The organism is Streptomyces sp. NPDC002130 (assembly GCF_040296465.1).
In the GTDB taxonomy this organism is placed as follows: Bacteria; Actinomycetota; Actinomycetes; order Streptomycetales; family Streptomycetaceae; genus Streptomyces.
Genome location: NZ_JBEOXI010000002.1, coordinates 1 through 88,986, shown reverse-complemented (window position 1 = coordinate 88,986; position 88,986 = coordinate 1). Strand labels below are relative to the sequence as shown.

Sequence of the window (88,986 nt, the reverse complement as noted above, 5' to 3'; positions counted from 1 at the left end):
CCCGAGGGCACCCTGGACGCCGCCGCCGAGCGGCTCGGGCATCTCGCCGAACTGGGCGTGACACATGTGCAGCTGATGCCGTTGTGCCCCTTCCCGGGCACGCACGGCTGGGGCTACGAGGGTGTCTCGCTGTGGGCGGTGCACGAGCCGTACGGCGGGCCCGAGGCGCTGAAGCGCTTCGTCGACCGGGCCCACGAACTCGGCCTGGGCGTGGTGCTCGACGTCGTGCACAACCACTTCGGCCCGTCCGGCAACTACCTGCCCGTCTTCGGCCCGTACCTCACGGACATCCACCACACCCCCTGGGGCGCCGCGGTCAACCTGGACGCGCCCGGCTCGGACGAGGTGCGCGCGTACCTGCTCGGCAGCGCGCTGGCGTGGTTGCGCGACTACCGGATCGACGGTCTGCGCCTGGACGCGGTGCACGCGCTGGTGGACACGCGCGCGTGCCACTTCCTGGAGGAGCTGTCGACGGCCGTGGACGCCCTGGCCGCCGAGACGGACCGGCCGCTGTTCCTGGTCGCCGAGTCGGACCTGAACGACCCGCGGCTCATCACCTCCCGTGCCGAAGGCGGCCTCGGGCTGCACGCGCAGTGGAACGACGACTTCCACCACGCCCTGCACACCACCCTGACCGGCGAGTCGCAGGGCTACTACGCCGACTTCGCGCGCGCCCCGCTCGGCGGGCTCGCCAAGACCCTCACCGGTGGTTACTTCCACGACGGGTCGTACTCGAGTTTCCGCGAGCGGCACCACGGGCGCCCGCTGGACCGCACGCGGGTGGCCGGGCACCGGCTGCTCGGCTACGGCCAGACCCACGACCAGATCGGCAACCGCGCCCAAGGGGACCGGCTTTCGGCCCTGGTCTCCCCCGGACTGCTGGCGTGCGCGGCCACGCTGATCCTGACGGCGCCCTTCACTCCGATGCTCTTCATGGGCGAGGAGTGGGCGGCGGGCACGCCCTGGCAGTTCTTCACCGACCACACCGACCCGGAGCTCGCGGACGCCGTACGGCGGGGCAGGCGGCGGGAGTTCGCCGCGCACGGCTGGAAGGAGGAGGACGTGCCCGACCCGCAGGACCCGGCGACCCGGGACCGTTCCTGCCTCGACTGGTCCGAGCCGGACCGCGAGCCCCACGCGCGCATGCTGGCCTGGTACCGGCAGCTCCTCGCCCTGCGCCACGAGCAGCCGGACCTGACCGACCCCGACCTCGCCGACACCAAGGTGGCCTACGACGAGGAGCGGCGCTGGATCGCCTTCCGGCGCGGGGACGTCCTCGTGGCGGTGAACCTGGCCTCCGAGCCGGCCGGCCTGCCGCTCGGCGTGCCGCACGCGCGCGTGCTGGCCGCGTGGGAGCCGGTGGACAAGCCCGGGGCGGACGGGGTGGTGCGGCTGCCCGGGGAGTCGGCGGTGGTGCTCGCGCAGGACTGACAGCCGAGCGGGTCAGCGGAGCTTCGCGTCCTGTGCCTCGAGGACGGGCGCGAGGAGTCTCGGCCTCGCGATGTAGGCGCCGCCCACCGCGGTGCAGACGACGATGGCGTCGCCGTGGCGTACGACGGTGGTGCGGATCGGCCGGGAGCCGCCGCCCTCCTCCGTGATCATGCCGCGGTACGCGAGGGCCTCGTCGCCGACGTCGGGGGTCTCCTCCGGCTCGAACGGGTAGTACAGCTCGCCGTGGCCGTTCGCCTTGACGCTGAAACCGAGGGAACAGCCCTGCACGGCATCCTCGAGGAGGGTGTTCATCGCCGTCATCGCCATGCCCTGGTCGTACGTGGCGAGGGTGACGTAGATCCGGGTGCCGGGCGCCTCCTCGGTCGAGACGACGCGGCTCAGGGAGGCCTGCGGCCTGCCGAGGGGCAACTGGTGCGTCATGGCCGCCAGGGGTATGCAGGCCCCGTCGCCGGTGATCTCCCGCGCGGACCTGGCGAAGACGGACTTCCCCTTGGCCGGGTCGAACTCCCGCACCGAGTAGCCGGTGCCGAGGTCGGCCCGGCCGACCAGGAGCGCGGTGACGCGTTCCGCCGGGGTCGGCTGCCGCTTCGGGGGAGCCGTGGCGCCGGCGGACGCCGTGGCCGTGCCGGAGCAGCCGGCCGCGGAGATGAGGGCGGCGACGGTCAGCAGGGACACGGCCGCCGCGGTGGTGCGCTTCATGAGCGGAGGATAGCCCTGCGCAACGGCGCCGCCCGGCCTGCTACAGGGCGTCGTCCGCGTCCCCCAGGTCCGTCACCCGTTCCAGCAGGATCGGCTCCCAGGCACGGCGCAGCCGGGTCCGCAGCAGGGTGGCGTCCTTGCCGGTGAGGTCGTCGGCGAGACGGATCACGGCGTCGCAGCGGGCGAGCCACAGGCCGCGCAGGCAGGGGCGGGCACCGTAGCCGGCGAGGGTGGCGGCGCGTACGGCGGCGGGTGAGCCGACGGCGAGGGCGAGACCCGCGATGTCCTCGGCCGGGTCACCGACGGCCGTGCCCGCCCAGCCGAGCACGCCGCGCACCCTGCCGTCGGCGCTGACCACGAGGTGGCCGCCCGTGAGGGCGTGGTGGGTGAGGACCGCCGAGCCGGGCTGCGCGGCGAGCTGGGACGCCGCGGGCGGGGTGAGCTGGTTCAGGCGCGCGGGGTCGAACTCGTCGGCGTCGGCGAGGCGTTCGGCGGCGCGTACGGCGGCCCGGCGCAGCGCCTCCAGGGAGCGCGGCGCGGCACGCGGCACGCCGAGTGTCTCGGCCTGCCGGGCCGGCACCTCTCGCAGGCCCGTGAGGAGCCCGGCGAGGTCGGCCTCGCCGACGGCGGACACGTCGTGCTCCTCCCCCGAGCCGCCGGGCACCTTGGTGTCCAGCGTGTAGCTCAGGCCGGGTGCCCACTCGCCGTGGGCGACGCTGACCGGCACCGCCACCGGGACGTGCGGGCGGACGAGCTCGCGCAGGCGCAGTTCGCGGCGCTGGCGCAGGGTGGCGTCCCGGTCGGGGGCCAGGCGCAGGACGTGGCGGGTGCCGACCCACCAGGTGACGGGTTCGGCATCCCGGGTGGCGGGCCGGATGTCGGGGCCGGGGCCGGGGCCGCCCTGCCGGTTCTCCTTGCCGCCCCTGCCGCTCCTGGCGTCCTTGGCGTTCTTGCCTTCCTTGGCGTCGTCGAGGAGGGACTGGACCAGCCGGCGGACGGTGTCCGCGGTGGGTGTGGGTGCCTGGGTCATGGTCGCGCCGTTGCCGTTCGGGAGGCGTGCTGGGGACATCGGGGCCTCACTCCACTATGACCAGCTCGCGTGGGGTGGTGTTCAGGCGCCGCCCGCCGTCCTCGGTGACGGTCACGATGTCCTCGATGCGGACCCCGAACCGGCCGGGCAGGTAGATGCCCGGTTCCACGGAGAAGCACATCCCGGGCACGAGGGGCCGCTCCTCGCCCTCGATCATGTAGGGCGGCTCGTGGGTGGTGACGCCGATCCCGTGTCCGGTGCGGTGGATGAAGTACTCGCCGTAGCCCGCGTCGGCGATGACCCGTCGGGCGGCCCGGTCCACGTCCTGGCAGGCCGCCCCGGGCCGCACGGCACGGAAGCCGGCCTCCTGCGCCTCGCGCACGACGGCGTGCACGCGGCGCTCCTCGTCGGTGGGTTCGCCGACGTGGACCGTGCGGGAGGTGTCGGAGCCGTAGCCGTCCCGCAGGCCGCCGAAGTCGAGGACGACCATGTCGCCCCGGGCGATGACGCGCTCGCCCGCCTCGTGGTGCGGGTCGGCGCCGTTGGGGCCCGAGGCGACGATGGTGAAGTCGACCTGCTCGTGTCCGTGCCGGCGCAGCAGCCGGTCGAGGTCCGCGGCGATCTCGGCTTCCCGGCGTCCGGCGAAGGGGACGTTCCGGATCTCCTCGAACGTCGCGTCGGCGGCGGCTCCCGCGGCCGCCATGAGGTCCAGCTCCGCCGCGTCCTTGACGGCACGCAGCATCGGCAGGGACTCGGTGAGCGAGGCGTAGGAGCTGCCGGGCAGGGCCCGCTGGAGGGCCAGCAGGTGCAGGGCCCACGCGTTGTCGCTGATGCCGAACCGGCCCGGGGCGTCGAGGAGGGCGGCGGTGGCGGCGTAGGGGTCCTTGCCGTCGGCCCAGTCGCGCAGGGTCAGCGCGGGCGCGCCGGCCGCCCGGTGCGCGTCCGGGGCCTCCAGGGCGGGGACGACCAGGACGGGGTCCTGCCCGGCGGCGAGGACCAGCAGGGTGAGCCGCTCGGTGACCGCCGGAGGCGTGTAGCCGGTGAGCCACACCAGGTCCGGTCCCGGGGCGACCAGCAGGCCCGCGAGACCGGCCTCGGCGGCCGTCCGCGCCGCGCGCTCCATTCGGGCCCGGTAGTCGTCGGCGGTGAAGGACGCTGCCGTGCTTCCGGTCATCCGGGCCTCCCAGGCGGACGAAGGGGCTACGGGCAGCATCCTGCCCGGCCGAAGGAGGCGGCGCGAGCCGTCTGCGGGCATTCACCCGTCGACCTGTCTAACGGCAGTGGATTGCCCAAGCGTTAGACGTAATGCTTGGATACAGCTCTTCCATTAGCGTTCGATCGAGGGGGCGTACGACGGTGCTGGTACTCGCACACATCAGCGATCTGCATCTGGACGGGAGCGCGCGGGCCACGGAACGCGCCGAGCGGGTGCGCGACCGCCTCTGGGGGCTGCCGGGCCCCGTGGACGCGCTGCTGGTGACGGGGGACATCGCGGAGCACGGCACGGAACCCGAGTACGAGGAGGCCGCCCGCATCCTGGGGCTGCGCGCCGGTGACGCCCCGTTCCCGGTGCTGACGTGCCCCGGCAACCACGACAGCCGTACGCCCTACCGCAAGGCGCTGCTGGACCGGCCCGGGGGCGAGGGGCCGGTCAACAGCGTCCAGGTCTTCGACGACGGCGCGGTGCTGATGTGCGACTCCAGCGTCCCGGGCCGCGACGACGGGGAGCTGGACGAGGAGACGTACGACTGGATCGAGACGACCCTCGACGAACTCGACGACGGGCTTTCGGCCCTGCTCGTCCTCCACCACCCGCCGGTGGCGCTGCACCACCCCCTGCCCGACTCCTACCCGCTGCGTCACCCCGGCCGGCTGGCCGGTCTGCTGGCCCGTCGGCCCGGGATCGCCGGGCTGATCACCGGCCACGCCCACACCCCCGCCGCCACCCTGTTCGCCGGGCGGCCGCTGGTCGTCGGGCCCGGCGTGACCTGGACGCTGCGGCTGCCCTGTGAGGGCGAGCACATCGCGGACCGGGAGGCACCGCCCGGGTTCGCCCTCCACGTCCTGGACGACTCGGGCCGGCTCACGAGCCACTTCCGCGTCGTGCCGTGAGGGCGCGGCTCACGCGGCGACGGCCGGTACGAGCGTCAGCTGCTCGTAGCCGCCGCTGCGGTGGCGGACCGTCAGCCTGACCTCGGAGCCCGGGCGGGCGCGGGCGACGGCCCGGACCAGATCGGCGGCCGTGTCGATCCGGGTCGTGCCGAAGGCGAGGAGGACGTCGCCACGCACCAGACCGGCGGCCTGGGCCGGCCCGGGGACGTGCAGCCCCACGACCACGGCCCCCGGCTTGCGGGCGTCCATGACCTGCACGCCGAGGGAGGCGGCGGTGGGCGCCGAGGGAGCGGACGCGGGTGAGGGAACGGGAGGTGACGGAGTGTGCCATCCGCGTGGGTCGAGGCGCCCGCCCTTGCCGAGCACCGTGGCCCCCATCGCCCCGAGGCCGATCCCGGACAGCACCAGGACGGCGCCGGCGAACCCGGCGAGCAGGACGTTGAGGAACCGCCTCCCCCGGCGCCGGGCGGCGTGCGGGCGCGGCCGTGACGGGCCGGGCCCCTTCGCCGGCGCGGCCCTGTCCGGGTCCTGCCCCGGCATCGGCTTGGGTCGCAGCGCGGTCTGTTCCATGGCTCGCCTCCGGATGGTGCCGATCGGCTCCGGCGGATGCCGGAGCGATCTCGGCAGGTGCTCTACCCGGCGCATCGGCGGCCGACGAGCCACGAACGAGTGAGACTGACCGACGGCCGGGAGGGTCAGGAGGGGAGCCGAACGCGGAGACGGCTCGTACCGCCCCCGGGTCGCCGGGTGCGGTACGAGCCGTGGAGCAGGCGGGCGCCCGGCCGGTGTGGCCCTCCGGCCGGGACGTCGCCCCCTCAGCGAAGAACGGGCACGGGTACGGCGGGCGGCCGACCCGGGAGGAAGCCGTGGGCGCGCTTGGACAGCCACGCTTCCTTGTAGCGGTCCACCTCCCGATGCCAGTGGAGGATGCCGGACATCCAGTTCCGCAGGTCCGTCACGTACTCCCCCATCGCCGCACGCGCTTGTGCCGTGAGCCGGAAGTCGTCGTACAGGATGGGCAGTTCGTGAGCGACGACGTGCTCGAACTGGTGCATGCGCCGGCTCATCAGATCGTGCACGATGCCGAGCCCGGTCGGGTAGTCACAGCCGAAGAAGGACTGCACGACGAGGATCGCGTTGTGGATCTCCCCCTCGAACTCGATCTCCTTCTGGTACGAGAAGACGTCGTTGAGGAGGCACGCGAAGTCCATCGCGGCGTTCTCCAGGGAGCGGACCGGGCCGCTGCGGTAGACCTCGGGCGGGACGGCCGGGCCGTGTCCCCTCCGGCACAGGCTCAGGGTGAGCTCGGAGCCGAAGGTCGCCCTGCGCATCTCCAGGTAGTCCACCGGGTCGGGCACGCGGTTCTGGAGATGGTTGGACAGCTCCCACACCCAGCTCTCGGTCATGGCGTCGACCGCGTCCTTGAACCCGCGCCGCGCCTCGGGCGTCATCTCGGCGGTGGTGCGCGCCCACAGGTCGACCAGCCCGCGTTCCATGGCGTTGACCGGGAGCAGGGGCTCCTCGCCGTCGACCGGCATGCAGTCGGACAGGCGGGCGGTGGTCAGCCGGGCGGCGGCGAGGTCGCGGCGGTGGCCGTAGACCAGCGGGTAGTAGTCGTCGCCGTAGGTGCCCCAGGCGAGCCACTGCGCGCTCAGGTCGAGGGCCTCGGACGTGGCGTCCGGGTCGAGGCCGGCCGAGCAGAGCGCGAGGTCGTAGGCGCGGAGCTTGTCCTCGTCCCAGACGCCCTCGGCGAGGATGCCCATGCGCTCCACCCAGTCGCGCAGGCTCCGGCGGGCGTTGTCGAGATGCGGGCTGAGCTCCAGCGGGAACGGCATGCGGATGTCGGGGATCTGCGAGGGCCCGGTCTTCTGGTACGGCACGTGCGTGTACGAGCGCAGCCGCCGCTCGGCACCGGCCGACGCGAGCAGGGCGCGGACGTCGGCGGCGGAGGTGCCGATGCCGGAGCATCCCGGCCACGGGCTGTCGCCGCGCAGCGCGTTCTCGTTCATGTAGCGGCTGGAGCGCAGATGCCACTCGTGGCCACCGGACTGCCAGTCCTGCAGCCCCTTCGTGTACGCCGCCACCGCCGCGAGTTCGTCCGGCCGGAGGCCCTTCTCCAGGGCCACGGCGGGCACTTCGGTGAACGCCGTGTGCTCGAACTGGTGGAGGCGGGAGGTGAGGATGTCGTTGACGATGTCGGCGGCCTCCTGGGTGGTGCAGCCGAAGAAGGTCTCCAGGACGAGCACGCCGTTGCTGTTCTCACCCTCGTCCTCCACCTCGCGCTGGTAGGAGAACAGGTCGTTGCGCAGGTGCACGGCGTCGGAGAACGTCTCCATCAGCACCCTCAGCGGCCTGGTCCCGGCGACGCAGGCGGGCACTTCGGCGGTCGCGTACTCCACGAGCCCCGCCGACCAGGGGGCGCCGCCGACCTTGCGGCGCATCTCGATGTACTCGACGGGGTTGGCGATCCGCCCCTCGTTGATGTTGGACAGCTCCCACATCGACTCGTTGAGGAGGTGCTCGGTGGCCACGGCGAAGCGGCGGCGCCACCCCTCGGACATCCTCGGCACCGTGCGCGCCCACAGGTCGGCGAGGCCCGCCTCGACCGGGTTCTGCGGTTCCGGCACGGGAGCGAACAGGTCCAGCGGCATGAACAGCGGCAGCCGGTCCAGGTGGGCCTTGCCGGCGGCGCGGTCCTGGCTGCGCTTGTACATCTCCAGGAAGTGGTCGTCGAAGAAGAAGACCCACACGTACCAGTCGGTGATGAGGGAGAGGTCGGGGCCGTCGCAGTCGGGGTGGGTGTACGCGCAGAGCAGGCCGTAGTCGTGCGCGTCGAGGTCGGCCTGTTCCCAGACGCCGGATCCCTCCAGCATGCCCATCTCGCGCGCCCACCCGGTCGAATGGGCCCGGGCCTCGTCGACGTGCGGGTTCAGCCGCGCGGGGTGCGGCAGGTAGAAGTGCGGGAGTTCGAACGGCTGCGTCATGGCCGGGCCCTACCCGGCGTCCCGCGGTGACATCCACCGGACCGGACATGATCACACTATCGCGTGAATCGGGGGCCAACACGGCAGCCTCGGCCGTGACTTGTGGCGTTCCCTCGACCGCGCCCCCCCTACCGGGCGTCCCGTACCTGGATCAGCGCGTGCGTGCCGCTGGTGCGCCAGCGCTGCTCCTCCGCCGCGACCAGGGCGGCCTCGGTGGGCGCGTCGAGGCCGGTGATCACGTCGGACTTCAGGGTGCGCAGGGCGGCGACCGGGCCGGGGAAGTAGGCCGTGACGTCCGGGAAGGGAGTCGTGGGGGCCCACAGCCGGTCGCCCACCAGGCGGCGGTAGTTGAGGTCGCCCTTGACGATCGTGAGCGTGGCCGAGGCGAACTCGGCGCGCAGGTCGCCGGGCATCTCCTCGTACGGCAGCGGAGCGCTGGAGAAGGGGTGGGCGCGCAGGGTGAGGTGGCCGTCGGCCAGGGCGGACCACAGCAGCCGCCCGTACGCGGCGGCCGCTCCCCCGGCGCCGGTCAGCCGGCGCAACGCGTCGACGACGTCGGCGGTGGTGGCGTCGGAGACGTAGTAGGGGCAGGGCTTGACGTGCAGGGCCGCGTGCCCGATGCGGCCGGTCCGAAGGAGGTGGGCGACGAGGAGGAGATCGGGGACGAGTTCGCGGCCCGCGTTGTCGGCGACCAGGCACAGGGTGCCCCCGTCGGTGCTGTCCAGCAGCGACCAGAGCCGGTCGCTGTCGTCGGCGACCAGGCCGGGCGCGGCGTCCGCGTCCCGCGCGCCTTCGGCGGAGAGGCGGAAGCCCAGGTCGGCACGATTGCCCCACAAGGAGCCGTGCAGCAGCGCCTGCGCCTGTTCGGCGGCGGGGCGGTCGGCGAGGTCGTCGAGGGCGGCGAGTTCCCGGTCGGTCTCGGCGGAGTCGAGTTCGGCGAGCTTGAACGGGCGGAAGGGGTCGATGCCCTGCCAGGGGCCGGGGCCGAACCAGCCGACGGCTTGGAGCAGTCGGCGGTAGAACCAGCTCTCGGACCACAGCCACGGCACGTCGAACCAGGAGCGTCCGGTGTACTCGGGCAGCCCCCAGGTCTCCCACTGAGCGCGGTCGGGCGCGTCGGCGGGGAGGGGTTCGATCGCGCCCTCGGTGCAGTTGACGAGCAGTTCGTCGAGGGCGCGGTGCTGTGCGGGTTCGTACGGGAAGGCCTCGCGGACCTGCTGGATGATCGCGGGGTGCCGCTCGGCCAGCACGCTCTGGGGGAAGGAGCCCGGCTGGTTGCCGAGGAGCAGGGGCGCGGAGGGGGTGTCGGGCATGGGCCTCACGGTAACGCGCGTGCGCCGCGCACGGGACGACCCGCCGGCGCCCTGGTCACACCGGCACGATCTCCCGCTCCAGACGGGCCGCCAGGCTCAGATAGCGAGCTCGGCGGGTGACCGGGACCAGACCGCGGATGAGTATGTTCCACATCTCGGCCGTCCGGCGGGGCTGCCGCGCGACCGGCTCGCGGGAGCGGCCCACGACGCGGGTGCCGACGAAGAAGCAGACCAACGAGTGGGCCACGACGTCGATATCGATGTCGGGGTGGACGTCGGACTCCTTGACCGCTGCGACGAGCCGGGCCGTGACGATGTCCAGCCACTCGGTGAACGGGTGGCTCAGGGGCGGCCGGGGCCGGATCCCGCCCGTGGCGAGTCGCAGCCCGGCCCGCAGCACCGGGTCCTCGACGGACATGCGGGTGATGCCGAACGTGAGGCGCATCAACGCCTCCAGGGAGGTGTGACCGCGGTTGTCGGTCTCCGTCGCCAGCCGGCGGGCGGTGTGCGACTGAAGTTCGAGGATCGCGTGGGCGAGATCCTCCTTCGCCGCGAAGTGGAAGTACAGGGCACCCTTGGTGACGTGAGCGTGCTCCACGATGTCGCTGAGACTGGTCGATTCGTAGCCGCGACGGTCGAACAGGTCAGCGGCGGCCGTGATGATCGTCGAGCGGGTCTGCTCGGCTCGCAACTGCCTCGCCATCGACTGAACTCTCCCGGGACGGAAATGAACGGGTCATGCCGTTTGTTTTTACCCCGCGTACACGATAACTCACCCTGAGACGGCGCTCATCACACCAGTGTGCCGGAGTGCGGGTGCACATCCGGCAAAACAAGCGAAACCGGTGAAAGAAAACAGCGCGTTCGGTATCTAACTGTGGGGGATGTGGGGCCAAACGTAAAGGCGGGCCGGCCGGTGCCCCATCCGCACCGGCCGGCCCGCCCGTTCGTGGCCTGCCTCGTTCAGCGTTCCCGAAGGAGGATCAGAAGGTCAGCTTCCAGCCGTTGAGGGTGCCCGTGTCCTGGGCGGCGGTGTCCTGGACGCGCAGCTTCCAGGTGCCGTTGGCCACCTCACTGGAGGCGTTCACCGTGTAGGTGGTGTTCACGTTGTCGGCGGAGTCCGACGCGGCGGACTTCAGGCGGTACGCCGAACCGTCCGGCGCGACCAGGTCGATGACCAGGTCACCGCGGTAGGTGTGGGTGATGTCCACCCCGACCTGGAGGGCCGAGGGGGCGTTGCCGCTGCGGCCGGTGACGCTGATCGGCGACTCGATGGCGGCACCGTTGTCCGGGATGGCGACGGCGGTGGTGCTGGAGAAGGTCGTGCCGGTGGTGGGCGTACCGCCCTTGACGGCCTGGACCGTCTTGGCGGCGTCCGCGAGGCCCGCGCCGCAGCCGCCGGAGCAGGTGCCGGGCAGCGGGCGGGAGTTGGCCTTGATGGCGGACTCGATCTGCGCCGGGGTGAGGGCGGAGTTGGCCGACTTCATGAGCGCTGCGAGGCCCGCGACGTGCGGGGTGGCCATGCTGGTGCCCTGGTAGTAGGCGTAGTTCTCGCTCGACGGCGTCTTCGTGCCGGAGTTCAGCGTGGAGAGGATGCCGTTGGCGGTGGAGGTGCGGGTCTCACCACCGGGGGCGGCGATGTCGACGAGCGAGCCGTAGTTGGAGTACGAGGCCCGGCTGCCGGCGCGGTTGGTCGCGGCGACGGCGATGACGTTGTTGCAGTTCGCCGGGGAGGCGTTCGAGACGTTCTGGTTCTCGTTGCCGGCCGCGACGACGACCGAGGTGCCGCGGTTCACGGCGCCGTTGATGGCGCTCTGGGTCGCGGTGGAGCAGGCGCCGCCCCCGCCGAGGCTCATGTTGATGACCTTGGCGACGTTGGTGTTGGCGGGCACGCCCGAGACCGTGCCGCCGGACGCCCAGGTGATGGCGTCGATGATGTCGGAGTCGTAGCCGCCGCACTTGCCGAGGACACGGACCGGGGAGATCTTCGCGCCGTAGGCGATGCCGGCGACGCCCTTGCCGTTGTTGGTGGCGGCGGCGATGGTGCCGGCCACGTGGGTGCCGTGCCAGGAGGAGCCGGAGGCGGCGATGCCCTGGCCGCACTCGTTGTCGTTGTACCAGTCGCCCGGGTCGGCCGGGTTGCTGTCACGGCCGTTGCCGTCGACGGAGACGGCGGTGTCGGAGATGAAGTCGTAGCCGCCGACGATGTTCGCGGCCAGGTCGGAGTGGGCCACGTACCCGGTGTCGATGACGGCGACGGTGACGCCGCTGCCGGTGGTGGTGTCCCAGGCGCCGGGGACGTTCATGCCCGCGGTGGACTCGAACAGGTCCCACTGCTTGCTGTAGTCGGTGTCGTTCGGGGTGACGGCCGTCGGCTTGTTCAGGCGGTCCGGGACGACGTAGGCGACCTGCGGGTCGGCCTTGTACTGGGCGACGACGTCGGCGACGGAGGCACGGGTGGGGTTGGCGCCCAGCTCGACGAGGGCGGCGCCGGTGCCGAGGCGGCGCTGGAAGTCGATCTCCTCGCCGGTCTTCTCGGCCTTGGACTCGGCGTCGGCGGCGGCGGCCTTGTTCGACTTGGCCTCGTCGGCGCCGGACTTGTAGCCGACGATGAGGCGCTCGGCCTGGATGCCGGGGGCCGCTTCCGTCTGGGCGGCCGGAACGGCGGCCGCGCGGGGGGCGGACTCCTGGGCGACGGCGACCGAGGCGGGGGCTGCGGTCAGCAGGGCGGCGGAGACGGCGGCGACGGATATCAGCTTCCGTCTGAGCTCTGGGGAGGTACGCACGGTCGTTGCCTTTCGTGGCCGGACTCCGGGCTGGGCGGAGCGGCGGTGGACTCGCTTCGTCCTCGAAGCGCAGGGGGGTGGTTCGAAAAGCGAAGAGCGACGCGATGGCCGGCCAGGCGTGTGGCGGAAGCGGACCCGTTCGGGGTTACCTGTGGGTCAGCTGTGGTCGAACGATAGGCAAAGGAAAGGTCACCGGGATACGGGGGAAACCCTCGATCAGGCTGGAACACGACCCTCTATGGCGGGCAGTTGGGCGCCCAATGGACCCTTTTCGAGCAGGTCGTGGCGTGATGAACGCGTCGGGCCGATTTCCCGTACTGCACTACCGAACGTCGCCGCCCGGGCCGAGGAGATGCAGACGGATGCCTCGTACGACCGCACACCGCACCGCACTCGCGGCCGCCCTCGTGACCCCGATGCTGCTGCCGCTGTGGGCGGCGGGGCCCGCCCGGGCGCACGGTGCCCCGACGGACCCGGTGAGCCGGGTGGTGGCCTGTTCGCCGGAGGGTGGTGAACGCACGGGCACGGCGGCCTGCCGAGCGGCCGTCGCGGCGAACGGCGCGCCGTTCACGGCGTGGGACAACCTGCGGGTGGCGAACGTGAACGGCCGGGACCGGGAGGTCGTCCCGGACGGGAAGCTGTGCAGCGGCGGCCTGCCCGCCTACCGGGGCCTCGATCTCGCCCGCGCGGACTGGCCGTCGACCCGGATGACGCCCGGCGCGAGACTGCGGATGCGGTACGTCTCGACGATCCCCCACACCGGCACGTTCCGTATGTATCTGACGAAGCCCGGCTACGACCCGGCCGGGCCGTTGTCCTGGTCCGACCTGCCCGAGAAGCCGTTCGCCCAGGTGACGGACCCGGCGCTGACGGACGGCGCGTACCGCTTCGAGGTGACTCTGCCGTCGGACCGTACCGGGCGCCATGTGCTGTACACGGTCTGGCAGAACAGCAGCACGCCGGACACCTACTACTCGTGCTCGGACGTGGTGTTCCCGGAGACGGAGAAGAAGCCTCGGGAGCAGGCGGAGGAGCAGAAGCCGGAGGAGCGGGAGGCCGGGCAGAAGAGCGAACCGGACAGAGAGAAGGCGACGGAGAAGCAGAAGCCGGCGGCGAGCCCTGCCGCGCACTCCCCCGGGCCCGCGCCGCAGGGCGACCAGACGCCGCTGGCCACCACCTCCGGCCCGGCCTCCGGCCCGTCCGCGCCCATGCTGGCGGGCGGCGCCGCGGCGGTGCTGTTGCTCACCGGCGGCGCCGCCCTGGCCGTACGGCTACGGCGGCGCTGAATCAGCGCCCCGCGGCCGGCTAGTTGACGGTGACGGCGGCACCGCCCTTGGTCACCGGGGCGTACTTGGCGGTGAAGAAGGCGTTGGCGAAGCACAGCGACGAGCCGGACACCTTGGTGAACTGCTGGTTGGTGAAGGAGATGCTGTTGTCGGCGTTGCTCGCCGTTCCGGTCAGGCCGGGGGCCTGGTAGACGCAGGTGACACTGCCGAGCAGGGTGCGCAGCTTGACCGTGGACTGGACGGTGGAGCCCGCGGCCGGGGTGACGGAGACGGCGCCGCCGGAGGAAACGCTGGTCGTGTAGGGCAGGTTGTCGACGGTGATGCCGCTGACGCCGAGCACTCCGATGACGTTGGTGGTGCAGCCGCTGGTGTCGAAGCTGTGCGAGGTCAGGGACTCGGTGGCGGTGCCGGGGGCGGCCGGGTTGTCGGTGACGGCGGCGGAGAACGCCGACTTGGTGCAGGAGATCCCGCTGGTGCCGGTCGCGCTGGAGTAGAAGGTGGCGGCGGTGCCGCTCGCCAGGGACGCGTCGAGGACGTCGCCGACCGCGACGGCGGCGCCGTCGGCGGTGGTCAGGACGGGGGTGTCGGCCGCGGAGGCGGGGGCGGCGAGGCCCAGGGCGGCGACGGCGGCGGTGAGGGTGAGGAGGGTGCGCGTACGCATGCGGGTGTACCTCTTTCCATAGCGGGGGGTGAGGGGGTGGCGCCGGGCGTCCGCCGTTGCCTGCCCGTCACGCCTTCTCCGTACGTGACGGGCAGGCAACGGCAGGCCGGACACCGGCCGGAGGCTCACACGGGAGGGGACCTCCGGCCGGGCCGGGCGGGGGGTGGCTGGTGGCACGGCGCCAGGGAAGCGGCCATGCCGTGGCGTGGGCTCGGGCGAGGGAAAGCCCGTGCGGACGCACCGGGCGACGAGATGCCCGTACGGAGACGGGCGGGTCCGGGACACGAGGACGTGCCGCGTGACGGATCCGGCGCCACGGATCCGGTGGGACGAGGAGAGTTGTAGACCTGCGTCTCCGCCAACGTCAAGGGTTCACAGGGGAGTTGTGCCTGGGCTGAGTCTTGCGGGGCATGGACGGCTCACCCCTGGCGCACAATCGACACTCTTTGTTCACACTTCCCTTGACCCCTCATGTAACCCCCGGTAACTTCCTCGACGGCTACTGCGGCGTAACGAGAAAGCCCTTGCAACCGCCGGGAGTTGCGGGAGACGTGCGTACGCGGTCGATGTCCGCGCCAGGGCAACGTGCCACCGAAGTCCGATCCGCACCGACATGCACCTGGAGCACACATGACCTCCTCCGCCGAGCACACCCCCGAAAGACCGGACGGCGCCGCCGCCCCCGACGTCAGTGGTCCCGCCCGACGCGGGCGGGTCCGGGCGCGCCGCGCCGCCGTGATGGCGGTGCCGGCCACCCTGGCCGCCGCCGGCCTCGCGGTCCTCACCGCCGAGGGTGCGCTGGGCGTGCAGTTCGCCATCTCCGGCATGCCCTTCACCGTCACCGCCACCGAGCTGGACGGCACCGGCTTCGCGCAGTTCGGCGGCCTGGACGAGATGGCCGAGGGCAGCCCCAACGCGGGCGAGACCGGCGGTCAGGTGCTGGTCGTCACCTCCGTGATCAAGAACGCGACGCTCACCAAGCTCTGCCAGAGCGTGGACCTGGGTGGCACGAACCTGGTCATCCGGGCGGGTGAGGGCTCGCAGAAGGTGCGCGCCAGCGATCTGACGACCGACTCGACCGAGCTGTCCGGCGACGCCGCCTTCACCAACATCGAGATCGGCAACGACGCCAGCACCCTGAACAAGGCGGGCCCGAAGGGCCGTGGACCGATCGGCGTGTTCAGCCAGCAGTCCGACACGGTGCACATCGCCAACCTGCGGCAGACCAACTACGCGACGACGGCCGGTGTGTTCAAGCTGCCGGGCCTGAAGCTGGGCTTCAGCGGATCGGGTTGCTGATGCCGCGCGGCCCTCTCCAGGGATTCCGGCCCGCCTTCAGGCAGTGGCGGGCCGGCCGTCCGTTCTGGGGCGGGCTGCTGCTCGCCCTGGGCGGGGCGGAGGTCCTGCTCACCCTGAAGGCGTCGCTGGACGTCATCCTGCACGTCGGCATGCAGGGCCTGGCCGGCTATCTGCTCCCGGTGGTGATGCTGCTGTGCGGCGTGCTGATCCTCTTCAACCCCACCCAGCGTCTGTTCTACTCCGTCATCGGCGTCCTGGTCTCCCTGGGCACCTGGATGACCTCCAACCTGGGCGGTTTCTTCGTCGGCCTGCTCCTGGGCGTGACCGGCAGCTGCCTCGCCTTCGGCTGGCTCCCGGACCAGGAACCCCGTGTCGGCCGCAGGCAGCGCCGCAGGGACGCCAAGGCCGCGCAGGCCGTGACGCGGCCGCTGGAGCGGAAGACCGGCCAGACCGCCTGAATCAGGTCAGTGATCCTCCGTCCCCTGGCGCCGTCCGGCCGCGGCCACTTGGCTGGACGTGTCGCGCGCTCGCCCACCGGCGGGTGCGCGCCCCGCGATCCGCCGTCAGCCCAGGGAGAGGCCCATGGAGTTCAGCCGCCCGATCGTGATCGACCCGACCGGCCGCGACATCAACGGCGAGGCCGCCCGGATCCGTGAGCGCGGACCCGTCACGCCCGTCGAACTCCCCCACGGTGTCCCGGCCTGGGCGGTCAGCAGCGCGCCGCTTCTGAAGCGGCTGCTCACCGACCCGCGGGTGTCGAAGGACCCACGCCGGCACTGGCAGCGCTGGATCGACGGCGAGGTCTCACCGGACTGGCCGCTCTACACCTGGGTCGCGGTGCGGAACATGTTCACGGCCTACGGCACCGAGCACAAACGGCTGCGCTCCCTCGTCTCCAAGGCGTTCACCCCCCGCCGCACCGCCGCGCTGCGGCCCCGGATCGAGGAGATCACCGCGGCGCTCCTCGACCGTGTCGCCAAGGCGGGGGCCGACGGGCTCACGGTCGATCTGCGGGAGGAGTTCTGCTATCCGCTGCCCATCCGGGTCATCGGCGAACTGCTCGGACTGCCCGAGGAGTTGGGTGCCGAGCTGCGGGTCGTGGTGGACGGCGTCTTCCACACCTCGGCCGACGCGGCCGAAGTCGCCGACATCTACGCCCGGTTCTACGCCGTCCTCGGTGAACTGGTCGCCGCGAAAAAGGCGGCGCCCGGCGACGACCTGACCTCCGCGCTGATCTCGGCCCACGAGGAGGAGAGCGGCACGCGGCTCAGCGAGCAGGAGCTGCTCGACACGTTGATGCTGATGATCAGCGCCGGTCACGAGACGACGGTCAACCTGCTCGACAACGCCGTCCACGCGCTGCTCACCCACCCCGACCAGCTCGCGCACGTCCGCGAGGGGCGGGCCTCCTGGGACGATGTGATCGAGGAGACCCTGCGGGCCGAGGCGCCGGTGGCCAGCCTGCCGCTGCGGTACGCCGTCGAGGACCTCCCCCTCGGTGAACTGGGCGGCCCGGACGGCGCGGTGATCCGCAAGGGAGAGGCGATCCTCGCCGCGTACGCCGCCGCCGGACGCGATCCTGAGCAGCACGGCCCGGACGCCGCCGTCTTCGACGTCACGCGAGCCTCGAAGGATCATCTGGCGTTCGGGTACGGGGTCCACCACTGCCTGGGCGCCCCGCTGGGCCGGCTGGAGGCGCGCGTGGCCCTGCCGGCGCTGTTCGACCGGTTCCCCGGCCTCACTCTCGCCGCACCGTCGGGCGGGCCGGCGCCGGTGGACTCCTTCATTTCGCACGGGCATCGGTCGCTGCCGGTTCTGACCGGCTGACGGGCGGTGCGGCGGGCGCCGCGGCCGGGGAGTCCGGCTCCGTGGCGCCCTCGTCCTTCAGGGCCCTGGCCTCGCTCTTGAGGATCCGCATCGAGCGGCCCAGCGACCGTGCCGTGTCCGGCAGTTTCTTCGATCCGAACAGGACGATCACGACGATCGCCACGATCAGCAGATGCCAGGGCTCCAGTCCGTTGCGCAGCATGTCCTGCCCTCTCTCTCGTCGACAGTTGCTACATTGCGCAACTGTACAACCCACGGGCGAGAGGCAAACAGACGCCGATGACGGTCACCAGCAATCGGACGACGGACCCGCCGCGGCACCGGAGCGGGGGCACCGGCCACGGCAACCGGGGCGCGCCCCGGGACCACAGGCGCCGGCGCGGCCGCCGCCGCGGCGGCATACGCACCGCCCTCCTGATCACACTGGCGCTGCTCGTCCTGGCCGCCGGCGGTGCCGGCTGGCTGTACCTGAAGCTGGACGGCGACATCAGCACGTTCGACTCCGGCGGACTCTCCGACAACCGCCCCGACGCCGGTTCGTCGAAGGGCCAGAACGTCCTGGTCATCGGCTCCGACACCCGCACCGGCGGCAACAACGCGCTGGGCGGCGGCGAGAAGGACGACGTGGGCCGCTCCGACACCGCCTTCCTGCTGCACGTCTACGCCGACCACCGGCACGCGATCGCCGTCTCCATCCCGCGTGACACGCTGGTCACGATCCCGCCCTGCAAACTGCCCGACGGCACCTGGACCAAGGCCCGGCCGAACACCATGTTCAACGCCGCGTACTCGGTCGGCCAAACCGCCGAGGGCAACCCGGCCTGCACCCAGAACACGGTCGAACAGCTCACCGGGCTGCGCGTCGACCACACGGTCGTCGTCGACTTCAAGGGCTTCGCGGAGCTGACGGACGTGGTGGGCGGGGTGCGCGTGTGCCTGCCGCAGAACGTCTACGAGAACGATCTCAACCCGCATCTCACCGCCCCGGGCAAGCTGCTCTTCCCCAAGGGCGAGCAGACCGTGTCGGGGCAGAGGGCGCTGGACTACGTCCGGATCCGGCACGGCATCGGCGACGGCTCCGACATCGGCCGGATCAAACGCCAGCAGGCGTTCGTGGCGAGCCTGCTGAAGGAGGTCAAGAGCAAGGGCCTCACCCCCACGAAGCTGTTGCCGCTGGCCGACGCCGCCACGAAGTCCCTCACCGTGGACCCGGGCCTGGGCTCCGCCGACAAGCTGATCTCCTTCGCGATGTCCCTGAAGGACATCGATTTGCACAACACCAAGTTCGTCACCCTGCCCTGGCGTTACGAGGGATCCCGGGTGGCGATCGTCCAGCCGGACGCGGACGCCCTGTGGGCCGCGCTCAGGTCCGACCGCACGATCGACGGCAAGAACGCCGGCGGGAAGAAGAGCGCGACGTCCGGTTCCGGGGCCTCTTCCGCCTCCCCCGCGCCGGTCTCCGGTGAGGGCGTCGACGTCGCCGTCTACAACGGCACCGCCGTCCCCGGCCTGGCCGCCCGCGCCGCCGCCACGCTGACCGGGGACGGCTTCACGGTGACGGGCACGGCGACGGCGGCCGAGCAGGACCACACGACGACGCTGGTCGAGTACGGACCGGGCCTGGAGGACCGGGCCCGGACCGTGGCCCGGACCTTCCCCGGAGCCGAGCTCCGGTCCACGACCGGCAGCGGGATCAGCGTCGTCCTCGGGCAGTCGTACGCGGACGACCCGGCGGCGGGCGCCTCGGCGTCCCCGGCGCCGACCGCCGTGCCCTCCGAGGTCGCCGACGGGGCCAGGTCCGCGGACGACGACCCCTGCTCGAACCTCACCTACGGCTGACGCCGCCGCTGCCGGGTCCGGGCCGCCGCCAGGGCCAGGGCGTACAGGCCGAGGACGACGGCCGGCAGCAGGTAGTACGCGGCGGGCAGGACCGTCATGCCGAGGGCCGCCCCGAGGGGGCTCGGAGGGAGGAGCAGGCCGACGGCGGCGAGGCCGGCCGCCGCCAGGCCGACCGGGCCCGGCGCGCGGCCCGCTGCGTCGCGCCGTCCGGTGCGCAGGAGCAGCATCACCGCGGCCTGGGTGAGCAGGTTCTCGGTGAACCAGGCGGAATGGAACACGGCTTCGTCGTCCACCGTGTCGGGGCCGTTCAGCGCCAGCGCGAGGACGGCGAAGGTCGCGAGGTCGGCGAGCGCGTTGAGCATCCCGAAGCCGAGGGCGAACCGGAGGAAGGAGCGCGGCCTCAGCACCGCCGGGCCGCGCAGGGCCGCCGTGCCGGGACGGTCGTGGGCGAAGGCGAGCTGGGCCGCGTCGAAGCACAGGTTCTGGGCGAGCACCTGGGCCGGGAGCATCGGCAGGAAGGGCAGGAGGAGACCGGCGGCGAGCATGGCGACGACGTTGCCCAGGTTCGAGGAGAGCGTGACGCGCAGGTACGAGGCGATGTTGCCGCTGGCGTGCCGGCCTGCGGTGATCGCGTGGCCGATCGCCGTGAGGTCCTTGTCGGCGAGCACGACGTCGGCGCTCTCCCGTGCCACGCCGACGGCCGAGCGGGGTGCGATGCCGACGTCGGCGGCGCGCAGCGCGGCCACGTCGTTCACACCGTCGCCGAGGAAGCCCACGGTGTGCCCGGCGGCGCGCAGCGCGGTGACGACGCGGGCCTTGTCCTCGGGGGTGCAGCGGGCGACGACCGTCGAGCCGCCCGGGCCGTCGGCGACTTGTGCGGCGGTGCGTACCTCGCCCGGGTCCAGACCCAGGTCCCGGCAGGCCCGGGCCGCCGTGGCCGGGTGGTCGCCGGTGAGCACCTTCACGGTGACGCCGCGGTCGGCCAGGGCGCGCAGCGCCTCGGCGGCGGTGGGGGCGAGGGCGTCCCGGAAGGTCACCAGGCCCCGGAAGGCCAGGCCACGGGCGTCGGCCGTGCGGGCGCCGGCGGGGCGGTCGGCCGTGGCGACGGCCAGGACCCGCAGCCCGGCGTCCGCCTCCCGGGCGGCGAGGGCGAGCAGCCGCTCGCGTTCGCCGGGCGCTGTCGCGCAGCGTTCCAGGACGGCCTCCGCGGCGCCCGTGAGGACGACGGTGTGCTGTCCGAGGCCGCCTCGTACCACCGCCGTCGAGGTGCGCCGCACGGGGTCGAACGGCACGGCGTCCACCCCGTCGTACTCCTCGCCCACCGGCCCGGCCGCCTCCAGCAGGGCCTCGTCGAGGGCGTCGGGGGAGGGCAGTTCGGCGAGCTGGAGGGTCCACCAGGCGCCGACGGCGGCCCAGCGCAGCACCTCGGGGTCGTCCCGGCCGGCCGGGTCGAGGGCCCGCTCGACGACGGGACGGTCCTGGGTGAGGGTGCCGGTCTTGTCGACGCACAGCACGTCGACCGCGCCCAGGTCGTGCAGGGCGGGCAGCCGTTTGACGATCACGGCGTGCGCGCGGGCGAGGAGGGCGGCGCCCCGGGCCAGGCAGGTCGTGACGATCACCGGCAGCATCTCGGGCGTCAGCCCGACGGCGACCGCGACCGCGAAGGGCAGTGTCTCCAGGCCGCGGTCGCGCAGGGTCGCGTTCGCCATCAGCACCAGCGGCGGTGTCAGCAGCATGAACCGGATCAGCACCCAGGAGATGCCGTGCACGGACCGGTCGAAGGCCCCGCCCTGCCGGGGCGCGTCCGGCACACGGTGGGCGGCGGCGAACCGCGTTCCGGCCCCGGTCGCGGTCACGACGGCGGTGGCACTGCCGGAGGCGACCGTGCTGCCCTGGAAGCACAGCCGGGACTCGTCGGGGACGTCGTCGTCGGCCGCCCGCTTCGCCACCGGCGCCGACTCCCCGGTCAGTGCCCCCTGTTGCACCATGAGCCCGCGGGCCCGCAGCAGCCGTACGTCCGCCGGGACCAGATCGCCGGGACCGAGCCGGAGCACGTCGCCGGGGACCAGCTCGGCGACCGGCACCTCCCGGGGGTCCGGCTGCTCGGCGGGGTCGGTGCGGCGCAGCACCGTGGCGGTGCCCGCGACCAGTTCGCGCAGGGCGGCCAGGGAACGGTCGGCCCGGTGTTCCCCGCTCGCCCGCAGCACACAGCTGACCGCGACCAGGGCGAGGATCACCACGGCGGTGCCCCAGGAGGCGACGGCGGCGGACACCAGGCCCAGGCAGAGGAGTACGGCGGTGAAGGGGTCGCGCAGGGCGCGTGCGCACCGGCGGAGCCAGGAGGGGGTGCGGCGGTCCGGCAGCGTGTTCTCGCCGAACGCGGCCAGCCGGGAGGCGGCTTCCGTGTCGGTCAGCCCGCGGGGCCCCGACTCCAGCCGCCGCAGCACCTCCAGTGTGGTGCCGTCGGCGGGCTCAGAGGCCATGGAGGCGGCGGCGCGCCGGTGCGGCGCGGTCCGTGAGCCGGTCCACCAGGAGCCGTACGACCTCGACGACGTCGGGATCGTCGACGTAGTACACCTGCCGGCGGCCCTCACGGCGGGAGCGGACGAGTCCGGCCAGCTTCAGCTTGGTGAGGTGCTGGCTGACCGCGGGCAGCGCGCCGCCGACCCGCTCGGCGAGCCCGGTCACGTCGCTCTCGCCCTGCGCCAGCGCCCAGACGATGTGCAGCCGGGCGGGCGAGGCCAGCAGGGCGAAGGACGCGGCCGCCCGGGCGAGCACGTCCTCGGAGGGGTCCTCGAAGCCACCGCCGGCTGCCGCCACCGTCACCGCCCCTTCCGTCGCCTGCCTCGCCCTGTGCGCCGCCCCAGTCTAGGCGGGCCTGGGAGGCCCCCCGCGGCACGCGTTCCTCACCTCGTCAGGCCGCTTCGCACAGACGGCCGAACCGCATGGACGGTATGGAAAAGCCGAGGTGAGAGCATCCGCAACCGCCCTTCGTTCGACCGGCCGGACAGATCATCACGATGCGGCAGCATCAACTCACGGCATGTGGCCGCTCACTTGACGACCAGTGGTCACACACGGTTGGCTCCGGGCCAGCGAGAGTCATCCGGCCGGTGCGTCCCTGCGGCCCCGTCCGCACTCTCACCCTGCTCTTGCTCGGCCGCACAGCGAGGTCCGCCCCCCATGAACACTCCTTGCCCGCCTCACACCTCCGGCAGAGGCATCCGGGTCGCGGCCCTGTTGTCCGCCCTGTGTCTGCTGGTCTCGGGCTGCTCCCTCCTCGGCGCCGCCGACGACGGAGCGGGCGGGGACGCCGCGGGCGGACCGGGCGGCGGGATGAAGGTCGCCCTGATCACCCACGGCGGCAAGGGGGACGCCTTCTGGGACCTGGTGCGCAGGGGTGCCGAGACGGCTGCCGCCAAGGACGGCATCCACCTGACGTACGTCGGCGACGCCGACCCGGCCGCGCAGGCCGGGCTGGTGCGGGACGCGGTCCGCGACAAGGTCGACGGCATCGCGGTGACGCTGGCCAAGCCGGCGGCGATGCGGGGCCCGATCGCCCGCGCCAGGGCGGCCGGCATCCCCGTCGTCGGACTCAACTCCGGGATCGACGCCTGGCGGCCCGCGGGCCTGCTGGAGTACTTCGGCCAGGACGAGTCCGTCGCGGGCCGGGCCGTCGGGGACAAGCTGAACGACGTCAAGGCCCGGCACGCCCTGTGCGTGGTGCACGAGCGGGGCAACGTCGCGCTCGAGGCGCGCTGCGCCGGAATGCGGAAGACGTTCCCCGGCGCCACCGACAACCTGTACGTGGACGGCAGCGACATGAACGCGGTGACCGCCACGATCGCCGCACGGCTGCGGCAGGACACGAGCATCGACGAGGTCGTCACCCTGGGCGCCCAGTACGGGCTCAGCGCCGTCAAGGCCGTGCGGCGGTCCGGCAGCCGGGCGAAGGTCGCCACCTTCGACCTCAACAAGGACCTGGTGCAGGCGGTGCGCAGCGGTGAGGTGCAGTTCGCCGTGGACCAGCAGCCCTACCTGCAGGGCTACCTGGCGGTGGACGCCCTGTGGCTGTACCGGACCAACGGCAACGTCAGCGGCGGCGGAACGGCGCCGGTGCTCACCGGTCCCGCGTTCGTGACCAGGTCGAACGTGTCCGCCGTGGCACGGTTCGCGGCCGCCGGGACCCGGTGACCGGGCGCTTCCTGTGACGGTGTCGCCAAAGATTCGGTCAGGCCCGGCCCGCAGGTCCACTTGTACGGATAACATCCTGCGCATCCCATGTGCCGTGCCCGGGACGGCACCCACCCCTCGCCCGTCCCCCACACCCCCCGGCCGCTTCCCCTCCTCCCCGTTCCTCACCCCCCGCTGATCGCCCTAGGACGACGATGTCTCGACGGACAGGTGCCCGGCGCCGCCTCGGTTCCATACGCCTCTCCCTGGTGCTCCTGGCCCTCGTGCCCAGCGTCACCCTCGCCGCGATGTGGGGCGTGACGACGATCCAGATGTTCTCGGAGGGCCTCAGGCTGCGCGACCAGACGGAGCTCAGCCGGTCGACCGGCGCCATGGGCACCGACGCGACGCTCGCACTGCAGCGGGAGCGCAGCCTGTCGGCCGCCTGGCTGGCCTCCGCGAAGGGCTCCCGGGCGGCCCTCGACGCCCAGCGCGAGGAGACCGACAAGGCGGTGGCCAAGCTGGTCGGGCAGGCGGACGCGATCGAGAAGGCACCCGCGCGCATATCCGACCGGCTGTACTCGGTGCTGGGCTCGGTGGGCAGCCTGGAGTACTACCGGGACCAGGTGGACAACCCCACCGACATCACGCCGCAGCAGGCGCTGGACCAGTACTCGTCGATCATCGACGACCAGATCCACGCCTTCCAGGAGCTGTCCCAGGTCGACGACGGTGACCTCACCTCGCAGGCCGGCCCGCTGATCGGTCTCGAGCACGCGGCGGAGCTGGTCTCCCAGGAGGACGCTCAGCTGACGCTGGCCTGGCCGACTGGGCACCTGGACGACAAGACGTGGACGCAGTTCACGGAACTGGTGAACACCCGGCGCTGGCTGGTCCAGGACCAGGTCGTGCCGCAGCTGACGGGCAGCGCCAAGGAGCAGACCGAGCGGATCCTGGCGAGCCGGGACTGGCAGACGCTGCAGTCCGTCGAGGACCGGGTGCTGGCCTCGCGCAACGCCGACGGCAGCGCCGACCGGATCGCCCTGCCGGACGCGCAGAAGCAGTGGTCCGCCGCCATGGACAAGCTGTCCGATCAGTACACGGCCCTCATCCAGCAGCAGACGGCGAGCCTGCTGCAGCGCAGCGCCGACAAGGCGGACGCCCTGCTGCTCAAGGCGGCCCTGCTGAGCGCCGGCGGGCTGCTCGCGCTGCTGCTGTGCGTCGGCATGTCGTGGCGGATCACCCGCTCGCTGTCCCGGCGGCTGCGCGGCCTGCGCCGGGCCGCCGTCAGCCTCGCACAGGAGCGGCTGCCCGACGTGGTGGCGCGGCTGGAGCGGGGCGAGACGGTCGACCCGGAGTCGGCGACCACCCCCCTGGACTACGGACACGACGAACTCGGCCAGGTGGCCCGGGCGTTCAACACCGCCCAGCGCACCGCCGTGCACACCGCCGTCGAACTCGCCGACACCCGGCGCGGCTTCCAGAAGATCATCCTGGGCATCGCCCGGCAGAGCCAGAACCTGGTCAACCTCCAGCTGAGCAAGCTCGACACGCTGGAGCGCGAGCACACCGACCCCGACATCCTCAAGGGCCTGTACGAACTGGACTCCACGGCCAGCCAGTTGCGCCGCTACGAGGAGAACCTGGTCATCGTCAGCGGCGAACGGCCCGGCCGCAGCTGGAGCGAGCCGGTGGCGCTGATGGACATCCTGCGCAGCGCGGTCGGGGAGGTCGCCGAGTACCAGCGGGTGGAGGTGCTCACCGAGGAGGAGGTGTGCGTCGCGCCGCCCGCGGTCGCCGACGTCATCCATCTGCTGGCCGAGCTCATCGACAACGCGACCGCGTACTCCCCCGCCCCGAGTTCCGTCACGGTGCGGGCGGGGATGGTGGCCAAGGGCCTGGCCGTCGAGGTCGAGGACCGGGGCCTCGGCATGTCGGAGGAGGACTACGCGTCCTTCAACGAACAGCTGGCGGTGCCCCCGCAGTTCGACGTGGTGGCGCTCGCCGACGACCTGCGCCTCGGCATGTTCGTGATCGCCCAGCTGGCGCACCGGCACGGCATCGCCGTCACCCTGCGCTCGTCGCCGTACGGCGGGACCACGGCGATCGTGCTGATCCCGCACGAGATCGTGGTCCGGGAGCCGGCGGGCGGCGCGGCGCCGCAGCCGCGGGCCGCCGGGGCGGGAACCGGTCCGAACGGACTCGCGGCCCCGGCCGGCCCGAGCGGAGCGGGCGGCGGCGCGAAGGACGGCGACGCCCAGGAGGACGCGCTGGTGGCGGTGGACGGGCTGGTGGCGGTGGACGGACGGGATGCGAGGGACGCCGAGCCGAGCGGGGCGCCCCAGGGCGCCGGGGGGTCGGGGGGAACCGGAAGCGCCGCCGGGTCCGTTCGCGAGCTCAGACCCCTCGTCACGGCCCGCACCGCCTCCGCCGCCCCGTCCGCCGAACGCGAGGTCGTCCCCCGCCGGGACGGTCTCGCCCCGCTGCCCCGCAGGGTGCCGCAGACCAGCCTGGTGGAGGAGCTGCGCGAGGAAGCCGCACCCGTCGACGACGGCTCCCCCGACGACTTCACCGCGGAGGCCGCCGCGTCCTCCCTGGCCGGCTTCCAGCGCGGCACGCTCCGGGCCCGTGACGACGACACCGAGCCGCCCCACCCCGACGAGACGGCCGTGGTGCCCCGGCAGACCGCCGCCGATCCCGTCGCCCCGACTCCGCCCGCCGACCGCTGACGAAGGACACCGCAATGACACGCCCCATCCCCGCCACGCACACCCAGCTCGACCAGCTGCTGACCGGACTCGTGGAGCGGGTCGCCGACGTGAACCAGGCCGTGGTGCTCTCCGAGGACGGCCTGGTGGTCAGCAAGTCCACCGGATTCCTGCGCGACGACGCCGAGCGGCTCGCGGCGACCGCGTCCGGGCTGATGAGCCTCAGCAAGGGCGTCAGCATGGACTTCCGGGGCGGTCCGGTGCGCCAGGCGCTCATCGAGATGGCCAACAGCTATCTGATCCTGACCTCCGCCGGCCCCGGCGCGCATCTGGTCGTGCTGACCGGGCCGGGCGCGGACGTCGGGGTGGTGGCCTATCAGATGAACATGCTGGTGAAGAAGATCGGCGAGCACCTCAGCGCGGCACCTCGGGGCATGGCCGGCCCCGTCGTCGATCCCGGCGTGTGAAGTGGACGTAGGTGATCCGGCGGGCCGGCTGGTCAGGCCGTTCGCTCTGACCGGTGGGCGGACCCGTCCCAGCCGCGCCGACTTCACGCTCATCTCGACGGTCACGGCGGTCGATCAGCCGCCCGCCACGGCGGTCCGGTGCCAGCCCGAGCACACCCGGATCCTGCGGCTGTGCGCCGAGCCGGTCGCCGTGGCGGAGCTGGCCGCCCGGCTCGATCTGCCGGTGAGCGTGGTCGTCATCATGCTGTGCGACCTGCTGGAGGCGGGCCGGATCACCGTCCGTCCGCCGCGCCTCGTCTCCCGTACCTCCCCGGACCTGGACCTGCTGCAGAAAGTGAGGGACGGCCTTGGCCGGCTCTGACCTTGCCACTGACGCGTCTTCGGCACCCGACACGGTCAAGATCCTCATCGCCGGGGGCTTCGGCGTCGGCAAGACCACCATGGTCGGGTCGGTCAGCGAGATCGTCCCGCTGCGCACCGAGGAACCCCTGACCATGGCCGGTCTGGGCATCGACGACCTCGACGGCATCGAGGAGAAGCGGGCCACCACCGTGGCCCTGGACTTCGGCCGGATCACCCTCAGCCGGGAACTGGTGCTGTACCTGTTCGGTACGCCGGGGCAGCAGCGGTTCTGGTTCATGTGGAACGACCTGGCGCTCGGCGCGCTCGGGGCGGTGGTCCTGGTCGACGTGCGCCGGCCCGAGTCCAGCTTCGCCGCGATCGACTTCTTCGAGCGCCGGGGCATTCCGTTCGTCGTCGGTGTCAACGGCTTCCACGGCGAACACCCGTATCCGCCCGAGGACATCAGGGAGGCGCTGGCGGTGCCGGATCACGTCCGGGTGCTGCTGTGCGACGCCCGGGACCGGGAGTCGTGCCGGGACGTGCTGATCGCCCTGATCGACCAGTTGATCGCGTCGGCGGTGCAGGCGTAGGGGCGGCTGAGGCCGGCGAGCCGGCCCGGGCGGTTGCGGTCGTCCGGGCCGGTTGCCGTCAGGCCGTCAGTTCAGGCCCGCCGACTTCAGCCACGCCGTCGCCACGTCCAGCGGGTCCTTCTTCTCGAGCTGCACCTGCGCGTCCAGTTCCAGGAGCGTCTTGGTGTCCAGCTTGGCGGAGACGGCGTCGAGCGCGTCGACGCCCTTCTGGTCGAGGCCGCTCTTGTTGACCAGCGGGGTGACGTTGGCGAACCCGAAGAGGTTCTCCGGGTCCTTCAGGACGACGAACTTCTCCTTCACGATGGTCGGGTCCGTGGTGAAGATGTCCGCGGCCTGGATGGTGTTCTTGGCCAGTGCCGCCTGGGTCAGCGGGCCTCCCGCGTCGAGCGCCTTGAAGGACTTGAACTCCAGGCCGTACACCGACTTCAGGCCCTTCAGGCCCTGTTGCCGGGTCTGGAACTCGGGCGAACCGCCGATCACCAGGTCCGGGGCGGCGTCCTTGAGGTCCGCGAGGGTGGAGGAGGAGGTGAGCTTGTACTTCTCGGCCGTCTCGGCGTTGACGGTGACCGAGTCCTTGTCCTCGGCCGGTGACGACCGAAGCAGCGTCAGCCTCTTGTCCAGCTTGGCCTTGACCGCCTCGTTCACCGCGTCGGCGGACTTCTGCTCGGCCTTGGGGTCCAGGTAGGCCAGCAGCGAGCCGTTGTACTCCGGCAGCACGGTGACGGAGCCGTTCTTCATCAGCCCGTACGTCGTCTCACGGCTGCCGATGTTGTGCTTGTAGGTGACCTCGATGCCCTTGGCCTTGAGGGCCTCGCCGTAGATGTCGGCGAGCAGGGTGCTCTCGGCGAAGTTGTTGGAGCCGACGACGACGGTGCCGGCCTTCGCCTTCTCGCCCGCGAGGGGGTTGTCGCCGGAGTCGCCGGACGAACAGCCCGCGAGCAGCGCCGCAACAGCGGTGAGCGCGACGGCCGCCGCGCTGGTGTGCCTCGTCCTGGACCTGCTGCTCTTCGCGGTGAAAGTCATCCACCGATCCAATCCAGCCGCTTTGTGATCAGTCAAGAGCCTCCTGGTCACGGTTTGTCACAGACCCGGCCGTCAACGTCGGCGGACTCCCGGCGACACGGCCACCCGGCCCGCCACCCAGAACAGCGCCAGCGTGACGAGGGCCAGGACGGCCACCAGTGTGGCGCCGCCGACGACCTTCTCGTAGTCGCGCTGGTAGAGCCCGTCGACGATGTACCGGCCGAGGCCGCCCAGGCTGACGTAGGCGGCGATGGTGGCCGTCGACACGATCTGGATGGCCGCCGAGCGCAGACCGCTCAGGATCAGGGGCAGCGCGACCGGCAGTTCGACCTGGAACAGGATCCGCGACTCGTGCATGCCCATGCCCCGGGCGGCGTCCACCGGGGACGGGTCGACGGTGCGCACCGCCTCGTAGGTGGTCACCAGGATCGGTGGAACCGCGAGGATGACCAGGGGGATCATCACGGGCAGCAGGCCGAAGCCCATCACGATGACGATGAGCACCAGCAGGCCGAAACTGGGCAGTGCGCGGGCCGCGGTGGCGATGAAGGCGAGGGCGTTGCCGCCCCGCCCGGTGTGCCCGGTCAGCAGCCCGACGGGCAGGCCTATGGCGGCGGCGAAGGCCAGGGCGAGCAGTGAGTACTGGACGTGTTCCAGGAGGCGTTGCGGGATGCCGTCGTAGCCGTGCCAGTGGGCGCTGTCGCTGAAGAAGGCGTTGACGAAGTTCAGTACGTTCACCGGGTCACGTCCTGGGGGGCGGGCAGGGGCTGCTGCCGCACTCTGGTCTTCGGGCGCCTGCGGGTGCCGCTCGGCATCCACGGGGTCAGCGCGACGCGCAGCAGCACCAGCAGGGCGTCGCACAGGATGGCCAGGACGGCCGTGGTGACAACGGAGTTCACGGCCAGTTCGGGGCGGTCGTACTTCTGCGCGTCGGCGAGCAGGTTGCCGAGCGCGCCCTGGTTGCCGATGAGGGTGCCGACGCTGACCAGGGAGATGCTGGAGACGGTGGCGACCCGGAGCCCGGCGATGATGGCGGGCACGGCGATCGGCAACTGCACCTGGAGATAGCGGCGTACGGGGCCGAAGCCCATGGCGGTGGCCGCGGCCAGGGTCTCCTGGGGCACGGACCGCACCCCGTCGACGATGGCCGGGACGAGTACCACGAGGCTGTACACGGCCAGCGGGATCATCACGGTCAGCTCGGTCTGGCCGGTGTAGTCGATGAGGACGACGAAGAAGGCCAGCGACGGGACGGCGTAGAGGATGGTGGTGGCGCCGAGCACCGGGGGGTACAGCCAGCGGAAGCGGACGCAGAGCTGGGCGAGCGGCAGCGCGAGCAGCAGCCCGGCCAGGACGGGCAGCAGGGCCTCGCGCAGATGGAGTCCGATCAGGCCGGCGTAGCTGTGCTGGAGGTCGCTCGGGATGTCGAAGAAACCGTCGAAGAAGCCGTTCACGAGGCGACCTCGGCCACGTCGGCGTGGCCTGCGGCGTGGGCGCTGCGGATCGCCTCGCCGATGGCCGCCTGCGAGACCACGCCGGTCACCCGGCCGGTGTCGTCCACGGCGACGGCCCAGCCGGCCGGGGAGAGCACGGCGCAGTCGAGGGCGGCCCGAAGCGAGTCGGTGCCGGGGACGAACGGCCGTCCGTGCGGCAGGAGCCGGCCGGGGTCGATGTCGCCGGCCGTCAGGTCTGCCGGTTCGGCCCAGCCGAGGGGCTTCCCCTCGGCGTCGGTGACCAGGAGCCAGGGGGCGTCGGCGGCGGCGATCCGCTCGGCGGTGGCGTCCACCGGGATCACCGGGCCGGTGGTCAGCGGGAGTTCGGCGGAGGGGAAGAACGACAGCCGCCGGATGCCGCGGTCGGCCCCGAGGAAGTCCTCGACGAAGGCGTCGGCGGGGTGGGACAGCAGCTCGGCGGGGGGCGCGTACTGAGCGAGGTGACCGCCCTCGCGCATCACGGCGACCATCGTGCCGAGTTTGATCGCCTCGTCGATGTCATGGGTGACGAAGACGATGGTCTTGCCCAACTCGTCCTGGATGCGGAGCAGTTCGTCCTGGAGGCCCTTGCGCACGACCGGGTCGACCGCCGAGAACGGCTCGTCCATGAGCAGCACGGGCGGGTCGGCGGCGAGCGCCCGGGCCACGCCGACGCGCTGCTGCTGGCCGCCGGACAGCTGGTACGGGTAGCGCTTGGCGAGCGTGGAGTCGAGGCCCACGCGTTCCATCAGCTCCGCCGCCCGGGCCCGGGCCTTCTGCTTGCCCCAGCCGAGCACGCGCGGCACCGTGGCGATGTTGTCGAGGATCGTGCGGTGCTGGAAGAGGCCGGCGTTCTGGATGACGTAACCCATGGAGCGGCGCAGGGTGGTGACGGGCCGGCGCTGGATGTCCTCGCCGTCGAGGAGGATGGTTCCCTCGCTCGGTTCGACCATCCGGTTGATCATCCGCAGGGTGGTGGTCTTGCCGCAGCCCGAGGGTCCGACGAGGACGGTGATCGAGCGGTCGGGTATCTCCAGGGAGAGCCGGTCGACAGCCACCGTGCCGTCCGGATAGCGCTTGGTGACTGATTCGATCCGTATCAAGGCGCCGGAGCCCTTCGGGTTGGCGGAAGCGTTGGCCATGGTCGTACGGGCTGTTTCCGGACGAGTCTAGAGGGCGCCTTTCACCGGTCCGCAGGGCGTACGTTCCTCAAGGGCAGGCGCACGGTGAACACCGTCGCCCCCGGTGCGCTGTTCAGCTCGATGCGGCCGCCGTGGGCGCCGACCAGGGACTGGGCGACCGCGAGGCCCAGGCCGCTGCCGCCGCGGTCGCGGCTGCGGGCCTTGTCGACGCGGTAGAAGCGGTCGAAGACACGGGCGCGGTCGCCGGGCGGGATGCCCGGACCGGTGTCGGCGACCCGCACCTCGGCCGCGCCGGGCACGAGGGCGACCTCCACCGACACCTTCGTCCCGGCGGGGGTGTGCACGGCGGCGTTGGTCAGCAGGTTGTCGACGACCTGCCGGATGCGCAGCGGGTCCATCGGCAGCGACACCGGGCCCGGACCCGCCAGGACGGTCAGCGGATGGTCCGGGCGACCGGCGCGGAAGGCGTCCGCGGCCTGCCCCACCAACTCCACCAGGTCGGCGTGCTCAAGGCGCAGCGGTGTCTCCACCTCCGCCGCGTCCAGCCGGGCGAGCAGCAGCAGGTCGTCCAGGAGGAAGCCCATGCGGGCGGCCTCGGCGCGCAACCGGGCCAGGTGCCGGTCGCGTTCCTCGGGGGCGTTGGCGGCGGCGTACTGGAAGAGGTCGGCGTAACCGCGCACCGACATCAGCGGGGTGCGCAGCTCGTGCGAGGCGTCGGCGACGAAGCGGCGCAGCCGCTGCTCGGCCTCGGCGCGCACGGCGAGGGAGTCGTCGATGTGCTCCAGCATCGTGTTGAAGGCAGTGCGCAGTTCATCCACCTCGGGGCCGCCGTCCCGGCCGTCGGCGCGCAGCGGGAGCCGGGCCGCCGACTCGGTCAGGTCGTGCGAGGCGATGCCGTGCGCGGTGGACGCCATGTCGCTGAGCGGTTTCAGACCGCGGCGCAGCATCCGGCGGCCGAATACGACCAGCGCGAGCAGGGCGAGGGCGAAGGTGACGACCTGGATCGTGATCAGCTGCCCGACCGTGTCCTCGATGTCCTCCATGGGTGCGGCGCTGACCAGGACCACCCCGGGCTCGACCTGGCAGGCGCGCAGCCGGTAGGAGCCCGCGCCCTTGAGGTGCTCGGTGCGCAGGATCTCCTTGTGCGCGGCGGTCTGGGCCCGGGCGAGGGAGGTGAAGTCGTCGACGTCCTTCGGCAGGTCGGCCGGATCCTCGGGCCTGCGCAGCTCGGTCCTGCCGTCCGACACGTCGTACACGGCGTAGAACCAGCTGTAGTACTTCTTGCCCGAGAGGGTGCCGTAGTCCGCGATGCTCTTGGACTGGGCGATCTGGGCCTGCGCGAGCTGGGTGTCGAGCTGGGCCGACAGATAGTCCCGCATGTACGTGGTCAGGGCCGTGCCGACGACGGCGAACACCACCAGGGACAGGGCGCCGAGGCCCAGGGCCAGCCGGGTGCCCAGCCGCATCCTGCGGTAGGTCCGCCGCAGCCGGGCGATCACTCGGCGGCCTGCCGCAGCACGTACCCGAACCCGCGCACGGTGTGGATGAGCGGCGAGGCGCCGTCGTCGGTCTCGTCGAGCTTGCGGCGCAGCCGGCTGACGACCAGCTCGACGACGTTGGAGCGGCCGCCGAAGCCGTACTCCCACACGTGGTCGAGGATCTGCGCCTTGGTGAGCACGGTCGGCGACTTGCGCATGAGGTAGCGCAGCACCTCGTACTCGGTCGGGGTCAGCGACAGCAGCCTCGCGCCGCGCCGGACCTCGCGGGTGTCCTCGTCCATCGTCAGGTCGCCGACCCGGAGCACGGACCGCTGGAAGGCGGGCCCGGCGCTGCGCCGCAGCACGGTCCGCAGCCGGGCCATCAGCTCCTCCACGGCGAACGGCTTGACCAGGTAGTCGTCGCCGCCCCGGGTCAGGCCGGCGACCCGGTCGGCGACGCCGTCGCGGGCGGTGAGGAACACCACCGGCACCATCGTGCCGGAGGCGCGCAGCCGGTCCAGGACGCCGAAGCCGTCCACGCCGGGCAGCATCAGATCGAGCACGACGATGTCCGGGTGGAACTCGGCGGCCCGCCGCAGTGCGTCCTCGCCGGTGTACGCCGTGACCGCGTCCCAGCCCTCGTAGCGGGCGACGGTCGCGACGAGGTCGGCGATGGGCGGGTCGTCGTCGACGACGAGAAGTCGTACTTTCTCCACGCGCTCATAGTGCTGCACGCGTCCCGCACCGCCATAGCCGCCCGCCCTCCCGCCGCCGGATCGATAACCACTTGAAAGTCGGGCGACAGCTTCCCGACAGCTCCCCCGCGCCAAGCTCGGTGTACCAGGAGCCGATCAAGGAGCTGCCGATCGTGACGACCCTCCATCAACGTCCTGCGGCGACCCGCCCGGGCATGCGGCCCTCAGTGGTGGGCCGCACCGGCCTGTCCGCGGTGCTGCTGGCGAACGCGGTCGTGGTGGCCGTGTTCTTCGCGCAGGCCGGTTTCGCCTCGAACGCGCTGATCGTGCTGGGCCGGCTGACCGGTCTGTACGCGGCGCTGCTGATGGCGTTCCAGCTGCTGCTGGTGGCCCGGCTGCCGTGGTTCGACCGGCGGATCGGCATGGACCGGCTGACGTCCTGGCACCGCTGGACGGGCTTCTCGCTGCTGTGGCTGCTGCCGGCGCACGCGGTGTTCATCGTCTTCGGTTACGCGCGGGCCTCGTCCCTGGACCCGGTGAACCAGCTGGTGGACCTCGCCGAGACGGTCGAGGGCGTGCTGCGGGCGATCGTCGCGCTGGCGATCATCCTGGTGGTCGGCGCGGTCTCGGCCCGGTACGCCCGGCGCCGGCTGGCGTACGAGACCTGGCACTTCATCCACCTGTACACCTACGTGGCGGTGGTGCTGGCGTTCACGCACCAGGTCGCGGCGGGGACGACGTTCGCCTCGTCGGCGGTCGCGACGGCGTACTGGTACGCCCTGTGGGGCGCGGCCCTCGCCGCGGTGTTCGCCGGCCGGCTGGTGCTGCCGCTGTGGCGCAACCTCCGCCACCGGCTCCGGGTGACGGCCGTCGTCCCGGAGAACGACCACGTCGTCTCGGTCTACGTCACGGGCCGCGACCTGGACCGGCTGCCCGCCCGGGCGGGGCAGTTCTTCCTGTGGCGGTTCCTGACCAAGGACCGCTGGTGGCAGGCGAACCCGTTCTCCCTGTCGGCCGCCCCGGACGGCCGTACGCTGCGCCTGACCGTCAAGCGGGCCGGTGCCGGCAGCGCTGCCCTGCGGCATCTGAAGGTCGGCACGCGCGTGTTCGCCGAGGGCCCCTACGGTGCCTTCACCACCCTGCACCGCACCCGCCCCGACGCCGTGCTCATCGCCGGTGGCGTCGGTGTCACGCCGATCCGGGCCCTGCTGGAGGAACTGCACGGCCACGCGGTCGTGATCTACCGGGTGGCCACGGACCGGGACGCCGTCCTCTACGACGAACTGCGCGACCTCGCCCTCGCCAGGGGCGCCGAGCTGCACCTGGTGACCGGCCCGCCCGTGCCCGACCGGCTGGCTCCGCCGGAGCTGGCCCGGCTGGTGCCGGACCTCGCGCAGCGGGACGTCTACCTGTGCGGCCCGCCGCCGATGATGAACGCGGTGCTCGGCAGCCTGCGCGAGCTGGGTGTGCCGAAGCCCCAGGTCCACTTCGAACGCTTCAGCCTGGCCGGATGACGAGGAGAGATTCGTGAAGCGAGCCCTGCCCGTCCTCGTCCTCAGTGTCGCGGGCCTGATCCCTCTCTGGCGCTACGCGCCCTCGCAGGACACCGGTTCGTCGTCGGCCCCGGCGGAGGCGGCGGCTCCGGCGTCCACCCCCTCGGCCTCCTCGTCGGGCGGCACCACGACCACCGTCGTGTCGGGGTCCCTCGTCGACACCGAGAAGGGCCCGGTGCGGGTCGAGGTCACCTTCGACGGCGACAGGATCGCCTCGGTGCGCATGCTCCGGCAGCCGGACCACCCGCAGACCACGGCGGCGGTTCCTCAGCTGATCGAGGAGACGCTCCAGGCGCAGAGCGCCGACATCGACACGGTGTCGGGCGCGACGATCACCAGCGACGGCTACAAGGAGTCGCTCCAGGCCGCCATCGACGCGAGGGGCTGAGGGATGCGGCGCGTCGAGCACGTCATGGGGTTCCCGGTGTCGGTACGGATCGACGACGAGAACGTCCCCGAGGCAGCGGTGGACGGCCTGTTCGCCTGGCTGCGCGAGGTCGACGCGCGCTTCAGCCCGTTCCGCCCGGACAGCGAGGTGTCACGGCTGGACCGGGGCGAGGTGCGCGAGCCCGGCCCGGAGCTGCGCGAGGTCCTGGACCTGTGCGAGGAGTACCGGATCGCCACCGGGGGCGCCTTCGACGTGCGCCTGCCCGGCCGCGGCCTGGACCCCTGCGCCGTGGTGAAGGGCTGGTCGGTGCAGCGGGGGGCGGAGCTGCTGTCGGCAGCGGGTGCGCGCCGCTTCTGCCTCAACGCCGGCGGCGACGTGATCGCCTCCGGCGGCCCCTGGCGCGTCGGCGTGCGCCACCCCGAACACGCCGACCGGCTCTGCACGGTCCTGGACGTCACGGACCGGGCCGTGGCGACCTCCGCCCGCTACGAACGCGGCGACCACATCCTCGACGGCCGCACCGGCCGCCCCGCGACCGGCCTGATCAGCCTGACCGTGGTGGCCCCGACCCTGACCGAGGCGGACACGGTCGCGACGGCGGCCTTCGCGCTCGGCAGGGAGGGCGTCGGGTGGGCGGCCGCCCGCGAGAGGTGCGAGGTGTTCGCGGTGGACGCGGACCGGCGGGTGCTGCGCAGTGCCGGATTTCCGGCGGCGGGGACGGACGGGGCCGCGGCGGCGTGAGCCGGGTGGCGCCGGTCAGCCGCTGCCGGGCAGGTCCTCCAGGAAGCCCGCCGGCGGCACGAAGAACAGGCTGCCGGTGACGGCACGCGAGTAGTCCAGCAGCGGGTCGGGGCCGGAGCCCGGCCCGCCCAGGAACATCTTGCGCAGCATCGTCTCGGGTATGCCTGGCGTGGCCGCGTAGGCCACGAAGTACGTGCCGAACTCCCCGTGCCCGGGCCTGCCGAACGGCATCGCCGACCGCAGGATCCTCAGCTCCGCGCCGTCCGGGCCGAGCACGGTGTTGACGTCCTTGTGCGAACCGGGCGCGTCGAGTTCCAGGTTGGTGAGCTTGGTGCGGCCGATCACCTTCTCCTGGGCCTCGACGGCGAGGGCGTCCCAGGCGTCCACGTCGTGCAGGTACTTCTGCACCAGCGCGTAACTGCCGCCCCGGAAGCCGGGATCCTCCTCGCCGACCAGTGCCGCGTCCGCCGCGGCCTGCCCGACCGGGTTCTCGGTGCCGTCGACGAAGCCCAGCAGGTTGCGCGAGTCGAAGTAGGAGAAGGCCTGCGTCTCGTCCCGCACGGCGACCGCGCCGCGCAGCCGCCGCACCAGCTCGGCGGCCAGCGCGAAGCACAGGTCGGTGCGGGCGGCCCTGATGTGGAAGAACAGGTCGCCCGGGGTGGACGGCGCGTGGTGCCGGGGTCCGGCCAGTTCGCGGAACGGGTGCAGTTCGGCGGGCCGCGGACCGCCGAACAGCCGTCCCCACGCCCGGGATCCGACCCCGGCGACGCAGCCGAGGCCGCCGTCGGGGCTGGGGAAGCCCACCGAGCGCACCAGGCCCGCGAGCGAACCCAGCACCTCCCGTACGGCGCCTTCCCCGCCGGGTTCGATCGTCGCGACCAGGAACACCGCGACCGACGCCGGCGGGTTCAGCACCGGCTGCGGCAGCGTCTCGCCCGAGGGCAGCGGTGACGTCATGGCTTCCCATCCCTTCGCCCGGACGGCACGGCCCGCCCGCTCCCCCTCCGGGACGGCACGGCCCACGCCCCTGACACGATGCCCAGCGAACAGGCGGCCGGAACTCCCCCGGCGGGATGGGCGGTTGCCGGGTCCACTCCGCCCGCAGCACCTCGACGTCCCACGGCCCGAGCGGCACCGCGCCGGCGTACCGAGCGTCCGACAGCACGTCCCGCGGGGCCGTCCGGTTGGTGATCGTCCATTCAGGGGCCCGGCGCCACCGAGGAGCCGAAACGTTCCTGAAGTTCCTTCGTCACCCACTCGCGCCCCATCGGCAGCGGTTAATCTCATAGGTCACCGAAGGTTAACGGGGGGTTGCCCATGGTGAAGGACCATCGCACGCCGCCGGACTGCGCTGGGGGCCACGACGGCATGCCGGAGAGCGACGCCGGGCGCCACCTCCAGAACCAGCTCGAGATCCTGATCCAGGACTTCCGCAGGAGCACCGAACCGCCGATGCCGGTGTTCGTCGTGCACGCGCAGGAGGACCGGGACGACGACGCGGTGGCCGGGCTGGTCCGGCAGCTGCACGCGGGCCAGGAGGCGCACGGCACCCGCTGCGCGGTGGTCCAGGACTCCTACGAGGGCACCACGGAGGTGCGCCGGGCCGCCGCCCTGGTGCGGGCGCTCAGCGATCCGCGCAGGTGGGGCGGCCCGAAGGCGCTCTACCGGCGCTACGCGTTCCCGCGGCTGCGGCTGGTGCACGCCATCGACGACGCGGTCGCGGCCCTCGGCGACAGCTGGCCCGCGCCCGCCGCGGGCAGCCCCGAGGCCGGGCAGGACCAGCGGCAGCGACTCCTCAACGAGCTGGCGCAGCAGCGCTGGCGGCCGAAGAACACCGCCCGCTGGCGTTCCGGCCTGCCGCTGTTCGACATGGCGCACATCCTCCCGGCGAGCCTCGTGACCGTTCTCGCCGCGCTCCTCGCCCGCAGCGAGTGGTACGTCGCGGTCGGCGCCGGCCTCGTCTTCCTGCTGCTGCTGACCGTCCTCAACTACGTCCTGCCGGGCCGGGCCCCGATCTTCCTGTGGCTGCGCCGGGAGAGCCGCTGGTTCATGACGACGACGTTCCTGAGGGCGGCGGACCAGGAGGAGTCCACCGAGGTGTCGCTGCTGCGGCCGGTCCGCTCCTGGAAGGCGATCGCGGCCCGGGCCTACGACGTGGCCGAGGCGCTCACGGCGGGCGGCGACTTCCACCTCCAGCTGTGCGTGCTGGCGCTGCGCGAGGACCTGCGGGACAACCACCGCCGCTGGAGCTGGGACCTGCGCGGCTTCAAACGGCCGCGTCCGCCGATGCTGTTCCTGCCGCACGCGGACGACCGCAACGGCGGCATCGAGCTGATCCGGGCCATCAGTGACGTCCGCAGCCGGCGCAGCGAGCTCGACCCGCTGCTCGTGGTGGCCGCGGTGCGCACGCACGACGTGCCGCGCCTGGAGCGCAGTGTCGTCCAGGCACCACCCGCCCCGGACGCGGCGCCGCCGACGTTCGGCGTCCGGCTGCGCACCTGGTACCAGGAGTGGGGCCGCAACCTGCGCGCCGAGCAGTCACCCAGCCGGGAGCGGTCCGTCCTGCCGTGGGTGATGAAGATCCCGCTGCCGCACGACCAGCTGGGCCCGCTCGAGGAGGGCCGCCACCATCTGCGGGCCTCCTCCCGGCCGACGCTCGCCCGGCTGGTGTGGGCCCTGCACACCCTGGTCCTGGTCGTCGCCCTGCTCACCGCGGTCACCGTGATGCGGGCCGACGCCCTGCACGACCGGTACTGCTCGGCGTCCGTGCTGACCGCCAACCGGGACACCCGGCGCGCGGCGGCGCCCGACGGCAGCACGGAGTGCATCGGCATAGCGACGGACGAGGTCCGCTTCGCCGACTGGCTGCCCGCACCCGAGCCCGGCGGCGACGTCAAGGCGCTCACGGCCGACGACGAGACGCCCTGGACGGTGGCCGACCTGGAGAACCGCATCGCCCGTCAGAACGACGGCGTTCTCGCCCGGCACACCGGCAAGTACGTCACCGTCGTCTACGCCGGGCCGCTCAGCGCCGACGCCTCGGCCGGCTCCTCCCTCGTGAAGGGCGCCGAGGAACTGGCGGGCGTGTATCTGGCGCAGGCCGTCATCAACGAGAACTCCAGCGTGAAGCTGCGGGTCCTGATCGCCAACGGCGGCGTCGACCTGGGCCACCAGGAGGAGATGGCGGAGGCGATCGCCGCGTACGCCGCCCACGACCCGACCGTGGTGGGAGTCGTCGGCACCGGCCGCGACCTGAAGTCGAGCAGGGCGACGACGCGCACCCTGATGGAAGCCGGCCTGCCGGTCGTCTCCGGCACGAACTCCGCGACCTATCTGCCCCGCGAGTTCGCCAACTGGTTCAGCCTGGCCGCCACGGACGAGTGGCAGACCCGGCAACTCGGTCTGATCGCCGCCCAGTTGCGCACCCCGGACCGGCGACAGTACGCCCTCGTCCTGGCCCGCGACACGGCGAAGACCGACGACCTCTACACCGACGAACAGGCGCGCTACGGCCAGGGGATGCTGCGAAGAGTGGGCTTCACCCCGCTCCCTCAGCGCCGCTACACCCTGACCGGCGGCAAGCCCGAACTCCGCTCGCACGCACAGGAGATCTGCCGGGGCAGCCGGGTCCCCTCCGTCATCTACTTCGCGGGCCGGGTGGAGGACATCGACCCCCTGATGACCCAGCTGGGCACCGAACCGGGCTGCGCCGGGAAGCCCCTGGCCATCCTCACCGGCGACGACCTGTCCAAGGCCGACTTCGCCGACGGCGGCCAGTCCGTCGCGCCGAAGGTCACGCTGTACCACGCGGCCCTCGCGGAGCTGGAGACGGCCGCCGTCAAGACGGGCTTCTACCTGGACGCCACCAAGCACCTGCCGGGGGTGCAGGGTCGCCGCCTGCGCTACGACAGCCCCGCCCTGGCCAGCGGCCAGACCGCCCTCGCCCATGACGCGACCCGCGCCCTGTTCTGGGCGGCCACCCGCGACGACCGGCCGCAGAGCCGCGCCTCGACCTGGGTGAACCTGCGCAGCGTCAAGATCGAGGGCATGGCCACCGGCACCATCGACTTCACCGGCGCCCCGCTCTACGGCGACCGCACCGGGCACAGCATCGTCCTGAAGGAGGTCAGCCGTGTCAAGGACGGCACCTCGAAACCCCGGGTGCTGTGCAAGCGCACCGCGGGGGACACCAAGCGCCTCACCCAGCAGGAGTGCCGGATCCGCTGAGCGCCGCCTCAGCCCTGCTCGGGGGCCAGCCGCAGCGCGATCGAGTTGATGCAGTACCGCTGGTCCGTGGGCGTCGGATACCCCTCGCCCGCGAACACATGCCCGAGGTGGGAGCCGCACCGGGCACACCGCACCTCGGTGCGCACCATGCCGTGCGAGCGGTCCTCGATCAGCTCCACCGCGTCGGTGTCCTTGGGGTCGAAGAAGGACGGCCAGCCGCAGTGGGACTCGAACTTGGTCTCCGAGGTGAACAGGTCCGCGCCGCAGGCACGGCAGGAGTAGACGCCCCGGGTCTTGGTGTCGGTGTACTCACCGGTGAAGGCGGGCTCGGTGGCCGCCTTCCGCAGGACCGCGTACTCGCCCGGGCTCAGCTCCGCGCGCCACTGCTCGTCCGGCTTCTCGACGTCGTACGCCATGAGCTTCCAGCCCCTCAGTTCGACAGACGGTCCAGGATCTGCGGGCCGAGGTCGGTGACGTCGCCCGCTCCCATGGTGAGAACGAGATCACCCGGCTTCGCCATTCCCGCCACGACCGACGGGACGTCCGCCTTGTCGTGCACCGGCGTCACGTCCGCGCCCGCGGCCCGGGCCGCCTCGATGATCAGCTCGCTCGTCACGCCCGGGATCGGGTCCTCGCGGGCCGGGTAGATGTCCAGCACGACGGAGGCGTCCGCGAGGGCGAGGGACTGGCCCATCTCCTTGCCGAGCTCCTGCGTCCGCGAGAAGAGGTGGGGCTGGAAGACGACCAGGATCCGGGCGTCACCGGCCGCGGCGCGCATGGCCTCCAGGTCGGCGGTCATCTCGGTGGGGTGGTGCGCGTAGGAGTCGATGACCTGCACGCCCGCGGCCTCGCCCTTCAGCTGCAGGCGCCGCTTCACGCCCGTGTACGCGGCGATCGCCGGGGCCAGCTCGGCCGCCGGGATACCGAGGGCCGCGCCGGCCGCCAGCGCGGCGACCGCGTTGTGCGCGTAGTGCCGGCCGGGGACGGAGACCGTGAAGGTCAGCTCCTCGCCCTCCAGCACCACGGTGACCTCGCTCTTCAGCCCCTGCGGCACGACCGACAGGATGCGCACGCCGGCGTCCTCGGACTCGCCGTAGGTCACCACACGCACACCGCGCCCGGCGACGAGGCGGGTCAGCTCCCGCGCGCCCTCGTGGTCGGCGGCGATCACCAGCGTGCCGTCCTCGGTGATCCGGTCCACGAACGTCTCGAACGACTCGTAGATCTCGTCCATCGACGCGTAATTGGCGTGGTGGTCGAGTTCGACGTTGAGGACGATCGCGACCTCGGGCGCGTACTTGTGGAAGCTGCGGTCCGACTCGTCCGCCTCGGCGACGAAGATCTCGCCCTCGCCGTGCAGCGCGTTGGAGCCGGGGGCGTCCAGGTCTCCGCCGATCGCGTAGGAGGGCTTGAGGCCCAGCTCGCTCAGCGACACGGCCAGCATCGACGTCGTGGTCGTCTTGCCGTGCGTACCGGCGACGGCGATCGGCCGCAGCCCGTCCATCAGCGCCGCGAGCGCGTCGGACCGGTGCACGACGGGGATGCCGAGCTCGGCGGCCCGGGCCAGCTCGGGGTTGTCCTGCCGGATCGCCGACGACACGACCACACAGCTGGCGTCGTCGGCGAGATGCTCCGCGGCGTGCCCGATGTGCACGGTCGCGCCCAGGGCCCGCAGCGCCTCGGCCGTCGCCGACTCCTTGGCGTCGCTGCCCGCGACCACGGCCCCGCGCTGGGCGAGGATCTTCGCGATCCCCGACATCCCGGCCCCACCGATCCCGATGAAGTGCGGTCGGTCCATGGCGGGAGGAAGGCCGGCTGCCATGCGTGTCTCCAAGTTCGGGTGGCGAGGGTTGGCGGGGCCAAGCCTATTGCGTGCGCAGGGCCGACCTGCCCATCAGGGGCGCGGGGCCGCATCGATATGCGGCTCCGCCGCGTGGGCGCGAACGGCCACGAACGACCCGCACCCGGCAAACCCCGCGATCCACCCTTACGCCTTGCTGTGCGAGAACAGCTTCAGCACCGGGACCCCCACCTTGTGCCGGGCCCGCGACGCCCAGTCCCGGTGGAAGAACTCCTCCACGTAGTGGGGGTCGGTCAGCACGATGACCTCGTCCGCGCCGACCTCCTCCACCAGGGACTTCAGCGCGTCCAGCGGATGGTCCTCGATCAGCCGCCCCTGTGCCGGACTGCCCGAGGCGCGCAACGCGGCGAGGGACACCTCCAGCGCCCGCTGCCCCACGCTGAGCGCCTCTTCACCCTCCGGCGTCTCCCCCTCGCGGACGGCCTCGTCCAGTTCGCCGAGCGCCACGTCGTCGATGGCCCGCAGCAGGCGGTCCGCCTGCTCGCCGCGCGGCTGCAACAGCACCTCGAAGGAGACCTGCTCCTCGCCGTGCAAGGTGGTGACGAACTCCACGTCGGCCGACGTCAGCGCCTTCTCGATCATCAATACGCTGGTGAACACCCGGCGCCCCTTCTGCTCCGGGGGCCCAAGGCCCCACTTCGCCGCAGGCCGGCCGTGCCGGGCCCTGCGGAAACCATCCTGCCCCGTCTGCACACGGGTCCTGCCGGATCCAGTGTGCCCTCCGAAAACCAAACAGAACGGCATATTCCGCCGATGAACGGACCGACGGCGGGTTCACCCCGCTTCGACGGCGTACCGGTCGGCCGGATTTCCCGACCGCCGACACCTTGTACCCCGGGCCCCGCGTTTCAGTACGCGGCTCGGGCGCGCTCGTACCGCGTGAACAGGAAGCCGTCCTCCTCCAGCATCGACACCAGCCCGAAGCGGTGCGGGACGGTGACCGCCGGCCCTCCGGCGATGCGCTGCGCCTGGCCCGCCGTGAGCATCGGGGAGACGGTCAGGCACAGCTCGTCGAGCACGCCGGCCGCGACCATCTGCCCGAGCAGGCGCGGGCCGCCCTCGGTGAGCAGCCGGGTGTGGCCGAGGTCGGCGAGGGCCCGGACGGCCAGGGCGGGGTCCACGCCGATGCCGTCCCCGGCGGTGACCACCCGGGCGCCCGCCTTCTCGGCGGCGGCGACGCGGTCCGCGGCGGCCGCTGCGCCCGTGAGGATCAGGGTGGGAACCAGGGGCGAGGTGAACAGCGGGAGCGAGAAGTCCAGGTCGAGACTGGCCGTGACCACCGCGATCGCCGGTGCGGGCCGCTGCCCGGCCGCCTCCCGCATCGCCGCGAAGTCCTCCCGCGCGCGTGCGGGCCGGTAGCCCTCCTTGCGCACCGTCTCCGCGCCGACGACCACGACGTCGGCCAGCGCCCGCAGCGTGCCGAAGATCCGCATGTCGCTGGCGCTGGAGATGGGCTGCGAACGGCCGTCGTGCTGGGCGGCCCCGTCCAGCGTGGACACCATGTTGGCGCGCAGCCACGGAACCGGTCCCCCGGGCCCGGGCTCCGGATAGGCGTAGGCGGCAGCCAGCTCCTGAAGGCTCCACTCCCGGCCGGCGCCCTCGGCGGACGCGCCGCCCGGCGCCGGAGCTGCTGTTTCATCGGTCACAGGGAACAGACGTCGCATGCCGTGCAGTGTTCCACGCGCCGTAGCATGGTGAACCGTGTCTTCTCCCCTGGCCCCCTCCGGAAGCGGCCCCATAACCGACCCGGCCCCGCTGTCCCTGTGCGCCCGTGAGCCGCACGTACCCGCGGACCGGCTGGTCGCCGAGATGGTGCCGCCGCCGCGGTTCGACTCCGTCCGCTTCAGCACGTACATCCCCGACCCGAACCAGCCCAGCCAGACGGAGGCCGTCGGGGTCCTGGAGCGTTTCGCGTCGGGCCTCGACTCGGGAGGGTCCCCGGGAGCCGGCAAGCGGCGGCTGTTCGGTTTCGGCAGGGCGCCGAAGGCCCCCACCGGCCCGCGCGGCGTCTACCTCGACGGCGGCTACGGCGTCGGCAAGACCCACCTGCTGGCGTCCTTGTGGCACGCCACTCCGGCCGAGCCCGCGCTCAAGGCGTTCGGCACGTTCGTGGAGCTGACCAACCTGGTCGGCGCCCTCGGGTTCCAGCAGACCGTCCGGACGCTGTCCGGGCACCGCCTGCTGTGCATCGACGAGTTCGAGCTCGACGACCCGGGCGACACCGTCCTGGTCTCCACCCTGCTCGGCAAGCTCGTCGACGCGGGTGTGGCGCTCGCCGCCACGTCCAACACGCTGCCCGGCAAGCTCGGCGAGGGCCGGTTCGCCGCGGCAGACTTCCTGCGCGAGATCCAGGGCCTGTCGGCCCACTTCCGCGCCCTGCGCATCGACGGCGAGGACTACCGCCATCGCGGTCTGCCCGAGGCACCGCCGCCGTACTCCGACGAACAGGTGACCCGCGCGGCCCACGCCACCGAGGGCGCCTCCCTTGACGCGTTCTCGCCCCTCCTGGAACACCTGGCCCGCGTCCACCCCAGCCGGTACGGCGCTCTGACCGACGGGATCAAGGCCGTGTGCCTCACGGGTGTGCACCCGGTTCCCGACCAGTCGACGGCCCTCAGGCTGGTCGTCCTCGCGGACCGGCTCTACGACCGCGAGGTGCCGGTGCTCGCCTCGGGTCTGCCCTTCGACCAGCTGTTCAGCGACGAGATGCTGAACGGCGGCTACCGCAAGAAGTACTTTCGGGCCATCTCCCGGCTCACCGCCCTCGCCCGCGACGCGGGTTCACTGGCGGGCCCCCGGTAACCACAGCTCCCATACCACGTCAACCGCCCGGCGAGTAGGGCTTGTTCAAGCCAGCCCACCTGCGGTTTTCAGGCTCTCTTCAGCTTGAAACGTTAAGTTAACCCTGCAAACGACTTTGCAGGGTTAACGTGTTTCTTGACCGGCCGTTGACCAAGTGTTGGCCTGCACTAGACGTGCGAAGCACCGGAAGGGGGGCGCATGTACCGAGGTACGACGGCACGGACCGTGGTTTCGATCCTCGCCGCCGTCCTGCTCGCCCTTCAGTTCTTCGCACCGACCGCGTCCTTCGCATCCGCGCATACGCACAGCCAAGTTGAGGCCAAAGCTCAGCCCGGAACCAAGCCCTCCGGCACGTCTTCGCGCCCCGGCCACAAGTCCCTGGGGAAGGCGCTGCGCGACGAGACGGCGACCTGTCGCGCCGGGCACCACGGGGACCCGACCGGTCCCCTGCGGACCCGCGACCGGTCCCACACCGCGGACCTCGCGCCTTCGGGCCCCGAGCGGCCGCTGCAACGGCACATCCGGCCGACGGGACCCGAACCGGTCAGACCCGGTGCCGCGCACAACCGCACGTCGAGATCCTCGACATCGCACACTCCGGCGGCACTTCAGGTCTTTCGCTGCTGAGCGGCAGAGCAGTTCCCCCCACCCTTGCCATGCCCGTCCGACGCGCCCCCACTGCGCGCCAGGAGGAATCGACACACTCATGCAACCCCTCATCGACAACGCCCGCATCTTCGGACAGCGCCCTGAGGAGTTCGCCCACCTCGCCGAGGGCCAGTCCCCCGACGTCCTGTTCATCACCTGCTCCGACTCCAGGGTCGTACCGGCCCTGATCACCGGCGCCCGCCCCGGCGAGCTCTTCGAGCTGCGCACCGCGGGCAACGTCGTCCCCCCGCACTCCTTCGAGCACCCCACCTCGGAGGCGGCCACGATCGAGTACGCCGTGGAGGTCCTCGGCGTCAAGGACATCGTGGTCTGCGGCCACTCGCACTGCGGCGCCGTGGGCGCGGTGGTACGCGGCGACGACCTCGCCGCCGTACCGGCGGTGCGCGACTGGCTGGCACGCGCCGCCGACGAGCCGGAGTGCTCCGACCCCGCCGACCCGACGGTCGCCGAGGCCGTGCAGAACCACGCCCTCACCCAGGTGCTGCGTCTGCGGTCCTACCCCTGCGTCGAACGCCGGCTGGCGGAGGGCCGTCTCGGCCTGCACGCCTGGTTCTACGAAGTGCACACCGGGATCGTGCGCGAACACCGCGCGGACACCGACTCCTTCGAGAAGCTGTGAGGGCGACCATGGCCAAGTTCCCTTACCTGAAGCAGGACTTCCTCGCCTCGATCGTCGTCTTCCTGGTCGCGGTCCCGCTGTGCGTCGGCGTGGCGGTCGCCTCCGGCGTCCCCGCGGAGCTGGGCCTCATCACCGGCATCGTGGGCGGGCTCGTCACCGGGCTGATGCGCGGCAGCAGCCTTCAGGTGTCCGGGCCGGCCGCCGGGCTCACCGTGCTGGTCTTCGAGGCCGTCAGCCAGTTCGGAGTGGCCACGCTCGGCGTGATCGTGCTGCTCGCAGGCCTGCTCCAGCTCGCCATGGGCTTCCTGGGGATCGGCCGCTGGTTCCGGGCGATATCCGTCTCCGTCGTCGAGGGCATGCTCTGCGGCATCGGACTGGTGATCATCGCCGGGCAGATCTACGCGGCGGCGGGCCTCAAGGCCCCGGAGTCCGGACTCGGCAAGATCGCCGGCCTGCCCGGGATGTTCGCCGACACGCTCGGCAGCACCGAGGCCCTGACCTCCCTCGCGATCGGCGCGGGCACCATCGCCGTCATCGTGCTCTGGAAGAAGCTGCCGAAGGCGGTCCAGACGGTGCCCGGCGCCCTCGCGGCGGTCGTCCTGGCCACGGTCGCCACGCTCGCCTTCAGCCTGCCGGTCGCCACCGTCCAGGTGGAGGGTCTGCTGGGCGTCATCCAGCCGCCCGGGGCCGAGGCCTTCGGCGAACTGGCGAACCCGGCCATCTGGGGCACCATCATCGCCTTCGCACTGATCGCCTCCGCGGAGAGCCTGTTCAGCGCGGCCGCCGTGGACCGGCTGCACGACGGTCCGCGCACCGAGTACAACAAGGAGATGATCGCCCAGGGCGCGGGCAACACCCTGTGCGGTCTGCTCGGCGCGCTGCCGATGACCGCCGTCATCGTGCGCAGCTCCGCCAACGTCAACGCGGGCGCCAAGACCAAGGCCTCCCGGGTGCTGCACGGCGTGTGGCTGCTGCTGTTCGCCGCCGCGATGCCGTGGGCCCTGGCGCTGATCCCGATTCCCGCCCTCGCCGGCATCCTCGTGCACGCCGGCTGGAAGCTGATCCCGTTCGGCCAGATCACGGCGCTGTGGCGGGCCCACAAGGGCGAGGCGCTCATCCTGGTCGTCACCGCCGTGTCGATCGTCGCGGTGAACATGTTCGAGGGTGTGCTCATCGGTCTGGCCCTGTCGGTCGTCAAGACCGCCTGGGAGGCCTCGCACATCAAGCTCGAGATCATCGACAAGGGCGCCGGCCCGATCCAGGCGTACCTGTCCGGCAACGCGACCTTCCTGCGGCTGCCGAAGATCCTCGACAGCCTGGAGAGCCTGCCGCAGGACCGCCCGGTCGAGCTGGACCTCTCAGGTCTGCACCACCTCGACCACGCCTGCCGCACGGCCCTGGAGAACTGGGCCGCACGCCACAGCGCGACGGGCACCGAACCGGTGAAGGTCACGGAGCCCGAGGAGGCCCCGGCGGAGAAGGTCACCGCCGCCTGACCGGCGGACCGGATCACCCACCCCTTGGTCCGGGGCGCGCCGGCTGCGCGCCCCGGACCATGCGCGTCCGCCCCGTTTCGGCCCGATCCCCGGGCATGGCCCCGCGCCCCGGTTGGGGCATATCGTTACAGAAACGGACGGATTCGGACCTCTGAACCGGGAGGTCGGCATGGTCGAAGAACTGGTCGGCGTGGTGGCCGCGGTCGGAGCCGGTGCGCTGGTGTACGTGGCTTCCGCGGCACGGGTCGTCAAGCAGTACGAGCGCGGGGTCGTCTTCCGGCTCGGGCGTCTGCACGGGGACGTGCGGCGGCCCGGGTTCAACCTCGTGATTCCGGCGGTGGACCGGATGCGCAAGGTCAACCTGCAGATCGTGACCATGCCCATCCCGGCCCAGGAGGGCATCACCCGCGACAACGTGACCGTGCGGGTCGACGCCGTCGTCTACTTCAAGGTCGTGGACCCGTCGGCCGCGATCGTCAACGTCGAGGACTACCGCTTCGCCGTGTCGCAGATGGCGCAGACCTCACTGCGCTCGATCATCGGCAAGAGCGAGCTGGACGACCTGCTGTCCAACCGGGAGAAGCTCAACCAGGGCCTGGAACTCATGATCGACAGTCCGGCCGTGGAGTGGGGCGTGACCATCGACCGCGTGGAGATCAAGGACGTCTCCCTGCCGGACACCATGAAGCGCTCCATGGCCCGCCAGGCGGAGGCCGACCGGGAGCGGCGGGCCCGGCTCATCAACGCCGACGCCGAGTACCAGGCCTCCAAGAAGCTGGCCCAGGCCGCCCACCAGATGGCAGACACGCCCTCGGCGCTCCAGCTCCGGCTGCTTCAGACCGTCATGGCGGTGGCGGCGGAGAAGAACTCCACGCTCGTCCTGCCCATTCCGGTGGAGCTTTTGCGGTTCCTGGAGCGGGGCGCGCAGCCCGCGGCGGAGAGGGCGGGACGGCCGCAGGAGGCGGGAGACGCGGAGAGCGCGGGACAGGCGCGAGATGCGGGAGACGCGGAGAGCACGCACCGCGCGCAGCCCACGGACCGCGCGGTGATCGAGGAGCGCGCCGTCGACCTGACGGAGCAAGCCGGGGAAGCCATGGAGCGGCTGCGGCGGGCCGTGGAGCAGTGACGCGCGCTACGCGCGTGGTTCCCGCCGCCCGCACCAGGTGATAGACACAGCGGGATCAAGTTCCTGTCCGCCAGCAGGAAGGTTTCCCCATGACCACATCCGGTCGCTTCGCCACCCGACGTCGGATGCTCGCCGGAACGGGCGCCCTGGGCGTCGGGATCGCGTTCTCCGGCGCTCTTTCCGAACTCTTCGCCGGCACCGCCGCCGCACAGGGCCTCGGCCGCACCGGCTACGGCCCGCTCGTCCCCGACCCGAAGGGCGTCCTCGACCTGCCGGAGGGGTTCCGCTACCGGATCCTCTCCCGCGAGGGGGACGAACTCCGCTCCGGCGAGGGCAAGGTCCCCTCCAACCACGACGGCATGTCGGCCTTCGGGGGCAGAGGAGGCCGGGTCCACCTGGTCCGCAACCACGAGAACCGCGTGAGCGGCAAGGTCCCGGTCCCGACCGTCGAGGGCCTCACCTACGACCCGGCCGGCAAGGGCGGCTGTACGGCGCTGACGCTGGACTCCCGGGGCAGGGTCCAGTCGGAGCGCGTCGCGATCGCCGGCACGGCCGTGAACTGCGCGGGTGGCCCCACTCCTTGGGACACCTGGCTGACCTGCGAGGAGACCGAGGACAAGGCCGGGACCAACGGCTACACCAAGGACCACGGCTTCATCTTCGAGGTGGACCCGGTCGATCCGCACCGCACCGGGGCCGTGCCGCTGACCGCGATGGGCCGCTTCGCGCACGAGGCGATCGCCGTCGATCCCCGGCGGGGCGTGGTGTACGAGACCGAGGACGCCTTCGAGAAGCCCTTCGGCCTCTTCTACCGCTTCCTGCCGAACCGGCCGCTGGGCGGCAGGGGTTCGCTGCGCGCGGGCGGCCGGCTCCAGGCCATGCGGGTGCCCGGTGTGCCGGACCTGTCCTCCATCCAGGACGTCGGCGCCGAGTTCGACCACATCGAGTGGGTGGACGTACCGGACCCGCAGGCCGCGCAGACGCCGATCCGGTTCCAGGACTTCGGGCGCGGGGGCATCACGCACGCGCAGAAGCTGGAGGGCTGCTACTGGGGTGGCCGTTCGGTGTACTTCGTGTCGTCGTTCGCGCGCCGGTCGGACGGTTCGGCCGCCGACCACTTCGGGCAGGTCTGGCGCTACGACCCCGAGCGGTGCCGGCTCACCCTGGTGATCGTCTTCGGCCCGGACACCGATGTGCAGCTGCCGGGCGAGTCGCCGGACAACATCTGCCTGGCGGCCGGCGGCGGCCTCATGGTCTGCGAGGACGGCAACGGCGCCCAGCACGTCTACGGGGTCACCCGGCGCGGCGAGGTCTACGCGATGGCCCGCAACCGGCAGAACATCGGCACCGAGCAGGAGCCCGAGTGGGGCGAGTTCGCCGGGGTGACGTTCTCCCCGGACGGCGAGACCATGTACGTCAACTGCTACACGCCCGGCACCACGTTCGCGGTGACGGGCCCCTGGCGCCGGTGACCGGCGCTCCGCTCCCGACCGGGGCGCCGGGTGCGAAGCCCGGCGCCCCGCCGGACCATCGAGGCACGGGACCGCTGAGGGGGCCCGATGGCACACAAGGACAGCACCTCGTTGCGGGAGCGGTTGCGCCTGCCCGCCGGTGAGCCGGTCGACCTGAGCCGGTACGACGCCGCCGCCACCCCCGCCGGGCCGCACGCCAAGGCGGCGGGCAAGGCCGCCACGGCCCGGACCGGCGAGCGCCTCGCCGTCCTCCAGGAACGGCTGTGGGCGGCCAGCGCCAAGGGCGACCGGCGCCGCGTGCTGCTCGTGCTGCAGGGCATGGACACCAGCGGCAAGGGCGGCACGGTCAAGCACGTCATCGGCCTGCTCAACCCGTCCGGCTGCCGGATCACCGCGTTCAAGGCACCCACCGCCGAGGAGCGCGCGCACCCCTTCCTGTGGCGGGTGGAGAAGGCCCTCCCGACCCCTGGCGAACTGGGCATCTTCGACCGCTCCCACTACGAGGACGTGCTGATCGCCCGCGTCCGGGAGTTGGCGCCCGCGCCCGAGATCGCCCGGCGCTACGAGCAGATCAAACGCTTCGAGCGGTCCCTCACCGGCGACGGGGTGACCCTGGTCAAGTGCTTCCTGCACATCTCCTACGAGGAGCAGCGCCGCCGGCTGCTCAAGCGCCTCGACAACCCGGAGAAGCGCTGGAAGTTCGCCGCTTCCGACATCGACGACCGCGCCCTGTGGCCCGCGTTCCAGGAGGCCTACGAGATCGCCCTGGAGCGCTGCGGCACCTCGAACGCCCCCTGGTACCTGATCCCGGCCGACCACAAGTGGTACCGCAACTGGGCGGTCGGCACGCTGCTCCTGGAGCATTTCGAGGAGCTGGATCCGCGGTACCCGAAGGCGGACTTCGACGTGGCCGAGTGCCGGAAGCAGCTGCTGGAGCAGCCCTGATCCGACCGGTCAGGCCGCGAGCAGGGCGTCGATCTGGCCGACGGCCTCCTTCAGGCCCTCCTCCATGCCCATGGTGACCAGCTGCTCCATCTGCTCACGGGTGTCGAACAGGGAGCGCATCTCCATCCGGGTACCGCCGCCGTGCTCGCGGAGCCGCACCGTCACGGACATGGTCGGCATGTCGTCCTTGGGTTTGCCGTCGTCGTCGGCGAAGCCGTCGGTGAACTCCAGGTCCGTCGGCTCGCCGACCGAGGTGATCCGCCACCAGCCGCGGTGCCGGTCGCCCTCCGGGCCGGTCATGAAGTAGGTGACTTCTCCGCCGGGGGTGAGGTCGTGCTGCTCCACGGTCGCCGGGTAGGTCGGCGGGCCCCACCAGCGCTCCAGCTGCCGGGGGTCGGCCCACAGCCGCCACACCCGCTCGACCGGGGCGGCGAAGTCGGCGATCAGGGTGAGGGTGAGGTGGTCGAGGTCCTTGTCGACACTGGTGACACTCATCGCTCGGGTCCTTCCGTCGTGTCGTTCTCTTCGGGTTCCGGGTTCTCGGCGAGCAGCCGGGCCATCCGGTCCACGCGCCCGCGCCAGGCCGATTCGAGTTCGTCCAGGGCCTGGCGTGCGCGGCCCACCGCGTCGGGGTCGGTGCGCACGAGCTGCTCCCGTCCGCTGCGCTGCTTGGTGACGAGCCCCGCCCGCTCCAGCACCGCGACGTGCTTCTGCACCGCGGCGAAGCTCATCGGGTAGGCCTCGGCCAGCCGGGACACCGACAGCTCCGCCCGCACGCAGCGGCGCAGTATGTCCCGGCGCGTGGTGTCGGCCAGGGCGTGGAACAACCGGTCGACCGTCTCGTCACCCCACTCATCTACAACCATTTGGTTGTACGTTAGCCCGGTCCGCCCCGGCTGTAAAGCGGGCCCGCCCGACACTGAAGCGGACGGACCGGGGTACTCGGCGGCTCATGAGCGAGAAGCAGCAGGTCAGCAGCTCGTACTGGCTTCAGACCGCACCGGACGGCCGCCACCCGGCTCTGACGGAGGACCTGGACGTCGACGTGGCGGTGATCGGCGCCGGGATCGCCGGGCTGAGCACGGCGTGGGAACTGACGCGGGCCGGGCGGAGCGTGGCCGTCCTGGAGGCCGGCCGGGTCGCGGCCGGCGTCACCGGACACACCACCGCCAAGGTCACCGCCTTGCACACGCTCGTCTACGACAAACTGCGGCGCACCCGCGGCCCCGAGGGCGCACGGCTGTACGCGCGGTCCCAGTCGGAGGCGATCGAGCACGCGGCCCGGATCGCCGAGGAACTGGGCGTCGACTGCGAGTGGGAGACGAGGAGCGCCTACACGTACGCCCGTGACGCGAGCCGGGTGGAGGAACTGCGCGCGGAGGCACGGGCCGCGGCCGAGGCGGGGCTGTCCGCCTCGTTCGTGACGGAGACCGGACTGCCCTTCCCGGTGGCGGGCGCGGTCGAGGTCACCGGGCAGGCTCAGTTCCACCCGCGCAAGTACCTGCTGGCACTCGCCGCCGACCTGGTCGAGCGCGGCGGGCGGATCTTCGAGGACACCACCGTCCTCGGCCTGGACGAGGGCGAGCCGTGCAGGCTGTCGACCACGACCGGGGCGACGGTCCGGGCCCGGGACGTCGTTGTCGCGACGCACTACCCGATCTTCGACCGGGCCCTGCTCTTCACCCGCCTCTCCACACGTCGCGAGCTGGTCGTCGCCGGGACGATCCCCGCGGACCAGGACCCGGACGGCATGTTCATCACGCCCGAGGAGGACACCCGCTCGGTGCGCACCGCGCCCCACGAGGGCGGCCGGCGGCTGCTCCTCGTCACCGGTGAGCACTTCACACCGGGCACGAGCGACCCGCGGGCCCGTTTCGAACGCCTCACCGCCTGGGCCACCGGCCACTTCCCGGACCTGGAGGTCAGCCACCGGTGGGCCACCCAGGACACCGAGCCCACGGACACCGTGCCGATGATCGGCCCGCTGCACCCGGGCACCCGGCACGCCTATGTGGCCACCGGCTTCGGCGGCTGGGGCATGACCGGCGGCATCATGGCGGGCCGGCTGCTGACCGCGCAGATCACCGGCGAGGAGTGCGAGTGGAGCGGGCTGTACGACCCGCGCCGGGTCAAACCCGCGCTGCGTGAGGCGCCGACGTTCCTCAAGACACAGGCCAAGGTCGCCGGGCACTTCGTGGGCGACCGGCTGCGGCCTTCCCCGCCGGTGGAGTCCCTGCCCCCCGGCGAGGGCGCGGTGGTCCGGGCCGACGGCCACCGGGTCGCGGTGTACCGGGACGACGACGGCGGGCTGCACGCCGTCTCCGCCCGCTGCACCCACCTGGGCTGCCTGGTCGACTTCAACGCCGCCGAACGCGCCTGGGAGTGCCCCTGCCACGGTTCCCGTTTCGACACGGACGGCAAGGTGATCCAGGGCCCGGCGACCAAGCCCCTGGAACAGCGGGACCTCTGAGGACTCGCCCGGGCCTACGCTGGACGTATGAGCGAGGACGACTACTGCCTGATCGACGCGACCAGGCCGCCCCGCGCGGACGGACCGCCGTACGCGGAGTGCGTGCTGTGCCGGGAGCCGACGGAGTACCCCGAGTCGTACAAGGGCATCACGCTCTGCCCGGCCTGCGAGTGGCAGGAGGCGCAGCGCACGGCCTGTTCAGGGTGATCTGCGGGAGGCCAGCGCACCGGCCAGGGCCAGCGCCCCGGCCGTGACCAGGGCCGCCGCGCCCAGGGGCAGCAGCGGCAGCGGGACGGTGCCCCGCTGCGACCCGGTGACCAGGCCCTGCACGGCCGCCTGGGCCGGTGAGCCGGTGGCCACCAGCGACAGCAGCGCCGCGAGCAGCAGGGCGGGGACCGCGCGGCCCCGCGACCGCAGCAGGGGCCGGCTGGTGAGCGCGCCGACCGCGGTGCCGAGCAGGGCGCAGGCCAGGGTCGCGAGCAGCCCGGCACCGCAGGCGGCGGGGAGCGGCACCCGGGTGCGGTGGTCGGAGGAGACCGGGTCGCTGAGCAGCGTCACGACGAGGGTCGCGAGCGTGCCGAGCGCCGCCGCACCGGCCAGGGCCACCAGCAGACAGGCCACATGAGCCCGCGCGGGCCCGGCGGCCGCCGCGACACAGCCGCGTGCGGCGTCCGGCTCGCCCGTGACACAGATCCGCGCCAGCCAGGCGGCGACGGGCAGCAGGGCGGCGGCCGTGTACCCGAGCGAGTCGAGCACGGGCTGCCCGGCCTGGATGCTGATCGCGAGGAAGGCCGCGTACAGCAGGAAGGGCGGCAGCCAGCGCTGCGAACGCATCAGCAGGGCGGCGTGGTAACGGATCAGGGCGGTCATCGGCGGCTCCTGTGGGCGGCCCGCCGGTCGGCGCACCGGGCGGCGCTCACTCCGACGAATGGTTGCGGGGCTCGGCGGCAGGTCCCCGGTGCCGTAGCCCGGGCGGCCCCCGCCCTGACGGCGGTCGGCGGCGGCTCCCGGCGGCAGTCGGCCGGTGCCGTACCGCGGGCGGTCACGCCTGCCTCGCCGAGGGCCGCGTCTGTGGTGTCACGCTCACGACGTGCCAGGGCGGGCGGGCCGTCAGCAGGGCGCGGAGCAGGACGTCGGAGTGCGGGGCCGGGACGGACAGGCGACAGGCTCCCGGCCCGGTCTCCTCGGCCGAGGAGACCGTCCGGCGCACGGCCTCGGGCAGCCGTCCGTCCGGCGGGCCCTGCACCTCGACGAGCACCTGCGGACCGGAATCGGCCGGAGCCCGTGCCGGCTCCTGCCGGACGACGCCCGCGTCGCGCACGCCGTACGTCGCGTCGGGCAGGCCCGCGAGGCGGCGCGGGTCGTGGTCGACGAAGACCACGGATCCGCCGGCCGCGGTGCGTTCGGCGACCGTTCGCTCCAACTCGGCGCGGGCCTCGGTGTCCAGGCCGGTCCACGCCTCGTCCAGCACCAGCAGCTCCGGCTCGGCCAGCAGGGCCTGCGCGACCGCGACCTTCTGGCTGCTGCCCTTCGACAGCCGGGCCATGGGCGTCTCGGCGTACCCGGCGGCACCCAGGCGCTCCAGCCACTCCCGGGCGGCCCGGGCGGCCGCCGCCCGGCTCAGGCCCTGCACGGTGCCGAGGTGGGTGAGGTAGCCGGCGGCGGTGAAGGGCAGCGCCGGCGGGAACCGCTCGGGGACGTACGCCGTGCGCGCCGGCCGGCCGGTGATCCGGCCCTCGCTCGGCGCGTCGATGCCGGCGAGCAGCCGCAGCAGCGTGGACTTGCCGCTGCCGTTGGCACCCTCGACGCGGACGAGCCGGCCCGGGGCCACCGCCAGGTCGATTCCGCGCAGCACCCAGGGGCCCCGCAGACCATAGCGGCGGCCCGCGTCACGCAGGCACAGGTCGGGTCGCATGCGGCCATCCTGCACGATCTTCCGGCTGGCAGACTGGGTTTCGTGAGCGAAAACCAGACGCCCGTGAGCGAGAGCGACAGCCCCTTCCGATCCGAGCCCTCGGCGCGCGACGAGGCACCGCAGTTCGTGCTGCCGCTGGTCGCGCGGATCGAGCGGGCGGACCCGCCGGCACGCACGGACGCGCTGGAGACGGCCGCGCGGGCGGTGCTGACGATCCTGGCCGACGAGCGGTCGGCCGGCGAGGGCGAGTGGGCCGGGGCGATGCGGGACTGGCAGGACGCCAGGATCCGCAAGGTCGTGCGGCGGGCCCGCGGCGCCGAGTGGCGGCGGGCCGAGGTGCTGCCCGGCATCACGGTCACCGGCAAGGCCGCCGAGGTGCGGGTCTTCCCGCCCGTACCGCTGGACGGCTGGCCCAAGGACCTGGCCAGGCTCCAGGTCTCCGGCACCGACCTGGACGACCCCCAGCCGCCGGTGGACGCGGACCCGTCCGCCCCCGTGCTCTGGCTGAACCCGGACCTCGGCATGTCGGCCGGCAAGGCCATGGCACAGGCCGGCCACGCCGCCCAACTGGCCTGGTGGGAGCTTTCCGACGAGGAGCGGGCCGCCTGGCACGACGCGGGTTTCCCGCTCGCCGTCCGCACGGCCGACCCGGCCCGCTGGTCCGAACTGACCGGCATCGGGCTGCCGTTGGTGCGCGACGCGGGTTTCACGGAGATCGCGCCCGGCTCGTGCACGGTGGTCGCGGACCACCCGGCGCTGCGCCGGGAGCCGCACGGGCCCGGCCGCGCGGCTTCCACCCGTTCGGAGTAGCCGCGGGCGCGCCGGTCCCGGACGAATGCTCCAGTGGGGTTACCAGCCGAACCGACCCCCGGAGTCAGCCATGGCCAGCGCCGCGCCCCCTCCCCCCGCCCCGCCCGCCCCCGATGACCGGACGCCCGGCGGTCCCGGCCCGGGCGGTTCCGGCGACCCGCTGGCGGCCGGTGGTCTCGCTCTCGGCGGCATCCTCATGGTCGTCTACGGCCTGTTCGCGGTGCTCCAGGGCATCGCGGCGATCGCCGGCGACGAGGTGTACACGAGCTTCGGCCAGTACTCGTTCGAGTTCGACCTGACCGCGTGGGGCTGGATCCACGTGATCGTCGGGGTGCTCGTGGTGGCGGCCGGACTCGGCCTGTTCACGGGGGCCGCCTGGGCGCGGGTCGTGAGCGCGGTCGTGGTCGGCCTGGCGCTCATCGCGAACTTCCTCTGGCTGCCGTACCAGCCGTTCTGGTCGATCATCATGATCGTGACCGGTCTGTTCGTCCTCTGGTCGGTGTTCAACTACCGCCCGGCCCGCACGATGTAGGGCACGCCCCCTCGGTCAGGGCGGCGGGCGCCGCTCGCGCTCCGCGACCACCGCGTGCATCCGGCGCGTCAGCGCGGTGGCCGCCGCCGTGAGGAACACGAACGTGTAGACGATCTGGACGACGGTCACCAGGCGGGCCTCCTGCCCGCGCGGGGTGATGTCGCCGTAGCCGACGGTCGCGAGCGTGACGACGGTGAAGTACAGCGCGTCGACCCGGGTGCGCAGGCCGGTGAACTGACCCGGCTGCCGCGCGAGGGCGTAGTACCCGGACGAGAAGACCAGCACGGCCAGGCACATCAGCAGCGAGATCATGATGCCCGACCGGGCCTGGGGCTTCTCCAGCACGATGTCGCGCACGTGGCGCAGCAGCAGTGCTGCGACGAGCGTCAGGCACAGCACGAACAGCGGCCAGCCCAGCCAGGGGCGGTCGTCGCCCAGGCCCTCCAGTGGCAACAGGAAGTAGGCCGTGCCGCCCGCCACGAGCACGGCTCCGGCCCCGATCCGCAGCCGGCGGACGGCGGCCGCTTCGAACTCCTTCTCCCGCTTCCGCGCGGGGTGGTGGGGCTGCTCGCTGCCTTCGGGCATAGGTCCGGTCTACGACGGATCGGGGCGGGACGCGAGCCTTGCGCCTCCGTCGGTGGGGGCGGGGGACGGACCGCCGAACCTCAAATGTTGCTCTGAAGCCGGGCCGTGCGGGGTTCGGGGGCGAGCGGCTGGGCCATACCCCCCTCACGTTCGAGGAACGGGCCGGGTGGAGGAGGGGACGATGGAGCGACTGGGGACGGGCATCGGGTGGCGACCGGAGATCGCGGACGCCGTGGAGCGGATGCCGGGGATCGACTGGGTCGAGGCGGTGGCCGAGAACGTCTGCCCCGGGCATCTGCCCGACTCCCTGCGGCGGCTGCGTGAGCGCGGCGTCACCGTGGTGCCGCACGGCGTCTCGCTCGGCCTCGGCGGCGCGGACCGGCCCGACGCCGGACGGCTGACCGCACTGGCCGAGCGCGCGCAGGCGCTGGGCTCCCCGCTGGTCACCGAGCACATCGCGTTCGTACGGGCGGGTGGGTCGCTGACCGCCTCCCCGCACCTGGAGGCGGGCCATCTGCTGCCCGTGCCCCGGACCCGGGACGCCCTGGACGTCCTGTGCGAGAACGTGCGCATCGCACAGGACGCGCTTCCTGTGCCGCTGGCCGTCGAGAACATCGCCGCGCTGGTCTGCTGGCCGGGCGAGGAGATGACGGAGGGCCAGTTCCTGTACGACCTCGCCGACCGTACGGGGGTCCGCCTCCTCATCGACGTGGCCAACCTGCACACCAACCACGTCAACCGCGGCGAGGACCCGTCCAAGGCCCTCGCCGAGCTGCCCCTGGAGGCCATCGCCTACGTCCACGTCGCCGGCGGCTTCGAACGCGACGGCGTCTGGCACGACAGCCACGCCCACCCCGTCCCGCGGCCGGTCCTCGACATCCTGACGGACCTCGCCTCCCGCGTCTCCCCTCCGGGCGTCCTCCTGGAACGGGACGAGAACTTCCCGGAACCGGCGGAGCTGGAGAGCGAGTTGACCTCGATCCGGCGGGCGGTGGAGGCGGGCGCTGTCGAACGCGTGAAGGCTGAACTCCGCGCGGCCGCCGACGCCACCGCGCGGCAGAGGGGGACGGGGACGGACCGCGGCGAACCGCTGCTCGCGGCAACCGCCGCCGGACGGCGCAAGGCGGCCGAGGGTCACGGCGGTGACCTGCGCGGGGAGACCGGCACCGAGTCGCGGCAAGCGGCCCGGGGCCACGGCGGCCTGCTGCTCGCGACAACCGGTGCCGGATCGCGGGACGCGGCGGTGGCCGAAGGCGACACGGTGCGGCCGGGCGATGAGACCGGCACGGCGGGCGGCGAACCGCTGCTCGCCGCAGCCGGCGCCGGAGCGCGGGCAGCCGATGCGGACGCGAGCCGCGGGGTGCGGCGGGGCGATGAGACCGGGGCGGCCGGGGCGACACGGGGCGCCTCCGGCCGGCCCCACCAAGAGGATGCCGACGGCGCCCGGCAGCGGCTCGGGCTGGCGCAGGCCGCGTTGCTGTCGGCGCTGGTCGCGGGGACGCCCGTGCCGGAGGGGTTCGACCGGGTACGGGTCGGTGTCCAGGCGCGGGCGCTCGCCGCGAAGCGGGCGGACGTCGTGGCGAAGGTCGCGCCCGAGTTGCCGGTGATCCTCGGGGACGGGTACCGCACGGCGTTCCTCGGCTACGCCCAGACCCGCCCGATGACCTCCGGCTACCGGCGTGACGCCCTCACCTTCGCCGAGCACCTGCTGTCCGCCGGGTGCCCGGGGGACGCACGGGCGCGGCGGGAGCTGCGGGAGTGGTGGCTGGAACGGTCGGGCCCGGCACCGCGCTCCCGGCGGCCTGCCCACCGCCTCGCCCGGGCCACGCGCAGGGTGTTGCTGCGGCGTTGACGGGTGAGGGCCCGGCCCGGGCCCTCACCCCCCGTCTCAGTCCTGCCGGGCTCCGGGAGGAGGCCCGCCGCTCATCGCACCGGCCTTGTCCGGCACGGCGTCGCCCGCCGGGGCGTCGCCGCGGCCGTAGTGGTGCGTGGTGAACATGTAGAGCAGGCCGGTGCCCAGCACGACCGCGCCGCAGAGCAGCACGATCCAGTTCTCCCACCACGGCTTCTCCGGAGTGCGGGCCCAGCAGATGTTGACGATGGCGAAGATGCCGTAGGCCAGCGCCCCGATGTTCACCGCCATGCCCCAGCGGCCCAGGGTGAACTCCCCCGCCGCACGCCAGCCCTTGAGCCGGGCGCGCAGCGCCGCCAGGACCACCATCTGGAACGAGGCGTAGATGCCGAGGATCGCGAAGGAGACGATGTTGGTGAGGGCGTCCTCGGAGGCCAGTGAGGCGAAGGCGATGAGCAGCGGCACGGCCGCGGAGACGAACAGCGCCCAGCTGGGCACCGCACGGGCGTGGACGAACCGCCGCAGCAGCCGGTGCCCGACGACCATCTCGTCCCGTGCGTAGGAGTAGATGAGCCGCCCGGCCGCGGCCTGGAGGCTGATCGTGCAGGACAGGAACGAGATCAGCACCACGGCCATGACCAGCCGCGCCCCGGTCTCGCCCATGGCGTCGTACAGCACGTCCACCACCGGGTCGGCCTGTTCCCCGGAGATGACCGCGTTGTAGTCGGTGACCGACAGCAGCAGTGACATGCAGGTGAACGTGGCCGCCGCGCCGCCGATGTAGATGGTGCGGCGCATCGCCTTGGGGATGACCCGGCCCGGGTGCTCGACCTCCTCGGCGGTGTCGCCGCACGCCTCGAAGCCGTAGTACTGGTAGAAGCCGATGATGGCGGCCGCCAGGAACACCGGGAGGTAGGAGCCGTTCCCCTCGGTGCCGTAGGTGTCGAAGATGACCCCGATGTTGTGGTGGCGGTGCGTGGACAGCAGGTAGATGCCGACGACGAGGGCACCGATGAGCTCGCCCGCGAAGCCGATGATGGCGGCCGCCGACAGGGCCTTGGTGCCCATGTAGTTGATGAGGATGGCGACGACGATGAGCACGGCGGTGCACAGCACGGTGGTGTGCACGGTGGGGTCGAAGCCGAAGAGGATGGCGATGTAGGGCCCGGCGCCGTAGGCGACCGAGGTGATGGTCACCAGCAGCGCCCACATGTACACCCAGCCGGTCATCCACGCCCAGCGCTTGCCCCACAGCCGCCGCGCCCACGGGTAGACACCGCCGGCGATGGGGTACTGCGCGACGACCTCGCCGAAGATCAGCGCGACCAGGAACTGACCGCAGCCGGCGAGCACGAACGCCCAGATCATCGGCGGTCCGCCCTCGGCGAGCGCGGTGCCGAAGAGGGTGTAGGTGCTCACCACCGGGGAGAGGTAGGTGAAGCCGAGGGCGAAGTTCGCCCAGGGGCCCATGTCCTTGCGGAACTCGGAGCCCGGCTCCCCCGACGGGACGCCGGACGCCGCTGCGGGAGGTGGCGTTCCGGTCACGGCCGGGACCTCCGTCCCGCGGTGATCAGGTCCGCGGCCCGCTCGGCGGCGAGCAGCACGGTCACCATCGGGTTGATGGTGGGCATCGTCGGGAACACCGACGCGTCGACGATCCGCACGCCCTCGAAGCCGCGCAGTTTCAACTCGGGGTCGCAGACGGCCGCGGGGTCGTCCGCGGCGCCCATGCGGCAGGTGCCGGCCGGGTGGTAGACGGTGTGGGCCGCGCGGCGGCCGTACTCCGACAGGTCGGCGTCGGAGACGACGTCCGGGCCGGGCGCGACCTCGCGGACGAGCCAGTCGCGCAGCGGGTCCGTCGCGGCGACCTCGCGGGCCACCTTCAGACCGTCCACGATGGTGCGCTCGTCGTGGCCCTCGGGGTCGGTGAAGTACCGGAAGTCCAGGGCGGGGTGTTCGGCGGGGTTGTTGCTGCGCAGCCACATCCGGCCGGTGGAGCGGGCCCGCGGCACGTTCGGCGTCATGCAGACCCCGTGCCGCGGTACGGGGTAGCCCAGGCGTTCGGTGTTGACGGTGAACGGCACCTGGTAGAAGTGGAACATCAGGTCGGGGCGCGGCTGGCCCTGGTCGCGGCGCAGGAACAGGCCGGCGTCGGAGTCCATCGCGGAGTTGGGCGGCAGCGGCCCCGCGGTCTCCCAGACGATCACGGACTCGGGGTGGTCCAGGAGGTTCTCCCCGACGCCGGGCAGGTCGGCCCGCACCTTGATGCCCAGGGCGCGCAGGTCGTCGGCCGGTCCGATGCCGGAGAGCATCAGCAGGCGCGGGGTGTCGATGGCGCCCGCGCACAGCAGGAGTTCGCGCTCGGCACGCACGGTGGCGGGTTCGCCGTCGGCGCCCCGGACGGCGACCCGGGTCAGCCGCCCGGACTCGTCGGGAATCAGCCGGTGGGCCCAGGTCTCCAGCTTCAGCGTGAGGTTCGGCCGGTCCAGCACCGGGTGGAGGTAGGCGACGGACGCGGAGGAGCGCAGGTTGCCCTCCGGCTGGTAGGCCAGGGAGAAGAACCCGGTGCCGTCGGCGAAGGGTTCGGCGTTGAAGTCGTCGACGACGGGGACGCCGAGGGCGCGGGAGGCCGCGGTGACGAAGTCCTGGGCGATGGGATTGCGGTCGGCCTCGGCCACCGGGACGATCCGCGTGAGCAGCCGGTCGCGGTAGGGCAGGATCGTCGCCGGGTCCCAGCCGGAGCAGCCGCGGCTGACCCAGTCGTCGAGGTCCTGCGGCAGCGGCAGGAAGCTGATCAGGGTGTTGTGCGAGGAGCAGCCGCCGAGCACGCGGGCCCGGGAGTGCAGGATGTGCGAGTTGCCGCGCGGCTGCTCGACGGTGGTGTAGCCGTAGTCGAACTCCGAGTCGAGCAGGTTGATCCAGTTGCGCAGGCGCAGGATGCGCTCGTCGCCGACATCGCTGGGGCCGCCCTCGATGACGCAGACGCGGCAGTCGGGGTCCTCGCTCAGCCGGGCGGCGAGCACGCAGCCGGCGGTGCCGCCGCCGACGACGACGTAGTCGTAGGCGGACTCGGCGCCGTGCGCGGGAGTGGTGGCCATGCGGTGCCTTTCTTCGGAGGCCGGTGCGCCGCGGGCGGAGGGCCCTTCTTCGATGGCCGGTGTGCCGCGGGCGGACGGCCTTCTTCGGTGCTCGTCGTGGATCGGGCCGGCCGTGGGGTGGTGCCGGTGGGGTGACGCTGGTCAGCCCTTGAACCAGCCGGAGGGGGCGGGGGCGAGGTTCTGGTAGATGTGCTTGGCCTCCTGGTACTCGCGCAGCCCGGTCGGGCCGAGTTCGCGCCCGACGCCGGAGCGGCCGAAGCCGCCCCACTCGGCCTGCGGTACGTAGGGGTGGAAGTCGTTGATCCACACGGTGCCGTGCCGCAGCCGCTGGGCGACGCGCTGGGCGCGGCTCGCATCCGAGGTCCACACGCCGCCGGCCAGGCCGTAGCGGGTGTCGTTGGCCAGCTCCACCGCCTCGTCCTCGGTGCGGAAGCGCTCGACGGTGACCACCGGGCCGAAGACCTCCTCCTGGACGATGCGCATGGACCGGTCGCAGTCGGCGAAGATCGTCGGCAGCAGGAAGAAGCCGCGGCTGAGGGCGGGGTCGTCGGGGCGGGTGCCACCGGTGACGAGCCGGGCGCCCTCCTCCTTGGCGGCGGCGATGTAACCCTCGACCTTCTCCCGGTGCTCGGCGGAGCTGAGCGGGCCGCTCTCGGTGCCCTCCTCCAGCCCGTTGCCGAGCCGGATCGCCCGGGCGCGCTCCGCGTAGGCCTCGACGAACCGGTCGTGCAGGGAGTCCTCGACGAGCAGGCGCGAACCGGCCGAGCAGACCTGCCCGGAGTGCAGGAAGGCGGCGTCGAGGGCGTAGTCGACGGCGGCGTCGAAGTCTGCGTCGGCGAAGACGATGTTGGGGTTCTTGCCGCCCAGTTCCAGGGCGATGTTCCGCGGCCCCTCGGCGGCGGCGGCCATGATGGCCCGGCCGGTGTTCAGGCCGCCGGTGAAGGAGACCAGATCGACGTCGGGGTGGCCGGTCAGGGCCGCGCCGACGGTCGCTCCGGAGCCGAGCACGAGGTTGGCGACGCCGGGCGGGGCTCCGGCCTCCTCGATGAGCCGGATCATGGCGATCGTGGTGAGGGGTGTGGTCTCGCTGGGCTTCAGGACGAAGGTGTTGCCGGCGGCGAGGGCCGGGGCGACCTTCCAGGAGGCCTGCAGCAGTGGGTAGTTCCAGGGGGCGATCAGCGCGCACACGCCGATCGGCTGGTAGACGACGCGGCTGAGGACGTCCGGGCCGACGTCGACGACCCGGCCGCCGTCCTTGCCCGCGAGTTCGGCGTAGTAGCGGAAGGCGTTCGCCACGTCCTCCACGTCGATGCGGGCCTCGGCCAGCGTCTTGCCGGTGTCGAGCGTCTCGGTGCGGGCGATCTCCTCCCGGTCGCGCAGCAACAGGTCGTGGACGCGCAGCAGGAGGTCGGCCCGGCGGCGGGAGCCGGCGTTCGCCCAGTCCTCCTCGGCGAAGGCGCGCCGGGCGGCGCGCACGGCACGGTCGACGTCGGTGGCGTCGGCCTCGTCGACGGTGGTGACGACCGAGGCGTCGTAGGGGTTGACCACTTCACGCCGGCCACCGGCCACCGCCTGCGTCCACACGCCGTCGATGTACAGCTCACCCACCGCGGGCCTCCTTCGCGTCCGGCCGGAGCCCGATCGGCTCGACGGTCAGCAACATGGCCCATCGGGCGGGCGGCGGCCACGGGGCACACCGCCGCGACGACGTCCGGGCGCCCCAGAGGACCCGGGTGGGCTAGTCGCCCGGCTCCGGGCCTGCGCGCCCGAGTGTGCCGGCTGACACCCGGATCACACGCGCGGAGAATCCTGGGCGCTTCCCGCCTTTTCACCCCGGTATGCCACTTCCCCCGCGTCCCGCATTCGTCCCCCACCACCCCGCGAAAAACCATGCATCCCTGTAGGGCAGTTGACTGCCCTCGTCGCCCACGCCGGATTGCACGTTCCCGCCGCCCGCCTACAACCCGCCACCGTGTTGAAGCGGAACGTCACATACCGACAACACTCCGTCCGGATTGTGAACGAGGCATGGTGCTCTCGGGACCGTGTCACATACAAACAACATATGCTTTGGGTTCTTTTCCTGCTGGCGGCCTGGGCCGTGGCCGGCACGGCGTGCACGCGTCTGTGCCTGGCCGCCGTACGCGCCGCGGCCGTGGACTCCGACACCGGCCCGGGTCGTGAACTCACGCTGTACGAGGCCGCGTTCCTCTCCGGCGGCCCCCGCCGGGTCGCCGACGTGACGCTGGTCGCGATGGCCCGTCAGCGCCGGCTGCTCCTGGCGCACACCGGCTGGGCGACGGTCGTCGACCCGCGCGGGCGGGACGAGATGGAGCGGTCGGTGATAGGCGCCATCGGCCCCGAAGGGCAGTCCCGGATCGCGCCGGTGCGGTCCACGGCCGCGACGGCGGAGGCGGTGCGCGGGATCGCCGAGGGGCTGGTGCGCGCTGGGCTCGCGGTGCCGGACAGCGCCCGTACGACAGTCGCGACGGCCGTCCGGCAGGTCCGCGTGGCCGCCGTCGCCGTCCTCGGGCTGGGCGTGGCAGCGCTGCTGACGCCCGCTCCGCCGGACATGCCGCGGCACCTGGTCGCCCTGTGGTTCGCGCTGCCGCTCGCCCTGGCCCTGAGCTGTCTGGCCGTCGCCCGGGTCGAGATCCACCCCTACTCGCGCTGGGCCTCGCCGGCCGGTCAGCGGCTGCTCGGCGCGCTGACCCGGACCGCGGACGGCGCCGCCGACGACCGTACGTACCTCACCTCGGTGGCCGTACGGGGCGTCCGTGCGATCGGCGAACCGGACCTGCGCGCCGCGTTCGCGCACCGCGAGTCGCACGACTGACCCGACCGGGGCGCACAAGGGGCACCCAGCCCGACACCGGCGGACGGTGCTTGCCTTCCTCCCGCGCCGAACGAAACATCCCTTTCGTCGCCACCGTGCACCGAAGGGATACGCATGAGAGCCGCCCTCCTCTACTCGGCCGCCGGGTCCTTGCTGCTGAGCACCCTCGCCGGGGCCCCGGACACCGAGGGCCGGGCGGGGGCGGCGGAGCGTCGCGGCACCGCCGTGGCCGCCGCGCGGGCCAAGGCGGCCGGTGTCGACTTCGGCCCCTGCCCCGACGCGCAGGACCTGCCCGGCAGCATGCGGTGCGGCACGGTGCGCGTCCCGCTGGACTACGCCCGCCCGGACGGCGAGCAGATCGAACTCTCCGTCAGCAGGGCCCGGGCCACCCGGAAGGACCCGCACCACGGCGAGCAGACGGTCGGGCGGCAGGGCGCCCTGGTCTACAACCCGGGCGGGCCGGGCGCCACCGGCCTGTACTTCCCGCTCATCGGCCTGCTCCCCGAGTGGAAGCGGATCGCCGCCGCGTACGACCTGGTCGGCTACGCCCCGCGCGGGGTGGGCCGTTCGGCGCCGTTGTCGTGCACGGACCCGAAGCAGTTCTTCGAGGGGCCCACGCAGGCACCGGCCCACCCCTCGGAGTCGTTCAAGAAGGAACGCATCGCGCGGGCGAAGGCGTACGCGCGCGGCTGCGCCGGGCGCGTGGGCGGCGCGCTGCGGCACTACCACTCGCTCAACAACGCCCGCGACCTCGACGTGCTGCGCGCCGCGCTGGGCGAGGAGCGGCTGACCTTCATGGGCTCGTCGTACGGAACGTACTTCGGTGCCCTGTACGCGACGATGTTCCCCGCGCACGTGCGGCGGATGGTGTTCGACTCGGTGGTCCACCCCGGACCCCACCGGATCTGGTATCGCAACAACCTCGCCCAGTCGGCGGCTTTCGAGCGCCGCTGGGCGGACTTCCGGGCCTGGGTCGCGCGGCACCACGACGTGTACGGGCTGGGCGCGACCGCGCGGGAGGTGCTGCGCAGCTACGAGCGGGCGAGCGCGCGGCTGGCCGCCGAACCGGCGGGCGGGAAGGTCGGACCGGGCCAGTTGCAGAAGGCGTTCCTGCAGGCCGGGTACTACGACGACCAGTGGCCGCACCGCGCGCACGCGCTGTCGGCGTACCTCAAGGGTGACCCGAAGCCCCTGGTCGAGCAGGCGGAACAGCGTCCGGAGGCGGCGGCCGAGGCGGAGAACTCACGCGCGGTGTACCTGGCCGTCGAGTGCAACGACGCCCCCTGGCCCACGGACTGGCCGGTGTGGGACCGGGACAACACCCGGCTCGCGCGGATGGCACCCTTCGAGACCTGGGACAACGCGTGGACGAACCTGCCGTGCGCCTACTGGAAGGCGCCCCGGCAGCGGCCGCTCGAGGTCGGCACCGGGCCGGGCGAGCTGCCGCCGACGCTGATCCTGGCCGCCGAGCGGGACGCCGCGACCCCGTACGACGGCGCGCTCGACCTCCACGGCCGTCTCGCGGGCTCGGTCCTGGTGACGGAGCGGGACGCCGGCGCCCACGGGCTGGCGGGCGGCCCGAACGCCTGCGTCAACGGCCACATGGAGGCGTATCTGCTGGAGGGGCGGCTGCCGGGACGGCGCGCGGAGTGCGCCCCGCGCGCCGAGCCGAAACCGACGGCCCCGGACAAGGCCGGGGCCGGGGCTCGCAGAGGCGTCCGCTGAATCAGGCCAGCGAGGCGACCAGCTCGGCGATGTCCTTGCGGCGGCCCGTGTAGAACGGCACCTCCTCGCGGACGTGCATACGGGCCTCCGAGGCGCGCAGGTGACGCATGAGGTCGACGATGCGGTACAGCTCGTCGGCCTCGAAGGCGAGGATCCACTCGTAGTCGCCGAGGGAGAACGAGGCGACGGTGTTGGCGCGCACGTCGGGGTAGCCGCGGGCCATCTTGCCGTGGTCGGCGAGCATGCGGCGGCGGTCCTCGTCGGGCAGCAGGTACCAGTCGTAGGAGCGCACGAAGGGGTAGACGCTGACGTAGTCGCGGGGCGTCTCGTCGGCGAGGAACGCCGGGATGTGCGCGCGGTTGAACTCGGCGGGGCGGTGCAGCGCCATGTTCGACCAGACGGGCTCCAGGGCGCGGCCCAGCTTCGTCCGGCGGAAGAGGTTGTACGCCTCCTGCAGCGCGTCGCTGGTCTCCGCGTGCCACCAGATCATGAGGTCGGCGTCGGCGCGCAGGCCCGAGACGTCGTACGTGCCGCGGATCGTCACGTCCTTGGCGGCGAGCTGGTCGAACAGCTCCTGGACCTCGTCGGCGTACCCGGCGCGGTCCTCGGGGAGGACGTCCTTCAGCTTGAAGACGGACCAGAGCGTGTAGCGGATGACCTCGTTGAGGTCCTTGGCCAGCTTGCCCTTGTTCGGGATCCTGCCGGACTCGGGGGTAGGGGCGTCGTTGCTCATGGCCTTATTCTCCCGCTCCGCCGTGCAGGCTCTGCACCGGGTGGGCGGTGAGCTGCTCCACACCGCTCAGGTCGCCGTGGACCTGGTCCACGGCCGCGTACGCGCTCGCGATGCAGGCCGGGATGCCCACGCCGTCGTACGCGGCACCGCAGACGGCGAGGCCGGGGAGGCGGGCGACGTGCTCGCGGATGCGGGCCACGCGCGCGTGGTGGCCGACGGGGTACTGGGGCAGGCCGTCGTCCCAGCGGGTGACGCGGGTGGCGACGGGTGTGGCGTCGAGGCCGGTCGCCGCCTTCAGGTCCTGCCGGGAGACGTCGGCCAGCTCGCTGTCGTCGCGCCGGAGGATCTCCGTCTCGCCGTACCGTCCGACGGAGGTGCGCAGGACGACCAGGTCGGGGTTCTCGTCGGCGATCCAGCCCCATTTCTGCGAGGCGAAGGTGGACGCCTTGATGGTGTGTCCGTCGACCGGCGGCACGAGGAAGCCGCTGCCGTCGGGCAGGGCCGTCCCGGCGCGGCGGTAGGCGAGGGTGACCAGGGCCATGGAGGCGTACTCGACGCCGTCGAGCTCGGCGGCGGCCACCGGGTTCTCGGCGCGCAGCAGCCGGGCGGCGGCGGGGGCGGGCGCGGCGACGATCACGGCGTCCGCGAGCCACTCCCGCTCCCCGGAGCGGACGTGCCAGCCGCCCCCGGGAGTGCGGCGCAGCTCGGTGACGGGCGTCCCGGTCAGGATCTCGCCCCCGCGCGCCCGGACCGAGTCGGCCACCGCGAGCGGCAGCGTGCCGATGCCGCCCCGGATGCCCATGAACACCGGGCCGGTCTGCCGGGCCGCGGCGGCCTTGGCCTGGAGCTCGCGGACCCCTTCCGTCAGGGAGGTGTGGGTCCGGGCCACCTGGAAGAGCTGCGGGACGGCCGAGCGCATGGAGATGCGGTACGCGTCGCCCGCGTACACCCCGCCCAGCATGGGCTCCAGCAGGCGGTCGACGACCTCGCGGCCGAGGCGCTCCGCCACGTACTCCCCCACCGCCACGTCGTCGCCGACCTCGGTGCGGGGCAGCTCGGCGTCCCGCCCGATGCGGGCGAGGCCCTCCTCGGAGACCACACCGGCCAGGGCGGACGCGGTTCCGGGCACGCCCATCACATGCCCCTTGGGGAAGGGGCGCAGGGCGCCACGGGTCCAGAGCGAGGCGGTCGCGGTGGCCGGGGGCTGGAGGCGGTCGGCGAGACCCACCTCGCGGGCGAGCGCCACCGCCTCGGGGCGGCGGGCCAGCATCGACTCGGCGCCGAGGTCCACGCGCGCACCCGCGACCTCCCCGGGCAGCAGCTTGCCGCCGACCCGGCCGGAGGCCTCAAGCACGGTCACCCGCGCCCCGCGCTCCAGCAGCCGGTGCGCGGCGGCCAGCCCCGCGATGCCCGCCCCGATGACGACGACCTGCCCTTGAACTTCGCGCATGGCCCCAGCCTCTCAGACCCCACCGACAGCGCCGCCGCGCCCCGGTGTCCTTCACGAGTCCCGACCGTGACCGCATCGGAACCGTCCCGGGCCAAACGTCCGGCCCCGTCCGGGCGTCGAAGAAGCGTCAGCAGAATCGACCCTCGGGGGATCCCGCATGCGCACACGACGATCCGTACGACGCCCCGCCCCGGCCCTGGCCGCACTCCTGCTGGCGGCCGCCCTCGCGCTCACGGGGTGCAGCGCCGGGGACGACGCCTCGGGCGGAAGCAACTCCGCCGCCGACCGCGGGGCGGGCAACAAGGGGGTCTCGGGCGAGGCCGCCCCCGGCGGCACCGGAAGCGGCGCCAAGGCCACGGCGCCGCCGAAGCTCGCCGCGAGCCACATCATCCGCACGGCCTCGCTGACCGTGCAGGTCAAGGACGTCCCGAAGGCACTGGACCAGGCCCGCACCGGCGTGGAGAACGCGGGCGGCTACGTCGGCAACGAGACCACCACCCGGGACTCCGAGGGCCGTGAGCGCACCCGGGTCGTGCTGCGGGTGCCCGTCGAGAAGTACGACGAGGTCCTCGCGGAACTGGAGGGCTCCGGCAAGCTCCTCGACCGCAGCGCGAAGGCCGAGGACGTCACGGACCAGGTCGTGGACGTGGAGAGCCGGATCAAGACGCAGCGCGCCAGCGTGGCCCGGATCCGCGAGCTGATGGACCAGGCCACCAGGCTCAGTGACGTGGTGACCCTGGAGGGCGAGCTGAGCACCCGTCAGGCCGACCTGGAGGCGCTGCTCGCCCGGCAGAAGTCCCTGAAGGACCGCACCAGCCTGGCCACCATCACCCTGTCGCTGTCCGAGACCCCGGTGAAGAAGGCGGCCGAGGACGGCGATCCCGGGTTCGTGGACGCGCTCGCGGGCGGCTGGAACGCCTTCGTGACGATGCTGCGCTGGCTGGCGGTGGCCATCGGCGCGCTCCTGCCGTTCGCGGCGGTGGCCGCGCTGATCGTCCTGCTGTGGCTCCGGGTCGTGCGCCCCCGCCTGCCGCGCCGCCCCGCGCCGGTGTCCGCGACGACCGCGCTCGGCCCGCTGCCGACGGCCCGGCCGGCGCCGGAGTCGACGCACCAGCGGCACCCGGGTGAAGGGGACTGAAGTGCCCTGCTCCCGTAGCGTGTTCGCATGAACATGAGCCGTGCACGGGAGCGACTGGTCGTCATCGGCGGTGACGCCGCGGGTATGTCCGCGGCGTCACAGGCGCGCCGCCTGAAGGGCCCCGGCGAGCTGGAGATCGTGGCGTTCGAACGGGGCCACTTCACGTCGTACTCGGCGTGCGGCATCCCCTACTGGGTCGGCGGCGACGTCACCGACCGGGACGAGCTCGTCGCCCGCACGCCCGAGGAGCACCGCGCCCGGGACATCGACCTGCGCCTGCGCACCGAGGTGACCGAGCTCGACGTGGACGGCCAGCGGGTACGCGCGCGTGACGTCGACTCCGGCGAGGAGTCCTGGACGTCGTACGACAAGCTCGTGATCGCGACCGGCGCCCGGCCGATCCGGCCCGACATGCCGGGGGCCGACGCGGCCGGGGTGCACGGTGTGCAGACGCTGGACGACGGCCAGGCGCTCCTCGACACGCTGGAGGGCACGCGTGGCCGCCGCGCGGTGGTCGTCGGGGCCGGCTACATCGGCGTGGAGATGGCCGAGGCGCTGATCAAGCGCGGCTACGAGGTGACGGTCGTCAACCGCGGCAGCGAGCCCATGTCGACCCTCGACCCCGACATGGGCCGCCTGGTGCACGAGGCCATGGAGGGCCTGGGCATCACGATGGTCAACGACGCCGAGGTCACGAAGATCCTGACCGGTGGCGACGGGCGGGTGCGGGCGGTGGTCACGCAGGACCGCGAGTTCCCGGCGGACGTCGTCGTGCTCGGCATCGGCGTCCACCCCGAGACGACCCTCGCGCGGGCCGCCGGGCTCCCCCTGGGCCCGCACGGCGGTCTCCTCACCGACCGCTCGATGCGGGTGCGCGGCCAGGAGAACGTCTGGGCCGGCGGCGACTGCGTCGAGGTCCTCGACCTGGTCTCGGGCCAGGAGCGGCACATCCCGCTCGGCACGCACGCCAACAAGCACGGCCAGGTCATCGGCACCAACGTCGGCGGCGGCTACGCCACCTTCCCGGGCGTGGTCGGTACGGCGGTCAGCAAGGTCTGCGACCTGGAGATCGCCCGCACGGGCCTGCGCGAGAAGGACGCCCGCCGCGTCGGGCTCCGCTTCGAGTCGGTCACCATCGAGTCGACCAGCCGCGCGGGCTACTACCCGAACGCCTCCCCCATGACGGTCAAGATGCTCGCCGAGCACCGCACGGGCCGCCTCCTCGGCGTCCAGATCGTCGGCCGGGAGGGCGCGGGCAAGCGGGTCGACATCGCGGCGGTCGCCCTCACGGCGGGCATGACGGCAGAACAGATGACCGCCCTGGACCTCGGCTACGCCCCGCCGTTCTCCCCGGTCTGGGACCCGGTCCTGGTGGCGGCCCGCAAGGCGGCGGCGAAGATCCGCGGAACCTCGTAACGGGGCAGGCTTGTCAGGGGCGCGGGACCGTATCGATGTGCGGCTCCGCCGCGTGGGCGCGACAAGCCACCACGCACCCGCACCCCCACGGCGAAGCGGGCTACGCGGTCCCAGCCGTACCGGTGATCCGGTCGATCGCCTGCCGCGCCTGCTCCGCCGGCGGCCGGGACGGCAACGAGGACACCGACGCCGGTGCCGCCGTCACCGCCGGCGGCTGCTCCCCGGCCGGCTTCGCGTGCGAGGCCACCCGGGTCGAGCGCAGCCGGTGGCTCACCGCCTCCTCGAGCGTCACGGGCCGCCTCAACTGGGTCGCCAGCCGCCCGGCGTCCTGGCCGAGGCGGGCCACGTCCTCCCAGGGCAGCCGCACCACCAGCGTCAGCTCCGCCTCCCCGTCGGGCAGGGCGTGCATCGCGGGGGTAACTCGGTCGTTCATCGCCTGTTCCTCACGTCGGCCCCGCGACCCGCCTTCCCCGCGCCGCGGGCGGTTGCCGACTCATACGCACGCCCGTACGGCCGCGTTCACCGAAGCGGCCGACCGGTGGCCGGGCGTCAGCGCGCGGTCAGCGTGTGCACGTGCTCCACGAGCCGCGTCAGGGCGTCCGGGTCCGTGGACGGCATGACGCCGTGACCGAGGTTGAAGACGTGGCCCTCGAGATCCTTCGCCGAGTCCAGTACCTCGCGGGTCCTGGCCTCGACGGCCTCCGTCGGGGCGAACAGCACGGTCGGGTCGAGGTTGCCCTGGAGTGCCTTGCCGGGGCCGACCCGGCGGGCGGCCTCGTCCATCGGGACACGCCAGTCGACGCCCACGACGTCCGCGCCGGCCTCGCCCATGAAGCCGAGCAGCTCGCCGGTGCCGACACCGAAGTGGATGCGCGGCACGCCGTAGCCGGCCACGGCCTCGAAGACCTTCGCCGACGCCGGCAGCACCGAGCGGCGGTAGTCGACGGGGGCCAGCGCACCGGCCCAGGAGTCGAACAGCTGGACCGCCGAGGCGCCCGCCTCGATCTGCACCTTCAGGAACGCGGCGGTGATGTCCGCGAGGCGGTCGAGCAGGTCGGTCCACAGCTCGGGGTCGCCGTACATCATCGCCTTGGCGTTCTCGTACGTGCGGGACGGGCCGCCCTCGACGAGGTAGCTGGCGAGGGTGAAGGGGGCGCCGGCGAAGCCGATGAGGGGCGTGGCGCCGAGCTCGCGGGTGAGCAGGCCGATGGCCTCGGTGACGTAGGAGACGTCCTCGGGGGTCAGGTCGCGCAGCTGCGCCAGGTCCTCCCGGGTGCGGATCGGGCGCTCGACGACCGGGCCGACGCCGGGCTTGATGTCGAGGTCGATGCCGATGGCCTTGAGCGGGACGACGATGTCGCTGAAGTAGATCGCCGCGTCCACGCCGTGCCGGCGCACCGGCTGGAGCGTGATCTCGGTGACCAGGTCGGGCCGCATGCAGGACTCGAGCATCGGGATGCCCTCGCGCACCTTGCGGTACTCCGGCAGTGAGCGCCCGGCCTGCCGCATGAACCACACCGGCGTGTGCGGCACGGGCTCGCGCCGGCAGGCCTTGAGGAAGGCGGAGTCGTATGCGGCGGACGGCTGCTGGGCCCGAGGGGCGTCGTTGGCACTCACGGGGCCAAGTTTCGCACGCCGCCGAACGGCGTGATTCAGCCCCTGGGCAGGCGCGGGGTGTCTAGCCCAGCACCCGGGCTCCTGTCCCCGTAATCTTCCCGCATGGCTGCGGCTCAGGGACGACTGTCGGACGGCGCTGGCGGAATGGACGAAGCGAAGGACACCGAGAACGACCGGCGGGAGGCGGACTCCGCCCCGCTGCCCTTCCGGGCCGCCGTCGACGCGCTCAAGGCGGCGCGGCTGCGGCCCCAGATCGAGGTCGAGCCGACGCCGGCGCCCAAGCGGCTCGCCCCGTACTCCTACGCGCTGGAGGCCGCGGTCGTCGACGGCGACCAGGATCTGGCCGACGGCCGGCTGGTGCTGCTGCACGACCCGGCCGGGCACGACGCCTGGCGGGGCACGTTCCGGCTGGTGACGCTGGTGCGCGCGGAGCTGGAGCCCGAGATGGCGGCGGACCCGCTGCTGCCGGAGGTGTGCTGGTCCTGGCTCACCGGCGCGCTCCAGGCACGCGGGCTGACCTACGGGGAGCCGAGCGGCACGGTCACGCGCGCGAGCTCCCACTACTTCGGCGGGCTCTCCGCGCGTCCGGCCGCATCGCAGATCGAGATCCGTGCGTCGTGGACGCCGCGCGAGGGTCTGGGCGGAGTCCCGGACACGGCGGCGCACCTGGCGGCCTGGTGTGACCTGCTCGCCCAGATCGCGGGGCTGCCCCCGGCCGTTCCCGGAGACGCGTCGGTGGTGACGCTGCCCCAGCGGCGAGGACCGCAGTCCCGCTGAGCCCACCCTGATCGGCCCCTGATCGACCCCTGATCGACCCCTGACCGCCCCGCACTGATCGACCTTGTGCGGGGCGGTCAACCATGTCCGGTCGACGATCACACCTGAGTACCCCTCTTGGCCGAATCACTTTGTCGATACGGCCACTTTCGACCGCGTATCGACTCAGACCGAAACCGTTCGACCTTCGAATGATCGACCGCATGTCCGAATTGCACGGATTGTTATCACCGATTCGTGATCATTCTCTAAAGGCGGACGGGTTCGGTGCCGAAGACGACTGTGACCTTGAAAGCACGGTTCGTCCCGGCTTCACCCCCACGAGCCGGCCCCGTCCCGCACCCCAGGAGGCCTGGTGTCCGTTCTCCTCGAGCAGCCCGCAAGCCTGGTCGCCTACCGCCCGAACAAGCCGACCGCCATGGTGGTCGTGGCCGACCCGCGCGTCCGTTCCACCGTCACCCGCCACCTGTGGGCGCTCGGTGTGCGCGACGTCATCGAGGCCTCGTCCATCGCGGAGGCTCGTCCCCGCATCGGCAACCCCCGCGACATCTGTGTCGCAGACGTCCACCTGCCGGACGGCTCCGGCCTCACACTGCTGTCGGAGACCCGCGCCGCGGGCTGGCCCAACGGCCTCGCCCTCTCCGCCGCCGACGACATCGGCGCCGTGCGCAACGCACTCGCCGGCGGCGTGAAGGGTTACGTCGTCACCGGCACCCGCACCAACGTCGGGCTCCCCACCCGGCCGGGCGCCGCCCCCATCGGCGCCGCCGCCGCGCGACTGCACCGCCGCCCCCCGGGTGCCCCGAGCCACCCGGGCGGCTACCGCGAACTGTCCGGCCGCGAGGTCGAGGTGCTGCGGCTGGTCGCGGAGGGCCAGTCGAACAAGGCGATCGGCGTCTCGATGGGCCTGTCCGCCCTGACCGTCAAGAGCCACCTCGCCCGCATCGCCCGCAAGCTCGGCACGGGCGACCGCGCCGGCATGGTCGCGGTGGCGCTGCGGACCGGGATCATCCACTGACCCGCTCCGCCGTGACCCCGTGTGATCATCCCCTCACGTGACTCGGGACCGGCCGTCGGCCCCGTTCACGTCACTGACGGTTCGTGAACCCGCCGCTTCCCCGACATGACTGGTTTGCGACCCTCGGGCGCCCGTCGACGGAACGTTCCGTCGGCGGGCGCTGTCCATACACGGATACCCTTGACATGTGACCGACGCCCACGACACCGCAGCAGACAGCTCACTGCGAACCACCGGAGGCGCCCCTCCGGACGACGGCGGATCTTCTGCTACGGAGGCGCCGATCCCTCTGCTGGAGCCGCGTGAGGGCATTCCGCCCGTCATCGCGGACGAGGCCGCCCTGGCCCGGGTGATCGCCGCCTTCGAGGCGGGGTCCGGGCCCGTCGCCGTCGACGCCGAGCGCGCGTCCGGCTACCGCTACGGGCAGCGCGCCTACCTCGTGCAGCTGCGCCGCGAGGGCGCCGGAACGGCCCTGATCGACCCCGTGGCCTGCCCTGACCTGTCCGCCCTCGGTGACGCCCTGTCCGGCGTCGAGTGGGTGCTGCACGCCGCCACCCAGGACCTGCCCTGCCTGCGCGAGATAGGCATGGTGCCGACGCGGCTGTTCGACACGGAGCTGGCCGGGCGGCTCGCCGGGTTCCCCCGGGTCGGCCTCGGCGCGATGGTCGAGAGCGTGCTGGGCTTCGTCCTGGAGAAGGGACACTCCGCGGTCGACTGGTCGACCCGGCCCCTGCCCGAGCCCTGGCTGCGCTACGCGGCGCTGGACGTCGAACTGCTCGTCGACCTGCGCGACGCGCTGGAGAAGGAGCTGGACCGGCAGGGCAAGCTGGAGTGGGCCCGCCAGGAGTTCGACGCGATCGCCTCGGCTCCGCCGCCCGAGCCCCGCAAGGACCCGTGGCGGCGTACGTCCGGCATGCACAAGGTGCGCCGGCGGCGGCAGCTGGCCGTCGTACGGGAGCTGTGGCAGACCCGGGACCGGATCGCGCAGCGGCGGGACGTGTCGCCGGGCAAGGTGCTCGGGGACGCGGCCATCGTCGAGGCCGCGCTGGCGGTTCCGGCCAATGTGCACGCGCTGGCGGCGTTGAACGGTTTCGGTCACCGCGTGGGCAAGCGGCAGCTGGAGCAGTGGCAGGCGGCCGTGGACCGGGCGAAGGCGCTGAGCGAGGCGCAGCTGCCGCAGCCGGGGCAGTCGGTGACCGGCCCTCCGCCGCCGCGCGCCTGGGCCGACAAGGACCCCGCGGCCGCGGCGCGCTTGTCCGCGGCCCGGGCCGGGGTGTCGGCGCTGGCCGAGCAGCTGAGCATGCCGCAGGAGAACCTGATCACGCCGGACACGGTGCGGCGGGTGTGCTGGGAGCCTCCGGCGGTGGTCGATGCGGAGTCCGTCGCGGCGGCGCTGGCCGGGCACGGGGCCCGGCCGTGGCAGGTGGAGCAGGTGACCCCCGTGCTCGTGGAGGCGCTGTCCGTCAAGGAGGCCTGACCGCCGTAGGGCTTCGCGTCGTGCGGCGGCGGCGGGTGTGTCGTGGTTGTTCGCGCAGTTTCCCGCGCCCCTGAAAGAAGGGCGTCTACTTCGTGGCACCTCGAGTGAAACCGTTGTAGATGAAGCGCTGGAGGAACAGGAAGACGACCAGGGTGGGGACGATGACCAGGATCGCTCCGGCCGAGATCGTCTCCCAGTGGGCTCCGAAGGGGCCCTTGAAGCGGAACAGCGACGTCGAGATCACGCCAAGATCTTCGGAGGGCATGTAGAGGAAGGGGATGTAGAAGTCGTTGTAGACGGTGATCCCCTTCACGATCACGACCGTCGCGATCGCCGGTTTCAGCAGCGGGAAGATGACCTTGCGGTAGACGGTGAAGGCGTTGGCACCGTCTATGCGGGCCGCCTCGTCCAGGGAGACCGGGATGGACCGCACGAACTGCAGGAAGATGTAGATCGAGACGATGTCCGTGCCCATGTAGAGGGCGATCGGCGCCCACAGACTGTCGAACATGCCGAAGCTGTTGACGATCTGGAAGGTGGCGACCTGCGTGGTCACGCCGGGGACCAGCGCGGCGACCAGGAAGGCGGCCAGGACCGCCTTGCGGAAGCGGAACCGGAAGCGGTCGATGGCGTAGGCCGTCATCGAGCCGATGAGGACCGTGCCGCCGATGGCGACGACCAGGATGATCGCCGTGTTGCCGAAGGCCGAGAGCATCCGGCCGTCCTGGAACGCCGTCACATAGTTGTGGAAGTTGAACGGGTTGTCGGGCAGCGCGAGCGCTCCGCTGCCGTCGGCCATCTCCCGCTCGGACTTGAGGGACGTCAGGAACACCGCGGCGAGCGGGAGCAGGACCACCGCGGTCGCGGCGATCAGCGACAGGTACACAAGGACACGGGTCACCGCGCGGCGGGTCATACGAGGTCCACCTTGTCGTCGGGGGCGAGGCGCCGCTGCACCCATGTCACCGCAAGGACGATCAGCAGCAGCACGACCGCGGCCGCCGAGGCGAGACCCGTCTTGTTGAACTGGAACGCCAGCTTCACGGTCTGGATCACGAACGTCTCGGTGCCGGTCGCGCCGCCCGTCATGATGTACGGGATCTCGAAGACCGACAGGGAGCCCGAGATCGAGAGGATCACGGTGAGGGACAGCACCGGTTTGATGCCCGGCGCGATGATGTACCGGAACTGGTGCCAGCGGTTCGCGCCGTCCAGTTCGGCCGCCTCGTACAGCTCCCCGGGGATCGACTGGATCGCGCCGAGGAAGAGCACGAAGTTCAGGCCCAGGTAGCGCCAGACGGAGACGCCGGCCAGGGAGGTGTTCGCCGACTCCGGGGTGCCGAGCCAGGCCCGGTCCGTCTCCGCGCCGAACAGGCTCAGCACCGAGTCGAGGGTGCCGCCGTCCTGGAAGAAGTAGAGGAAGACGAACCCGATCGCCACCCCGTTGATCAGGTACGGGAAGAACAGCACGCCCTTGAAGAAGTTCCGGAAGCGGACATTGAAGCTGAGGATCGTGGCGAAGTAGAGCGCGGCGACGATCTGGACGACGGAGGCCGCCAGATAGTAGCCACTGACCCAGAAGACCTCGAACAGCTCGGAGCGGGTGAAGAGTTCGGCGTAGTTCTCGGCGCCCGTGTAGTTCAGTTCGGGGCTCACTCCGTCCCAGTCGGTGAAGCTGTACGCGACCATGTTGGCGATCGGCGCGTAGGTGAAGACGATCAGGAGAGTGAGCGGGGCGAGCAGGAAGAGCCAGGGGGTGGCCCCGCGCCACAGGCGTGCCGGGCGCGGGGCGGGGGCCGGGGCGGGGGCGGCGGTCGCCTTCGCGGCGGCCTCGACGGCCGCCGTCTCGGTGGTGCCCGTCATCAGGAGCCCAGCGACTTCTGCGTCTCGGTCCACTTCTTCCCGAGGCCGTCCAGGAAGTCGTCCGGGTCGCCCTTCCGGGCGCCGCGGGCCATGTCGACGAGTTCCTGGCGGTAGTCGGGCTTGTTGATGCCGACCTCGGACTGGTTGTCGATGCTTTTCACCTCGGCGCCCTTGCTGTCGTCGAGTTCGAGGAGCTTGACGCCCGCCTCCTCGTACGGCTTCAGGACACCGGGCAGCGGAGCGTCCTTGAGCGGGGACAGCGCCAGGTTGTCCTTCGCGTAGCCCGACTTGTCGGTGAACCAGTCGATCCAGGCGCGGGCGGCCTCCTTGTGTGAGGAGTTGACGTTGACGGCCTGGTTGTAGTCGGGAGACGTCACCGCGCAGAACGTGCCGTCCTTCTGGGCGGGGAAGGGCATGAACCCGATGTCGTCCGGGTCGGTGCCGGCCTGCTTCGCCGCACCCTGCATCTGGATGACCGCCCAGGAACCGAGCCACATGGTGGCGATCTCGCCCTTGGCCAGCTTGGGCTTGGACGCCTCCCAGTTGGTGGTCGTCGGGTCCTTCTCGACGAGCCCCTCGCGCACGATGTCGTACAGCAGGGTGTCCGCCACGCGCAGGTCGGCGCCCTCGGCCCAGGGGTTGCCCTCGGCGAGCCTGGTGGTGGCCTGCTCGTCACAGCCGACCGAGCCGTTGACGCCCGTCCACTGGCTGAGCGGCCACTTGTCCTTGAAGTTGGTGTAGTAGGGGATCGCGTCGGTCTTCGACTTGATCGCCTTGAGGCCGGCGAGGAACTCGGCCGGTGTGGTGGGCCATTCGGTGACCCCGGCCTGACTCCACACCTTCTTGTTGTAGATGAACCCCGGAAGGGCGCCGAGCGGGCTCTGGCCGTAGACCTTGCCGTCGACCGTCGTGAAGTCGGTGAAGCGGTACTTCTTGCTCCGCTCGGCCTCGCTGCCCAGCGAGGCGAAGAACCTGGGGTAGTCCTTCTTCTCGATCACCGAGGGGATCATCAGGACGTCGCCGTAGTTCTCCGTGTTCATACGGATCTTGACTTCGCCCTCGTAGTCGGTGATGCCGTCGAACTCGACCTTCACCTTGGGGTACGTCCTGTTGAACTCGGCGGCGTACTTCTTCATCGTCCCGTCCTGCACGAGGTCGGTGCGGTGGGTGAGGACGGTGATGGTCCCGCTGACCTCGGCGGGATCGTCGGGTGCCTCGGCGTCGGCGCCCTTGGCGGAGCCTCCGGTGCCGGTGCAGCCGGAGGCCAGCAGGGCTGCGCCCACGGCGAGGGCGAGGAGGGTACGGCGGTTCATGTGCGTCAGCTCCGTTCGCGGAGGGGAACTCGGGACGGACGAGCACGTGCGGTATGGCTGGTTCGGAACTCTGACAGCGTGCACTCAACCGGTAAAGTCCCAATCCCGCCAACGATGCGAAACCGACACACGACTCTTCACTGAACCGGTTAAGGGAGTGCGCATGCTGGAGGCCACACCGCTCGGCGACGGATGGATCCTGCGGCACGACTCGGACGGGCTGCAGGCCACCGTGCCGGGGTGCGTGCACACCGACCTGATGGCGGCCGGGGTGATCCCGGACCCGTTCCTCGGCCGGAACGAGACCGAGGTGGCCTGGGTGGGGCGCCGCGACTGGACCTACGAGCGGCAGCTCGGGGGCTCGTCCGCGCAGGAGCAGACCGACCTGGTCTTCGACGGGCTCGACACCGTCGCCGAGATCTCCCTGGACGGGCGGCTGCTGGGGAAGGTGCGCAACATGCACCGCTCGTACCGGTTCGATGTGACGGGCCTGTCCGGGCGGCTCTCCGTGCGGTTCGTCTCGGCGTACGCGGAGGCGGAGGCCGTACGGGGCCGGGTGGGTGAGCGGCCGGCCGCCTATGCGGAGCCCTACCAGTACCTGCGCAAGATGGCCTGCTCCTTCGGCTGGGACTGGGGGCCCACCCTGGTGACGGCCGGGATCTGGCGGCCGGTGCGCCTGGAGCACTGGTCGACGGCGCGGATCGCCCGGGTCCGCCCCCTGGTGACCGTCGAGGAGGGCGCCGGGGTCGTCGAGCTGGCCGTCGACGTCGAGCGGAGCCGGGTCGAGGCACCGCTCGCCGTGGAGGCGACCGTCGCGGGGGTACGGGCCCGGGCCGAGATCGAGGGGGCGGGCGGGGCCGTACGGCTGCGGGTGCCGGACGCGGAGCTGTGGTGGCCGCGCGGCTACGGCGAACAGCCCCTGTACGACGTCGAGTTGAAGCTGCTGCACGGCGAGGACGCGCTGGACGTGTGGCGGCGGCGGATCGGCTTCCGGACCGTGGAGCTGGACCGCGGGCCCGACGCGCACGGCACCGGCTTCACCCTCGTCGTCAACGGCGAGCGGCTCTTCGCGCGGGGCGTCAACTGGATCCCCGACGACGTCTTCCCCTCCCGGATCACCCGCGAGCGCTACCGGGAGCGGCTGGAGCAGGCGGCCGGCGCGGGAGTGGATCTCGTACGGATCTGGGGCGGCGGGATCTACGAGAGCGAGGACTTCTACGACGCCTGCGACGAGCTCGGGCTGCTGGTCTGGCAGGACTTCCCGTTCGCCTGCGCGGCCTACCCGGAGGAGCAGCCGCTGCGCGGCGAGGTGGAGGCCGAGGCGCGGGAGAACGTCGTACGGCTGATGCCGCATCCGTCGCTCGTGCTGTGGAACGGCAACAACGAGAACCTGTGGGGCTTCAGGGACTGGGGGTGGGAGCCGCGGCTGGCCGGGGACTCCTGGGGCGAGGGCTACTACCTGGGCGTGCTGCCGCGCGTGGTGGCCGAGCTGGACCCGACCCGGCCGTACACGGCGGGCAGCCCCTGGTCGGGGTCGTGGGACCACCATCCGAACGACCCGGCGCACGGCACCCACCACTCGTGGGAGGTGTGGAACCGGGAGGACTACGCGGACTACCGGCTGAGCGTGCCGCGCTTCGTCGCCGAGTTCGGCTGGCAGGCGCCGCCCGCGTACACCACGCTGCGCCGGGCCCTGCCCGGGCAGGAGCTCGCGCCGGACTCCCCCGGCATGCTGCACCACCAGAAGGCCGACGACGGCAACGGCAAACTGGAGCGGGGGCTCGAGCGGCATTTCGCCGTGCCGGAGGGCGACTTCGACCGTTGGCACTACCTGATGCAGCTCAACCAGGCGCGGGCGGTCGCGGCCGGGATCGAGCACTGGCGTGCGCACTGGCCGGTGTGCGCGGGCACGATCGTCTGGCAGCTCAACGACTGCTGGCCGGTGACGTCCTGGGCGGCGATCGACGGGGACGGCCGGGAGAAGCCGCTGTACCACGAGCTGAGGCGGCTGTACGCGGACCGGCTGCTGACGATCCTGGCGGGGGACGACGGGGTGGAGCTGGCCGCCGTGAACCAGGCGGCCGGGGACTGGACGGGGGCGCTCACCCTGCGGCGGATGTCCGTGGCGGGCGAGGTGCTGGGCCGGACGGGTGTGAGGTTCACGGCCGGGGCACGGGCCGTGGCCCGGATCGAGGTGCCGCGCGAGCTGACGCCCGTCGGGCCGAAGGAGTATCTGGTCGCCGACGTGTGGGGGTCCCCCCGCTCGAGCGAAGCCGAGAGTGCGGGAGGGCTGCGGGCGATGCACTTCCCGCTGCCCGACCGTGAAGTCTCCTACCCAGAGCCCGAGTTCGATGTCGCGCTCGCTCCGGGCGGGATCACCGTGACCGCCCGCACCCTGGTCCGGGACCTGCTGCTCCAGGCCGACCGGCTGGAGCCGGGGGCGCGGGCCGACCGGGGGCTGGTCACCCTGCTGCCGGGCGAAGAGGTGACCATCGGGGTGCGCGGCTGGAAGACTCCGGACGCGGAGACCGCCCGCTCGGCCCTGTACTGCGTGGAGCCCACCCGATGACGGCAACGCCACCCCCTCGCGTCACCATCAAGGACGTCGCCGCGCGCGCCGGTGTGTCCAAGGGTGCCGTGTCCCTCGCCTTCAACCACAAGCCCGGGCTCTCGGGAGCGACCCGGGACCGGATCTTCCGGGCGGCGCGCGAACTGGGCTGGGCGCCGAGCCTCACGGCGCGGACCCTGGCCGGATCGCGGGTGGACGTGGTGGGCCTGGCGGTGTGCCGGCCGGCGCGGGTCCTGGGGCTCGAACCCTGGTACATGGAGTTCGTCTCCGGCGTGGAGAGCGTGCTGGCCGAGCACTCCAGCTCGCTGCTGCTGAGGCTGGTGCGGAACATGGACGAGGAGGTGGGGGTCCAGGAGGCGTGGTGGCGGGCGCGGCAGATCGGCGGGTCGATCCTCGTCGACTTCCGCGCGGACGATCCGCGGGCGGCCATGGCGCAGCGCCTCGGGATGCCGGCGGTCGCCGTCGGGCATCCCTCGCTCACCGGGGGGCTCACGTCGGTGTGGACGGACGACGCCACGGCCGTGAGGGAGGCGGTGCGGTATCTGGCCGCCCTCGGGCACCGTCGGATCGCCCGGGTGGGCGGGGCGGCGGACCTCGGACACACGGCGATCCGGACGGCGGCCTTCGACGAGGCGGCGGGGGCGCTGGCGCTGGCCGGGGCGTGGCAGGTCGCGACGGACTTCTCGGGGGACGCGGGGGCGCGGGCGACGCGGTCGCTGCTGACCGCGGCGCAGGCCGACCGGCCGACCGCCATCGTGTACGACAACGACATCATGGCGGTCGCGGGGCTGGCGGTGGCGGCGGAGATGGGGCTGCGGGTGCCGGAGGACGTGTCGCTGCTTGCCTGGGACGACTCGCAGCTGTGCCAGCTGACGCACCCGACGCTGTCGGCTATGAGCCATGACGTGCACGGGTTTGGAGCGGAGGTGGCCAGGACGCTGTTCTCGGTGATCACCGGGGGTGAGGGTGGGTCGCATCCTGTGCCGACTCCTGTGCTGACGCCTCGGGGGTCCACTGCGCCGCCTCGGTAGGGGCCCGTACGGGGGTGCGGGCCGTGTGTGGTTGCTCGCGCAGTTCCCCGCGCCCCTGAAAAGCAGGGCGCTGCCCTCATGGGGTGTGACCTTCACCGCTCCGCCTGTCAGGGGTGTGCAGTCACGTTACTCATAAGTAGCATGGGCCTGAGCGCGCGCTCAGCGCATCGCAGCAGCAATGCAGATCCTGACCCTGGAGGAGAGCCATCGTGCCTCGTACCGTCAGGGACGTCGTCTTCGTCGACGGCGTCCGCACCCCGTTCGGCAAGGCGGGCCCGAAGGGCATCTACCACGAGACCCGTGCCGACGACCTCGTCGTGAAGGCGATCCGGGAGCTGCTGCGCCGCAACCCCGGACTCGACCCGAAGAAGATCGACGAGGTCGCCATCGCCGCGACCACGCAGATCGGTGACCAGGGCCTGACCATCGGCCGCACCGCCGGGATCCTCGCGGGTCTCCCGCAGTCCGTGCCGGGCTACTCCATCGACCGCATGTGCGCCGGCGCCCTGACCGCCGTCACCTCGGTCGCCGGTTCCGTCGCCTTCGGCGCCTACGACATCGCCATCGCGGGCGGTGTCGAGCACATGGGCCGCCACCCCATGGGCGAGGGCGTGGACCCGAACCCGCGGTTCGTCTCCGAGAAGCTGGTCGACGAGTCGGCCCTCTTCATGGGCATGACCGCGGAGAACCTCCACGACCGCTACCCGCAGATCACCAAGCAGCGCGCCGACGAGTACGCCGTGCGCTCCCAGGAGAAGGCCGCCAAGGCGTACGCCAACGGCAAGATCCAGGCCGACCTGGTGCCGGTCTCGGTACGCCGGACCTCCCCCGAGGCCGGTGAGACGGGCTGGGGCCTGGTCACCGCCGACGAGCCGATGCGCCCGGGCACCACCCTGGAGAACCTCTCCGGTCTGAAGACCCCGTTCCGTGTGCACGGCCGGGTCACCGCCGGTAACGCGGCCGGTCTGAACGACGGCGCCACCGCCTCGCTCATCGCCTCCGAGGACTTCGCGCGGGAACACGACCTCCCCGTGAAGATGCGCCTGGTCTCCTACTCCTTCGCGGGTGTCGAGCCGGAGGTCATGGGCTACGGCCCGATCCCGGCGACGGAGAAGGCGCTGGCCCAGGCCGGCCTGTCGATCTCCGACATCGGCCTGTTCGAGATCAACGAGGCCTTCGCCGTCCAGGTCCTGGCCTTCCTGGACCACTACGGCATCGCCGACGACGACGAGCGCGTCAACCAGTACGGCGGCGCCATCGCCTTCGGCCACCCGCTCGCCTCCTCCGGCGTCCGCCTGATGACGCAGCTGGCCCGCCAGTTCGAGGAGCAGCCGCACGTCCGCTACGGCCTGACCACCATGTGCGTCGGCTTCGGCATGGGCGCGACGGTCATCTGGGAGAACCCGCACTTCGAGGGGGACAAGTGAGCACCACCGCCGAGCTTCTGAAGCAGGCTTCCGAGCTGTTCCCGGACGAGGTCGTCACAGTTGCGCACGTGCGCCACTTCGACCTCCCCCTGGGTGCCGGGCGCTTCGCCCTGATCACCCTGGACAACGGCCACGACCACACCAAGCCGACCACCTTCGGCCCGGCCTCGCTGGCGAACCTGAACGCCGCGATCGACCAGGTCGAGAAGGAGGCGGCGGACGGCGAGATCACCGGCGTCGGCATCACCGGCAAGCCGTTCATCTTCGCGGTCGGCGCCGACCTCAAGGGTGTGGAGATCCTCAAGGAGTACGAGCACGCGCTCGCCATCGGCAAGGGCGGCCACGAGGTCTTCAAGCGGCTCTCCAAGCTGGCCGTGCCGACCTTCGCGTACTACAACGGCGCCGCGATGGGCGGCGGTGTCGAGGTCGGTCTGCACTGCACCTACCGCACCGTCTCCGCGGCCCTCCCGGCGTTCTCGCTGCCCGAGGTCTTCCTCGGCCTGGTGCCCGGCTGGGGCGGCTGCACGCTGCTGCCGAACCTGATCGGCCCCGAGAAGGCCGTCTCGGTGATCATCGAGAACAGCCTCAACCAGAACAAGCAGCTCAAGGGCAGCCAGGTCTTCGAGCTCGGGATCGCCGACGCGATCTTCGAGGGCGCGGACTTCCTGGAGCAGTCGCTGATCTGGACCGCCGCCGTCCTCAAGGGCGAGCTGGAGATCGAGCGCCCGGTGATCGACCGCGGCGAGGGCTGGGACCAGGCCGTCGCCAAGGGCCGTTTCATCGCCGACTCCAAGGTGCATGGCGCCGCCCCGGCCGCCTACCGCGCCCTGGACATCATCGCCGCCGCCAAGAACGGCGACCTCCAGCAGGGCTACGACGCCGAGGACAAGGCCCTCGCCGACCTCATCATGGGCGGCGAACTGCGCTCCGGCATCTACGCCTTCAACCTGGTGCAGAAGCGCGGCAAGCGCCCCGCCGGCGCCCCGGACAAGTCCCTGGCCCGCCCGGTCACCAAGGTCGGTGTCGTCGGTGCCGGTCTGATGGCCAGCCAGCTCGCGCTGCTGTTCCTGCGCCGCCTCGAGGTGCCGGTCGTGCTGACCGACATCGACCAGGAGCGCGTCGACAAGGGTGTGGGCTACGTCCACGCCGAGATCGACAAGCTGCTCGGCAAGGGCCGCATCAACCAGGACAAGGCCAACCGCCTCAAGGCGCTGGTCTCCGGTGTGCTGGACAAGGCCGAGGGCTTCGCGGACGCCGACTTCATCATCGAGGCGGTCTTCGAGGAGATCGGCGTCAAGCAGCAGGTGTTCGCGGAGGTCGAGGCGGTCGCCCCGGCGCACGCCATCTTCGCGACGAACACCTCCTCCCTCTCCGTCTCGGAGATGGCGTCGAAGCTGCAGCACCCCGAGCGGGTCGTCGGCTTCCACTTCTTCAACCCGGTCGCGGTCCTGCCGCTGCTGGAGATCGTCCGCGGCGAGAAGACCGACGACGCCTCTCTGGCCACGGCCTTCGCCGTCGCCAAGAAGCTGAAGAAGACCGCGGTCCTCACCAAGGACGCCCCGGCGTTCGTCGTGAACCGCATCCTGACCCGCTTCATGGGCGAGATCCAGAACATCATCGACGAGGGCACCCCCGTCGAGGTCGCCGAGAAGGGCGTCGAGCCGCTCGGTCTGCCGATGTCGCCGCTGGTCCTGCTGGAGCTGGTCGGCCCGGCGATCGGCCTGCACGTCTCGGAAACCCTCAACAGGGCGTTCCCGGACCGCTTCACGGTCTCCCCGAACCTCAAGGCGGTCGTCGAGGCGGGCAAGCGCGGCTTCTACGTCTACGACAGCGGCAAGCCGGAGCTCGACCCGGAGGTCGCCGCGCTGCTGAAGCAGGGCGACACCGTCCTGACGGAGGAGCAGGTGCGCGAGCGCGTGCTCGACGCGGTGGCGCAGGAGATCGGCATCATGCTCGACGAGGGCGTCGTCGCCGAGGCGCAGGACATCGACCTGTGCCTCATCACGGGCGCCGGCTGGCCGTTCCACCTGGGCGGCATCACGCCGTACCTGGACCGCGAGGGTGTCTCCGAGCGCGTGAACGGCAAGAGGTTCCTGGCGCAGGGCGTCGCGAGCGTCCCGGCGTGACTCTCCCGGTGGGGTGAGTGAGGAAGGGCCTCCGCGGTGCGCGGAGGCCCTCTTCTCATGTGCCGGGCTGTTCGGCGGCTTCCAGCCGTGTCCTGAGCTCGGCGTTCTCCACTTCCAGCACGGCGATGCGTTTACGGGCGAAGTACAGCTCCAGCACGGCATCCTGGAACTCCGCGACGAGCTGCTCGGGTGTCAGTTCCATCGCACCCGCCCTAGGCCTGGGCCAAGAGGGTGACCTTGCCGTTGCCACCCTTCCAGTACAGGGCGCCGCCGCGGGAGAAGAGGGAGCCGCCGCCCTGCTCCTTGGCCGGTTCGGCGGGGACGTCGTCGAGGCGCGCCGCGCCGTCGAGCCGCGTCGTGCCCTCGACGAGCAGGGCGGGAGCCTCGGACCGCTGGACCACGTGGAGCTGGCCGCCGGGCGTGGCTCCGATGCCGATGCCTATGCCGGTGCGTCCGCTCCCCTTGACGACGAAGTCCTCCAGGCCGGGATTGTTGCGCAGCACGATCAGCGCGCCCTTGGTCGGGGCGTCGGTCGCGGTGACAAAGATGCCCTGGGCGGCCGTCCCCTTCGTCCTGAGGTCGATGGAGACCCCCGAGGCGCCGTGGTCCGACCCGTCGGCGTACCCGTTGTGGGTGATCTTCAATGTGCCGCGCTGGGCCCGCTCGGCGCCGCTGAGGTACATCGCGGACGACTCCGGGTTGACCGACGTCACGTTCAACGCCGCCTTGTCGCCGGACGTGGCCGCGTAGTTGATCTTCACGGCGTACTCGGTCGGCGACGCGCCGTAGAACGCGGCCGGGGCGGCGTACTGGGTGTAGCCGTCGTCGGCCGCCGCCTCCGATCCGGTGGCGACGGTCACCGCGCCCGCGGTGAAGGCGCCGAGGAACAGTCTTCGTCCCACTGCCATCTGAACTCCTTTTGTCTGCAGGTGCCGTGCGAGGTCGATGCACGGGGGCCGAGCCGGGCCATCCTAGAGTGATCATTCAGTGAAGATCACGAGAAGGCCGCGTGCAGACCCGCACGGCTCCGCTCAGAGCTCCTGCCACGCGGTGAGCGCCAGCCCCGGTTCGTCCTTGCGGCGGGCGAACAGGAGCGCCCCGGTGAGCGAAGAGGCACTGGCGGCGACGACCTGGTCGTGCTCGTCGAGCGCCACCGACACGACGGCGTCGGCAGGCAGCTGAGGGCCGGACTCGGTCCACCAGGCACCGGCCGACTCCTGCTCGGTCGGATACGCGGCGAAGGCGACCCGGCCGCTCGCCGACCGCTGGGCGAGCACGGTGCAGTCGTAGCCCTCGATGACACACCGGACGGCGGAGACGGGCCCCGGGCCGGCGGAGGGCAGCAGGGTCACCGGCTTCTCACCGGGGCGCCAGGCGCACAGATCGCCGGAGCCGTCGGTGAAGAAAAGGGTGGTGTGCTCGGCGGACGTGGCGAGCGCGCGCAGGGTGCCCGGACGCACGGGAGCGTCGACGCCCTCGGCCCGCACCGGCTTCTTGCCGTCCGACTCCTGCCGCCAGCGCAGAATCCCGCCGGGCACGGAGGCGTACAGCTCGACCAGCCCCGACTCGCCCGTGACGGCGGCCAACTCCCCCTCGACGTCATGCCCTTCGAGGTCCAGCCAGCCTCCCCAGCCACCCTTCACCTTCTGGTTGCGCAGGCTGACTCCGCCGCTCCCGTTACGGACGAAGACATAACCCCGCCCCGCCCCGTCCACGGTCACGGCGGGCGGCCCCGTACGGTCGCCCTTCTTGTCCGGATGGCCGATGGGAGTCCAGTCCAGGGGCGCGAGGTGGGGGCGGAAGTGCGTGGAGTGCACGAGCCCGGACTCCCCCGGGCCGACCAGGCGGCCCCGCCCCTCACACCCACGCCGAAGCCGACCCCGCCCGGCACGACGCCGTCCCCGGCGGACTGCACGCCGCTGGATCTGGGC

General features: G+C 72.3%; 79 protein-coding genes. 38 read left to right on the top strand and 41 right to left on the bottom strand.

Going from position 1 to position 88,986, the window contains the following annotated elements:
- A partial coding sequence (gene treZ / locus ABT116_RS00860; protein WP_351625895.1) for a malto-oligosyltrehalose trehalohydrolase occupies nucleotides 1-1,431 on the top strand: 1,431 nt, incomplete at its 5' end.
- A 12-nt stretch (nucleotides 1,432-1,443) separates the two neighbouring features.
- Here the strand turns inward: treZ and ABT116_RS00855 are convergent.
- Genes ABT116_RS00855 through ABT116_RS00845 form a run of 3 tightly spaced genes read right to left on the bottom strand, consistent with a single transcriptional unit; the run spans nucleotide 1,444 to nucleotide 4,355 of the window.
- On the bottom strand, nucleotides 1,444-2,151 hold the full coding sequence (locus ABT116_RS00855) for a hypothetical protein (protein WP_351625893.1): 708 nt from the start codon (nucleotides 2,149-2,151) through the stop codon (nucleotides 1,444-1,446).
- A gap of 40 nt (nucleotides 2,152-2,191) precedes the next feature.
- A complete protein-coding gene (locus ABT116_RS00850) occupies nucleotides 2,192-3,181 on the bottom strand; it encodes a phosphotransferase (protein WP_351625905.1) in 990 nt (329 codons plus the stop codon).
- 46 nt (nucleotides 3,182-3,227) lie between these two features.
- Complete coding sequence (locus ABT116_RS00845; RefSeq protein ID WP_351625890.1) at nucleotides 3,228-4,355, bottom strand: aminopeptidase P family protein; 1,128 nt, start codon at nucleotides 4,353-4,355, stop codon at nucleotides 3,228-3,230.
- Nucleotides 4,356-4,537: 182 nt separating this feature from the next.
- Here ABT116_RS00845 and ABT116_RS00840 point away from each other — a divergent pair, with 182 nt between their 5' ends.
- On the top strand, nucleotides 4,538-5,293 hold the full coding sequence (locus tag ABT116_RS00840) for a metallophosphoesterase (RefSeq protein ID WP_351625886.1): 756 nt from the start codon (nucleotides 4,538-4,540) through the stop codon (nucleotides 5,291-5,293).
- 9 nt (nucleotides 5,294-5,302) lie between these two features.
- Here the strand turns inward: ABT116_RS00840 and ABT116_RS00835 are convergent, their stop codons facing one another.
- The 5 genes from ABT116_RS00835 to ABT116_RS00815 all read right to left on the bottom strand — a co-directional run bounded on the left by ABT116_RS00835 (nucleotide 5,303) and on the right by ABT116_RS00815 (nucleotide 12,376).
- Complete coding sequence (locus tag ABT116_RS00835) at nucleotides 5,303-5,863, bottom strand: PDZ domain-containing protein (RefSeq protein WP_351625883.1); 561 nt, start codon at nucleotides 5,861-5,863, stop codon at nucleotides 5,303-5,305.
- A 245-nt stretch (nucleotides 5,864-6,108) separates the two neighbouring features.
- On the bottom strand, nucleotides 6,109-8,277 hold the full coding sequence (cyc2, locus tag ABT116_RS00830) for a germacradienol/geosmin synthase Cyc2 (protein WP_351625880.1): 2,169 nt from the start codon (nucleotides 8,275-8,277) through the stop codon (nucleotides 6,109-6,111).
- 128 nt (nucleotides 8,278-8,405) lie between these two features.
- The gene (locus ABT116_RS00825) at nucleotides 8,406-9,590 is read right to left on the bottom strand and encodes a damage-control phosphatase ARMT1 family protein (protein WP_351625872.1); all 1,185 of its coding nucleotides are present in this window, start codon (nucleotides 9,588-9,590) and stop codon (nucleotides 8,406-8,408) included.
- 55 nt (nucleotides 9,591-9,645) lie between these two features.
- Nucleotides 9,646-10,293 (bottom strand): ScbR family autoregulator-binding transcription factor, encoded by a 648-nt coding sequence (locus tag ABT116_RS00820; RefSeq protein ID WP_351625869.1) that lies wholly within the window; start codon nucleotides 10,291-10,293, stop codon nucleotides 9,646-9,648.
- A gap of 280 nt (nucleotides 10,294-10,573) precedes the next feature.
- Entirely contained in the window at nucleotides 10,574-12,376 is a 1,803-nt protein-coding gene (locus ABT116_RS00815) for a S8 family peptidase (protein ID WP_351625866.1), read from the bottom strand.
- Between the two features lie 362 nt (nucleotides 12,377-12,738).
- On the opposite strand from ABT116_RS00815, the gene ABT116_RS00810 reads away from it, so the two are divergent.
- Nucleotides 12,739-13,662 (top strand): lytic polysaccharide monooxygenase auxiliary activity family 9 protein, encoded by a 924-nt coding sequence (locus tag ABT116_RS00810; protein ID WP_351625864.1) that lies wholly within the window; start codon nucleotides 12,739-12,741, stop codon nucleotides 13,660-13,662.
- Between the two features lie 19 nt (nucleotides 13,663-13,681).
- On the opposite strand, the gene ABT116_RS00805 is transcribed toward ABT116_RS00810, so the two are convergent.
- A complete protein-coding gene (locus ABT116_RS00805; protein WP_351625861.1) occupies nucleotides 13,682-14,323 on the bottom strand; it encodes a Tat pathway signal sequence domain protein in 642 nt (213 codons plus the stop codon).
- 630 nt (nucleotides 14,324-14,953) lie between these two features.
- Here ABT116_RS00805 and ABT116_RS00800 point away from each other — a divergent pair.
- From ABT116_RS00800 to ABT116_RS00790, 3 genes are all read left to right on the top strand, one after another.
- Entirely contained in the window at nucleotides 14,954-15,622 is a 669-nt protein-coding gene (locus tag ABT116_RS00800) for a DUF6230 family protein (protein ID WP_351625859.1), read from the top strand.
- The gene (locus ABT116_RS00795) at nucleotides 15,622-16,080 is read left to right on the top strand and encodes a DUF6114 domain-containing protein (protein WP_351625857.1); all 459 of its coding nucleotides are present in this window, start codon (nucleotides 15,622-15,624) and stop codon (nucleotides 16,078-16,080) included. The genes ABT116_RS00800 and ABT116_RS00795 overlap by 1 nt, the downstream gene beginning before the upstream one ends.
- Before the next feature lie 124 nt (nucleotides 16,081-16,204).
- On the top strand, nucleotides 16,205-17,449 hold the full coding sequence (locus tag ABT116_RS00790) for a cytochrome P450 family protein (protein WP_351625854.1): 1,245 nt from the start codon (nucleotides 16,205-16,207) through the stop codon (nucleotides 17,447-17,449).
- On the opposite strand, the gene tatA is transcribed toward ABT116_RS00790, so the two are convergent.
- Nucleotides 17,406-17,651, bottom strand: a complete 246-nt coding sequence (tatA, locus tag ABT116_RS00785; protein ID WP_351625852.1) for a Sec-independent protein translocase subunit TatA — start codon at nucleotides 17,649-17,651, stop codon at nucleotides 17,406-17,408. The two genes, ABT116_RS00790 and tatA, sit on opposite strands and share 44 nt — an antisense overlap.
- Before the next feature lie 77 nt (nucleotides 17,652-17,728).
- Between tatA and ABT116_RS00780 the strand changes: the two genes are divergently transcribed.
- Nucleotides 17,729-19,288, top strand: a complete 1,560-nt coding sequence (locus ABT116_RS00780) for an LCP family protein (RefSeq protein WP_351625850.1) — start codon at nucleotides 17,729-17,731, stop codon at nucleotides 19,286-19,288.
- Here ABT116_RS00780 and mgtA read toward each other — a convergent pair.
- Nucleotides 19,279-21,771: a magnesium-translocating P-type ATPase gene (gene mgtA, locus ABT116_RS00775; RefSeq protein ID WP_351625849.1), complete on the bottom strand. Its 2,493-nt coding sequence runs from the start codon at nucleotides 21,769-21,771 to the stop codon at nucleotides 19,279-19,281. The two genes, ABT116_RS00780 and mgtA, sit on opposite strands and share 10 nt — an antisense overlap.
- Complete coding sequence (locus tag ABT116_RS00770; protein ID WP_351625902.1) at nucleotides 21,761-22,108, bottom strand: ArsR/SmtB family transcription factor; 348 nt, start codon at nucleotides 22,106-22,108, stop codon at nucleotides 21,761-21,763. The genes mgtA and ABT116_RS00770 overlap by 11 nt, the downstream gene beginning before the upstream one ends.
- A gap of 363 nt (nucleotides 22,109-22,471) precedes the next feature.
- Between ABT116_RS00770 and ABT116_RS00765 the strand changes: the two genes are divergently transcribed.
- The 5 genes from ABT116_RS00765 (at nucleotide 22,472) to ABT116_RS00745 (ending at nucleotide 27,568) form a co-directional block, all read left to right on the top strand.
- Nucleotides 22,472-23,482: a substrate-binding domain-containing protein gene (locus tag ABT116_RS00765; protein WP_351625846.1), complete on the top strand. Its 1,011-nt coding sequence runs from the start codon at nucleotides 22,472-22,474 to the stop codon at nucleotides 23,480-23,482.
- Nucleotides 23,483-23,676: 194 nt separating this feature from the next.
- Nucleotides 23,677-26,190: a sensor histidine kinase gene (locus tag ABT116_RS00760; protein WP_351625843.1), complete on the top strand. Its 2,514-nt coding sequence runs from the start codon at nucleotides 23,677-23,679 to the stop codon at nucleotides 26,188-26,190.
- A 14-nt stretch (nucleotides 26,191-26,204) separates the two neighbouring features.
- Entirely contained in the window at nucleotides 26,205-26,636 is a 432-nt protein-coding gene (locus ABT116_RS00755; protein WP_020271575.1) for a roadblock/LC7 domain-containing protein, read from the top strand.
- Nucleotide 26,637: 1 nt separating this feature from the next.
- On the top strand, nucleotides 26,638-26,997 hold the full coding sequence (locus tag ABT116_RS00750) for a DUF742 domain-containing protein (RefSeq protein WP_351625834.1): 360 nt from the start codon (nucleotides 26,638-26,640) through the stop codon (nucleotides 26,995-26,997).
- Entirely contained in the window at nucleotides 26,984-27,568 is a 585-nt protein-coding gene (locus tag ABT116_RS00745; RefSeq protein WP_351625831.1) for a GTP-binding protein, read from the top strand. Before ABT116_RS00750 ends, ABT116_RS00745 begins: the two co-directional genes overlap by 14 nt.
- 66 nt (nucleotides 27,569-27,634) lie before the next feature.
- On the opposite strand, the gene ABT116_RS00740 is transcribed toward ABT116_RS00745, so the two are convergent.
- The 6 genes from ABT116_RS00740 to ABT116_RS00715 form a co-directional block, all read right to left on the bottom strand.
- Nucleotides 27,635-28,591: an ABC transporter substrate-binding protein gene (locus ABT116_RS00740; protein ID WP_351625828.1), complete on the bottom strand. Its 957-nt coding sequence runs from the start codon at nucleotides 28,589-28,591 to the stop codon at nucleotides 27,635-27,637.
- Nucleotides 28,592-28,663: 72 nt separating this feature from the next.
- Entirely contained in the window at nucleotides 28,664-29,329 is a 666-nt protein-coding gene (locus tag ABT116_RS00735; RefSeq protein WP_351625826.1) for an ABC transporter permease, read from the bottom strand.
- Nucleotides 29,326-30,045, bottom strand: a complete 720-nt coding sequence (locus ABT116_RS00730; RefSeq protein ID WP_351625823.1) for an ABC transporter permease — start codon at nucleotides 30,043-30,045, stop codon at nucleotides 29,326-29,328. The genes ABT116_RS00735 and ABT116_RS00730 overlap by 4 nt, the downstream gene beginning before the upstream one ends.
- On the bottom strand, nucleotides 30,042-31,166 hold the full coding sequence (locus ABT116_RS00725) for an ABC transporter ATP-binding protein (RefSeq protein WP_351625900.1): 1,125 nt from the start codon (nucleotides 31,164-31,166) through the stop codon (nucleotides 30,042-30,044). Before ABT116_RS00725 ends, ABT116_RS00730 begins: the two co-directional genes overlap by 4 nt.
- Nucleotides 31,167-31,246: 80 nt before the next feature.
- Nucleotides 31,247-32,704, bottom strand: a complete 1,458-nt coding sequence (locus ABT116_RS00720) for a sensor histidine kinase (protein ID WP_351625820.1) — start codon at nucleotides 32,702-32,704, stop codon at nucleotides 31,247-31,249.
- A complete protein-coding gene (locus tag ABT116_RS00715) occupies nucleotides 32,701-33,399 on the bottom strand; it encodes a response regulator transcription factor (RefSeq protein WP_351625817.1) in 699 nt (232 codons plus the stop codon). The genes ABT116_RS00720 and ABT116_RS00715 overlap by 4 nt, the downstream gene beginning before the upstream one ends.
- Before the next feature lie 194 nt (nucleotides 33,400-33,593).
- On the opposite strand from ABT116_RS00715, the gene ABT116_RS00710 reads away from it, so the two are divergent.
- The 3 genes from ABT116_RS00710 to ABT116_RS00700 are packed head-to-tail and all read left to right on the top strand — an operon-like array spanning nucleotide 33,594 to nucleotide 36,060.
- Nucleotides 33,594-34,892, top strand: a complete 1,299-nt coding sequence (locus ABT116_RS00710) for a ferredoxin reductase family protein (RefSeq protein ID WP_351625898.1) — start codon at nucleotides 33,594-33,596, stop codon at nucleotides 34,890-34,892.
- Nucleotides 34,893-34,905: 13 nt separating this feature from the next.
- Nucleotides 34,906-35,319, top strand: coding sequence for an FMN-binding protein (locus tag ABT116_RS00705; RefSeq protein WP_351625814.1), 414 nt, complete (start codon nucleotides 34,906-34,908; stop codon nucleotides 35,317-35,319).
- A 3-nt stretch (nucleotides 35,320-35,322) separates the two neighbouring features.
- Nucleotides 35,323-36,060 (top strand): FAD:protein FMN transferase, encoded by a 738-nt coding sequence (locus ABT116_RS00700; protein WP_351625811.1) that lies wholly within the window; start codon nucleotides 35,323-35,325, stop codon nucleotides 36,058-36,060.
- Between the two features lie 15 nt (nucleotides 36,061-36,075).
- On the opposite strand, the gene ABT116_RS00695 is transcribed toward ABT116_RS00700, so the two are convergent.
- The gene (locus ABT116_RS00695) at nucleotides 36,076-37,017 is read right to left on the bottom strand and encodes a Dyp-type peroxidase (protein WP_351625809.1); all 942 of its coding nucleotides are present in this window, start codon (nucleotides 37,015-37,017) and stop codon (nucleotides 36,076-36,078) included.
- A gap of 360 nt (nucleotides 37,018-37,377) precedes the next feature.
- Between ABT116_RS00695 and ABT116_RS00690 the strand changes: the two genes are divergently transcribed.
- Entirely contained in the window at nucleotides 37,378-40,287 is a 2,910-nt protein-coding gene (locus ABT116_RS00690; RefSeq protein WP_351625806.1) for an ABC transporter substrate-binding protein, read from the top strand.
- Nucleotides 40,288-40,295: 8 nt separating this feature from the next.
- Here the strand turns inward: ABT116_RS00690 and msrB are convergent, their stop codons facing one another.
- The 4 genes from msrB to ABT116_RS00670 form a co-directional block, all read right to left on the bottom strand.
- Complete coding sequence (gene msrB, locus ABT116_RS00685) at nucleotides 40,296-40,703, bottom strand: peptide-methionine (R)-S-oxide reductase MsrB (protein ID WP_184556212.1); 408 nt, start codon at nucleotides 40,701-40,703, stop codon at nucleotides 40,296-40,298.
- A 14-nt stretch (nucleotides 40,704-40,717) separates the two neighbouring features.
- On the bottom strand, nucleotides 40,718-42,109 hold the full coding sequence (murC, locus tag ABT116_RS00680) for a UDP-N-acetylmuramate--L-alanine ligase (RefSeq protein ID WP_351625803.1): 1,392 nt from the start codon (nucleotides 42,107-42,109) through the stop codon (nucleotides 40,718-40,720).
- A gap of 165 nt (nucleotides 42,110-42,274) precedes the next feature.
- Nucleotides 42,275-42,748: a beta/alpha barrel domain-containing protein gene (locus ABT116_RS00675; protein WP_351625800.1), complete on the bottom strand. Its 474-nt coding sequence runs from the start codon at nucleotides 42,746-42,748 to the stop codon at nucleotides 42,275-42,277.
- Nucleotides 42,749-42,996: 248 nt separating this feature from the next.
- Nucleotides 42,997-43,812 carry a pyrimidine reductase family protein gene (locus ABT116_RS00670; protein WP_351625798.1) on the bottom strand — a complete coding sequence of 272 codons (816 nt, stop codon included), beginning with the start codon at nucleotides 43,810-43,812 and terminating at the stop codon, nucleotides 42,997-42,999.
- A 37-nt stretch (nucleotides 43,813-43,849) separates the two neighbouring features.
- Between ABT116_RS00670 and zapE the strand changes: the two genes are divergently transcribed.
- From zapE to ABT116_RS00640, 6 genes are all read left to right on the top strand, one after another.
- The gene (zapE, locus tag ABT116_RS00665; protein ID WP_351625797.1) at nucleotides 43,850-44,950 is read left to right on the top strand and encodes a cell division protein ZapE; all 1,101 of its coding nucleotides are present in this window, start codon (nucleotides 43,850-43,852) and stop codon (nucleotides 44,948-44,950) included.
- A 706-nt stretch (nucleotides 44,951-45,656) separates the two neighbouring features.
- Nucleotides 45,657-46,238 carry a carbonic anhydrase gene (locus ABT116_RS00660; protein WP_351625794.1) on the top strand — a complete coding sequence of 194 codons (582 nt, stop codon included), beginning with the start codon at nucleotides 45,657-45,659 and terminating at the stop codon, nucleotides 46,236-46,238.
- A gap of 8 nt (nucleotides 46,239-46,246) precedes the next feature.
- Nucleotides 46,247-47,734, top strand: coding sequence for a SulP family inorganic anion transporter (locus tag ABT116_RS00655; protein ID WP_351625792.1), 1,488 nt, complete (start codon nucleotides 46,247-46,249; stop codon nucleotides 47,732-47,734).
- Nucleotides 47,735-47,903: 169 nt separating this feature from the next.
- Nucleotides 47,904-48,860 carry a slipin family protein gene (locus ABT116_RS00650; protein ID WP_351625791.1) on the top strand — a complete coding sequence of 319 codons (957 nt, stop codon included), beginning with the start codon at nucleotides 47,904-47,906 and terminating at the stop codon, nucleotides 48,858-48,860.
- Between the two features lie 89 nt (nucleotides 48,861-48,949).
- The gene (locus ABT116_RS00645; RefSeq protein ID WP_351625788.1) at nucleotides 48,950-50,332 is read left to right on the top strand and encodes an alkaline phosphatase PhoX; all 1,383 of its coding nucleotides are present in this window, start codon (nucleotides 48,950-48,952) and stop codon (nucleotides 50,330-50,332) included.
- 87 nt (nucleotides 50,333-50,419) lie between these two features.
- Entirely contained in the window at nucleotides 50,420-51,277 is an 858-nt protein-coding gene (locus ABT116_RS00640) for a PPK2 family polyphosphate kinase (protein WP_351625785.1), read from the top strand.
- A 9-nt stretch (nucleotides 51,278-51,286) separates the two neighbouring features.
- Here ABT116_RS00640 and ABT116_RS00635 read toward each other — a convergent pair whose 3' ends face one another.
- Complete coding sequence (locus ABT116_RS00635; protein WP_351625783.1) at nucleotides 51,287-51,772, bottom strand: SRPBCC family protein; 486 nt, start codon at nucleotides 51,770-51,772, stop codon at nucleotides 51,287-51,289.
- Nucleotides 51,769-52,143, bottom strand: coding sequence for an ArsR/SmtB family transcription factor (locus ABT116_RS00630; RefSeq protein WP_351625780.1), 375 nt, complete (start codon nucleotides 52,141-52,143; stop codon nucleotides 51,769-51,771). Before ABT116_RS00630 ends, ABT116_RS00635 begins: the two co-directional genes overlap by 4 nt.
- A gap of 86 nt (nucleotides 52,144-52,229) precedes the next feature.
- Between ABT116_RS00630 and ABT116_RS00625 the strand changes: the two genes are divergently transcribed.
- Both ABT116_RS00625 and ABT116_RS00620 read left to right on the top strand, forming a co-directional pair.
- Complete coding sequence (locus tag ABT116_RS00625; RefSeq protein WP_351625778.1) at nucleotides 52,230-53,747, top strand: FAD-dependent oxidoreductase; 1,518 nt, start codon at nucleotides 52,230-52,232, stop codon at nucleotides 53,745-53,747.
- Between the two features lie 27 nt (nucleotides 53,748-53,774).
- The gene (locus ABT116_RS00620; protein ID WP_062929707.1) at nucleotides 53,775-53,954 is read left to right on the top strand and encodes a hypothetical protein; all 180 of its coding nucleotides are present in this window, start codon (nucleotides 53,775-53,777) and stop codon (nucleotides 53,952-53,954) included.
- Here ABT116_RS00620 and ABT116_RS00615 read toward each other — a convergent pair.
- Both ABT116_RS00615 and ABT116_RS00610 read right to left on the bottom strand, forming a co-directional pair.
- A complete protein-coding gene (locus tag ABT116_RS00615) occupies nucleotides 53,946-54,617 on the bottom strand; it encodes an ABC transporter (protein ID WP_351625776.1) in 672 nt (223 codons plus the stop codon). The genes ABT116_RS00620 and ABT116_RS00615 overlap by 9 nt on opposite strands.
- A gap of 172 nt (nucleotides 54,618-54,789) precedes the next feature.
- Nucleotides 54,790-55,662 (bottom strand): ABC transporter ATP-binding protein, encoded by an 873-nt coding sequence (locus tag ABT116_RS00610; RefSeq protein ID WP_351625773.1) that lies wholly within the window; start codon nucleotides 55,660-55,662, stop codon nucleotides 54,790-54,792.
- Nucleotides 55,663-55,704: 42 nt separating this feature from the next.
- Between ABT116_RS00610 and ABT116_RS00605 the strand changes: the two genes are divergently transcribed.
- Complete coding sequence (locus tag ABT116_RS00605) at nucleotides 55,705-56,472, top strand: aminoacyl-tRNA hydrolase (RefSeq protein WP_351625770.1); 768 nt, start codon at nucleotides 55,705-55,707, stop codon at nucleotides 56,470-56,472.
- A gap of 70 nt (nucleotides 56,473-56,542) precedes the next feature.
- Complete coding sequence (locus tag ABT116_RS00600; RefSeq protein WP_351625767.1) at nucleotides 56,543-57,004, top strand: DUF7144 family membrane protein; 462 nt, start codon at nucleotides 56,543-56,545, stop codon at nucleotides 57,002-57,004.
- A gap of 15 nt (nucleotides 57,005-57,019) precedes the next feature.
- Here ABT116_RS00600 and ABT116_RS00595 read toward each other — a convergent pair whose 3' ends face one another.
- Nucleotides 57,020-57,589: a potassium channel family protein gene (locus tag ABT116_RS00595; protein WP_351625765.1), complete on the bottom strand. Its 570-nt coding sequence runs from the start codon at nucleotides 57,587-57,589 to the stop codon at nucleotides 57,020-57,022.
- 181 nt (nucleotides 57,590-57,770) lie between these two features.
- Here ABT116_RS00595 and ABT116_RS00590 point away from each other — a divergent pair, with 181 nt between their 5' ends.
- Nucleotides 57,771-59,441, top strand: a complete 1,671-nt coding sequence (locus ABT116_RS00590; protein WP_351625762.1) for an MbnB/TglH/ChrH family RiPP precursor modification enzyme — start codon at nucleotides 57,771-57,773, stop codon at nucleotides 59,439-59,441.
- Between the two features lie 36 nt (nucleotides 59,442-59,477).
- Here the strand turns inward: ABT116_RS00590 and ABT116_RS00585 are convergent, their stop codons facing one another.
- The 3 genes from ABT116_RS00585 to ABT116_RS00575 form a co-directional block, all read right to left on the bottom strand.
- Nucleotides 59,478-60,986 (bottom strand): APC family permease, encoded by a 1,509-nt coding sequence (locus ABT116_RS00585; RefSeq protein WP_351625759.1) that lies wholly within the window; start codon nucleotides 60,984-60,986, stop codon nucleotides 59,478-59,480.
- Entirely contained in the window at nucleotides 60,983-62,539 is a 1,557-nt protein-coding gene (locus ABT116_RS00580) for a GMC family oxidoreductase (protein WP_351625756.1), read from the bottom strand. The genes ABT116_RS00585 and ABT116_RS00580 overlap by 4 nt, the downstream gene beginning before the upstream one ends.
- A 141-nt stretch (nucleotides 62,540-62,680) precedes the next feature.
- Entirely contained in the window at nucleotides 62,681-64,147 is a 1,467-nt protein-coding gene (locus ABT116_RS00575) for an aldehyde dehydrogenase family protein (RefSeq protein WP_351625753.1), read from the bottom strand.
- 457 nt (nucleotides 64,148-64,604) lie between these two features.
- Here ABT116_RS00575 and ABT116_RS00570 point away from each other — a divergent pair, with 457 nt between their 5' ends.
- Nucleotides 64,605-65,375 carry a TIGR04222 domain-containing membrane protein gene (locus tag ABT116_RS00570; protein WP_351625751.1) on the top strand — a complete coding sequence of 257 codons (771 nt, stop codon included), beginning with the start codon at nucleotides 64,605-64,607 and terminating at the stop codon, nucleotides 65,373-65,375.
- A 114-nt stretch (nucleotides 65,376-65,489) separates the two neighbouring features.
- On the top strand, nucleotides 65,490-67,100 hold the full coding sequence (locus tag ABT116_RS00565; RefSeq protein ID WP_351625748.1) for an alpha/beta hydrolase: 1,611 nt from the start codon (nucleotides 65,490-65,492) through the stop codon (nucleotides 67,098-67,100).
- A 1-nt stretch (nucleotide 67,101) separates the two neighbouring features.
- Here ABT116_RS00565 and hemQ read toward each other — a convergent pair whose 3' ends face one another.
- Both hemQ and hemG read right to left on the bottom strand, forming a co-directional pair.
- Nucleotides 67,102-67,833, bottom strand: coding sequence for a hydrogen peroxide-dependent heme synthase (gene hemQ, locus ABT116_RS00560; protein WP_351625747.1), 732 nt, complete (start codon nucleotides 67,831-67,833; stop codon nucleotides 67,102-67,104).
- A gap of 4 nt (nucleotides 67,834-67,837) precedes the next feature.
- Nucleotides 67,838-69,283, bottom strand: coding sequence for a protoporphyrinogen oxidase (hemG, locus tag ABT116_RS00555; RefSeq protein ID WP_351625744.1), 1,446 nt, complete (start codon nucleotides 69,281-69,283; stop codon nucleotides 67,838-67,840).
- A 157-nt stretch (nucleotides 69,284-69,440) separates the two neighbouring features.
- Between hemG and ABT116_RS00550 the strand changes: the two genes are divergently transcribed.
- Entirely contained in the window at nucleotides 69,441-70,421 is a 981-nt protein-coding gene (locus ABT116_RS00550) for a DUF4349 domain-containing protein (RefSeq protein ID WP_351625741.1), read from the top strand.
- Nucleotides 70,422-70,448: 27 nt separating this feature from the next.
- Nucleotides 70,449-71,837, top strand: a complete 1,389-nt coding sequence (locus ABT116_RS00545; protein ID WP_351625738.1) for an FAD-dependent oxidoreductase — start codon at nucleotides 70,449-70,451, stop codon at nucleotides 71,835-71,837.
- A 100-nt stretch (nucleotides 71,838-71,937) separates the two neighbouring features.
- Here the strand turns inward: ABT116_RS00545 and ABT116_RS00540 are convergent, their stop codons facing one another.
- Both ABT116_RS00540 and hemE read right to left on the bottom strand, forming a co-directional pair.
- Nucleotides 71,938-72,270, bottom strand: a complete 333-nt coding sequence (locus tag ABT116_RS00540) for a hypothetical protein (RefSeq protein WP_351625736.1) — start codon at nucleotides 72,268-72,270, stop codon at nucleotides 71,938-71,940.
- Nucleotides 72,271-72,386: 116 nt separating this feature from the next.
- Nucleotides 72,387-73,454 (bottom strand): uroporphyrinogen decarboxylase, encoded by a 1,068-nt coding sequence (gene hemE, locus ABT116_RS00535; protein ID WP_351625733.1) that lies wholly within the window; start codon nucleotides 73,452-73,454, stop codon nucleotides 72,387-72,389.
- 102 nt (nucleotides 73,455-73,556) lie between these two features.
- Here hemE and ABT116_RS00530 point away from each other — a divergent pair, with 102 nt between their 5' ends.
- The 3 genes from ABT116_RS00530 to ABT116_RS00520 all read left to right on the top strand — a co-directional run bounded on the left by ABT116_RS00530 (nucleotide 73,557) and on the right by ABT116_RS00520 (nucleotide 76,726).
- Nucleotides 73,557-74,231 carry a DUF3000 domain-containing protein gene (locus ABT116_RS00530; RefSeq protein WP_351625731.1) on the top strand — a complete coding sequence of 225 codons (675 nt, stop codon included), beginning with the start codon at nucleotides 73,557-73,559 and terminating at the stop codon, nucleotides 74,229-74,231.
- Nucleotides 74,232-74,586: 355 nt separating this feature from the next.
- The gene (locus tag ABT116_RS00525; RefSeq protein WP_003993737.1) at nucleotides 74,587-75,249 is read left to right on the top strand and encodes a response regulator transcription factor; all 663 of its coding nucleotides are present in this window, start codon (nucleotides 74,587-74,589) and stop codon (nucleotides 75,247-75,249) included.
- A 187-nt stretch (nucleotides 75,250-75,436) separates the two neighbouring features.
- Nucleotides 75,437-76,726 (top strand): ribonuclease D, encoded by a 1,290-nt coding sequence (locus ABT116_RS00520; RefSeq protein WP_351625723.1) that lies wholly within the window; start codon nucleotides 75,437-75,439, stop codon nucleotides 76,724-76,726.
- Nucleotides 76,727-76,811: 85 nt separating this feature from the next.
- Here the strand turns inward: ABT116_RS00520 and ABT116_RS00515 are convergent, their stop codons facing one another.
- The 3 genes from ABT116_RS00515 to ABT116_RS00505 are packed head-to-tail and all read right to left on the bottom strand — an operon-like array spanning nucleotide 76,812 to nucleotide 79,902.
- Nucleotides 76,812-77,642, bottom strand: coding sequence for a carbohydrate ABC transporter permease (locus ABT116_RS00515; protein WP_351625720.1), 831 nt, complete (start codon nucleotides 77,640-77,642; stop codon nucleotides 76,812-76,814).
- Entirely contained in the window at nucleotides 77,639-78,589 is a 951-nt protein-coding gene (locus ABT116_RS00510; RefSeq protein WP_351625717.1) for a carbohydrate ABC transporter permease, read from the bottom strand. Before ABT116_RS00510 ends, ABT116_RS00515 begins: the two co-directional genes overlap by 4 nt.
- Complete coding sequence (locus ABT116_RS00505; RefSeq protein WP_351625713.1) at nucleotides 78,589-79,902, bottom strand: ABC transporter substrate-binding protein; 1,314 nt, start codon at nucleotides 79,900-79,902, stop codon at nucleotides 78,589-78,591. The genes ABT116_RS00510 and ABT116_RS00505 overlap by 1 nt, the downstream gene beginning before the upstream one ends.
- A gap of 163 nt (nucleotides 79,903-80,065) precedes the next feature.
- On the opposite strand from ABT116_RS00505, the gene ABT116_RS00500 reads away from it, so the two are divergent.
- The 4 genes from ABT116_RS00500 (at nucleotide 80,066) to ABT116_RS00485 (ending at nucleotide 87,055) form a co-directional block, all read left to right on the top strand.
- A complete protein-coding gene (locus ABT116_RS00500) occupies nucleotides 80,066-82,471 on the top strand; it encodes a glycoside hydrolase family 2 protein (protein ID WP_351625707.1) in 2,406 nt (801 codons plus the stop codon).
- Nucleotides 82,468-83,502, top strand: a complete 1,035-nt coding sequence (locus ABT116_RS00495) for a LacI family DNA-binding transcriptional regulator (protein WP_351625705.1) — start codon at nucleotides 82,468-82,470, stop codon at nucleotides 83,500-83,502. The genes ABT116_RS00500 and ABT116_RS00495 overlap by 4 nt, the downstream gene beginning before the upstream one ends.
- A 209-nt stretch (nucleotides 83,503-83,711) precedes the next feature.
- Nucleotides 83,712-84,929, top strand: a complete 1,218-nt coding sequence (locus ABT116_RS00490) for a thiolase family protein (protein ID WP_030838745.1) — start codon at nucleotides 83,712-83,714, stop codon at nucleotides 84,927-84,929.
- Nucleotides 84,926-87,055: a 3-hydroxyacyl-CoA dehydrogenase NAD-binding domain-containing protein gene (locus ABT116_RS00485; protein WP_351625703.1), complete on the top strand. Its 2,130-nt coding sequence runs from the start codon at nucleotides 84,926-84,928 to the stop codon at nucleotides 87,053-87,055. The genes ABT116_RS00490 and ABT116_RS00485 overlap by 4 nt, the downstream gene beginning before the upstream one ends.
- A gap of 55 nt (nucleotides 87,056-87,110) precedes the next feature.
- On the opposite strand, the gene ABT116_RS00480 is transcribed toward ABT116_RS00485, so the two are convergent.
- From ABT116_RS00480 to ABT116_RS00470, 3 genes are all read right to left on the bottom strand, one after another.
- The gene (locus tag ABT116_RS00480) at nucleotides 87,111-87,257 is read right to left on the bottom strand and encodes a hypothetical protein (RefSeq protein WP_351625700.1); all 147 of its coding nucleotides are present in this window, start codon (nucleotides 87,255-87,257) and stop codon (nucleotides 87,111-87,113) included.
- A 10-nt stretch (nucleotides 87,258-87,267) separates the two neighbouring features.
- Nucleotides 87,268-87,963: a hyaluronoglucosaminidase gene (locus ABT116_RS00475; protein ID WP_351625693.1), complete on the bottom strand. Its 696-nt coding sequence runs from the start codon at nucleotides 87,961-87,963 to the stop codon at nucleotides 87,268-87,270.
- Between the two features lie 123 nt (nucleotides 87,964-88,086).
- Nucleotides 88,087-88,986, bottom strand: a 900-nt coding sequence (locus ABT116_RS00470) for a hypothetical protein (protein ID WP_502983800.1), incomplete at its 5' end; no start/stop codon positions are given.

Coding starts and splice junctions, on each gene's coding strand:
- ABT116_RS00670 (WP_351625798.1), bottom strand. CDS start 43,812: ATGCGACGTCTGTTCCCTGTGACCGATGAAACAGCAGCTCCGGCGCCG.
- ABT116_RS00600 (WP_351625767.1), top strand. CDS start 56,543: ATGGCCAGCGCCGCGCCCCCTCCCCCCGCCCCGCCCGCCCCCGATGAC.
- ABT116_RS00650 (WP_351625791.1), top strand. CDS start 47,904: ATGGTCGAAGAACTGGTCGGCGTGGTGGCCGCGGTCGGAGCCGGTGCG.
- ABT116_RS00615 (WP_351625776.1), bottom strand. CDS start 54,617: ATGACCGCCCTGATCCGTTACCACGCCGCCCTGCTGATGCGTTCGCAG.
- murC (WP_351625803.1), bottom strand. CDS start 42,109: ATGGCAGCCGGCCTTCCTCCCGCCATGGACCGACCGCACTTCATCGGG.
- ABT116_RS00695 (WP_351625809.1), bottom strand. CDS start 37,017: ATGACGTCACCGCTGCCCTCGGGCGAGACGCTGCCGCAGCCGGTGCTG.
- ABT116_RS00620 (WP_062929707.1), top strand. CDS start 53,775: ATGAGCGAGGACGACTACTGCCTGATCGACGCGACCAGGCCGCCCCGC.
- ABT116_RS00500 (WP_351625707.1), top strand. CDS start 80,066: ATGCTGGAGGCCACACCGCTCGGCGACGGATGGATCCTGCGGCACGAC.
- hemQ (WP_351625747.1), bottom strand. CDS start 67,833: ATGAGCAACGACGCCCCTACCCCCGAGTCCGGCAGGATCCCGAACAAG.
- ABT116_RS00580 (WP_351625756.1), bottom strand. CDS start 62,539: ATGGCCACCACTCCCGCGCACGGCGCCGAGTCCGCCTACGACTACGTC.
- ABT116_RS00640 (WP_351625785.1), top strand. CDS start 50,420: ATGGCACACAAGGACAGCACCTCGTTGCGGGAGCGGTTGCGCCTGCCC.
- ABT116_RS00570 (WP_351625751.1), top strand. CDS start 64,605: ATGCTTTGGGTTCTTTTCCTGCTGGCGGCCTGGGCCGTGGCCGGCACG.
- ABT116_RS00765 (WP_351625846.1), top strand. CDS start 22,472: ATGAACACTCCTTGCCCGCCTCACACCTCCGGCAGAGGCATCCGGGTC.
- ABT116_RS00595 (WP_351625765.1), bottom strand. CDS start 57,589: ATGCCCGAAGGCAGCGAGCAGCCCCACCACCCCGCGCGGAAGCGGGAG.
- ABT116_RS00645 (WP_351625788.1), top strand. CDS start 48,950: ATGACCACATCCGGTCGCTTCGCCACCCGACGTCGGATGCTCGCCGGA.
- ABT116_RS00835 (WP_351625883.1), bottom strand. CDS start 5,863: ATGGAACAGACCGCGCTGCGACCCAAGCCGATGCCGGGGCAGGACCCG.
- ABT116_RS00610 (WP_351625773.1), bottom strand. CDS start 55,662: ATGCGACCCGACCTGTGCCTGCGTGACGCGGGCCGCCGCTATGGTCTG.
- ABT116_RS00850 (WP_351625905.1), bottom strand. CDS start 3,181: ATGACCCAGGCACCCACACCCACCGCGGACACCGTCCGCCGGCTGGTC.
- ABT116_RS00515 (WP_351625720.1), bottom strand. CDS start 77,642: ATGACCCGCCGCGCGGTGACCCGTGTCCTTGTGTACCTGTCGCTGATC.
- ABT116_RS00800 (WP_351625859.1), top strand. CDS start 14,954: ATGACCTCCTCCGCCGAGCACACCCCCGAAAGACCGGACGGCGCCGCC.
- cyc2 (WP_351625880.1), bottom strand. CDS start 8,277: ATGACGCAGCCGTTCGAACTCCCGCACTTCTACCTGCCGCACCCCGCG.
- ABT116_RS00845 (WP_351625890.1), bottom strand. CDS start 4,355: ATGACCGGAAGCACGGCAGCGTCCTTCACCGCCGACGACTACCGGGCC.
- ABT116_RS00825 (WP_351625872.1), bottom strand. CDS start 9,590: ATGCCCGACACCCCCTCCGCGCCCCTGCTCCTCGGCAACCAGCCGGGC.
- ABT116_RS00510 (WP_351625717.1), bottom strand. CDS start 78,589: ATGACGGGCACCACCGAGACGGCGGCCGTCGAGGCCGCCGCGAAGGCG.
- ABT116_RS00635 (WP_351625783.1), bottom strand. CDS start 51,772: ATGAGTGTCACCAGTGTCGACAAGGACCTCGACCACCTCACCCTCACC.
- ABT116_RS00755 (WP_020271575.1), top strand. CDS start 26,205: ATGACACGCCCCATCCCCGCCACGCACACCCAGCTCGACCAGCTGCTG.
- ABT116_RS00545 (WP_351625738.1), top strand. CDS start 70,449: ATGAACATGAGCCGTGCACGGGAGCGACTGGTCGTCATCGGCGGTGAC.
- ABT116_RS00740 (WP_351625828.1), bottom strand. CDS start 28,591: ATGACTTTCACCGCGAAGAGCAGCAGGTCCAGGACGAGGCACACCAGC.
- hemG (WP_351625744.1), bottom strand. CDS start 69,283: ATGCGCGAAGTTCAAGGGCAGGTCGTCGTCATCGGGGCGGGCATCGCG.
- ABT116_RS00855 (WP_351625893.1), bottom strand. CDS start 2,151: ATGAAGCGCACCACCGCGGCGGCCGTGTCCCTGCTGACCGTCGCCGCC.
- ABT116_RS00530 (WP_351625731.1), top strand. CDS start 73,557: ATGGCTGCGGCTCAGGGACGACTGTCGGACGGCGCTGGCGGAATGGAC.
- ABT116_RS00790 (WP_351625854.1), top strand. CDS start 16,205: ATGGAGTTCAGCCGCCCGATCGTGATCGACCCGACCGGCCGCGACATC.
- ABT116_RS00820 (WP_351625869.1), bottom strand. CDS start 10,293: ATGGCGAGGCAGTTGCGAGCCGAGCAGACCCGCTCGACGATCATCACG.
- ABT116_RS00700 (WP_351625811.1), top strand. CDS start 35,323: ATGCGGCGCGTCGAGCACGTCATGGGGTTCCCGGTGTCGGTACGGATC.
- ABT116_RS00550 (WP_351625741.1), top strand. CDS start 69,441: ATGCGCACACGACGATCCGTACGACGCCCCGCCCCGGCCCTGGCCGCA.
- ABT116_RS00780 (WP_351625850.1), top strand. CDS start 17,729: ATGACGGTCACCAGCAATCGGACGACGGACCCGCCGCGGCACCGGAGC.
- ABT116_RS00810 (WP_351625864.1), top strand. CDS start 12,739: ATGCCTCGTACGACCGCACACCGCACCGCACTCGCGGCCGCCCTCGTG.
- ABT116_RS00805 (WP_351625861.1), bottom strand. CDS start 14,323: ATGCGTACGCGCACCCTCCTCACCCTCACCGCCGCCGTCGCCGCCCTG.
- msrB (WP_184556212.1), bottom strand. CDS start 40,703: ATGGCGTACGACGTCGAGAAGCCGGACGAGCAGTGGCGCGCGGAGCTG.
- ABT116_RS00590 (WP_351625762.1), top strand. CDS start 57,771: ATGGAGCGACTGGGGACGGGCATCGGGTGGCGACCGGAGATCGCGGAC.
- ABT116_RS00505 (WP_351625713.1), bottom strand. CDS start 79,902: ATGAACCGCCGTACCCTCCTCGCCCTCGCCGTGGGCGCAGCCCTGCTG.
- ABT116_RS00540 (WP_351625736.1), bottom strand. CDS start 72,270: ATGAACGACCGAGTTACCCCCGCGATGCACGCCCTGCCCGACGGGGAG.
- ABT116_RS00690 (WP_351625806.1), top strand. CDS start 37,378: ATGGTGAAGGACCATCGCACGCCGCCGGACTGCGCTGGGGGCCACGAC.
- ABT116_RS00565 (WP_351625748.1), top strand. CDS start 65,490: ATGAGAGCCGCCCTCCTCTACTCGGCCGCCGGGTCCTTGCTGCTGAGC.
- tatA (WP_351625852.1), bottom strand. CDS start 17,651: ATGCTGCGCAACGGACTGGAGCCCTGGCATCTGCTGATCGTGGCGATC.
- ABT116_RS00710 (WP_351625898.1), top strand. CDS start 33,594: ATGCGGCCCTCAGTGGTGGGCCGCACCGGCCTGTCCGCGGTGCTGCTG.
- ABT116_RS00495 (WP_351625705.1), top strand. CDS start 82,468: ATGACGGCAACGCCACCCCCTCGCGTCACCATCAAGGACGTCGCCGCG.
- ABT116_RS00760 (WP_351625843.1), top strand. CDS start 23,677: ATGTCTCGACGGACAGGTGCCCGGCGCCGCCTCGGTTCCATACGCCTC.
- ABT116_RS00655 (WP_351625792.1), top strand. CDS start 46,247: ATGGCCAAGTTCCCTTACCTGAAGCAGGACTTCCTCGCCTCGATCGTC.
- ABT116_RS00475 (WP_351625693.1), bottom strand. CDS start 87,963: ATGGCAGTGGGACGAAGACTGTTCCTCGGCGCCTTCACCGCGGGCGCG.
- ABT116_RS00480 (WP_351625700.1), bottom strand. CDS start 87,257: ATGGAACTGACACCCGAGCAGCTCGTCGCGGAGTTCCAGGATGCCGTG.
- ABT116_RS00630 (WP_351625780.1), bottom strand. CDS start 52,143: ATGGTTGTAGATGAGTGGGGTGACGAGACGGTCGACCGGTTGTTCCAC.
- mgtA (WP_351625849.1), bottom strand. CDS start 21,771: ATGGCCTCTGAGCCCGCCGACGGCACCACACTGGAGGTGCTGCGGCGG.
- ABT116_RS00795 (WP_351625857.1), top strand. CDS start 15,622: ATGCCGCGCGGCCCTCTCCAGGGATTCCGGCCCGCCTTCAGGCAGTGG.
- ABT116_RS00625 (WP_351625778.1), top strand. CDS start 52,230: ATGAGCGAGAAGCAGCAGGTCAGCAGCTCGTACTGGCTTCAGACCGCA.
- ABT116_RS00660 (WP_351625794.1), top strand. CDS start 45,657: ATGCAACCCCTCATCGACAACGCCCGCATCTTCGGACAGCGCCCTGAG.